Here is a 115,343-nt window from a genome sequence, read left to right as displayed (position 1 = left end):
CTGTACAGGAATGCTCGACGGCGGGGATGACACGCTGACCGTTGCGGTCTACGGCGGTGTGTTCCAAGATGTCATGGACGAGGACCTCTTTGCTCCGTTCGAAGAGGAAACCGACATCAGCGTCGAGTCAGAGGCACAACCAACATCCGAGGAAGCGCTCACGCAGTACGAGAACGCCGTCGGTGCCGGCGACGCGCCAGTCGACGTCGCGATCATGGCACAAACCGGTGTCCTCCAGGGACTGAACTCCGATCTGTGGCACATCTGGGACGACGACGAGTTCGAGAACCTCGAGTACATCAGCGACGACCTCGTCGGTGAGGCCGACGGCGGCATCTCGAGTATCGGCGCGTTGTCGTGGTACATCAACCTCGTCCAGAACACGGATGTCATCGAGGAGCCAGTTGACTCCTGGGAGGTGCTCTGGGATGAGGAGTACGAGGACACGCTGGGTCTGCTCGGTTACGCATCGAACTCGTTCCTGCTCGAGGTCACCGCAGAAGTGCACTTCGGAGGACAGGACATTCTCGACGACCGCGACGGCGTCGAGGAAGTCTTTGAAGAGCTAGAGGGCGTCACTGATCAGGTGAACTTCTGGTACGAGAACGAAGCGGAGTTCCAGCAGCGACTGCGCGACGGAGAAGTGCCAGCAGGGATGCTCTACAGTGACATTACGCGAGTCATGCAGGACGACGGCGCGCCAGTCCAGTCGAACTTCGTCCAGGAAGGATCGATCCTCGACTCCGGGCTCTGGGTCACACTCGAGACGTCCGACCTCAAGGAGGAGGCGCGCGAGTTCATCGACTACGCGAGCCAGCCGGCAGTGCAGGACGAACTCGCACAGGGACTGTACACGAGTCCGACGGTCGAACGCGAGTACTCCGAGATTGACGGCGACTTCTACGAGGAGATCGCTGGACCAGGACCGGACGAAGCAATCACGCCCAAGTACGAACTCTACGTGGAGGAAGAGGACTGGGTTAGTGAGCGCTGGGAACAGTTCATCATCGGCTAAGCCAATCGACGTAAATCTAATTGTTTATGAGTGGAATTTCACTTGCAGGAGTAAAGAAACGATATCCGGGTGGCGTTCTCGCAGTCAAAGGTGTCGACATCGACATCGAGAGCGGCGAGTTCGTGACGCTCGTCGGACCGTCTGGCTGTGGCAAGACGACAACCCTCCGAACGATCGCTGGTTTCGAGACGCCAACTGACGGGAGTGTTCACATCGACGGGAACGAGGTAACCGACGCGCCACCGTACGAGCGGGACACCGGGATGGTCTTCCAGGACTTCGCGCTGTTCCCGCACATGACCATTCACGAGAACATCGCCTACGGGATGGAAGCCGACGGCGACTACACCACCGAGGAGATCGACGCCCGCGTTGCGGAGATGCTCGAACTCGTCGAACTACCCGGGGTAGGCGACCGCACGCCAGACCAGCTCTCCGGCGGCCAACAGCAGCGTATCGCGCTCGCACGTGCACTCGCACCGCGGCCGAAAGCACTATTGCTCGACGAACCGCTTGCGAGCCTCGACAAACAGCTGCGCGAGCAGATGCAGGTCGAACTGCGCCGCATTCAACAGGAGATCGGCATCACGACCGTCTTCGTCACGCACAATCAGGAGGAGGCGCTGACGATGTCAGACCGTCTGGCCGTCATGAACGACGGCCAGTTCGAACAGGTCGGCCCGCCAGAAGAGGTGTACAACGACCCCGACTCCCGCTTCGTTGCGGACTTCCTCGGGACGGCGAACATCTTCGACGGAACCGTCTCAGCGGTCAAGAACGGCTACGCGATGGTCGACTGCGACGATGTCTCCGTGCAGGCGGCGGTACAGAACGGTGTGTCGACTGGCGACAACACCTCGGTCGTCATCCGCCCGGAGCGGTTCCGGTTTGACGACGGAGCCGCCAGCAACGCCGGTGTCGCCAGTGCCGACGGTGGCACAAACACTGGTGCCACGACCGTCTTCGAGGGAGAGATCACCTTCAAACGACACCTCGGCAGTAGCGTCGAATTCCATCTCGAAACCGACAGCGGCCGCAAGATCGTCGTCGTTCGGCGAAGCGGGATGGATAAACGAGGCCCCGGAGACCGAGTGGCGGTCTCCGTCGCGGCCGACGACTGCCGACTCGTGGAGGCATAGATGGGTTCCGATACCGACACCAGCGCTGACACTGACACCACCCCCGCAACCGAGGCTGCCCCCGAACTCGCAGCCGATGGTGGAACAGCGACCGGTAGCGACACCGCAAGCGGGGACGATTCCGGGCGCGCGGGACTGAAGGCCAGAGCGAAGTGGTACGCGCTGTCGTATCCGCTGTTCTGGCTCGTCGCCATCTTCTTCGTCCCGCTGTGTCTGCTGTTCGTCTTCAGCTTCTGGGTGAACATCCCCGGCGGACAGTACGAATTCGGGTTCACGTTCGAGAACTACCTCCGCTTCGTCAGTGTCGACTTTACGTCGTCCTGGCCGTTCATCGAGCCCGGACTCTATCTCAGCCAGATGTGGCTGACGATCGAACTGGCGCTCGTGACAGCCGTCTTCTCGCTGCTGCTTGGCTATCCGATCGCGTACTATCTCGCACGGATGGACCGACCGTGGCTGCGTAGCCTGCTGCTTATCACCATTATCTCGTCGCTGTGGGTGACGTACGTCATCCGCGCGTACGCCTGGCAGGTTATTCTGGCCTCCGGCGGCGTCCTGAGTTCGATCGGCGTCGCGACCGGAATTCTCTCCGAGCCACAGTCGTTCTATCCGGGCTACTGGGGACTGGTCGTCGGCATGGTGTACGTCTTCCTGCCGTTCATGGTCCTCACGCTCTACAGCAGCATCCGGAACATCGACGGCGAGCTACTCGAGGCCTCGAAGAATCTCGGTGCGGGTTCGGCGAAGACGTTCCGTCGCGTGACGCTCCCCCTCTCGAAAAACGGAATCACGAGCGGGATGGCGCTCGTCTTCATCCTCGCGCTCGGGTCGTACGTGCTGCCACGACTGCTCGGGAGTTCCGCCGAACGGACGCTCCCGGTGCTGATCGAACAGCAGATCATGAGCGAGAGTAACTATCCGTTCGCCGCTGCGATGAGTATCGGACTCATCTTCGTCGTGTTGGTGTTCCTCTGGGCGCTCATCCGCGTGACGAACGTCACTGCGGGAAGTCTCGGCGGGAGCGAAGAGATTGCGACCGACGGCGGCTCCCAGCAACCCGGCTCGACGGGAACCAGCCCGCTCGCGAAAGTCCGCGGCGGGTTCGGTAGCGCCGCGTCGGTGATCGGACTCACTGCCGTCGCCAGTCAGATCGGGAACGCGATCGACTCTGTCGTCACCCGCGTCGACGCCAACACGCGCGAATCGGTGATCTGGGTGACGTTCCGTGCGTACGTCGCGGCTGCGATGGCGTTCATCGCCGTACCGCTGCTGATCATCATCGCCGTCTCGTTCACTCCCGAAGAGTTCCTGACGTTCCCACCAGGTGGGTTCTCCATGCAGTGGTACGTCGAGTTCTTCACAAATGAGGACTGGATGCTGGCGTTAATCAACAGCTTCGCCATCGCAGGGGCCGCAGCACTCCTGAGTACGACGATCGGTGGCGGACTCGCGTTCGCTCTCGACCGATTCGACTACAGGTGGAGCTCCATCTACGGCACCTTTGGTGTGCTGCCGATCCTCGTGCCGCCGGTGATCATCGGGGTCGCGTTCCTGGTGTTCTTCCTCGAGCTCGGCATCGCCGGCTCGCGGACGAGTATCATCGTCGCACACGGGATCTTCTACGCGCCGTTCCCGTTCATCCTGATCTCACAGGGGTTAGACGAGATCGACCGGACCTACGAGGAGGCCGCGATGAACCTCGGCGCGTCGTCGCTGCGAACGCTGCGGACCATCACGTACCCGCTCATCCGAGCGAACGTGATCTCGGGTGCACTGTTCGCGTTCATCCTCTCGTTGAACGAGTACATCATCGCGTGGCTGCTATCGTTGTTCCTCGTCGACACCATTCCGATCGAGATCTTCCAGTCGCTTCGGTACGGCTACTCGCCGACCATCGCGGCAGCCAGTGTGGTCTTCATCGCCCTCACTGTCGTCGTGATGACGGCGATTGATCGCTTCTCCGGAGGGATCTGGGAGTAATGACCGATGCGAGTTCGGACACAGGGACAAGAACGGAAGCGGACGCGGGAGCGAACGCAGACACAGCGTTCCAGTCGACCGCTACCGACGCGCAGATCGTCGTTGCACAGACGACACCCGCGTTCGGCGAGATCGAGCGCAACCGCGAGCACACGGTCGCTCTCGTCCGAGAACACGCAGACGCCGATCTAATCGTCCTCCCCGAACTCGCAACCTCGGGCTACGTCTTCGAATCGGAATCCGAACTCGCTGCGATGGCCGAACCGCGTCTTCATGGCCTGTACAGACCGCGCGGGTACCGAACGTGGCATCGCGTTCGACGGCCAGAGCGTTATTCTCGATCCGAACGGACTTCCGCTCACCGGGCCGGCACCGGTCAACGGCGAGCACGCGCTCACCACGGCGTGTGATCTCACTCGAGCGCGCAAGAAGGAGCTGACCCCGTACGACGACGCACTCGCGTCTCGCCGGCCCGAGCACTACGACGGCTATAGTAGACACTGAAAGTCAGTGTGTAAACCAGTTCAGTTGTTACTATAACGCCTGCTCGCGGTGACACTCCCGTCCACTCAGAGGCACCCCGTGTCGCCGTACTGAGCTCTCGTTGATACGCGAGTTACAAGGATCGAGTCTCGGTTCTTCAGTATTTAATAGTCGACCAGCCTGGGGCCACAGCCAGTACTGTGGACCGATTCGAGCAGCCGTAAACTGGCTGGCCGCAAAAGGAGAGGAGTGTACTAATCGTCGAGCGGAGCCGGAACTACCGTTTCAACGGACTCGAACGTGCTCCGTTCAGCCGTGCCGTACAGCGTATCCCACTCGTCCGTCACGTCGTACTCACTGAGCGCCGAGAGCAGGAGTTCGCCAGTGCCGACGTAGGTCAACGAGCCGAACGCCCAGGCAGAACTACCGTTCGGAAGCTTATCCTGTTCTCGCGGGCGGCGAAAGTCGAGCACGCCACCGATCGCATCGCGGCTCGCGACCGCGAGGTCACGCGCCTCCTCGTACCGGTTGATTGGGAACTGCCGACCGTCGCCGACCAGCAAGCCGGATCCCTCACCTTCGAGAACGCTCCGAACGTCGGTACGGCCCGATTCGATCAATAGCGAAATGACGTCGATCGACGAGCCCTCTCCGTTGATGACGTCGACGTAGCGGACGATCTGGCCGCCGCTCTGGATGTCGAGGGCGTGGGTGTCATCGTCGACGTCACTGGCACTGGCTTCGCCCCCACCAGCACCGTCAGCATTGCTACCGCTAGCATCAACACCATCAGCGCTCCCACCCGCATCATCAAGTTCCTGCGACCCCGACGCCGGCACCGGCTCGTACTCGAGTAACCCTGCCGTCGCAAGATCCGCGTTGACCCCGTGGGCGAGCAGGACGCCATCAAGGGTGATACTCGAGGGGATGAGTAGACGCAGGTCGCCGGGCTCGCTCTCGGCACTGTCCTCAAGTGCGATCGGGATTGGACCGAGCGGGAGGGACTCGAGTGAAGCGACGAGGTCGAGTGCGTCGTCGACGGCGTCCTCGTCGAGGTAGGCGGCCGAAGCGACAAGTGCACCGGTGTCCTCGAGTGGGTCATAGCTGACGCGACTGGTGAGGGCGGCGATGCGGGCGCGGATCTGTTCGAGGCGGCTGCTGACGTCGCCTTGCTCGAGTTCGTCGCGGCCGCGCTGTGTCAGACGCCGACCCTGGCCAGGGACTTTTTCCGTGAGCCCGATCTCGTCGAGTTCGGAGAGTGTGAGCCGTATTGTCCGGTCTTTGATGTCGTAGCCGTGGAGCTGCATGAGTTCAACGAGCTGGATGCTGCCGATGGGGCTGTGGCGGTCGACGAGTCGAAGGAGGTCGTACGTTCGTCTATCGAGCTCCGGTGCCATTCAGAGAGATAGTGGATGAGGGAGACCACCAAGCTTTGGGTTTGGGTTGGATTTGTGTTGGTTTCGTGGAACACTGGCATCGAACAGGAATCAGTTAAAGCCAGGACAAACCCATACGTGTTCGGGAACAAGGATTGTGTTTGGGTGACGTCCGCACGCGGTGCGTAACCTTATTAGTGCTGTCGCGAAACGAATGAGGTGGCAACTAGTTGCCGGGATGTATTAGAATGACACACGATCTCTCGCAGACGCGAGCAGTCGGAACAGTGACAGGGGACACGTTGCAATCGAACGGATTGGCTGGCAGCCAGCAAGCTGCGGTGGACAACCAATGAGCGAGCAACATCCCGCAGCGGCGTTCCGGGAGTCAGTCGAGGGTGCGAACGTGGAACTCGCGTACGCTGGCGCGAAGACGTTCTTGAAGGGAGAGATGCGAGATGTCGGTGACATCTCCGACGTTGACGCGGCAGCGTTCGGCGTTCCATACGACGGTGCGGTTTCGAACCGCCCCGGCGCGCGTTATGGCCCACAGGCCATCCGGCGCGCGAGCGGCTGGTGGGCATATCTCTCGGACTACAAGGGCGGGCTGACGAACATGCAGACGGGAAAGCAGGTCAACTTCGACGACCTCACCGTCGCCGACTGCGGCGACGCCCCCGTTTTCCCGATGGACAGCGAGACGACCGCTGAGAGTATCACCGCGCACATGGCAACGGTCGCATCGCAGACGTTCCCCGTCATGCTTGGCGGCGACCACTACTGTACGTTCCCCGCTGTCCGCGGGTTCGCGGAGGGTGGCGAGTACGACAACGTCGGCTTCGTCCAGATCGATGCCCACACGGACACCGTCTCGGAAAGTCCCGTCTTCGGCACGGATTTCCACGGCTCAAGTACGTCGCTGATCGCGAACTCCGAGTACACCGACTACGAGAACGTCAGCCAGGTCGGCATTCGTGGCTACGAGTCACCCAAGTTCTTCGAGTTCGCCGAGGAAACCGGACTCAACCTCTACACGATGCGCGATGTCGAAGATCAGGGCATCACCTCGGTCGTCTCCGACGCGGTCGCCGCCGCGGCCGAAGGAACCGATGCGGTCTACGTCTCCTTCGATATCGACGCCGTCGATCCGAGCGTTGCGCCGGGAACCGGCACTCCTGTGCCAGGTGGGCTGACCCCGCACCAGGCGCTCAAGACGATGGAGGTTCTCGGCGAGACTAACGATGTCGGCGCGGTCGACATGATGGAGGTCGCACCACGGTACGACTCCGACGAGGGCACCCAGCGCCTCGCCTCCTATCTGCTCGTGACGCTACTCGAGCGCAAATTTGCGGAGTGAGACGATGACACGAACACCCGATTTCGATGGCGATGCGATCGGTAGTTCCCGAACCTCGGGCGTCGCCGAGTCCGTCATCCGCGAGATGACTCGCGAAGCAATCGACCGCGGCGCAATCAACCTCTCTCAGGGAATTCCCGACGAGGACGAGACGCCACCCGAGATCAAGGCCGCCGCTCAGGAGGCTATCGAGACCGATAGTCAGTATACGATCACCTGGGGGCTTCCGGAACTGCGTGACGCCGTCGCCGAGCGCTACGCCGAGTGGAAGGGCGTCGAGTACGACCCTGAAACCGAGGTCACGATCACCAGCGGCACCAGCGAGGCCATCATGTCGACGATGCTCTCGCTTGCCGGCCCCGGCGACGAGGTCATCTACTTCGAACCCGTCTACGAGAGCTACATTCCGGCGAGCCAGTTCGCGGGCGCGAGCGCCGTCCCCATCGACATTACCGACGGCCTCGGCATCGACTTCGAGGCACTCGAAGCAGCGGCCGAAAACGCGCGAATCATCGTCCTCAACACCCCGATGAATCCGACGGGGAAGGTGTTCACGCGCGAAGAACTCGAGCGCATCGAGGAGATCGTCTTCGAACACGACCTGATTGTTCTCACCGACGAGATCTACGAGCACATCGTCTACACCGACGACTACATCAGCCCGGTCGAGGTCGGCGACCTTGCCGACCGAACGATCGTTTGTACGGGCATGTCAAAGACGTTCAGCGTCACCGGCTGGCGCGTCGGCTACTGTCTCGCGCCCGAGTACCTCTCGAAAGAACTCCGGAAGATCCACGACTACACGAGCATCTGTGCGCCGACGCCGTTCCAGAAGGCCGGTGTGGAAGCGCTCGAGCTACCCGAATCGTACTACCAAGAGCTCTCGGATTCCTACGAAGAGCGACGAGACATCCTCTACGACGGACTCCAGGAAGCGGGCCTCGACCCGGTCAAACCCGACGGCGCGTACTATATTCTGACCCGGTACCCGACCGACGAGGACGACATCGAGTTCTGCTACCGACTGATCCGCGAGGCCGGCGTCGCCGCCGTCCCGGGCAGTAGCTTCTACACGGACCCTGACGCCGACTCGGACTGGGTCCGGTTCACTTTCTCGCGAAACGAGGAGACGATTCACGAGGCGGTCGACCGACTCGTCGAGAACCGCTGGTGGTAGTTACCGGCGATTGAGTCGCCACACTGTCACCGACCGTCGACCGCTCGAACTCGGCGAACGTCGAAACGACTTTGGACACACGGGCAGTACCCCGCGCCTATGCTTGGCTTCATCCCTGACGACCCCGTCATCATCGCTATCGTCGTAATCCTGCTCTCGCTCATCTTCTTCACCTACCTGCTGCTTCGGCGGACGGTACTCGAGTTCCGCGATGGCATGGGCCGGTAGCCAGCGCGACAGCGTCCATCCCACAACAGCCACGAATTACAACGCAAGAGACACAGAGAGCGGTGCGTTCGTCGTCAGTGACGGCCCAAAATCAGATCGAGCCAGCTCAGAACGCCGCCTCGATCCGTCCGAGTGCCGTCTCGACATCGGCCGCCGACACGTCGCGGTGCGTACAGAACCGAACCGTTGTCGGCCCGAACACCGTCGCCAGCACGTCCTGTTCTTCTAAGGACTCGAGTACGGCTTCAGTGTCGAGTCCAGTGCCAGCAACGTCCACGAGGACGATGTTCGTCTCCGGCGTTTGCACGTCGAAGCCGTCGATCTTATCTAATCCGTTCGCGAGCGCGCGGGCGTTCTCGTGATCCGTTGCGAGTGCCTCAACGTTCTCGAGTGCACAGAGTGCCGGCCCGGCGATGATGCCTGCCTGGCGCATGCCGCCACCGAGGAGCTTGCGGGTGCGGCGGGCTGCCTCGATGAACGCCTCGGGGCCGGCGAGCATCGAGCCGACCGGTGCGCCGAGTCCCTTCGAGAGCGAGACCATGACGGTATCCACCGGGTCGACGATCTCCGTCACGGGAACGTCAAGTGCCGTCGCGGCGTTGAACACACGCGCGCCGTCGAGGTGGACCGGCACGTCGTTCTCGTGGGCCACGTCGGCTGCCGCGGCGATCTTCTCGGGATCGATTGCGAGGCCGCCGCGGGCGTTGTGGGTATTCTCGAGACAGAGCAGGCCGGTTCCGGGTCGGTGGAGTTCCTCCTCGACGAGGCCAGCCCCGACCTGTTCTGGCGTCGGGACGCCCCGGTCGGTGTCGAGCATCCGCACCTGCAATCCAGCGAGGTCCGCGAAGCCGCCGAGTTCGTACTTCACGACGTGGCTCTTGCGGTCTGCGAGCAGTTCCTGCCCACGCTCGGTGTGGACACGGCCAGCGATCTGATTTGCCATCGTTCCTGTCGGGCAGTACATCGCTGCCTCGGTGCCGAGCCGTGCAGCGACGCGGGACTCGAGTTCGGCGACGGTTGGGTCCTCGCGGTAGACATCATCGCCGACCTCGGCGTCCCGTGCAGCCTCGCGCATTCGATCGTCGGGTCTCGTAACGGTATCCGAGCGAAAGTCGATCATGTGATGCAGTTGCCGGCGGCCGGCAAAGAACGCTGGCATGTGCGGGTGGTCAGCGAGACAGTCTCATACGGGCACCCGTACGCCGTATTGGTGATTGCAGTGCTGTGTCTCGCTCTCGGAGGCCACCAAACAACACGTTGAAGTGTCAGTCATCTGTTGTGGTTATATGGCTCCCGATTCGTCCCCGTCCGACTCCCCTCCCTCCGCTTTCTGGTCGAAGACCACAACACCACACACCTTCACAGAACACGTCTCACGGATTATCGACCGATTCAACACCCTGTCGGCGTTCATGCTCGTTCCGCTCGCCCTCTCGCTCGTCGAACTCGGGAAAGTCGCCCGGACGATGGCACCACAGAACGGGTTTACTATCTCTGCGAAATTCCCGTTACCGAACCCGCTGCTCGACCTCTGGGCGTTCATCGACGCTCCCGACGCCGAGACGACCGGGGCGTCGAGTGCGGTGCATCCCGGTGCTGGAACAGGCACAGCTACTGGCCACGGCCCCGCTGGTGCCGACGTAACGATCGAGACGCCGTTCGAAACGGTCGTCGTTCCACCCGAAATCGGCGAGCTCTCACTGCTCGGAATCATTGGCGGGCTCCTCGTCGTCTACGCCCTCATCGCGTCGGTGATCGCCGCGGGCTACATCGGCGGACTGGACCGACGTCTTCGCGGCGAACCAGTCGCGATAGCAGCGCTCGTGAAACAGTACACGCCGCCGTTCTTTGTCTATCATCTGCTCGTCTTCGGTGCGTTTCTGCTCGCGATCCCACTGATGCTGGTCAGTCCTGCGCTCGTCCTTCTCGCGATTCCCGTCATATTCGTGCTGGCGTACCTCTTTTACGCCACGCCGTTCCTGTTGGTCGTCGCCGACACACCAGTTATCGAAGCATTTCGCCAGTCCGCCCGGCACGCTCTTGCCGGCGGTCCCTACTTCAAATTTGCACTCTGGCATGTCGTGGTTGGTCTCATCGTCTCCATCCCGCTCTCGCTGTTCGTGAGCACAGTTCCCGTGATCGGCTTTGGACTTGCCCTCATTGTGGGGGTTCCGCTCTCGTTCGTGCTGACGGCTGCGACCGTCTCGTTCTGCCAGGAACTGGACGAGATGGACGAACAGAACGCTGGAACGAGCGGCGCGGGCGGCGTTCCACCTCGCTCTCAGCCAAACGTTACTAGGACCAGTGACACGAATGGGGTGACCGACCGTGCCAACTGACACCAAAAATACGAACACGAATACGGACGCGAACGCGGACACGGACGAACCCACAGACACGAACAAGAGCAAACGCGGCCGCCAACTCGTCTCCATCCTCCGACTGCTCGCAATCACCCTGCTCACCGTCGGCTTCAGCGGCTGGGTCCTCGAGGACGGTGGCGAGGTTGTACTCGAGTCCCCGTTCGTCATCGCGTTCGCCGCGGGGGTTGGCTGTGCGTTTGCGTCGATCTATCTGGGGATTTTCCTGGCGGATGGTGGCGCGGGGCGGTGAGCTGGTAAATGGTGAACTGCTCCGGGCACGAGGTGGACTGTGCCGGGGCGATCCGGTGCGCTGGGGAAATTCTGACGGGCAGCTGAGTTGTGGTTTCGATTCGAAAACTGTATCCCAATACTGCGAATACTTGTCCAGTATGGATCCGCGAATCCGTAACCACGCCGAAATTATCGCGAATCACTCGGTTGATTTGCAGGAAGGCGACAACGTCGTCATCGACGCCCATCCCGTCGCTGAGGACCTCGTTGTTGCACTCCATGAACTCATTGGGGAGAAGGGGGCGAACCCAGTCATGACGAGTCAGCGCACCGGCAAGCGCGAGCAGCGCGCGTTCCTCCGCGCGAGCGACGGCGAGTTCGAAACGCCGGAACACGAACTCGCACTTATCGAGAACACGGACGTTTACATCGCCATCCGCGCCAGCGACAACGTCACGCAGACTAGTGATGTCGATCCCGAAATCAGCGCCGCCTACGGGAAGGCTCGCCGACCGATCCTGAACGAGCGCCTCTCGACGCGCTGGTGTCTGACGCAGTTCCCCGCGCCCGCGAACGCCCAGCTCGCCGAAATGAGCACCGAGGGCTACGAGAACTTCGTCTGGGACGCCGTCAACAAGGACTGGGACGACCAGCGCGACCACCAGGCGAACATGGTCGAGATTCTCGACCCCGCCGAGGAGGTCCGCATCGTCAGCGGCGACACCACCGACGTAACCATGTCTGTCGCTGGCAACCCGACAATCAACGACCACGGTAAGCACAACCTCCCCGGCGGCGAGGTCTTCACCGCACCACAGCCAGACAGCGTCGAAGGCGAAGTCCTGTTCGACATGCCGCTGTACCACCAGGGCCGTGAGATCACGGACGTCTATCTCGAGTTCGAAGGCGGCGAGGTCGTCTCCCACTCCGCGGCGAAGAACGAGGAGATTCTGACGGAAGTCCTCAACACCGACGATGGCGCGCGCCGACTTGGTGAACTCGGTATCGGAATGAATCGCGATATCGACCAGTTCACGTACAACATGCTCTTCGACGAGAAGATGGGCGACACCGTCCACATGGCGGTCGGGCGCGCCTACGACAACACCGTCGGTGAGGGCAACGAGCAAAACGAGAGTGCGACCCACGTCGACATGATCGTCGACATGAGCGAGGATTCGTACATCGAAGTCGACGGCGAGGTTGTGCAGCGAGACGGTACGTTCCGGTTTGAGGACGGTTTCGAGGAGTAGTCGGGACCGGATCGGTCCGGATCGGTACTGACCCATTTTTACTGAGGCAGAACCAGCAGCCGCGCTTATCCCGCTGCGAAGAGAACAGCGACTATGGCAGTTCTCGTCGCATACGACGGCTCGGAGTCCGCACAACAGGCGGTCGAATACGCGTTCAACACCCACGCTGACGACGAAATCGTCCTCCTTCGCGTCATCGAAGCCGCCGAAGGCTACACCGGTGCGAGCGTCAACTACATACAGGACGCACTCAAGAACAAGCAAGACGAGGTCTCAGACACGCTTCGGGAGGAAATTGCCGAACTCGCGGGCAACGAGGATGTCGAGTTCAGAACGGAAACAGCAATCGGTCGGCCGGACAACGAAGTCGTCGCGTTCGCCGAAGACGAGTCGAACGGCATCGACCACATCGTCGTCGGCAGCCACGGCCGCTCGGGCGTCTCACGGGTGCTCCTCGGCAGCATCGCAGAAAAGATCGTTCGGCGAGCGCCGGTTCCGGTGACGGTCGTCCGGTAGCGTGATGAGCGCGGAGGGAGACCGAATCGAGCATTATTGTGTGTTGGTCATCCCACCATCGACGACCAGCGACTCACCAGTGACGTACGACGACTGCTCACTCGCGAGGTACACCGCCGCGTCCGCAATTTCGTCGGGCTGGCCGGCGCGTCTGGACGGAATCGCCTCAAGGAAGGCGTCCTCGTCGTCCGAACCGATGATCGACACGTCGTCGGTCGTCATCGTCGTCTCGATCAAACCCGGATGGATCGCGTTCACGCGAACGTCCTCGGAGCCGAGTACCGCCGCCATCGAATACGTGAGTAACCGAACCGCCCCCTTCGTCCCGCAGTAGGTGACGAACTCACCCGCGCCCTCGAGTCCGGCGACCGACGAGAGGTTGATAATACTCCCACCGTCGGCCTCGACCATGCGTCGTGCGGCCGCCTGCGCACCGAAGTAGACGCCCTTGACGTTGATATTCATCATCCTGTCGAACGCCTCCTCTTCAGTCTCGAGGAACTCCTCTCCGTGGAAGATGCCGGCGTTGTTCACCATCACCGTCACACCACCGAACTCGTCGGCCGCCGCGACGCCACTCTCAAGGTTGTCGACGGACGACACATCGCACTCAACGTAGGCCGTCTCGGCGTCCGTCTCCTCGTCGATCAGTTCGTGTGTCGGCTCACCACCCTCGCGGGGCGCATCCTGGATGTCTGCGATAACGATATCTGCCCCTTCCGCTGCAAATCGTCGGGCGATCGAACGACCGATTCCGCTCGCGCCGCCGGTGACCACTGCAACCTCGTTCTCGAGTACGTTCGTCATTGCCCGGGTTCCTACACCGCCAAGGAAGGAAGTGCTAGCCAGTTCTCAGAACGTAGACTAGTTATGCTGGAGAGATACTTCGATGGAGAAAGAGACGCCCGTTCAACCGTCGACAACCAGGATATCGCCGAGTTGGATCACCGGCTGGTGCTCGCAAATATAGGTCACCATCTCGGGATGCACCTCGAATCGGAGGGTCTCGGTGTCGCCAAGTGCCGCGACGATCGGAGACGAGAGTCCGTCGACGACTGCCCCTGATTCGTCGTGGATCGCGAGGTTGTGCTTGACGTTATCCTGGTTTTCGCAGGTGAGCTCGTACTCCTGACCTTCGACGAGGACGAGCGTGGGATTCTCGACACGGTCGATATGATCTGGTTCGACGCCGACCCAGCCGCCAACGTAGGCGTCGAGTCGAATCGTCGAAACGTCGACCCAGGTGTCTGGGTCGGTGTCGGTGACGGTCGTTTCGGCCGCCTCGGTGACTGGGTCCGAGTCGTCATCTATGGATTCGTCCCCGCCAGCACCCGTGTCTGAGCCGTTCACGCCTCCCTCAGGATCCGTTCTCAGCCCCAGACAGCCCGCGCTTGTAGTAATCGCTGCCGCGCCACCGATACCGGCGAGTACCCGCCGTCGATTCGCACGCCAGCGATCCGTTTTCATACACAACCGTAGGACCGAGAGCGCCATAAGAAGTGGCTGTAACGAGCCGGAGAGTCACCACACCTGATACGTTTCTCGACTTACTCGCCGACCAGCGTGATGACCATCGAGGCAACCGTCTCGAGTTCATCCTCGTTGACGCCGTGGCCCATCCCCTCGTAGATGCGGGTGTCCACATCGGCGTCGAGTTCCTCGAGAACGCTCGCGGTTTCGTGGACGCGCTCTTCGGGAACGTGGGGGTCGACATCGCTGCAGCCGAGGAAGGCTGGGGTTCCATCGAGGTCAGCGGCCGTCTCTCCACCGAGATAGTCCGTCACCTCGATCTCATCACCGATCAGACCGCCGCTCAGCGCGGCCAGCCCGCCGTAGCGCTGCGGGTCCCGCGCGACGTACTCGCTCGCGAGGCAGGCCCCCTGCGAGAAGCCGAGCACCAGGAGTCGGTCGGTCGGCACGCCAGCCTCGTTTGCCGCCTCAATCGCATCCGAAATCGCCTGCAGCCCCGACGTTCGACCTGGCTCGTTCGACTCCACTGGCGCGAGGAACGAATTCGGATACCACTCGTTGCGCTGGGCCTGCGGTGCGAGAAGCGCGAGACCGTCCTGATGGACCTCGTTCCCCATCTGGATGATACTCCGCGCAGTCGCTCCGCGGCCGTGGACGAGGACCATCGCTGCGTCGGCAGATTCGAGTTCCGTTCCGGCTGTTACGAGCGATTGGCCCTGATGTGGACCGTCGATTCTGTCGTCGCTGTCGTCGCTGCCACTGGTGCCGCCGTCGCTACCACCGCCGCCATCGCCACCGTCGCCGCCGTTCCCGCGCTCTGTCGGTGGCGTCATTACAACCCACCGGTGCCAGCGCTCGCGTCGGGCAACTCGTGCTCGACGACCTCGAGTCCAAGTTCCTCGATTGCACCGCGGAGGTGCTCGTCCTTGGCGTACTCCGCCCCGTCAGCCTCGCGTAACTCCTGTGCTTTCGCCAGGATCTCGCCCCGGCGGTCGTTCGGAATTTCGTACTTGTCGGCTGAGAGTTCGATGACGAGGCCGTTGTTGTCTCGCGTGTAGATCGAGTGGAAGATACCCCGGTCGAAGATGTTGTACTGGTAGCCGGCGTCCTCGAGTGCCTGCATTGTCTCCTCGTACTCGTCCGGATCAACGCTGAAACAGAGGTGGTGGACCGCGCCGACGCCGCCGCGCTGGCCGCGGGCAGAGGGACGGTCGTCGCTCACGAAGAACGTCAAGATGCGCCCGTCGCCTGTATCGAAGAAGAGATGTGTCTGGGACGGATCATCGAGGTTCGGCTGGCGAAGCACCAGCGGCATCCCGAGCAGATCGCGATAGAACTCGATCGTGTCCTCGGCGTTGCTCCCCCAGATAGTGATGTGATCGGTGCCCTGCATGTGGACGGGACTATCCGGCAGTTCCGGCGTCACTGGAATTGACTCGTCGCTCATGTAGTTTCCCTATGTTACCTGCACATATGAAGCCTACAGAGACACTGGACCAACCACGTAACACCCGTGTTACCAGCCACGACGGTGCTACCCAACCTCGAGTGGAAATTGGGACAGTTTCATTCCTATGTCAATAGTTGGCAAATGTTGGGAACAGCTGGATGGTTTATGGTCGTTTATACTGTTGGTTGAACTGGTCTCCAATGCACCCTGCAGACCACTGAGAGACCAACTCCACCAGAATCTGCTCACCCAGATTTCGTCGCGTTGCAGGGACACTGTCCCTGCATTCTCCCTGCAGATCTGTCCGTACTCGACTGCCAGTGGAGCGGCCGGCGTGTATACAGTGCGAACAGAGCCGACAAAGACCGGTAATTCGACAACTGCATCGTTTGCGCTCGTCAGATTCAACGAGACGGGTCACTTCGAACCCCCTCATTTCATGTCGAGTTCTCAAATTATGGAGGGGACTGCTCAATGCCCGATTGAAGTGACAGAGAGGGTGCTACTGATGAGCAGGTACTTAAGACGACTACCCAATTGTTGCACGATAACAATAGTCTTGGTTAGGTGACCCCTTCAGATACAGACGACGATAAACAAAAAGTCCCTGGAATGTGTACAACTGTGGGCAAACATTCACCATCTGGTTGCTTAACGATGGGTCCATCCGACCGGTTTCCCCGGGTAATTCGTGCGCTTGTGGAGAGCAACAACTCCGGACTATTGACGAGGGTGATATCTTTGATAACGGACGGTAGCAACCATTGCGCTACCCTCCGGATGAAGGGGTCAGAAATAATGTTTTTCGGACAGGGAGAATGGACTCGAACCACTGTTGGAGCAAGGCACTTCTCTGGTTCGAATCCCTCGTGGTGCATTGTGCGCTGCTCATTAGCGTTTGCTGGCGTAACGGGCACGATGGGATTCGAACCCACGACCATCGGATGTCTTCCCTCGTCGCAACCGCAACGAGGATAGAAGTCCGACGCTCTGTCCAGACTGAGCTACGTGCCCATGGTCGTCATCTGGAGAGTATTCGTCAGGCCAATTTATACCCTTTGACTGACTGGTCCCGTGACCGAGTCCGTCCGCAGAAAAAATCGATATCTCGCGTGTTCGTCAGACGTGATTACGCACCGTTGTCCGCGTCGGGGTCTGCATCGTCTTCGTCGTCACCGATATCATCGTCACCGGCATCGGCATCCGCATCCTCATCTCCGTCCACGTCATCACCATCTTCATCTTCGTTACCAACTCCGTTCTCATCGTCAGCATCACCGTTTTCTAGCTCGTCGTCTTCGTCACCGTTTGCATCCTCATCATCATCGTCATTGCCCATATCATCGTCACCTGGGTCACTGTCATCACCCGTACCGTCATCATCGGCCCCGATGTCGCCATCGTCGTCGCCGAGCTCATCGTCCTCTTCATCGTCCATACAACCCGCGACGGCCGCGATCATACCGACACCAGCGAGCTTCGTAAAGCGGCGTCGGTTGAGGTTCGGTGCTGTCATATCGGCATCTGGCCCGATGTGAGGGTGCCAGATAATGGACCGCGTTCGTTCGAATTGTCGTGCAGAATTTAGACGAATTGCGAAAGTTTCAGGTTTTAAATACGAACTGTTGCAAACACACCCACAGTTTCAACGCTGCAACAGCTGTAGGCGACTATCAATACACACCGCATACAGGTATCCCCGCCAAAACGGCATAACCGATCCAATCAGACGGTCACTGCAACACCGGCACAACCACCGTCGAAATCGCGTCATAGCTGAAAGAACCGTGCCAATTGCCTACACCCGACCTAACACCGTTTCGACACGTGAAACCGCCGGTACTCGAGTCCGCTCGCGACAAGTATCATCTCTGGCCCGCGAAACGTGGACTGTGAGCCACAAACCGTAAGCACGACCGGCGACCGATGACCCGCGACAGCGAACACAGCCCTTATGCACGTCTCGGCGGTAGGAGTTCTCGATGCACGTCATCGGAACGGTGGGGCTCCCCGGAAGCGGCAAGGGAGAGGCTGCCACCGTCGCACGCGAGGATGGGATTCCAGTCGTGACGATGGGCGACGTCGTCCGTCAGGAAACCGCAGACCGCGGGCTCGACCCGGCGAAAGACCACGGAACGGTCGCACAGGCGCTACGCGAGGAGAACGGGCCGGCGGCCATCGCCGAGCGCTCGCTCCCGATGATCGAGGATCGCCTTGCGGATCACGAGACGGTGCTCGTGGACGGAATTCGTTCGGATGTCGAGGTCAACGCCTTCGAAGAACGATTTGACGAGGCGTTCACGCTGGTCAGTATCGAGGCTCCCTTCGACGTTCGCGCCGAGCGGATTGACGCTCGCGGACGTGATGCGAGCGAAGCGGATGGCGGCGAAGGGCTCGCGGCCCGTGACGAACGCGAGCGCGGCTTCGGGATGGACGACGCGATGGACCGTGCCGACGTCGTCGTCGAGAACACCGAGTCGCTCGAGTCGTTCCACGAGCGGATTCGATCGATTATCCGCGACGGATCGGCTGTCGGGTCCGCAGACACGGACGAGTCCGAACAAGCGACCACCGCGACCGGTAGCGAGGGCAAGAGTGAGACAGAACCCGAAGAGCCACAACCGTAGCCGACTGTGCTCAGTCGCGATACGGACCAGCACCGTTAGACCCTAAATCGTACCCACCGAATCCAGAGACAAGAGCTATGACCGATATCTACCGCGTCGACGTCGAAGCAACGGCACCGGTCTACGACACTGAGGTGACCAGTCGGGTCGCCGACGCCGTCGCCACCATCTTCCCGAACGCTGACCTCGAGGAGTCCGTTGGTGAGATCCACGCCGAGACACACTCGATGGATCACTTCTCCGAGCTCCTGCACAGACAAGAGATTCTCGACACCGCCCGCGGCGAGTTCTTCTCGACGCGCGAGGGGGACTCGTTCTCGTTCGCCCTTAAGAAGCAAGCGGCCTTCGAGGATCGAATCAACTTCTCGGTCGGCGAACCGGACGAGCTCGGCGAAATCAGCGTCCGCGTGCGCGTCGACGAGCCAACGGTTGAGGAGTATATCGACCAGATTGCGCCGCCGACAGAAGACGGAAAGCCAGTCGATAGCTAACCGCTTTCTGCCCCTACCAGGTCCGACTTCTCACTCACCACACTCGCCAGCCGCCGCGAGCGCGTCTTCTGCCCCCTCCTGATGTTTCTGGGCCCCAGCAATATCTCGGTCGTCAGCTGCCGCTGCGCTCGCTGCAAACTCCGCTGCAGCCGTCTGCAAGTGTGTTCCCTGACAGTGGGCCGTCTTGAAGGCATCCGCGAGTTCGTTCGGCGTACCGTCACGTCCGTCCTCGATCGTCTCCGTCCCCGCCTCGAACGACAATTTCGCGTCGAGGAACGCCGTTTCGGCCGCACCGTACTCGTCGTCCGCGGAGTACTCCCGACCCGTCTCGAGTTCGTCGTAGCCTGCAAGCAACTCGTCGTAGCCGGCGACCAGCACTGCCTGAGAATCAAGGACGGACTCGAGTGCCTCGATTCCGTCGACCAGTTGTGCTCGGTCGACGGTCGGTAGGGATTCGTAGCGTGAGTCGTCGAAGTCCTCGACTGTCTGGGTGGCGCTCTCGAGGAGATCCTGTGCATCACCGATGAGACCAGATCGACTCTCGAGGGTGTCGCGAGCGTTGTCTCTGTCATCGGCCGCCTCCTCGTCGTCTGCGTCCGTATCGAACGCGGCGCTCACGTCCTCAATCTCGTTCTCGAGTTCGTCGTCGGTCACGGTTGCAGTGACTGAGACGAGCCCCTCGAGTACGTCAGCATAGTCACGGACGAGATCGACATCTGCCTGGCGATCGGACTCGAGTTCGGTCGCCGCAGTGTCGAGAAACGAGCGCGTGGACTCGAGTCGCTCGTGGTGTGGGTCGGGATCAAATGCGGTGTCTGAACTGGTTGCAGTGGTGTCAGTGGTGCCGGTAGTGGTGGTGTCTGCGTCAGAGTCAGTACCGGTAGCAGTACCAGAATCAGTTCCTGTGTATGCACTGAGTTCGATCGCAATTTCGTTCAGTCGGCCAATCGCGCGATCGAGCGCGCGTTGTCCGGTTCGGTCCGTGACAGCGACATCGGTCTCGTCGCCGGAGATGGTATCGAGACAGCCCGAGAGTGCGATGAGGCCGACACCACCGAGTTGGGCGAGGTGCTGGCGTCGATTCATTACGACGAGAATGTGAGTGTGGCTGTATTAACGTGCTGGTAGATTTGTCAGCTGGGTCGAGTGTATGCGACCCTCCCTCTCGGACACGGACGTCTGGGTGAGTGTCCGAGATTCGACAATCAGAGCAAATTGTGAGAAGAGTCTGTCAAAAGAGTTAAAAGAGTTAAAAGAGTCGAAAGAGAGAGCGAAACGAGAGTGGCAACAGGACAGAGTGCCAGACAACGCAGTGGCAATCAGAACGGACCGAGGCCGCCCATTCCGCCGCCACCGCCGCCGCCCTGTTGCATCTGCTTCATCATGCGCTGCATCTCCTGCTCGGAGCCCATCCCCTGGAACTGCTTGATGGTCTTCTCCATCATCTTGTACTGCTGGAGGAGTTCGCGGACCTTCTCCTCACTCGTCCCGGAGCCGCGGGCGATACGCTCGATCTGGCTTGCACCGATGGCCTTCGGATACTCCTTCTCGGCGTCAGTCATCGAGTCCATGATGACACTGAAGGTGTGCATCCGCTCCTGGGTGACGTCCATCGCGTCGTCGGGAAGCTGGTCCTTGATCCCGCCGCCGAAACCGGGGATCATGTCCATCACCTGGTCGAGCGGCCCCATGTTGTTCATCGCCTCCATCTGCTTTTGCATGTCGTTCAGGGTGAACTGCCCCTGGAGCATGTCCTCGGGGTCCCAGTCGTCGTCCTCGATCTGGGTCTGCTCCATCGCGCGCTCGACGCGCTCTGCGAGCTGTCCGAGATCGCCCATGCCGAGCAGGCGGGAGATGAAGCTGTCCGGCTCAAAGCGCTCGACGTCCTGGACCTCCTCACCCGTCCCGAGGAACGCGATGGAACTGTCGGTCTGATCGACGGCAGTAAGGGCACCACCACCCTTCGCGGTACCGTCGAGCTTCGTGATGACGACGCCGTCGATGCCGATCGACTCGTCGAACTGCTGGGCCTGCTCCTTGGCTCCCTGCCCGATCGCTGCGTCGAGAACGAGCAGCGACGTATCGGGCTGGGCGACACCTTCGATCTCCTCGATCTCATCGATAAGGTCGTCCTCGAGTGCGTGGCGACCCGCCGTGTCCACGATGTGGACGTCGGCCTCGCTCGTCGCCTCGAGACCCTTCCGTGCGATTTCGACTGGGTCATCGTTGTCCGGGTTCCCGTAGAAGTCGACCTCGGCGCGGCCGGCCATCTCCTTGGCCTGATCGTACGCACCGGGTCGGAACGTGTCCGTCTGGATGATCGCCGGCCGAAGCCCCTTCGTCGAGAACCACCAGGCCATCTTGGCCGAGGAGGTCGTCTTCCCCGACCCCTGCAGTCCCGCCAGCAGAATCGTCTGCTCCTCGAGTGGTAGTTCCGTCGAGTCGCCGATGAGGCCGACGAGTTCCTCGTAGACAATACGGAGGACGAAGTCCCGCGCCGGCGTCCCGGCTGGGGGTTCCTCCTCGAGTGCACGCTCTTTGATGTTGTCCGACAGCTCCATCACGAGCGAGACATCGACGTCGGCGGAGAGCAAGGAGCGCTGGATCTCCTTGACGATCTCCTCGACGTCCTCCTCACTAATTCGTGACTTCCCGCGGAGCTTATCGAGACTGCCCCGAAGAGAACTCCCGAGATCGTCGAGTACCATTTGCCGGATGTACGGGGCGTGGTCGTTAAAGCCTTTTTCTCGTGGACTCGGCGGCCAGAAATCGGATGGATAGTCGATTCCGGCTCGTGGGCATCGGTTGTCTAGTATGAGTGTACGTCTCAAATCAGAGACGCTATCGGAGAACCGTACCGGTAGATCCACAGGAGCGCGTCGCAGCGCGTCGGTGAGTATTTCACCCGTGCGGCGACAAGTCGGAGGTATGCCTTCGGATGCAGATTCCGACGCTGATGCCGACGCCGACACCCACACCGAACGTGAACTCACCGTCGACCTCTCGGCGTACGACGAACTCCGCGACGAGACGGTCTCCCTCCGCGTCAACGAGAACGGACTCTACATCGCCGACCACGAGGAGAGCGGCGTCTCGAGTCAGGGCCAGTCCGAAGAGATCGCGATCGAAAACCTCCAGGAAGCGGTCAGTACGTACAGAGACGGCCAGTCGGACGATACTGGCGACGACTGGCTGTGAGTTGCGCCGCCACAGGTACGTGTTCGAACCAGACCAGCCAGCGCATCCCCTCGTTTTACGCCGACAGTCGTTGTCGGTTCTCCGATGACCGGATTCGACGCTGGCGAGCGCACTGACGGTTCCAGCGAACGCACCACTTGTACTACCGCCGCCGCAGACGGCGGCACCGACGAATACGATATTATCGTCCTCGGCGGCGGCTCCGGCAGCCAGGTCGCAACCGCCGCCATCGACGAGGGACACACCGCCGCAGTCGTCGAACCCGGCCCGCTCGGCGGTGCCTGCGTCACCCGCGGCTGCGTCCCCTCGAAGGCGCTCATCCACCGCGCCGACATCGTCGACGAACTGCGCCGCGCAACCGAGTTCGGCGTCCACGCCGACCTCCAGGAGATCGAATTCGACGAGTTCACCGCAGCCATCCACGACACCGTCTACGAGAAGGCCGACAACCAGGAGTCATCACTCGACACCACCGACGGTCTCACCCGCTACCACGGAACGGGACGGTTCGTCGACGACAACACCATCGTCGTCGAGCCGACGGACGAGAACGCGTCACAATCGGACTCGAGTACATCGGCGCGCATCCGCGGCGAAACGATCGTCATCGCAGTCGGCGGCCGTCCCGTCGTGCCGCCGATCGACGGCGTCGAGGACGTCGACTACCTCACGAGCGAGGACGCACTCTTTCTGGACGAACAGCCGGACTCCCTCGTCATCGTCGGCGGCGGCTACATCGGCGCGGAACTTGGCTACTTCTTCGGCGCGCTTGGGACCGAGGTCTCGCTCGTCGGCCGCAGCCAGCAGTTGGTCCCCCGCGAGGACGACGACGTGAGCGAGGTTGTGACGGACGCACTCGAGTCCCACTGTGAGATTTACACGGGATACGAGGCGGCAGCGGTCGAGGAAACGACTGAGGGAGTTGTCGTGGCGGCCGAGCCGAGCGACGGCAGAGGGAACGGTGGCGAATCGGTCGAACTCGAAGCCGAGCAACTCCTGTTCGCCACTGGCCGACAGCCGAACACCGATAGCCTCGATCTCGAGGAAACCGGCGTCGAGACGGACGACTCGGGCCATGTCGAGGTGGACGAGTATCTGGAGACGACCGCAGACGACATCTGGGCGCTGGGCGACGTTCTCGCCAACGAACCCTACAAGCACGCCGCGGACTACGAAGCCCGGATCGTCACCGCGAACGTGCTCGACGAGACCGGTGAGGAGGTTGACTACCACGCGATGCCACACGCGGTTTTCACGTCGCCGCAGGTCGCAAGCGTGGGCCGGACTGAAGGCGCGCTTGAAGCGGAAGGACTCGAGTACCAGTCAGCAAACGTCCCGTTCGGGACCGCGCCGCTGGGGATGATTCTCGACGCCGACGGCTTCGTCAAGGTGCTGGCCGCACCCGAGGGAGAGATACTGGGCTGTCACATCGTCGGCCCACATGCGTCGACGCTGATTCAGGAGGTAGTCACCGCGATGGACAGTGGATCAGGGATGGTCGACGACGTTGCGGAGCCGGTGCACGTGCACCCGGCGCTATCGGAGGTGGTCTACGCGGCGTTCGACGAGCTATCCTCGCGAGAGTATTCGACGGCACCGAACTGGCGGGATGTCAGCGGCGCTTGACGACGAAATCGAATCGATTCAATGAGCATGAGCGTGGTCACTCGAGAAACCCACAGCCGTAGTCGTCCGCGAGTTCGGAACACTCGTGGACGGTGAACTCGATCGGTGGGAGGTAGTCCCGGTCGTGTGCGCGGACGCCCACCGCAGCGCAGTCGCTCGTCGCTCGCTCAGAGACGTCGAGCGTTCGCCACTCGGAGTCCTCTCGTCTGGCTTCGATGACGAACTCGTCCGGGCCGTCACCCCATTCACAGGGGAGTTGCTCGTCAGATGGGACCTGCTCGGAAATCGCGTCCAACCGGTGCGTCGTCGTCGACACCGTTTCGTCGTCCGCGGCGATTCGGACCTCGATCGTCCGCTCGTCGTCAGTGTAGTTCGACGCAACGACCGAGCCTAGTTGTGTGCCGTCGTCCGGGAGAACCGCGGTGCAGCCCGCGAAGGCGACACAGCCGAGACTGCTCAGAAGGTGGCGGCGGGAGACCATTGCGATAGCTGCACGAACGAACTGTCACGCTAAAATAATTCCGAGAGTGACTTTGAAAGCTATCGGCGAGACGCACACACTGCATCCTACCTACGGCGCTCCCGTCTCGATTTCCCCATCCATCGCGAGCCACTCCGTGAGACTGCCCTCGTAGACCGCCACGTCCTCGTAGCCAAGCGCCCGCAGGACGACGTACGTGTGGCTGATCCGCCGCGCCGTGTTACAGTAGAGCACAATCTCGCGATCCCGCGTAATGCCGTGGGACTCAAGCAGCGCCTCGAATTCCGCCTCGGAAAGCAACCGTCGCGTTTCGTCGTCCACAGCCTCGCGCCAGTCGAATCGGACGGCACCGGGAAGATGTGCCTCCGCGAATTCATCGCGCTCGCGCGTGTCGACCAGCAGCGCGTCTCGCTCACGGGCGGTCTCGACCGCCTCGCAGCCGACCAGTGGGCTCTCCTCCCGACCGAGCGGGTGGGGCTCGTAGCTCGTCGCCTCGAACTCGGTAGCGGCCGTCGTCGTCTCGTACGCTCGGCTCCAGGCGCTGTAATCCCCGTTCAGCAGGCGCACGTCGTCGTGGCCGTACTCAAGTGCAGTCACATAAAACCGGGCAGCGAAGACGCCATGGGTGTCGTCGTAGGCAACGAGGGTGTCGTCAGGGTCGATACCAGCTGTAGAGAGCAGGGAACCGAAAGCGTCAGCACCGGGGAGAGTACCGCGGTCGACGTCGGAGTCGTCGCGGTAGCTGTCGAAGGGAATGCTGGCGGCACCGGGGACGTGGCCGATGGCGTCGAACTCCCAGGCGTCTCTGACGTCGACGGGGCGGACGTCGGGGCGGTCGCGGTTCGCTGCCAACCAGTCGGGGGAAACGACGACGGATTCGTCCATCGGGTGAGTGAACTCGCTCTGCGGCCGATAACGAACCGGTACCGGCACGTCTCCCCGCGGTACCGATATGGTGGCAATCGTTTCCGGTTCGTGGCCGAACATGGTGACAGTCGTGAGTCACCCGACCCGCCGAGTGACGGGGGGCAGACACCCTGCAGGGGGAGGAAATGTGAATCAATACCGGGCGTCCGCGATAGCGGTAACACTCTCCTCCAGGACAGACCGCCGACTCCATTATCCGGTTCGAGAGGCCCTATAACCCCAGCGAGCCAGGGAATAGGTATGGCAACAAACGAGTACGCCAACGACGTACTGGTCACGGCTGACTGGGTCGCTGACCACCTCGATGAGTTCCAGAGCGACGACCCCACACACCGACTGGTCGAAGTCGACGTGGACACGGAAGCCTACGACGACGAGCACGCCCCCGGCGCGATTGGATTTAACTGGGAGACGCAACTCCAGGACCAGACCCGCCGCGACGTGCTCGAGCAGGACGATCTCGAGGACCTCCTCGGCTCCCACGGGATCAGCGAGGACTCGACCATCGTCCTCTACGGCGACAACGCGAACTGGTTCGCCGCCTACACCTACTGGCAGCTGAAGTACTACGGCCACGAGGAGGTCTATCTGCTCGACGGCGGCCGCGAGTACTGGCTCGAGAACGAGTATCCGACGACCGACGAGGTGCCCGACTTCTCGGCCACCGAGTACGACGCCGCCGGCCCACGCGAGAACATCCGCGCCTACCGTGGGGACGTCGAGAAGGCGATCGAACGCGGCGTGCCCCTCGTCGACGTTCGCTCGCCCGAAGAGTTCAGCGGCGAGATCCTCGCCCCACCAGGCCTGCAGGAGACGGCCCAGCGCGGCGGCCATATCCCGGGCGCGAAGAACATCTCCTGGGCGGCCGTCACAACCGATGACGGGACGTTCAAGAGCCGCGAGGAACTCGAGTCCCTCTACGCCGAGGAAGGTATCACGGGCGGCGAGACGACGGTCGCCTACTGCCGCATCGGCGAGCGGTCGTCCGTCGCGTGGTTCGCGCTGCACGAACTGCTTGGCTACGAGGATGCGGTCAACTACGACGGCTCCTGGACCGAGTGGGGTAACCTGGTGAACGCGCCCGTCGAGACCGGCGACGGCAGCTAAGCGAGACGAGAGACGAATTAGCAGCCACCCACACACGACACGTATGAGCGACAACGCGCGTGACCCAGCCGACGCCGACAGCCCAGCCGATTTCGAGACGTTCCTTGAGACCGTCCGCGAGGATGCCCAGACACAGCTCTCGCGTCTTGGCTCCTCGAAGTCCCTCTACGCCGAGACGGACGGCGACATCGACACGGAACCCGTCCTCGCGGCCACGGCCGACGCCGAGTACGCTGCCTGGCACACGTTCAGCGCCTGGGCCGACGACGAATCCGACGAGGGGACACGCGAGGCCTTCAAAGCGACCGCTGCCGAGGAGCGCAACCACCTCGAAACGGTGCTCGATACCCTCGGTCGAGAGACCGCCGCCGACGCGTACGAACCCGATGCAGTCCCAGCGCTCCACGACTACCTGCGGACACTCGAGTCCACCGACGAACGCATCGGCGCACTCGTTGGGCGCATCCTCGCGAGCAAGCGCTCGAAAGATCAGGTCGTCGGCTACTTCATCGGTGACGCGGACCCGCAAACGGCGGCCGTCTTCCGCGAGTTCGGTGACGATCTCGACGCCCAACTCGAGCGCGCCGGAGAACGCTTCGCGGACTGCTGTATTGACGACGCCGCTCGCGCGAGAGCGGCTGCGGCCGCGGTCGACGCGATCAGCGCTGCGTACGACGAGTACGTCGAGAATCTGGAAGAACTGGGAGCGAATCCGAAGCCCGTCTGTTGAACGAGCCAATCGGTCGCAGTTCGTCAAATCGCGGCTGTTTCTGCCAGTCTAACTGCGAAACGTGATCGACAGACGCCGCGACAAGTAGGCGACCGTTCCTCTCGGGATGACTATGATCCGCTCCCGATAGCCGACCACCACCCGCAACTGGTACGTTTCCTATACAGTCATCAGAAGCGACCCGTATTCAGAAATAGCGCTATTATAAAGGCATTTGCCTCGATTCGAGGGTTCCATTGGTGATGCCTTCCACCACGGACACCGGGCGAAACGACGAGCCGACGACCGAACGGGCCTCGACCGCGCGGCGAACCTTCATGGCGGGCCTTGGAGCGCTGGCGGGATCGGGCGCGTTGGGCACCACCGCAAGCGCCCGTGACGGCCACGGGGTTGGCGGCGGGCGGACCCGCAACGTCATTCTCCTCGTACCCGACGGTGGCAGCCGGGTGCACGACACCGCGGCCCGATACTACAGCGCGTACCAAGACGACCCGGCAGCGTTTCCCGCAAATATCGATGACGTCGAACTCGGGATCGACCGCGCCGACGCCGTCGGCTCGGTGTCGACCTACCCCGACGATCCCGACGGACAGCTAATCACAGACTCCGGTGCTGCCGGCACGGCGATCGCAACGGGACAGAAGACCTACCCGACCGCGATCAGCGTCGATCACGCCGGAAATCCAATAGAAACCGTGCTCGAACGGGCAGCCGCGGCCGGCTACGCGACCGGACTGGTGACGACGACACAGTTAACTCACGCGACGCCAGCAGCGTTCGCGACGCACGTCAGATCTCGTGGTCAACAGGAGGAGATTGCACGCCAGTACGTCCGGGAGCAGGATGTCGACGTGGACGTTCTGCTCGGCGGTGACCGATCACACTTTCGGGCGGACAGCCGCAAGGACCACGCCGACCTCATCGGTGAAGCCGAGGCCAACGGCTACCAATACGTCGAGACCGCGGACGAGTTGGCAGCCGCCGAGAACGAGAAGATCCTCGGCCTGTTCACCGAGACAGGACACTTCGACTACTCCCTCGACCGAACCGACGACCCCGACACCACGCAGCCGACGCTCCCTGAAATGACCGTGAAGGCGATCGAGGTACTCGAGTCCCGCTCACGAAACGGCTTCTTCCTGATGGTGGAGGGCGGACGGGTTGACCACGCCGGCCATGCGAACGACCCCGCGGTCGTTCCGGAGCAGGTCGAACACGACGCGGCGGTCAACGTTGCGATGGAGTACGCGGATGGACCGGGTTTCGGTCGCGGCCGCGGGCCCGCCGATACACTGGTCGTCACCGTCGCCGACCACGAAACCGGCGGGCTGGTGCTGGCTCGCGACTCCTACCACATGGATTGGGAGCCGATCGTCGACCAGGAGGTTTCCCAGGGCGTGCTCGCCGCCGAACTCGAGCCGCTGTCCTCGGTCGAGGAGGTCAAAACGCACATCGAAGCACGGACCGGAATCGACGATCTCTCGACCGACGAGGCGAACGAGTTACTCGACGATCCCTCGGCGATCACTGGTCGTGACAGCGTCGTGAATCGCCGGGCGGGCCTCGGCTGGAGAACTGACACGCACAGCGCGACGGACGTACCGGTCTACGCGAAAGGGCCGGATGCGATCGTCGGACACTTCGGGAAGCATCAGGATAACACCGATCTCGTCGACGGTTTTGACGCACACTTGAACCTTCGGTAACGGCGAAACCGAGGTGACAATGCACTCGGCAGATAACAGAGATCGACCGGCGCAAAGAAACGACAGTCACAGATGAGAGGGTGAGACGACAACCACCTCAGGCGATCCGGTCGACGCGCCCGTCGAGGTCGAAGTCGGTGACCGCGCCGCCTGCGAGTCCAGCAACTGTGTCGTGGAAGTTCGTTCGGTAGCTCGCTGGCCCCTCGTAATTCAGGTCTGCGGCGCGCTCGCCCGCGATGCCGAACGCGAGTGTTCCGTGAAGCGCCGCGGCGTGGGCGTCCTCGAGTGCACCGTTGAACGCGGCGAGGGTCGCACCGAGCATACAGCCGGTACCGACGACCTCACCCAGCATCTCGTGACCTGCGGTAAGTCGGTAGACGCTGTCGGCGTCCGCGACGATGTCCTCGACACCACTTGCGACGACGATCGAACCGGTCGAGTCGGCGAGCGAGCGGGCAGTCTCCTCGATTTCGTCGTAGTCGCCAACGGATTCAACGCCTTTCACGTCGGCTTCGACGCCCGCGAGGGCGCTGATCTCGCCGTAGTTGCCCTTGATGACAGTGAACGAGACTTCGTCGAGCAGCGTCTGTGCGACCGACTTACGTGTCGGCGTGGAACCGACGCCGACGGGATCGAGCACGACCGGAATATTGAAGTCGGCTGCCGCCTGCGCGGCCTCGTGCATCGCTTCGACTTTCGGTTCCGGAACCTGTCCCGTATTGAACAGCACGGCGTCTGCACCCTGGGCCATCTCGCCGGCATCGCCGGGCGAGTCGGCCATCACTGGAAGCGCGTCCCAGTGGAGGATAAGGTTCGCCACGTCGTTCATCGTCACCTCGTTTGTCAGTGCCTGGACGAGCGGCGGGGCGTCCGCGATGGCCCGTAGCGAGTCCGCCAGTTCGTCGCCGGTAACGTCCGGTGAGTCAGTGTCACTCATTCGGTGGCTCCTCCGTGCTCGACGTGCTTTGCCGTTTCGACGGTTGAGGCGAGCGCGGCGGTCGCAGCCGCTGGGTCGTCGGCGGCGGTGATCGCCGAAATAACCGCGACGCCGACTGCACCCGCCTCGACGACCGGTCCGGCGTTGTCGGTCGTGATTCCGCCGATACCGACCGCCGGAATCGAAATCGCGTCGGTGATGTCGGCGACACGCTCCGGGCCGACGCCGTCTTTGTATTCCTCGACATTCTTCGAAGTCGTGCCGTAGATCGTCCCGATACCGACGTAGTCCGCGCCGTCGGCTTCGGCCTGCTCAGCCTCTGCAACTGTCGCCGTCGAACAGCCGACGATCGCGTCCGGCCCGAGCAGATCCCTGACGACCGAGACGGGAAGGTCCGACTGGCCGACGTGTACGCCGTCGGCGTCGATGGCCTGCGCGATGTCGACCCGGTCGTTGACGATCAGGTCCACGCCCGTCTCGGCCGTCAGCTCGCGCAGTTCCCGACCGAGTTCGTACCGAAACCGGGTGTCGGTGTCCTTCTCGCGGAGCTGGACGGCGTCAACCCCACCCGCAATCGTCGCCTCGACGATCTCGAGCGTCGAGCGCCCCGTCGAGACGGACTCCTGGGTGACGAGATACGTTTGCCAGTTCGAGGGATCCATATGGCTCACTCCGTGTATTGGGGCAAAAGAGGGCGGGGTTCGGTTCGGAGGTGCTGCGGAAACAATGCAAAAGGTAGCTTCAAGCAGCGTTCGCTGACAGAGAATCCGTAACCCACCCAGACAACCTCACCGGCCAAGACATCCAGCAAGACGATGGACGGTGGGAGTCCAAAAGAGATCAACCAGATGAACCACGTTCACTCGTAGAGACGGAATTAGTCTAAGAATCAATTTCCCATATGAATGAATAGAGTGTACTGATAATGACTTCACAAGGAATTAATTCTGACCTATTTGATAAATTAGGGATCTATAGAGGTGTGAATGGAACGGTGTAGACCCTATTAAATCAGAGGTAGTAGAATATATTTATCATAAGGGTCATTGAAGACTATTGGGATGGATGGAACGCATATCAGCCTCGTTGGAATAAACCTCTCGATAGTAGCAGGGTTCTGGATGATGAGAAACACGCTCACCGAGGGGACGCCTATTGTCACAGAACTCCACCACTTGTTACTCTGGGGGGGTCTAGCGATCACACTCGTCGGTCTGATCGTCTCCATTGTGAGAGAGTCTAATGGGTGAGTTCCAGTCATCGCTGTGCTAACCGAATAGTGTACGGGGCATCTCCGAACGAAGCGAAGTGGGACCGACGCGGTAGGTGGTCGAATTACGCTTCGTCCTTGAGCAGCCAATCGGCCATTTCGTCCGCAGCGAAGACCTGATCGTCGAGAGGATTCACGGTCTCGCGGAGACGCTCGAGGAGAGACCTCGAGAGCCTGCGAGCCGACGACAAGGTTACACCTCGAGAAACGGCTCGCCAGCCCGGAGCAGCGACCCGAACTCGTCCTCCCGAACCGTCGAGAACGGCGTGATCGGTTCCGGATTCTCGGGTTTGTCTGCGATTTCCCGTCGCCACCACCGCACGTCGTGCCACTCTCCCTGCGTGTAGCCGACCCGCGGGAAGTCTGCAAAGCGCTCGAAGCCGAGCCGTCCGTGAAACGCCACCGTCGCCGGGTTCGGCAGCGTCGTCACCGCGTAGGCCTCGTAGAAGCCCTGGGCCTCGAGAACTGCGAGCAGCGACGTGTAGAGCGTTCGCCCGACACCCGACTGGCGGGCGTCCTCTGCGACGTAGACGGAGCGTTCGACGACCCACTCGTCGGCCTAGCGCTTTCGCAGCGGACCCGCATAGGCGTAGCCGAGCACCGTTCCGTCCTCGCGCTCGGCGACGAGCCAGGGGTACTGCTCGAGTGTCGACTCGATACGGTCTGCCATCTCGGCTTCGGTCGGCGGCGTCTCCTCGAACGTGACCGCGGAGGACGAACAGAAGGGTGCGTAGATATCGCGAACGGCGGCCGCATCGGCCGTAGTGGCAACTCGAATGTGTGGGACCATACGTCGTCTCACCCACTGCTTTCTGGCGGGTCGGTATAAGTTCGCCGCCCCGGTTACGACCCCTCCGAACAGGCGACCAGCTCCCCGTCCGTTCGCGGGTCAGGGTCGAACGACGGCTCCGTTCCAATCCCGTCGTACTGCGCGCGCAACGCGACCCGGTCGCTGAGAAAGTAGGTCACCCGAACGTCCCACTCGGCGTGTTCCGTGTGCTCCGTCTCCGTCACCAGATCGTACACCAGCGAGACCAACACACCATCTTGGTTGCGATTGTCCTCGGAAACGGAATCGGAATCGGAAACGGAATCGGAGTCGGAGCCGTGATTGTGGTCCCGATCCTCGTCAGCTACCGCCGACAGCCGGTGCTGTCCGACCGTCAACTCGAAGTCACGTGCCTGGTCACCCTGTGTCACGAGAAACTGCTGCTGACGATACGCCTGCTCGAATGCACGCACGTACGCCAGTGCACTCCGTGAACGCTCGGCTGGTTCTGGTGGGTACTCGAGTACGTCGAACGTAACCTCGGGTGCGTCTTCGTCGGCCGACGCGGGTGGAAATGCAGTCGGTCGAGAGACGCCAGTACAGTCGATATCAGTTCTCGTGGGGATGGGTTTATCGTTCGACGAAGCCGTCTCTGGGTTGCGGAACCAGTCCGACGAACAGCCGGCTGTCAGCGCAGCGAGGGAAACGACGGACGCGAGAAGCGACCGACGAGAGCGGGGAGGGCGCATACACGCACGTCAGTCAGGCCGCCAATAGATGTTTCGTATCCGACTGCTCCGAGGTGGAGAGAACAATCGGATGAGAGTAGACGAGTGCGTCGGGCTCAAAGTGGGCGAGTGAGCGACTACTCGTCCTCAAGCAGTCGATCGACCATCTCCTCCGGATCGAAGCGCTCGATGTGGTCGTAACCCTGGCCAACACCGAGGAAGAGAATCGGACGGCCGGTGACGTGTGCAACCGAAATCGCCGCCCCACCGTTCGAGTCGGCATCGGCTTTCGTCAGGATCGCACCGTCGATCTCGGCCGCGTTGTTGAACTCACGGGCGCGGTTGACCGCGTCCTGGCCGGCCACCGCCTCATCGACGAACAGGGTCATGTCCGGATCGACGACGCGGTCGATCTTCTCGAGTTGATCCATCAGTCCCTCGTCGGTGTGGAGCCGACCCGCCGTGTCACCGAGGACGATGTCGACATCGTTTGCCTCGGCGTACTCGACGGCGTCGTACAGCACCGCAGCGGGGTCACCGCCCTGCTCGTGGGTGATGAGTTTCGTGTCGAGTGCATTGGCGTGCTCCTGGATCTGCTCGTTGGCTCCGGCACGGTAGGTGTCGCCGTTGGCCATCACGGTGGAGTAGCCTCGCTCCTCGAAGTAGCGGCTGAGCTTCGCGATCGAGGTGGTCTTCCCGACGCCGTTGACGCCAGTGAAGATAATCGTCACCGGCTTGTCCTCGACTGCGATGCGCTCGTCGAAATCGAACTGACCGACGCTGATCACGTCGTAGATCGCATCCCGGAGCGCCTCCTCGACGACCGCACCCGTCGAGGTCGTGAACGTCCGCGTCTCGCCGATCAGTTCGTCGCGGATGTTATCGAGGATCTCCTCGGCAACGCCCATCTCGACGTCACTCGAGAGCAGCGCCATCTCGAGTTCGTGGAGCGGCCCTTCGAGGTCTTCCTCTTCGATGACAAATTTGCCCTTGACGAAGGATTTTGCCTTGCGACCGAAGCCGGTGCTGCCGTTGTTGTCTGTGTCGACATCGTCAGTCTCGGCGTCGGCATCGTCAGTCTCGGCGTCGGCCTCGATCTGATCCCGATCCTGGTCCTGATTCTGGGCCTCGCCGACCGCATCCGTTTCTGCTTCCGCTGCAGACTCGTCAATCTCGCTGACATCGGCCGCGCCGGAATCGGAATCAGCACCGACACCTGTCTCTACCCCACCCGCCGTCTCGGCATCAGGACTGGGCTCTGCCTCAGCGTCGACCTTGGCGCTCGTCGCAGCCGAGGACTCGAGTGCGGCGTCGCCCGTGGTTGTGGTCGATTCCGACTCGGCGGGAGAAGACGTTTCAGTGGGTTGCTGGTCGGTTGGGTCAGTGTTGGCGTCGGCATCCGTGTCTGTGTCCGTGTCCACATCGACACCGGCGGCTGCCGCACTCTCGGTCGCGTCGACTGCCTCGGACCCAGCGGTGTCGGCCTCGACATCGCTCTCGGCAACGTCCTCGTCTGCGGCGGGGTCGTCGACCTCCTCGACGTTCTCTTCGGCAGCTTCCTCGGCATCCTTCCGGAAGCTTCCGAGTTTCTTCTTCAGATTATCGAACATTGTAACGGTGGCTGTAGGGAGTTGTTAGTGACTGCTGACTGCTACTGGACTGCTGACTGCTGTCCGATACTTGGCACAACAAACGCCCATCTCGTTCAGTTGCGCACTTACTCGTCGTCCTGGCCCGGCTGGCCGCCCATCTGCTGCATCTGCTGTTGCATCGCCTGCTGCTGAAGCTGCTGGGCCTGGGACTCGAGTTCCTCGCTCTCGGATTCGAACTCGTCGATCTCGTCTTCGAGGTCGTCGATTCGGTCGTCGAGCGTCTCCTTCTTGCGTCCGAGCGCCTCGACAGCGTCGTCCTGGTCGAACTCCGCGGCGTAATCGGAGCCGAGTTCGACGATCGCTTCGTCGATGTCTTCGATCGTTGCGCGCAGATATGCGCCGCCACCGAGTGGGACCTGCACTGTCGAGCCGGTTTCAAGCGTCTCGAGGGCATCGATAGCCTCGTCGACCTCGCCCTGTTCGGTTCGAATATCCTCGACTTCGCCTTCGAGCGCGGTGATCTGTTCTTGGATCTCCTGAAGTTCCTGGGAAAGCTGCTGGAGCTGTTGTTGACTCATGGCTTTCACTCCGGCAGGCAGTCGGAAGAATCTTCCCTTCCACAGCTATTTCCGCGGTTTCGCGGGCGTTTCGGCGAAACCGGGCGTAGCGGACCGCTCCGGACTAGATCTGTCCCGGCTCGCGGTTCGAGGGCTGGCCCGTCATACCGCTTCCCCCACGGCGAGGTCGCGTGAGTGCATCGGGGTCGATACCGTCGAACTCCGGCGGCAACGAGCCATCGCGGGCGTACTTGTAGAGTGCAGTCTTCGCAATGCCCGTCGCAGCCTGGTAGATGACCAGCAACAGACCGATCACGAGCAGGGTCGGAACGAGCGTGAACGTGAGCACCGTCCACGGATCAGCGAGCGTCGCCATCGGGACCCCGATGCCGAGAAGACCCGTAAGCGCGATGAGCGGCACCATCACGATGCCAACGCCGAGGCTGATCCCTCCGACCTGCCCCCACGTCTCGCGGAACAGGCTAGCGCTCTCGCGCAGCGAGTTCCGAACGCCACCTTCCTGGAAGACGATGACTGGGACGATGAAGAACGTCATCGCGAACCAGGCGAAACCAGCCAGCGAGCGGGCAAGGCGAGCGCCCCAGCCGTCCTGGCTCTCGAGTGCCTGGAAGATGAGGCCAACGGCGGTACCGACGGCACCCCACGCGAGAATCGTTCGTCGGGCCTCCCAGGCACCGGTGAGGCCGGCCCGGAGACTGGTCGGTTCGTCGGCGAACAGACTGCCGACGGCGTGGACGAGCGCCGCGCTAAAGAACGTCGCAACCGATGTGGCGACGAACATGAATCCGACGGAGGCAGCCACGAGGAGGGCCGTGACTACCGTGTCGGCCGACCCTTCCGAGACGGTCACAAACTGGTCGACCAGCGCCATCCCGTAGCCGACGCCGAACAGCGCAGCGACGATACCACCGAGCAGCCCGATCAGTCCGACAATCCAAGCGAGGCCATACATGACAGGAAACGCGAGCAGCCACTTCTCACGTCGGAGGACGCCGAACGAGGCTTTCGCGATTGCGAGGCCAGTTTTGAACCTGGCGAACAGGGACCCGAACATACGAGAAATATATTGCTACCATATTATAAGTCTTGAGGACCGTTCGGAACAGTGATTCGTACAGTATGAGGCCTCTAGCAGAGGAAAACGCTGTTTGAGGAAGGGGTGATTCACGGTCAGGCGAAGTGAACCAGTAGGCACAGACGCAACTCCAGAGCTGCGGGGATCAGTATCAGTATCAGTATCAGTAGGAACAAACGCAAACTCAGGGCTACGCCAGAGCAGTGCCGACCACAAAAACGGACTGCAAAACCGACCGACTCAGTTCGCAGCAGTTAGTCGAGATAGCCGAGTGCATCCTCGATCCGGCCGAGTTCCGGACCCGTCGTATCCTCGCCGACGACGTAGCCCGACTCGTTGGCCAGCAGCCCCGACCCAACCAGCGGCGCACCGTAGTTAATCGTCCCGACATCTGCACGAACGTCGAGGGACGCTTCGAGTACGTCGAGTTCCTCGTCGGTCGCCTTCGGGTGACAGAGCACGCCGGAGTTCGTCGCGACTGCGGCGGTGCCGACGGTACGGACACCAGCGAGGTCGCCACGTTCGACGGGGACGGAAAGCGTATCCTTGATGATCTGGATTGCCTCACGAGGCAGGTCCGGGTGGACGTAGGCCCCGTAGTCGTTCGCGAGGACGACGTTCCCGGCGGCGTTGATACTACCGGGCAACTCCGCGACAGGCACGTCGACTGCCTCCTCGAGTCGTTCGCGCTCGTACTCGAGTACGCGGGAGCTGACGAGGAGGCCGTTTTCGTTACCCGTCGCTAGCGCGCCGACGGTCGAAGAACCGCCGACAGTTGTCTGAATCGCGGGGACCGCGAGTTCGTCGGTCAGGTCGGCGACAATGTCGTCGTCGACGTCCGGGCGAACGAGTACGCACGAGTCGGTCGCACGGGCGAAGACGCCGACGTAGGCCGACCCGGCGAAGGCGAGTCGCTGCAAGTTTAGTCGGCGACCTCGGCCTCAACGACGGCCTCGCCCTCTTCGTCGAAGCGAGCCGCGCGGACGCGGAGCTTGCGTGGCGGGTTCGCTCGACCCTGGGACCAAACTTCCTCGTTGATCGAGGGGTCAAGTCGGATGGCGTCCTCGTCGACGGCGAAGTGCTTGGCGAGGTGTTCACGGATGAGTCGCATGGCGAGGTCCGCGGCCTCGTGGTTTGCGCCCTTCTTGACGTCCCGAAGCGGGACGGTTACAACGCGTTCTTCGAAATCACTTGCACTCATTGATCTTACTCGTCGGTGTCGTTACGCCGCCAGTTGCGTCGCTTTGGGTTCCGCTGGACTTCCATGTCCGTCTTCATCATAACCCAGGCCGGAACGCGGCTGTTCTGGTTCTCGAGTTTGGCAAGTCGCTTTTTCTTGCCCTTCGACTTCTTACCCATAGTAGCCGGACGTAGCCCGTGCTGGCTTAAAATCTTGTCCATCTCTCGGGACGCTGGTGTGTGGGAGGGTCGCGGCCCTTTGCACCGATATCGGCTGCCTCAGGTTGTAAGACGGATTAGATATCGGGTAGCCGCCTCCAGTGTCGCCTCGCTCAGTTCCGTCGTGTACTCGAAGCGATCGACTGCCGGTTCAGTGTCGTTGACCTCGTAGCCGTCGTGGCGGGCGAACTCATCGTGATCGTAGCAGCCAGTGCCGTGAAATCGCGTTCCGCCGCCGAACTCGTCGGGGCCGGCGTAGGCGGTCGCCATAGGACTCACCTGTAGCGTTCGTCCCTCCAGTCCGGTTCTGGTTGCAGTCCCCAGGTTGTGATCACAGCGTGTGTCCCCGACATCGGCAACGATATCGGGCGAGAGAAACGTATGAAGCACTTCATGGATTGCGATGTTTCGGCTGACCGCACGCGAGTCCCAGACCTCCGTCGCACCGATGTTAGCGACGGTCTGTGCGCCGGCGACTGCGTCTGGGTCATCCGCATCACTCCCTGCAGAGTCGATCAGATCGTTCGGTGAAATCGTCCCGCCGTACCCGACCTGGTAGTTGAACGGCGACCAGCAAAGCAACAGGTGGCAAGTCGGCCCGCCGAGTGCACCGCGATCGTGAAGTTGGTCTCGAAAGGCGTCGAGAACGGCCGAAAGCGACGGGAACGCGAGATCAGTCGGCTGCGAGACGGACAGGAGTGGAAAACGGACGGGTGGACCACGCTCGACGCGTACGGTGAGCTCCGGCTCTGAGACGGAGGTTGAATCCGAGATCAGCGATCGGTCGGCTGCGTAGGCCTGAATCTGGTCCATCGCGTCCTCGACGGCCGCAAACGCGTCCTGAAACGGGGTTGGCCAGTCGTCGCTCATACCCTCAACACCGTACCAGAGCCAGGCAGTCGGCGGGACGGGGCCAGGGTAGACGCGCACGCGAAGGTGATCAGGCTCGCTTTCGCTGGCGTCCGCGCTCGGGCCGAACAGGGATGCGCCACCTGCGCCACCGACGGCGGCAACGAATTCCCTGCGGCTGACCGGTGCGGATCGTCCGAACCGAGACAGAGACCGCGGCGGTGACCCCATCAGCTACGTCAGTATCCCGTCATCCCTCATCATACACAGTGCTGTATGTGCAGGTTGCCCCAGCGTACGACGACGGTACACGAGCAGGGTGTGGGCTGTAGGACACCGATACCGGACTACCGTGGACCCAGGATGGAGTCTCGACGGGCGGCACACCTACGGCCGAAGGTATGCATAGCCGTCCGTCTGCAACTGCGTCACCTCGACGGCACCTTCGGGAACAGTTTCGATTCCGTCGATGAGATCCGACTCGTCGAAGTCGACCGTCTCGAGCGTATTGCTGCACGCCTTGAACGCGACACCCTCGTCGAGTAGCTCCTGGATGTCGTCGTCTGCTCTGCCACCGGCTCTGGCCACCTCGATTCCGGACGCCTGGATGACCACCGCAACGTCGTCGATTCGCCCGCTCTCGTCCGCGACGAGGTTTCTAGCGATCGCGAGTGACGTATCCTGTTCGCCTTCGTCTCCCGACAGGAGGTGTACGACGGTTTGCATGCACGGAAGCGACGCCAGGAACTGGCGAAGCCTTGCTGCTTGCAAGCGATGAGAGTGCGTCGGATGCCGCCGCTCACGCCGCGAGCGGATATCGCGCCACCGTCGAGTACTCCGGTCCCTCGTCCGTAAGCGTGCTTTCGGTCAGTCGAGCCTCCTCGACGCGCGTCTCGCCGACTGTTGGCTCTCGCTCTCGGACGAGGTCCTGAACCAACTCCTTCCCGCCCGCATGTTCCATGCGCGCGAGCGTGACGTGCGGCGTGAACTCGTGTGACTCCGCCTCGAACCCCATCGCCGTCGTCCGTTCCTCGATGGTCTCGTGCAGGGCCGTCAGCTCGTCGCCACCCGTTTCGGTCCCGAGCCAGAGCACGCTGATGTACTCCAGGTCGGGGAAGACACCGAGTCCGCCATAGCGGACGGTGAAGGGCGAAACGGCTGCCTCGTCGACCGCCATCTCGAGTTCGGACTCGAGTGCGGGCAGTCTGCTCTCGTCCACATCGCCGAGGAACTTCAGCGTGATGTGAGCCTGCTCGGGGTCAGTGAAGGTGAGGCCACTGGCGTCGCTGAACTCGTCCTGGAGGTCGGCGACCGCGTTCGCGAGGTCGTCCGGAAGGTCGACGCTGACGAAGAGTCGCATAGTGGGAGGTTCGACGACAAACTACTCAACGGTGACGACGGCTGACGACGGCGATGGTGAGGTGGGCAATATGTAACGAGCCGTCTGTTCCCGGGTCGCAGCCCTTAACAGTCGTCGTCGCCACATTCAACCAATGACTGACCGAGAGGGAGACGGAAACGGAGACGGCTCTCGCGACCATCGGTTCTCCGAAGGAGAGGGGTTCAGTGACCCCTACGACGAGTTCGACCTCGATCCGCCGGAACTGGACGTCGACCCCTCGAAGGTCGACCCGGTCGACTCCCGCGTCGTCGCCGACACGCTCGACAGCCAGCAGATCGCAAGCGACGACGTCGACGCAACGGAACTGCTCGACGTCGGCCTGAGCTACATGCAGATCAACCGCTACGAGCAGGCGACCGACGCCTTCGAGCGAACCGCCCAGTACGCCGAGGACGAGCGACTCGAACAGGAAGCCTGGGTCAACAAGGGTGTCGCTCACGCCGAACTCGAGGAGTGGGACGAAGCGATCGGTGCCCATCGAGAGGCACTGAATATCGACGCCGAGAGCGAACACGCCGCGACGGCCGAAACGAACCTCGCCTACGCCCTCTGGGAGTTCGGCGAGACCGCACAGGCGCTCGAACACGCCGAGCGCGCCGTCGAGATCGACGAGCGCTTCGCCGAGGGCTGGTTCAATCGCGCCTTCTTCCTCTCAGAGCGCGGTCTCTCCGAGGAGGCCCTGCAGTGTATCGACAACGCGATCCGGCTCGGCCTGCGAAACACCAAGATCCTCGAGGAGAAGGCCGAAATTCTCGAAGATCTCGGCGAGTACGACGAGGCCGAGGAGATCGCCGAGGAGGCAAACGAACTGCGCGAGCGCGCCGAACAACAGATGATGGAGGATCGACGGGAGATGGAGGGCCAGCCGACCGGTGCGGGCGGCGGTGCCGGTGACTCCACGAGCGACATCGCCGACCCCGGCCGCGAAGCCGACCGCGACCGCGAGTGGGAACTCGAGTAACAGACGGAGACGAGACGACGCATGATCATCAACGAACGCCAGACACAGGAGGGACTACTCGTCGCGGTCTGTGACAACGATGCCCTCGGTGAGACGTTCGAAGGCGACGACCTCTCGCTGACCGTCACGGAGGAGTTCTACGGCGGCGACGAGGTGGACGAGGATGCTGTTATCGACAGTCTTGCACGAGCGGACGTGGCCAACATCGTCGGCACCCGGTCGGTAGAGCTCGCGATCGAGGCGGGATTCATCGACGAGGGGAACGTGCTCGAGGTCGGCGAGACCCACCACGCGCAGTTGTTGCGGATGTACTGAACGAGCCGACCCGTCGCAGAAAATTGGGCAGCGGCCGATCTATTCACGTCGTCCAAGTGGCGGGAAAATGTTTTTATCGTATCACACAGAGATCGAAATATGAAGATCCAGCAGGTCCCGATCCTCGCACACGTCCACAATCCGGGGTACACCGGTGAGAATCGGTGTCTTCCCTGTACGATCGTCAACCTCGTCATTGCAGGGATACTCGCTGTCGCCGCCGCAGTGGTTTCACCGCTCCTCGCGGTTGCCGTCTTCGCCTTCTCAGTCGCCGCCATCGCCTTGCGTGGTTACCTCGTTCCGGGTACACCGACGCTGACCAAGCGGTACTTCCCCGATTGGCTTCTGGCGAAGTTCGACAAGGAGCCCGAGCCAGGTGCGGGCACCCTCGTTGCAGACGATGGGGCGGCCGGTGCTCGTGCTCGTGCTCCTGGGGCGGAAGCCGGCACCGACACAGGAACAGGCACAGACACAGACACCACCACCGACCAGACCACCGTCGAGCCCATCGATCCCGAACAGTGGTTACTCGAGTACGACCTCGTCGTGCCGTGTTCGCGGGCAGAGGTGGACGACGGGGCAGACGAAGCGGAAGCCGGCGCAGAAATGGAGGAGGACCTCTGTCTGACTGCGGAACTCGAGGAGACCTGGCAAGCTGCCATCGACGAGCGACGGGACGGTGATCGAGTCGAACAGGTTGCGGCGTTTTTCGATGTCGACCAGTCGGAAGTAACGGTAGATCAGGCCGACAACGCGGAGCAGCCGGTTCGAGCGCGCATCGAGGGACGTCTCGCTGCACAGTGGGAGTCCGACGCGGCGCTGTTGGCCGATCTGGGGAGTATGTGCGCACTCGCCGAGCAGGTACCGGAGTGGCCAGAACTCCCGCTCGAACAGCAGAGTCAACTCGCGAACGGGCTGCGAGCCTTCGTCGAGACGTGTCCGAGCTGTACGGGCGAGATTTCGCTGGATGAGGAGACCGTCGAATCCTGCTGTCGGTCCTATCAGGTGTACGCGATCACGTGCAACGACTGTGAATCGCGAGTGCTCGAAGTTCGACAGTAGACGGAGACGGGGCCGTACTAGTTGGGCAGTGCGCTCATTTCGTCAAGCGTGCAAGGTAGAACCACGGCAGGCAACCACATCACCTCATCGACTGCGCCATACAGCAGCTTTGTGCCTGCCGGTACGGACGCGGCTGGGAGCAATGACGTACTGGGGCATGCTCCCCGTCGTTTGTTCTGTGTCTGCTTCAACCGACGAGCGCCTGCGGCGGCCACAGCGCTGGGAGGTCGCATCCATTATACCGATTCGGTCGGTACCCACCCACAGTGACAGACTGGATTCAGTGTGAGGGCGACGAGCAACGCTCGGGCGTCCGGCGAACCGTTACCGATCCCGTGCGTGTCGAAGAGGGGTGGACAACCGACCTTATCGGCACCGCCGGCCCGCCGGTTCTCGACCGCGATACCGTCTTCGTCGGAACAGACCGAGGGAACTGCTACGCGTTCGATCAGGAAACAGGTCGACGGCGCTGGGTTGTCGAGACGATGGCTGCAACCGAGACCGCGCCCGTCGTCACGCGCGAACGCCTGTTTTTCGGAACCGCCGACGGAACGATTCACGCCGTCGATCCAGCAACCGGCAACCAGTACTGGCAACTCGAGTTACCGGCCCCGCTCACGACGGCCCTGCTCTATGTAGACGGCGATCTGTACGCCGGCCACGAGGACGGCCTCACCGCAATTGCGACGGCGGCTGGTGACGAAGTGGACGCGTTCGAGTTGGACGACGACGGCGAGCCGGCCGAAGAGCCCGGAGCCGTCCGCTGGACGGTCGAGACCGACGCCCCGGTGACGGGAGCACCGGTTATCGCGAGACCGCCAGAAAGAGAGCAGGAGACAGCGCCGCTGCAGGAATCAACGGCACCTGAGTTTGAGTCCGAACTCAATCACGAGGCCGACCCGGACCTCGGACAGGAACTCGACGGCAGTATGGAGCTGAACGACAGCATCGATATCGACACCGAAAGCGACGAGTCTTGGGACTCGTCCCGCATCTATGTTGCGACAGCGGACGAGCGCGTACTCTGTCTCGCAAGCGACGACGGCGAGGGTGTCTGGGCTGCGCCCACCAACGGCGTCGCGACGAACGCGCTCACGGTCGCCGACGGCCGCGTCTATGTCGCCGACGCCGGTGGCACACTGCTTGCATTAAACGCCGGCACTGGCCAAACCTGGTTTACGTACTCGATTACCGCCGGTTTCACCACCGGCGCAACCGTACTCACTGCGGAGGGGACCACGATCATCGGCGCGAACGACGGCTACGCCCACGTCACCGACACCACCTTCGGCCGGCGCAAACTGCGAGGCTGGCTCTTCTCGAAGAAGGGCGTCGCTCTCGACGGCGAGGTCCAGGCAGAGCCCGTCGTCGCCGGCGACGTGCTCTGCGTCGGCGACACAACCGGCTCGCTCTACGGCCTCGACCTCACTGACGACTGTGACCATCTCTGGCACCACGGCTTCGAGGAAGCCATCACGGCTACACCGGCAGTCGGTGATGGAGAACTGTTCGTTGGGACCGGTGATCGACTGGTTCAACTCGAGTGGAGCGACGAGTTGTCGCTGCCCTGAGTTTGTAATTGCTGCGCTGATTCTGTTGTCAGTACTGCCGCCACAATTGCTGTGGTGAGTTGCTGCTGTCGTAGCCCAACCTGAACCCGCGACTGTCCACCCCATCATACATAACTGTTCAGTAACCAGAATTGTCACCCCGACGCCTGCTACCACTTTCACTTTCACTTCCCTGTTAACGAGGGTTTATGGGGTGTCCACGATAACGGAGACGTATGGCAGACGCAGACCTCGAGACACTCCCCGGCGTCGGACCGGCAACCGCAGACAAACTTCACGACGCAGGCTTTGACTCCTTTCAGAGCCTGGCCGTCGCTTCTCCCTCCGAGCTCTCGAACACCGCTGACGTCGGCGAATCGACGGCCGCCGATATCGTCAACGCCGCACGTGACGCCGCCGACGTCGGTGGCTTCGAAACCGGCTCGACGGTGCTCGAGCGACGGAACGAGATCGGCAAGCTGAGTTGGCAGATCGACGAAGTCGACGAACTCCTCGGCGGCGGTATCGAGACCCAGTCGATCACCGAAGTCTACGGTGAGTTCGGCTCCGGAAAGTCCCAGGTCACCCACCAGATGGCCGTCAACGTCCAGCTTCCGAAGGAGGTCGGCGGTCTCCACGGCAGCGCGATGTTCATCGACTCCGAGGACACCTTCCGACCGGAGCGAATCGACGACATGGTACGGGGCCTCCCCGAGGAAGCGATCAACGCTGCACTCGAGGACCGCGAAATCGAGGGCTCGGCTGGTGACGAGGGCGCAGTCGACGAACTCGTCGACGACGTGCTCGACAAGATCCACGTCGCGAAGGCGTTCAACTCCAACCACCAGATGCTGCTGGCCGAGAAGGCAAAGGAACTTGCAGGCGAACACGAGGAGGCCGACTACCCGATTCGCCTCCTCTGTGTCGACTCGCTGACCGCACACTTCCGTGCGGAGTACGTCGGTCGTGGTGAACTCGCAGAGCGCCAGCAGAAGCTCAACAAGCACCTGCACGACCTCGACAAGGTCGGGAACCTCTACAACACGTCCGTTATCGTGACGAACCAGGTTGCCTCGAACCCGGACTCGTTCTTCGGCGACCCGACACAGCCAATCGGTGGCAACATTCTGGGCCACAAGTCGACGTTCCGAATGTACCTCCGCAAGTCCAAGGGTGACAAGCGGATCGTTCGTCTGGTCGACGCGCCGAACCTCGCCGACGGCGAGGCAGTCATGCGCGTTCAGGACGAGGGTCTGAAGCCAGAGTAGTCGGCATCGCAGACATACCGACACACTCGTTGTAGCCCGTTTTGTTTTGTCTTTCTCGTTCTGTGGAGCGACAGCACTACTGCTCGGTAGCGTCTTCGTCGTCTGCAAGTTGCCGGTGATATTCACCTCTCGCAACGCTGAGGAGAATCAGCACCGAACCGATGAACAGCGGCCAAAGCATCGGGATGACGAGTACAAATATCGAGACCTGAATGGAGGCGAGCAAGAGGAGTATATCCTGCTGTCTGGTACGGGGAGTAGCCATACAACGAGGTTCACGTCAGGAGAAGAATTAATTCCGAATGCAGCTTCACTCCGTGGCGGCCGGAGTACGGGAAGCGAGTCAAATAGGAATCGAAGGCGGAACCAACGTCGAATTCGCAGGCTCAGACACGGTCACAACCACAGCCACAGTCACAACCATAACCGCAACCACAACCACCGCCCGAGGTCACTCCCAGCTACTTACTCGTCGTCCTCGGTTGTCGTCTTCTCCACGTCGAGTTCGCCCTGGTAAATCTCCGCTCCATCCTGGGCGACCTTCTCCGCAAGCACCGCACACTTGACCCGCATCGGGGAAATGTCGACACCGAGCATGTCGATCACGTCGTCGCGGTCCATCTCCAGGAGTTCGTCGACGGTCTTTCCGCGGAGCTCACTCGAGAGCATGCTGGCGGAGGCCTGGCTGATCGCACAGCCATCGCCGGAGAAGGCGACGCGTTCGATCGTCTCCTCGTCGCCGTCCTCGTCGAGTTTGACATCCATCCGAATCTCGTCGCCACACATCGGGTTCTCGCCGATGTGAGTGAACGTTGGATCCTCGAGTTGCCCGTAGTTGCGCGGGTTCTTGTAGTGGTCGAGGATCTGCTGTCGGTACATATCCGAGCCCAGTCCCATTGGTGGATATGGGTATGCCAGTTATCTGTAAAAGGGTTCCGGGGTGTGAGAGTGGAGCTCTGATTTTCTTGCGTGCTCCTGTTCTCGTAGTTCCATTGGTCTGTGTTTCTGTACGTTCGTGGTTCCGTATACTCGGGAACCATTACGGGAATGAAGCTGCGAAGAACAGCGCTGACTGCGTTAAAAACGGTTGCTGATCGGAAGCGATACCGCTACGTCGGCCCCTGGTCGCCGCCGTCGCGGACCGGCGGGTTGAGATAGCAGGCATCGACGATGGCGAGGCCGCCGACAAGCGCGGCGACAGCCAGCATCGGGGGCGTCGAAACGCTCGTGACGGTCGCCACGATCAGTGCAACCACGAACGCGACCGGGATAACGCCGAGCGTGAAATCGTACCGGTCGGCCGCGGCGAGAATGTCGACCAGGGCATCGAACGGGTCCTGTTGTGGACTGCCGATGAGTTTCTCGTACATGTGTTCTCACCTCGACAGAGGATGTAACATCGCCCAAATCAAAAACGCTGTGCCAGTTGACTGACGTGCTGAACAGTCACCGAGAGAAACGGAACACGACTCGTCAGCGCTCGCCGACAGCCTCGGCCTCGAACCGGCTGGCGAACTCGCGAACGAACTGTGCGCGTTCGGCGGCGAGGGCGCTCGCAACGTCGGTATACATCCGGTCGGGGAGGTCAAGGATTTTCTTGTGGAGATGGTTATACTGACTCACGCCGGCCGGCGTGTCGTCGTCCGCGACCGGTACCGCCGGATCGTACATCGGCGAGTCAATGGTGGTACCGTGGGCGAAAACACGACCGATGCCGACCGCACCGAGCGCATCGAGGTTGTCCGCGTCAGAGACGATTCTGGCCTCGACGGTCTCCGGTTCGATGTCGTTCGAGTACTGATGGGCACAGAGACAGTGAGAGACCGCCGAGATCGTTTCATCAGCCACACCGAGTTCGCGGAGGATCTCGCTGCCCTCTCGTGCGCCCCACATCGCGTGACAGTCGATCTCGCCGCGGTCCTCGCGCTGGCGACCGATATCGTGGAGGGCGACCGCAAGGTGGACAATTTGTTCGTCGATCTCAGCCGAGTTGGGGTGGCGGTCGACGAGCGTCTCCGCGAGCGCGTCGACGCGCTCGACGTGATGCCAGTCGTGGGCCGGTGGCGCGTCCTCGAAGTACGGTCTGGCGCGACTCCGAACTTCCTCGAGCATAGCCCATCCGTTTTCAGAAGCGGGCGATAAGTGCTCCGCTCCGCGGTGGGTTCACGAATACAACCCAATCGGACTCAGAGCCGAACCACGTCCGCCGGTGGCTCCCCGAACTCATCGGGGTGACAGAGCGTCGCCAATCGCTCCGCAGCGTCGACCAGCCGCGGCGTCCACCGCGTCAGATACGCGCCACCGTCGAGGATAAACACCCGATCCTCGCGAACCGCCGTCAGCTCCTCCCAGCCCGGTCGATCCGACAGCTCACCGAACTGCTCGCGCGTACGCTCCGCGTCGAATCCGCAGGGAGCCACCACCAGCACCTCCGGATCGTACTCGAGTACCGTCTCCCATTCGACCGGTGCCGAGCGCTCGCCCGGCTCACTCAGTTCATACTCGCCGCCTGCGAGCTCGACTATATCCGGCACCCAGGTGCTGGCAGGCCGCACGGGATCCATCCACTCGAGTACCGCCGTTCGCGGGCGGGGTGCTGCTGGCACCCGCTCCTCGAGTGCTACGATTCGCTCTCGCAGGTCGGCAACGAGCTCGTCCGCACGGGCCTCGGTTCCGGTGGCCGCGCCGACATCGTGGACGCACTCGAGTACGTCCTTGAGTCGGCTGGCGTCGAGTGCGAGGACCTCGGGGTCGGCGTCGAGGTCGGCGAGTGTTTCGTCGACGAGTACGTCGTCGACCGCGCAGACACCGCAGACGCCCTGGGTGACGATCAGGTCGGGGTCGGCGTCGTCAATGGCCTCGGCATCCATTTGGTAGAGGTGGCCGTTCGCGGTTGCAGCGCGGACCTGGTCGTGGCGGTCGGCGCTGGCCTCGGCGTCGACTTTCGAGACATCGATCGTCGGCAGGTCGGCGGCCTCGGGTGGATGATCGCAGGCGTGGGAGACTGCGACGGGTTCGACGCCGAGGGCGTACAGAATCTCCGTCGAGGACGGCGACGTTGAGATGACGTTCTGACTCATACGAGAAGTCTTCTCACGGGTTCCTATCACCGTGACGGATCACAGCGAGTGAGCCAAGCAGGGCGAGGAGTGCAGCGCTGGCGGAAACAATGCCGAATCCGGGGAGACCGTCCGAGTCGTCGGTGGAGTCGGAGTCGGAGTCGGAATCAGAACCGGAATCAGAGTCAGCTTGGGACTCGTCGTCAGCGTCCGTCTCGGATTCTGTTTCGGCGTCAGCAACCGCTTCAGCGTACGCCTCCGGGTGGAACGCCTCGGCCATCGCCGTCACCGCGTGGACGACGCGCGGCCCAGGCCGGTTCAGGTGGTTGGTTTTGATCGTCACCGTCTGGTTGGTCTCGACGGCGGTCGTAGACTCGTAGGCCGGCGCGTCCGGCACCTCGGGCGAGTTCGTGTTCAGGACCAACCACTCGGGGTCCTGTTCGACGATCATCTCGTCGGTCGGCTGCTGGTACTCCGCGATGCCCGCCTCTGCGGCGACGTTCGTTCCACCTGCCGCTTCGATCAGTTCGTGGATAAACGTCTCCTCGCCAGCCGTGAAGCCGAAGAAGGTGTAGAGCACGTCCGGACGCTCCTCGCCCTCGAGTGCGTCCTCGACGATAGCGAGTTCCTCGTCCATCCAGTCGACGGTCTCGGCAGCGCCATCACACTCGCCGACGAGCGAGCCGATGGTGTGTGTGCGGTCGCGAACGTCATCGATCGACGTCGCGGAATCGAAGTAGTAGACGGTCACACCGGCCCCACGGAGTGTTTCGACGTCCTCCTCGGTGACGTAGTTGGAGCTCGGCGCGAGCACAAGGTCGGGGTCGAGGTCGATGATAATCTCGTGTTCGATCGTCTCGGACTCCGTCGAGATGCTCGTACGGTCCTCCGCACCCTCCAGATTCTCGGCGTGCTGTGTCGTCCCGACGACCTGGTCTTCGGCACCAATCTCCCACATCGTCTGGGCCGCGCTCGGGTTGATCGTGACGACCGACTCGGGTCGCTCCTCAAGTTCGATCTCGGTGCCAGTGTCGTCCGTCACAGTCAGCGGGAACGAGCATGTCAGATTCGATTTGTCAGCTGTCGGTGCTGATCCCACTCCAGCCACACCGGTCGTTCCGGCCGCCGCCAGCGGACTCACAAACCCGATCATAACGAGCACTGCGATGCCCACAACGCCAATTCGTCGAATGTGCATACCAGTACCGTCGCCACCAGTCAAAGATATATGTGGCTATTGCAATCAGCGTTGTATTCCGTGTTGACACGCCTGCGATCGGCGAGGACTGCAGGCGGCGGTCGACAGCTACCACGCTGGGGAGACTCGGTACTCGAGTAGAAGTCCGTGGAAAAAGCCACGTGTGCCGGCCGGAGAATCGGTACGCAAACAGGTAGCAGAGGACGAGACGTAACGCGTTACGCGAACAGCTGCCGTGCGTCATCGAGCGCGGCGACCAACTTGTCGACCTCATCACGCGTGTTGTAGACGTAGAACGAGGCGCGCGTCGAGGCCGGCACACCGAGTTTGTCGTGCAGCGGCTGCGTACAGTGGTCACCGGCGCGGACCGCGATCGTGTGGTCGTTCATGATCGAGGTCAGGTCGTGGGCGTGGACGCCCTCGAGGTTGAAGCTGACCAGACCACCGCGGTCAGGACCGCCTTCGGGGCCGTAGATTTCGACGTCCTCCTCGGCTTCGAGTCGATCGTAGGCGTAGGCCGCGAGTTCCTCCTCGTGAGTTTCGATTCGGTCCATGCCGATTGCTTCGAGCCAGTCGACTGCCGCGTGGAGGCCGACAGCTTCGGCGATCGGTGGCGTACCCGGTTCGAACTTCCAGGGGAGCTCACCCCAGGTGGAGTCCTCGAATGTGACCTTTCGGATCATGCCGCCGCCGTAGAGGTAGGGGTTCAGGTCCTCGAGGAGGTTCTGTTTCCCGTAGAGCACGCCGATACCGGTGGGGCCGGCCATCTTGTGGCCCGAGAAGGCGTAGAAGTCGGCGTCGATCTCCGTCACGTCGACGGGGCGATTTGGGACGGCCTGTGCGCCGTCGATAAAGGAGAGCGCGCCGTGTTCGTGGGCGAGGTCGGTCAGTTCGGAGACGGGGTTGACGGTGCCGAGCGTGTTCGAGACGTGAACCGCCGAGACGATGGCGGTGTCGTCGTCGATGAGTTCGGCAGCGTGGTCCATGTCGAGTCGGCCGGTCTCGTCGACGCGGATGTACTCAACGCTGGCACCGGTCCGTTTGGCGATCTGCTGCCAGGTGACCAGCGAGGCGTGGTGTTCCATCTCCGTGAGGACGACCGTATCCTCGGGGCCGAGTTCGGCCAGCCCCCAGGAGTAGGCGAGCAGGTTCTCGCCCTCGGTGGTGTTCTTGGTGAAGATGATCTCCTCGCGGCCGTCGGCGTTGATGAACTCTGCCACGCGGTCGTGAGCGACCTCGTAGGCTTCCGAGGCTTCCTGGCTCAGGTGGTGGATTCCACGGTGGACGTTGGCGTTCGACTCACGGTAGTAGTCGCTCATGGCATCGACGACCGGGTCCGGCGTCTGGGTCGTCGCTGCGTTGTCGAGGTAGACGACCTGCTGGCCGTCGAACTCGCGCTGGAGAATCGGGAACTCCTCGCGAATTGCCTCGACGTCGATCGCGTCGGCCTGCTGGTGACTCATTGGCGTCTAGGAAGTCCTCGATGCAAAACACTCCTTCGGTCCGGTTCGGGTCCCCATCTCACAGGACACAACAGCAACTATAGTAGCCACTGCAAGTCACTGCACACCTGATCGCACGGCGGCAGCGCGGTTCGGAGCGAGTGAACTGAGCGAGAACCGCGAACNCTGCACACCTGATCGCACGGCGGCAGCGCGGTTCGGAGCGAGTGAACTGAGCGAGAACCGCGAACGTGCGATCAGTGTGTAACTAGTTGTAGTTGGTACTATAGAGCAGTTCAGCTTCGACCGGCCGTGAGCCAGCGTACGCATATTGCTGGGGCTGTTCAATACGTGTGCGTCGAAGGAATGGGGGTCGAAAGGAAGTGGGATGCGGCAGGCGACGAACTGTGTATGGCGCAGTTCGGATGATGTGGTGTAGGGGATGATGTGGCGGCCTGCCGTATCTGTTCCTAGCGGTGGTAACTCCATATCCGTGTTGCCAAATATATTTGGTAGCCACGAGACTGGACTCAGTCTCGGCTCAATCTCAACGTATTCTCGGCTTATTCTCAACCCACTCCTTCACTCCTCCCTCACTCCTCCCTCACTTCGCGCTCACTTCCGGCTCACACCCCGCACACACCCCGCTCACACCACACTCACACCACACTCACACCACGCTCACTCCCAGGGATGCGTCCCTCGCTGACTCGGCCACAGCGGATACCAGTACTCCTTCTCGCGCTCGATCTCTAGCTCGCCGTCGAGGGCAGCCTCAAGTTTGAACTCCGCACTCGAGTCCCGCTCTCGACCAGACCGTGGCGCGAATGGGTAGTAGGCACCGCGGCGGAACGAATAGATCCAGTAGGCCGGCCCGCCCCGGTTTTCGTAGGCGAAGACCGCGGCGAGTAGCCGTGAGCCGTAACCACGTTCGATGAACGTGTCCGCGGCGAAGTGCATGCTCGTGATCAGGTCCTCCGGATCGCTGTCCTCGAGGACAACCCAGTGGTAACCGTGGTCGTCGTCGGTGACGGTGAACTCGGTGCCGGTGTCTTCCTGTCCGGCTTCGAGGATCGACTCGACTTCGGCGACCGCGTCGCGGAAGCTGTGGGAGTCGACGCCGGAGAAACAGAGCGCGCCGATATCGAGTGATTGGTACCCTAACTCCGCCTCCATCGTCAGATAGGCGGTGCTCATCCCGAAGAGGTCCTCGGGGTCGGCGTCGCGTCTGGCGTCAGTCTCGGCGCGCAGGCCGAGCGCGGCACGGAGTCCGTCCAGCAGTCCCATATCGGGGAGAACGGAGCCATCCTCTTAGAACTCACCTATTGTGGACCAGGAGTGAGCATCACGCTGTAATCGAACCGGTTCGTCACCACATCATGATCGGACTGCTTCGAGCGCATCGAGACTGTCACACAACCCGACGGTCAACCCACACCAGTAGTCAAGAATTCCGAGGGACAGGGCCGTTATGCCCCTCCAGCACGTATCTCTGATGAATAGTTACCCGACCAGTTCCGCGACAGTCTCACCCGACGCACCCATGAAAACAATAGCGTCACCGAAAGCACCGCTACCAGTACAGACACCGAACCAGCTCGAGGAGCGATCGCGACGGGCGCGGACTGAACCAATGTCAGTCCTCCCGCTCGGCGACGGCCTCTACGAGGTCGAATCCGCAAGCGACCACACCTACCTCGTCGACCTCGTCGCGGGCCGGTGTACCTGCCCGGACCACATCTTCCGTAACGTCCGCTGCAAGCACAGCCGCCGCGTCGCCATCGAGATCACCGACGGCCGCACCCCGCCACCGGGACAGCTTGCCGTAGAGTGCCGGAACACTGACTGCCACGAGTCGGTTTTCGTCGACGAGGAGGATGATGGCAGTAGCACCGGCGACGAGGAGTCCGGACAGCCCGTCTACTGCGAGGCACACACGCTCTGGCCGGGCGACACAGTGGTCGACCGCGAGACGAGCGACCGGCTCACCGTCGTCGACGTGTCGGACCTGCGGGCGGACGCGGTCCGGATTGATGCGGCGGACTGCACCGTCGCGGAGTACGGCACGAACTCGGCATACGACCCCGACGTACCCGTCGTCGGCGTCGTCTACCCGCACGCAACCGTGCGGCCGAACGGCGTCGTCTACCCGCACGCAACCGTGCGGCCGAACGGCGTCGTCCCCAACTCGCTTCGGGTGTACGTCTTCCCGCGGACGCGACTCGAGAAGCGCGCCTGAGACGCCGTCCGAGCACACGTTCTGGACCGAACGGAAACAGTACCCAACCGAGAAACTGTTTCGTTACTCCCGTTTTATTGAGATACGGTAACAATTACGTACATGGACACGGACGCCGGAATCGACTACGGCACGTTTGAGGACGGCCGGCACGTCAACTACTGGGAACTCGATCAGACGCTCCAGCGCGAGCTTCGGCGCGGCTACACCGACGACGAGTTCGACTGGGCCGAATCGCGACTCTCGGCGTTCGGCGAAACCGTTGGTAACACCATCGCGGACAACGCCGACGACATCGACGGCCACGGTCCCGAACTCGAGCCCTACGACAAGTACGGCGAGGTACAGAACTGGGTTCGATATCCGGAGGCACAGTACGAGAACGAACGCCTCACCTACGAACAGGGCATCGTCGCGGATTCCTTCGAAGCGCCGCCAGGTCGCGACGAACCGATGCCGCTCTCGCACAACCTCGCGATGCAGTACCTGCTCTCCTACTCGGACCCGGGCTTCGACTGCCCAGTTGCGATGACCGCCGGCGCAGCGCTCGTCCTCGAGAAGTTCGGTCGCGAGGACGACGTGCTGTGTGAGTACTACGATGCCCTCACGAACCGCGACTACGAAGACCTGATCGAGGGCGCGATGTTCCTTACCGAAAAGCAAGGCGGCAGCGACGTCGGCTCGAACGAGACCCGCGCCGAGTGGGACGAGAGCGCAGGCTACTGGCGACTCACCGGCGAAAAGTGGTTCTGTTCGAACATCGACGCCGAAGGAACGCTCGCGCTCGCCCGAACCGAGGACGCGCCGGCGGGAACCGCGGGCCTCTCGATGTTCCTTGTCCCGCACGCAGATCCCGACGACACAGACGGAGACGGACCCTACACCAAGGGAGAGCGGCAAGAAGACGGGCCGCTCGCACCTGCGGAAACCAACGACCAGTTCTATCGTCGGCTCAAGGACAAACTCGGGACGATTTCGGTCCCCACCGGCGAGGTCGAGTTCACCGGCGCGAAGGCGTACCTCGTCGGCGAGGAAGAACACGGCTTCCGGCAGATGGCCGAGATGCTCAACCTCGAACGCCTCTCGAACGCGGCCGCCTCCTGTGGCATCATCGGCCGTGTCCTCCTCGAGAGCAAAATCTACGCCGCGAACCGCGAGGCCTTCGGCGAGACTATCGACCAGTACCCACTCATGCGCGCGGATCTCGTCGACATGGCCGTCACCCACGAGGCCGCGACGACGTACACCTTCGAGGCAGCACGCCTGCTCTCGGAGCGTGAACGGGCAGCAAGAGCCGGCGAAACGGCAGATGACGCCTACCGGCTCATGCGGCTACTGATCCCCATCGCCAAGGCCCGCACCGCCCGCATGGCCGTCGACACCGCCTCCTACGGGATGGAGATCCACGGCGGCAACGGCTACGTGAACGATTTTGTCACCAACCGCCTGCTCCGAGACGCGCAGGTCCTCCCGATCTGGGAGGGGACCGAGAACATCCTCTCGTTAGACGTCCTTCGGGCGCTCGAACGCGAGGACGCTCACGAACCGCTGCAGGCCGCAATCAGCGAGCGACTCGAGTACATCTCACATCCAGCGTTGGCAGACGCCGCCGCGACGGTCGAAGCCGAGTTCCACGACCTGATGGGGGCGCTCGCGACGCTCGCCGGTGAGGACACCGAGTACGCGCAACTGTCCGCAAAGCGCCTTGCACACTACGTCTTCGACGTTTTCACTGCTGCGTTGTTGCTCGAGCGCGCACAGCGCAACCTGGAGGAGGATGAGAACGGTCGACTGGTACTCGTCGCAAACCGGTTCGTCTCGCGGGAACTTGCGGACCGAGCTGCGCGTGGGATCACGAGCGGGGGTCGATTCGCACTCGAGGCGTACGATTCGATCGTCCGCTACGGGCCAGTCAGCACCGACGAGGTGCACGGAATTGTGACGGACTCAACATAAGCGGACGGGACAGCACGCAGCAAACGGGAGTCGGGGTGTGAAAATACAGACGCTACTCGAGTGTCCGCGCTGCTTCCTCGACGTCCATCACGCCCTGTTCGACTGCGTTGAGTACCCGGAGAATGCCTTCATCGGGACCGTCGTCGTCTGTATCACCGAGTTCATCCAGCGTGACCTTCTCGGAGGCACCGACGAACTCCGCGAAGTCGGTGCCGTCGGCGAGTGCGGTTTCCTTCTTTACGCGGTAGTTGCCGCCGTCGGTGACGTGCAGGTCTGCGGGGTGAAAGAAGTACCAGTCCTCGCGGTCGAACCGGACACCGATGCGGGGTTTCGCGCCGAAGTTCTGTGCGAAGTAGATGAGCGCCTCGACCTCCTCGCCAGTGAGATAGATCGGGTCGCCAGCGCTTGATTTGGCTTCGATCGCGTAGAACTGCTCGCCGTCGCCGGCGAGTACGTCGGGGAGTTCGCGTTCGGTCGCCGAGCCGCTTGCGGGCGCGCGCATCACCGCGAAGCCGGCCTCGTCGAGTTCGTTGACGAGTTCACGTTCGCGGCGGTCGCCCTTCGCCTGAGACATACGGGTAGTTCGTCGAGGGGTGGTAATAAACCGGGCGAAGCGCCAGCCCGGAGCGCTACAAAAGTGGTCAGGGGCTGGCCGTGACGTTACAGTGGAAGCGCAGCAACGAGTCCGCCACCGAGCGCCATCGCCATTTCGAGTTCCTCCGGTGCGAACCGAAGCACGAGATAGAGGATCGCGAACTGGATCGCGTTGAACGCAGCGTGGGCGGCCGTCGGGACGAGCAGGTTGTCGGTCCGCGCGTAGAGGTAGCCGAAGATCAGCGAGCCACCGAAGACGACAGCGAGCGAGACGCCGATCGCGCCGAGTGGGGCAAACGATCCATCGGCTGCCAGCGCGTAGGCCGGGATGTGAACCAGCGCGAAGATTGCGCTGGTGACAACGACCGCACCGATCCGGGAGAAGCCGGCGTACAGCCGCTTCTGGATTACGTTCCGGAAGAGGAACTCCTCCGCAGGTGCGTTAAATAGGAACACGATGACAATCATGAGCAACACCATGTTCGGATCGTCTCCGATCAGCGTCATCACCTGATTCTCGGAGGACGGCAACTGAAGCGCCGTCGCAACGAGATTGACGACCATCACGAACGCGATGCTGCCAATGATTCCGATACCGACGTAGATCCACCCCTGGCGCGAGGGCCACTCGAGATCGAGCCAGTCCCAGCCTCGACCCGTATAGCGGAGGTACAACCCGCCAACGAGGAAGAAGCCGACGAAGTTCAGGGTGAGGAGGACAAAGATCGCAGCGTTCGAGGCGTCACCCGGCGACTCGAGCAGCGTCGGGTCGAGCAAGAACGCCGGTAACGTCACGAATTCAGCGGCGACTAAGCCGAGGAGTGCGAGGCCGAAACCGACGAGGGTCGACCGGAGCGGCCCGTCCGTCCGTTGCGGTGAGGACGTTTCCATATCGTGGCGATTGGGTCGCTGGCCTCTTGGGCGTTCCTCTCTCGTATTCCGATTGACGTGTTATCAATTGTTGTGCAGACGACGCTGTATCGGTTGAGTTGAAAGAGTGATACGAAAGCACCCCTTAGTTGTTAACATACCCCAAGAATTGTATCCCGTGATTACATTGGTCCCAGTAGAGGACGAAATGGAGGAAGACATTCATCAATACGCCGGCGAGGACATCGTCGTCGAGTACGACGTAAATCGCTGCATTCACGCGAAAGAGTGTGTACACGGACTGCCGGCGGTGTTCGATCCTGACAAGCGACCGTGGATCGAGCCCGGCGAGGCTGCTGTCGAGGAGCTCGCGTCCGTGATCATGGAATGTCCGACCGGTGCGCTGCAGTTCGAGCAACCTGACGCCGAGTACGAGGAACCGGTACCGGAACGAAACACAGTCACGGTCGTTCCGGACGGACCGCTGTACCTCTCAGGCGATGTCGAGATTACCGCTTCCGATGAGACGGTTCTACTTGAGGATACACGAGTTGCACTCTGTCGATGTGGCGCATCCTCGAACAAACCGCTCTGTGACAATAGCCACGAGGAAGCCGAATTTGAAGCATCTGGAACGATCTCGACCGACGAATCGACTGCAGACAATCCTGACGCAGATGGGACCGTACGGGTGACACCGGTACCCGATGGACCACTCCGTGTCGACGGGCGATTCGAAATGCAGGGGCAGGACGGCGGGTCGGAATCGTGCGAGAGTGGCGCGTCACTGTGTCGGTGCGGGAGTTCACAGGGAAAACCAGTATGCGACGGTACGCACGGAAAGATCGGGTTCTCGAGTGACGTGTCTCCCGACTAGTTCGGCAGCGAAAACGCTTACCGGCACCCGTTCAACAGACTGGTATGAAGACCGTATTTCACGTAGCTGATGGAGCGACCGACGTTCAAGACGCAGCGATTCGGTACGCCAACGGTATCTTCGATGACGAGTCCGTGGAGATGGATGCCGTGGCAGTCGTCGTGAACGCCTCCGGGATCGAACTCGTGCAGTCGAACTCCGAGTACGCCGACGAGATCGCCGAGCTATCCGAAGACGCCGTTCAATTCGTCGCGTGTCGAAAATCTATGGAAGCAGCCGGACTGACGGACGATGACATTCTCGAGGCCGTCGAGACCGCACCGACGTCCGTCGGAGAGCTCACACAGCGCCAGGAAGAAGGATACCAGTATATCAAGGTCCCCTGAGCCGCTCCGGGCGTCTTACTCGGAGAGGAAGTCAGCGAATTCGACGGCCATCCCGAAGTCGCCACCGTGGTCGATCGCAATCTGGTGGGCTTGTTCAGCGCCGTCAGCTGCCCAGTCCCGCTGCAGTTCGTAGAGTACTTGAGACCACGTAACTGGGGTCACACCAGCTTCGATCATCCGCTCCATCGCACGTTCGTGATCTGCAGTCGTCTGTCCGCCACTGGCATCTGCGACAACGTAGACGTCGTATCCCACCTCAAGGGCGGAGAGAGCGGCGAAGCAAACGCAAACCTCGGTCCAGAGGCCGGCAATGACCAGCCGGTCACGACCGGTCGCTTCGATAGCGTCGACGAATGCCTCATCTTCCCACGAGTTCATCGTCGTTCGGTCGATCACCTCCTCGTCAGGAAACGTCACCCTGATCTCCTCGAAGAGGGGCCGTTGTACTCCCTACCGATGGTCGTGAGAACAGTCGGGATATCGTACGCGTCGACTGTCTTTGCCAGCCCAGCGACGTTGTTCCGAAGCTTCCCCGTTTCGATGGTATTGACGCCGAGTACCATCTCGGGTTGATGATCGATGAACGTTACTGCGCAGTTCTCGGGCGTGAGTAGCCGATCGCTCGGCGCGGCAGTTACGTTTTCCATGGCAACCGATCTAGGTTCGTTCTCAGCCTGAATAAGTGCTTGCGGGCCAGAACAATATCAGGCAACACCGATATCAGCACCGCAATGGAACCGACTTCCGGCGGCCACAGTGGATTGTCGCCGGTCGCTATCGGTCAAACTCACAGCAGAAACTGTTTTTGCACGGTTGTCTGAGCCTCCGAGTGGGATCAAGCGTGCTCTGGTCGTCGATCGGACGAAAAACGCTGGCTTCTGGCGGCGGTCCTGACTCCGAACTGCTAAGCGGGCGACACGAGTGTTACCAGGTTCACTGCTTGTCACTCTCACTTATTACTGACGTCGGCACAAAGGAAGAGCCACATGTTGTACGAACAGGTCGCCGATCTCGAACTCGAAATCGAGGACTACAAGCTCGAACAGCGCGAACGAGACACATCGAGTGGCTTCACTCGAGCGACGACCATCGTCTCGTTACACGGCGACGGCGAAACCGGCCGTGGCGAGGACGTGACATACGATAACGACGCACACGACACTCTTCGCGCTGCTGCAGCGGACTTTCCCATCACCGGCGAGTACACGCTCGATGAGTTTTCGGACCACGTATCCGAGATCGACTTCTTCCTCGGCAACGAACCGAATCAGTCGATCTTTCGTAACTATCGGCAGTGGGCCTTCGAGAGCGCCGCGCTCGACCTCGCGCTGAGACAGGCCGAGACGAACCTCGCTGACCAGCTTGATCGCACGTACGATTCCGTTCGATTCGTCGTCAGTACGCGCCTGGAAGAGCCACCGACCGGCGACCGAGTACTCGACTGGCTCGACCGTAACCCCGACCTGGAGTTCAAACTCGACCCGACATCCGAGTGGACCGACGATGTCGTCCAGCGGCTGGCGGCAACCGACGCGGTGCAGACCCTCGACCTCAAGGGCCAGTACCACGGCACGACGGTCGATCAACCTGCTGACCCGGCACTTTACGAACGGGTTATCAAGGGCTTTCCTGCGGCACTCATCGAAGATCCAGAATTGAACGACGAGACGCGACCGTTGTTCGAGGGCCATGAAACGCGCGTGACCTGGGATTACCCAATCCGCGGTGTCGAGACGGTCGAAGACCTCCCCTGGGAGCCAGAGTGGCTCAACATCAAGCCGTCCCGGTTCGGCTCGGTGCAGTCACTCTTCGAGACGATCGAGTACTGTCTCAACCACGAGATACAGCTGTTCGGCGGCGGACAGTTCGAACTCGATGTCGGCCGCGAACACCTCCACGCGATCGCATCGCTGTTCTACCCGACCGCCCCGAATGACGTTGCGCCGAAGGCGTACAACGATCCTGACCCCAGCGGCGACCTCCCCTCGAGTCCACTCACACCCCCTGCCGATCCGCAAGGAATTTCCTGGGACTGAGATCGGCAGCCACGAATCTGCTGCAAGAGTGCTCATCGAAGTAGTTTCCATTGTGAATCACCCTACAGAGAAACGTTGGCCCCACACTTCATCTCTCAGGCTGTATCAGGATGGGTGTTCCCAGGCGGCTAGAAACCCCCACATCGGACAGCTGGTTTTCTGTGGGCAGACAACCAGATGAAACCAGATCAGAAACTCGGCCCGAGCGCGTAGACAAAACTGACAACGCCGGCGACACCGAGCACGAGCGCACTCCGGGTTACCCACGGCTCCAAGCGCTCACGTACGGTGTTCACCCGCACCGTCTGGACGTGTTTCACTTGCTTGATTCCAGCTTCGGTGCGATAAGTGAGCACCACCGGCACCGAATACCGTCCCGGCGGCGCATCCGACCGCGTATTGAACTCGAGTATGTAGGCTGGCTCCTCGCGCCGGTTGCCGTCGAGTGGCTTCTGTCGAAGGGTGTGCTCGCTGTCGCCAGCGGCGTCGACATCTGACTGGAACACGGACGAGTCCGGTGACTCTGACGTGGATGAGCGAGCATCAGCATCCGCCTGCGAGCGATCACCGCCGCGACCGGCGGCGTTACGACGAATCGTTCCCGGCTGCTGGAGGTCGAGAACGCCATCGTGGCCGTGAAAGACGCTGAGCGCGTCCGCAGAAACGGTGCCACAACCCGAAACGAACACGCCGAGTTCGATCTGGTCGCCCGGGTTGATCCGTTCACACCTGAGAAAGACATCGAGGTCGGGGTCGTCGAGCGAGCCAGCGCCCTCGATAGCGAGGCTGATCTCGAGTGGCCCGTCCGCGTCGATCTGCGAGCGGGTGAGGAGTGGTCCAATCGAGTACGAGCCAGGGTCCGGTTCCGGCGGGAATGTGTGTGCTGTCGATTCGTCGTCGTTATCGGCAGTTGCAGTGGTTTCACCAGTTTCAGTATCTGCAGCCTTCTCGACAACCTCCTCGGCTACGGACTCCTCGACAGCCTCCGCGGCATCCGACGCGCTCACACCACCGGTTTCGGGCGACGACTCGGGCATTCGATACGTGACGATCACGCCCAACCACTTTCAGCGTGGTGGCCGCTCAAACAGCCGAGCAACCGACTGTTGTACCAGTTCCGTCTCGCCAGGCGTCAACGGTAACCGCCTCTCCGCCGAACGAGCGAAGAGAAAAACAGAGAGAACGATTCGCTGCCAGCAGAACGGGTCTCGCTTATGTCCCGTGGTCCCAGGAGTCCATGTACTCGTGCTGGGTGTCCGTCAGCGAGTCGAACTCGACGCCGTCAGCTGCGAGTTTGATCTCGGCGATCTCCTTGTCAAGTTCGTCGGGCACGTCATGGACGCCAGCGTCGTAGGCGTCGCCGTTGTCGACGAGTTCGCGCACACAGGCCGCCTGCACGCCGAACGACTGGTCCATGACCTCGACTGGGTGGCCGAGCGAGACCGGCGCGGCGAGGTTGACGAGTCGACCCTCGGCGATGACGTTGAGGCGACGACCGTCGTCCATCTCGTAGGCTTCGACGCCGTCACGGGCCTCGTAGCGGTCAGCCGCAAGATCGTCGAGTGCGTCGAGGTCAATCTCAATGTCGAAGTGGCCCGCGTTGGCGAGCAGGACGCCGTCTTGCATCTTCTCGAAGTGCTCCTCAACGATGATATCGCGGTTACCCGTCGTTGTCAGGAAGACATCGCCGACCTCGGCGGCCTCGGCCATTGGCATGACCTCGTAGCCCTCCATGTGGGCCTCGAGTGCACGGCGTGGCTCAACCTCGGTGACGACAACGTTCGCGTTCTGGCCCGCGGCCTTCTTCGCGACGCCCTTGCCACAGTAGCCGTAGCCCGCGACAACGACGGTCTTGCCGGCCCACGAGAGGTTCGTGGTCATCGCAATCGACGCGAGGGAAGACTCACCGGTGCCGTGGACGTTGTCGAACAGACGCTTCATCGGCGTGTCGTTGACTGCGAAGACAGGGTACTCGAGTGCGCCGTCGTCGTCCATCGCGCGCAGACGGTGAACGCCAGTGGTGGTCTCCTCGGCACCGCCGATGATGCCGTCGATGAGTTCGGGGTAGTCCTCGTGGATGGCGGCGACGAGGTCCATGCCGTCGTCGACGGTGATGGTTGGCTCGTGGGCGATGACGGCCTCGATGGCGTCGTAGTACTCCTCGTCGTCGACGCCGCGTTTGGCGTAGCTCGTGATGTTGTCGTGGGCGTCGAGCGCTGCCGAGACGTCGTCGTGGGTTGACAGAGGGTTGCAGCCGGTTACTGCGACCTCAGCACCGCCCTCGGCGAGCGTTTCGACGAGAATCGCCGTTTTCGCTTCGACATGCATCGCCATCGCGATGCGCTCGCCGTCGAACGGTTTGTCGGCGACGAACTCCTCGCGGACGGACTCGAGGATGGGCATGTGTTGGGTTGCCCAGTCCATCTTCCGACGGCCGTCCTCGCGGGCCTCGTCGGCGTCGTCCAGCTGTTCGCTGATCGGCGGATAGTCGCTCATACCTTGACTGAGTGCGACAGGGGCCAAAACCCTACCGAAGCGAGAACGAGGGTTGGACTGGAAGTGGGCTGATCGGAGCCCTCAAGAGCTCGTTCCTGTCAGTGGGTATACGACGGAAAGCAGCGAAAACGAGTTGGAGTCGGGCGCAGTGGTTCGTCGGTGGTGGTAGTGTGGTTGTGCTGCCGTGGATTGCTGTGACGGCAGCGACGATGACCGCTGCGACCGGTCCTGCGCCCGGCGACGGCGAGGGGCGAGTGGTGGATTGGTTGGGGTGCCTCTGAAACACCGTGTAGGTGCCGTCGGCCGGTGGCAGGCTCCGAATGGTGTGGATGGTGGCGTCAGATCGTCAGTCAGTTAGTCAATACTCGGGTGTGGAGCGGGCGTTAGTTGGTACCGTTCCCATTCCCGTTCGCGTGGCCAGGTGGCCCGCCACTCGAGTTAGTGGTGTCGTCGCTGTCGTTGTTGTCGTCATCCTCATCGGCGTCACTGTCGTCGTCAGTGGCTGGGCCAGCGTGTGCTGGTGGGCCCTGGGAACCGCTGTCGGCGTCATCGCCATCGTCGTCGGCCTTGTCAGGGCCAGCGTGTGCCGGTGGGCCCTGACTGCCGTTTTCGTCGTCACCGCCTGGACCCGCGTGGGCTGGCGGACCGGCGTGGTCAGGCGCGTTGCCCGGATTGTTCTCGGTAACAAAACTCGAGACGACGTGTCCAAGCGGTCCGTCAGTCTCGTTCTGGTGTTCTGCAACGAACGCCGAGACGAGCGAGCCGAAGTTGCTGTGTTCGGTCTCCTCCCCGGCCTCGTCGCCGACGAGCGTCTCGGTCGTCGAGACTGACTCGTTGCCAACTGCGGCGGCGAACTCGACCTCGATCGATTCGTTACCTGCGGGGGCATCGAACGTCTGCTCGCCGCTGACGTTCGTGTACGTGCCTGCAGCCGCGTACGACTGGTTCTCATCGACGGGCGTGACGGTCAGGTTCATCTCGTCGACCGCCGTCTCGTTCTCAGTAACGGTGACGGTCACCGACTCGTTTTGCGAGACATCGATCGTGAGGGCCGCATCTGAGTCGTTGGCGGCCGGTTCTGCTGCGATAACCGCGCCTGGGAGGGCGACGACGGACAAGAGCAACAGGGCTGCCATCGTCACTGCGGTAGATTGGTGACTACTCATTGCGAGTCGAGATATTCAGGAAGACACGAATAAACCCCGCCGGCAGTTCTGGGTCGTTCGCAGTATTTTGGACGGCATAAAACCGTCCGAAAATCGTTTATAACGTTTATCGGAACCTCTGAGTGTTCAGGTTTTGTAAGAGTTTGCGACGACTCATGACTCTGCGCGATCGATGAGCGCTGTCGCGTGCTCGTTGGCTCGCTCGCGAACTGCGTCCTCGTCGAGCGTCGTGACCTCGCGGTCGCGCATGAGCACCTGTCCGTCACAGATCGTGTGGCGAACGTCGGCCGCCGCAACTGCGTAGGCGAGATGACTCACCAGATCGTGGGCCGGTGTCAGGTGTGGCTTGTCGAAATCGATCACCGCAAGATCGGCGGGCGCGCCGGCTTCCAGTCGGCCGGTGTCGATACCGATCGCGTCCGCGGTCGCGTGGGTGAGCAGTTCCGAGATCGACTCGGCCGAGACCGCACTCGCGTCCTCGGCTGCGAGTTTGCCAATCATGGCTGCGTCGCGGGCCTCGTCCAGCAGCGACAGGTCGTTGTTCGAGGCCGCACCATCGGTGCCGAGTCCGACCGAAACACCGGCGTCGAGCATCCGTTGAACCGGAGCCATACCGCTTGCCAGCTTCATGTTCGAGGCCGGACAGTGGATGACGCTCGTTCCCGCCTCGGCGAGCAGGCTGATCTCGCTCTCGTCGACGTGGACCCCGTGGGCGACGAAGTCCTCGGATTCAAGCATTCCCTTCTCCGCGGCGTAGGCGAGCGGGCGCATTCCGTGTTCCTCGACGATCGGCGCGACCTCGTCCGCCGTTTCGTTCGCGTGGTAGTGGATCGGCACGCCCGCTTCCCGCGCCTTCGGGACGAACTCGTCTAAGTACTCCTCACCGACCGTGGTCAGCGAGTGAGGCATGAACGCCGTCGAGATGCGGCCGTCCGCCATCCCGTCGAGGTCGCGTGCAACGTCGATGCTCGTCTGAGCATCCTCACGAGCCGCCTCATCGTCCGCTGCGACGGTAACGACACCGTGGCCGAGACGTGCGCGGAGTCCTGCCGTTTCGACTGCATCTGCAATTTCGGGAACGTCAAAATACATGTCCGCAAAGGCGGTGGTTCCCGATTTAATCATCTCGAGAAGGCCCAGTTCCGCGCCGACGTGAACGTCCTCAAGCGTCAGTTCCGCCTCGGCAGGCCAGATATCCTCCTGCAGCCAGGCGTCGAGCGTCTTGTCGTCGGCGTAGCCACGCAGCAGCGTCATCGCAACGTGACAGTGGCCGTTGACGAACCCGGGCGTCACGAGCGCGTTCGCGGCGTCGAGCGTCTCGTCGCCAGCACCCGCGAGGTCGTCGCCGACTTCAAGAATCTCGCCCGCATCCTGGTCGATCAGTACGTCCGCACGCGTCACCGTCGCATCCGGGAGGAGCACCCGCCCGTCTGTGATCGCAAGCGTCGCCATGCCCGACCGTTTCGCGGTCGAGCGTGTTAGGGTGTCGGTTGTCGGTCGCGAGCGGACGGCCAGGTCGCCAGTCTGCGTCACGCTTGCGTCGTGTCCTGCACGGCGAAACTCCACCCGTCATCGGGGTTCACAACGCCAATAGCCCTCGCGCGGCAGAATTCCGTACGAAAGATCCTGCAGAACCCCCTTCGTTTCGCCTGGAACGTTTCCTGACAGGCCGTCTTCATGGTACTCGAGTACGACCGTTGGCTCGTGTCTGGCGAGCGTCTCGCGTGCGCCGCGGATCACGGCGGGGGCCATCCCTTCGACATCGACCTTGATCGCGTCGGGAGCCGGCAACGAGTCGGTGAGTACGAGGTCGTCGAGGCTCATCACCGGAACCGAATCCACCTCATGGACTCGCGCCCCCCAGCGCGTGGCGCTCTCGCGGTCGAACGACGACAGTTCCGGGTTACTCGAACGGTAGAACGGACTGGGGGTTGGCGCTGGTTCGTCTCCGAGGCCGTACTCAAGTACCGTTACCTGCTCGTCCACGTCGTTCAGTTCGACGTTCGCGCGCAGCCGCGCAGCAGTCGTAGGTGAGGGTTCGACCGCAACGATTTCTCGCTGCGGGGCGGCAGTCGCGAGCGCGAGGGTGTAGATACCGACGTTCGCGCCAAGGTCGTAGATGACAGCGGACGGCCCGCAGACGGCGTCGAGTTCGGCGAGCATCGCGTCTGAACCGTGGCGGTTGCAGAGTTCGTAGCACTGGAACTCACCGGCTGGCGTTCGGTTCGTCCGTGCAACCCACCGGTGGTCGTAGTTCAGCCGCGCCAGCCGGTGGTAGGCGCGCCCGGCGACCTCGCGAGCGATGGTTGCGGCTCGCGTCGTGACAGAGGGAGAGGCATGCGAGCCGAGTGCCATTGACGGGGGAAACGGGAGCCAGCGAGTTGTACCTGCGGGACGCGTCTCGATGTATGCGAGGGCGAGTGCTGGTACGAACGCAACCGAGAAAGAGAACGTGTCAGCCACAGAAACACGGGGGAACCGATACCCCTCACCCTGTTGTACACACCTGCGAATGGAGCCGAGCACTGTCGCCGAACAGATTACAGCGGCCGCACTCGAGTCCACCCTCGACCTCGAGTCGCCGCCGACAGTCCGCTCCTGTTGGCGACCAGCCGCGGGGTCGGTGGCAGAGACGTTCGTGGTTGCACTCGAAACGGGTGGTGATAGAAAGCAGCACGCGTCGGCTGTCCCGGAGCGCGTCGTCTGCAAACTCGGCGGCGCGAGCGTCTGGACCGGCGACGTGATCGAGCCGCTGGTACTCGGGCAGGTCAGCGAGTTGTCGTCGCTGCCCGTGCCGGCTGTGATTGCGAGCGGGTCGATCGAGATCGACAGTGGCGACGGACTCGCGAGTGGGGATCGCTGGGCACTCTACGAGTTTCGCGACGGGCAAAACGCAGGCGAGTGCTATCACACCCACGGAGCCACTGCCCGGCGACGACTGGTCGCACAGGCCGGCACGGCCCTCGGCCAACTCCACAGCCTCGGCGAGGATGACTCAGAACTCGAATTCGATCGGGTCGGTGGGCTCGCACGCGACACAGGGACAGAGGAAACGGCGGAAACGCAACGAAGGAAAACGAGAACAGCCAGGAAGAACGCAGGGACACTCGAGTTGACCGAACTCGAGTGCTGGCACGCGCTCGATCCCCCAGCCAGACTCCGTTCGGCGCTGCCGGTTCCGCTGGCCGGGGACGATGGCTGTCGCCCGGTGCTCACGCACGGCGATTTCCAGCCGAGTAATCTGCTCGTGACGCCGGCAGGCGATATCACGGCGATTCTCGACTGGGGAAACGCCCACGTCACGCACGACGAGTACGCGCTCGCCAGAGCCGAAGTGCGGTTCGTCGACCTGCACGCCCGCCGATTTTCGCGGGCCGAGCGCGAGCGGCTTCGGACCGCGTTCCGCCGTGGGTACACCGCTCACGCGCCCCTCTCGGACGAGTTTGACGAGCGGGCACCGAGCTACAAACTGCTGTGGGCGCTTCAGTCCGGCGCGAACTACACCCGAATCGTACGAAGTGCTCGTGGTCGACAGCAACTCTGGCGACAGTGTCAACGGCTCCTCGGACGGGACGCGATGGCGACCCCGTAGTCAGCCCCCCTGTCGGACTTGCAGCGAGAGTCGAGGAGTCGGCGGGTTTATCCGGACTTCTGTCGAATTACCGTTTATGAACGGTGCCGACGAGGGCGGCACGGGCGGCGAGTCATCGGCGGACGAGCAGCCACACGTCCGAGACGAGGATCCGCCACACAGGCGCAAGCTCGAGCAAGAGCGCGAGCGTGAGCATGGTAGCAATGGCGCGGGAGAGGGTGAGGGTGAGGGTGAAAACCAACAGATCACCGTCGATCCGTCACTGACGGGCGCTGATTCTGCGGGGGACTCGAGTCGGCACGCAGACGAGACACATGCCATCGACACCGATCCAACCGGTGGTCCACCAGGGCAAGACCCAGTGAGAGACGGCCCCTCACCGGGGGCGAACGCGCACCGAAACTGGTTCGGTATCTTGGTTGGCCTCTCGGTCGCCGCCTTCCTCACGGCTGCAGTCACGGTCCTCACGCAGGACGCCATCGAGCCGGTCCTTGGCGTCACGGCTCTCGGCGTCGGCTTCGCAGCAGCGGCGGGCATCGCCCGAACCAACACACCGTGGCTCTTCGACGTGCTGAGTGCCGCGTGGGTTGAACACCGCCGCTCGGTCTGGGTCGCCACCGGCATGTTCGCGGTTGGAACCGCAATCGGCATCGCCCTCCTGCTCGCCGGCGTCAACCTGCTCGAAATCGTCGCCGAACTCCTCGAAGAGGAACTGCTGCCCGAACTCGAGGACGAGCAGGCGAACGGGGAACTCGAGTTCACCGCAACGTTCTTCATCCAGAACAACTCGGTGCCGTTCCTGATGGCGATTGGCGGTGCGCTCACGCTTGGCCTGCTCACGGCCTTCATCATGGTGTTCAACGGGATTATCGTGGGCAACGTAAGCGCTGCTGCCGCGGAGATCGCTGGAGTTGACTTCATCCTCGCCGCACTCGTCCCGCACGGTATCTTCGAACTACCGGCGCTGTTTCTGGCTGCCGGCGTCGGCTTTCGGTTGCTCTCGCGGTTTGGCCAGCGAGTGCTCGGCTCACGGGACGTGTTTTTCACCCGGCCGTATCTGGTCCGAACTGCGGTGTTCGTCCTCTTCGCCTGGCTGTTGCTCGTCCTCGCCGCGTTCGTCGAAGCCTACGTGACGCCGGAACTACTCGAGGTGCTCTTTGCGGAGTTACTCGAGGGGCCGGAGGACGGGCCGGTGACGCCCTGAGTTGACCCTGTCTAGACAATGTCGTCAGTTTGGCTCTGTTGGAATGACAGCTGTCTGACGGAGAATACGTGCTGAATACAGAGCGCATATCTTGCACGGAAGTGGATTCTGTCAGGAACGCTGCGGCTGGATTGGACAGAGAGTAAAACGGCTGTTCTGTTAGTGCGATTTGTGGATGTGCTCGCGCAGCGACTCTGTATCGTCGAATTCCTCGCTGCAGACTCCACAGGTGTGGTGGTGAAGCGGAAGGTGTTGGGTGAGTCCTGCTGCCGATTCAAACTCTTCGTCGCACGTTGAGCATTTGACCGCCATCAGGTTATTAACTCGGGTAGAATAGGATAAAAAGGTTTGTTAAGAAGTGGCAGAAAATCCAGGAATAGTGTGTTAATTACGACACGTAGGCTCTTATCATGCGGGCTTAAATTTGGTAGGGTTGACAGCGATCATCGCTTCCCCTTACTACGTGTTACAGTAAGTTGTATACTTTGAATCGAATTCTTCTGGAGGGGGTTGTTGAAATTGTGAATTCGACACTTTCGATTCATAAGGATTCTTAACACAGTCAGTAAATTCTTGAATGTAGATAGATCACCTTTTTCTAGATATTTATCTAGTGCCTCTTCTACTAGGTAGTTGCGGGGGATATAACGAGGATTGGTTTTATTCATGACCTTCTTATCTAGACCAATAGTAGATAATTCACTCCTGATATATTTGAAATCTTCAGACGAATAGACTACGTCATCAAAGGAGCCAGGGTTTTCTAATTCTATGAATGTGTTCGTATAATCTGCTCTAGATTCACGAAGCCAATCTAAAAATCTATTTACTATTTCTTTCTCTCCGTCTGATTTGATCCCTAGTTTCTTCCTCATCATCTTGTGATATTTCGCATCAAATATCTCCTCAAAATTGTCTAACTTGGCTTTTAGTTCATCAAAACCGTGAGACGATTCTTCAAAAAGCGGTTTGAGGGATTCTGCGAAACGTTTGATATTCCATTTCAAAATGCTTCTTTGACTCCCGAAAGAATATCTACCTGTTCTATCTATAGAGCTGAAGACAGTATCCTCGTCATAATAATTCATGAACGCACATGGTCCGTAATCAAATGTTTCTCCAGCTATACTCATGTTGTCTGTATTCATCACCCCATGTATGAATCCTACACGCATCCAGTCAACAACCATATTTATAGAAGACCGCATAACCTCATCAAAGAAGTCTAAGTATTTCCCATCCTTATTACGCAGATGCGGATAGTGCCTGTCGATTACATAATCAGTGAATCGCTCTAGTTCTCCGGTTGCTTGGGTTGCAACATATTGGAATGTACCGTATCTGATGTGGCTTTTCATCACTCTTACAAGGACAGCTCCAGGTTCTGTTTTACGTCTTTTAACTGATTCTCCGGTTTCGATTACTGTTAAGCTCCGGGATGTTTTTACACCAAGGTTTTGCATCGCATATGAATAGATGTACTCCCTGAGCATTGAACTAACAGTTGCATTTCCGTCGCCGCTACCTGAGTAAGGGCTTCTACCAGATCCTTTCAACTGAATATCATATCTGCCACCATCGTGTACATGTTCGCCTAGTAGCATCGCTCTTCCGTCGCCAAGTACAGTATAACTTCCAAATTGATGTCCTGCATATGCTTGAGCGATCGGTTCTTCTAGAAGCTCTTGGCCTGAAAGAATTTGGCTATTTAAATCCGATTTATGTAATCCAAGATCATCGCATAGACTGTTATTTAGAACCAAAACCTCTGGATCGTCGATGGCTTTGGGCTTCGCTTTCGAATAGAGTTTAGAGTCCAGGTCTTTGTAGGTTGTGTCAAACGAAAATGGCATGTGATGTTATACTACTTATCGCTTCCATTTTAATAAACTGTTCCTTGTGAACTACCCCACCCTACTCGCGCTGATGCGCTCGCTGAAATGAGTGGCCCGCGGTTGCGAGTTTCACCCTCTGGATTCAGCACGGTTCCTGATTTGCATCACCGATCAAGGGGTGCAAGCGGGGCGTCAGTTTCGACCCAGAAGCGCATCGAGCGGCTTCAACACTGCGAGCCGGTAATCCTCGTGCGGATCGTAGGTCGCAAACGAGAGACTGTTGGCCATCACACTCACGCTCGAGGTCGCCATCGCGAGCCCGGCTAGTGCGGGGTTCAACATCCCGAGTGCGGCGATCGGAATGAGCGTCGTGTTGTAGATGAACGCCCAGAAGAGGTTCTGGCGAACCTTCGAGATCGTCGCCTCGGAGATGCGAACGGCCTTGAGCACGTCGGCCGGGTCGTCTCGCATCAGCGTCACGTCGGCCGATTCGATGGCCACGTCGGTCCCCGACCCGATGGCAACGCCGACCTGTGCGGTGGTTAGTGCAGGTGCGTCGTTGACGCCGTCGCCAACCATCATTACGCGGTTGCCATCGTCCTGCAGCGCCTCGACATGATCCGCCTTGTCCTCCGGCAAGACCTCCGCGCGGACGTTCTCCGAGGGAATACCGACCTGTTCGGCAACCGCCTGCGCCGTGCGCTCGTTGTCGCCGGTGAGCATCACAACCTCGGTTCCGCGGTCGTGCAGCGCTGCAACTGTCTCTTTCGCGCTCTCGCGGACCTCGTCTGCGACCGCGAGCACACCGCGAAGTTGCCCGTCGACCGCGACCGCCATCGCCGTCTTCCCCTCGCGCTCGAGTTCGGTCAGCGTCTCCTCGGCTGGCTGGGTGTCGATCCCCTCGTCCTCGAGCAGCTTCCGGCGGCCGATCAGAACGCGCCCGCGGTCCGTCTCCGCGCTGACGCCGTGGCCGGGGACGTTCTCGAACTCGCTGACCTCACCGAGCGCGATGTCGCGCTCGTCAGCGCCGTCGACCACCGCTCGGGCGATCGGGTGTTCGGAACCGGATTCGGCGGTCGCCGCCGCACCGAGGAGGAATGCTTCGGGAGAGACGTCAGCGTCGGTCTCCGCCTGCTCTGCGAGCGCGCCCCCGTCGGGTGTAGGTTCGCCGCCGTCAGTCGCCGTCGACTCAGCAGCGTCGATGACCTCGATGTCCGTTAGCGTCATCTCGCCGTGGGTCAGCGTCCCCGTCTTGTCGAAGACGATCGTGTCGATGCCCCGAACCTGCTCCAGCACGTCACCACCCTTGAACAGGACGCCGTTCGTCGCCGAGAGCGTCGAGCCAACCATCGTCGCCGCCGGCGTCGCCAGCCCGAGCGCACAGGGGCAAGCGATCAGCAGCGACGAGGCGAGCACGATCACGGAGAACTCGAGTACCGGCACGCCAGCGCCCCCGGCCGCGGCAACCTCGGGGCCGCCCTGGACGAGACCCCAGAGTGGGATCATGTCGACGAACGCCGCAAGCGGTTCCGGGAACGCAGCCCAGAGCAGCGCCCAGACGACCGCGTTGACGATCACCGCAGGGACGAAGTACGCGCTCACCTTGTCGACCAGCCGCTGAATCTCGGGCTGGCGTGACTGGGCTTCCTTCACTCGGTCGACGAGTTGCTGGATCGCCGTCTCGGAGCCGACCTTCGTCGCCTCCACGAGGAGCACGCCGTTCTCGTTGATTGTCGAGCCGACAACCTCGTCGCCGGCTGCCTTCTCGACCGGAACCGACTCGCCGGTTAGCATGGATTCGTCGACCGCACTCTGGCCGTCGACGACCTCGCCGTCGGTCGGAATCCGCTCGCCCGGCCGGACCTTCATCACGTCGCCGACGGCGACGGTCTCGAGTGGGACCTGTTTCTCGTCACCGTCTTCAACGACCGTCGCTTCGTCAGCCTCCATCTCCAGCAGTTCGCGCAGCGCGTTGCCCGCGCGGGCTTTCGAGCGGACCTCAAGCCAGTTGCCGAGCGTGATGAACCAGAGGATGAACGCGACGGCCTCGAAGTAGAGCCCCGCGCCGGCGATAAGCCCAAAGAGGAACACCGTACTGTAGACGTAGCCTGCGGACGTGCCGAGCGCAACTAGCGTGTCCATGTTCGCCCGCCGGTTGTGGGAAAACGCTCGCCACGCGCCCGCGATGAACTCCTTCCCCAACGTCGCCATCAACGCCGTCGCAAGCACGAACTCGAGTAGTCCCATGATCGGAACCGTCGCAATCGCGAGGTCGACGGTCCCGAGGTGGGGCAGCGCCACGAGGTCGAACATCGCGAGCATGATCGGCACGAACGGCAGCGTCAGGATGCCGCCGCCGATCACTAGCCGGCGTTGGCGGCGGAGCTCTTTCTCGACAGCACGCTCGCGCTGGCTCGCGCCCTGGGTCTCTTCGACCTCGTCACGGACGGGGTCGTAGCCGGCGTCTTCGATCGCGTCACGGATGTCGGCCAATGAGATGTCGTTCGGGTTGTACTCGACGCGTGCCTCGTCTGAGGCGAAGTTCACGTCGGCACGAATCACGCCGGGGAGGTCCGCAACGGCGTCGCTCACCGTTCCTGAACAGGTCGAGCAGGACATGCCCATCACGGTGAGCGTCTCAGTAACCGAGGCGGCCTCGTAGCCAGCGTCCGAGATGGCCTCGTAGATATCAGCCAGCGAGGTCTCGGTCGGGTTGTACTCGACGGTTCCCTCGTCCGTCGCGTAGTTGGCGTTGCCCGCGTCCACGCCGTCGAGTTCGGCGACTGCGTCCTCGACAGTTCCCGAGCACGTCGAACACGACATGCCCGTGATCTCGAGGTGGGTCCGTCTGGTAGTCATGGCTAGTCGTACGGGCTACACCTTCAAGCGGATTGTGCCTTCGAAAGTTCGACTCGTTCAGCCACTCGTTTTCGAAAGTAAATCTGAATCCGAGTCGGGACTCAGATACGAAAGCAACGCGGCCCCAGCAAGTGTGTGAGGCCAACATGTACTCGAGTCCCGACTTCGTTGTCAGTGGAACTCACCTCGTTACACTGGCAGTGGACACTTGCGACTCGAGTATCTACCGCGGGAAGTAAGCAAAACAGCGGCTGACGGAGATGAAAAGACAATTCCCCGCTGGGCACCAACACGCCGTAAATGCGAATCGCCGTTCCCAACAAGGGCCGCCTGCACGAGCCGACGATCGACCTTCTCGAGCGGGCCGGGCTCCATCTCGAGAACGGTGCCGATCGGCAACTCTACGCCGACACCGTCGACCCCGACGTCTCGGTGCTGTTCGCCCGCGCCGCCGACATTCCGGAGTACGTCGCCGACGGCGCGGCCGATATGGGAATCACCGGCTACGACCAGGTTCAGGAAGCGCAGGTTGAGGACGTCGCAGAGTTGCTCGATCTCGAGTTTGGGACCTGTCGACTCGTCCTCGCCGCACCGGAAGACGACGAAATCAAGACTGTCGAGGATCTCGCTGACAAGACCGTTGCGACGGAGTTCCCCAGCATTACCCGCGAGTTCTTCGCCGAGCGCGGCCTCGAGCCGACCGTCGTCGAAGTCTCTGGTGCGACCGAACTGACTCCCCACGTCGAAATTTCTGACGCCATCGTCGACATCACGAGCACTGGCACGACACTGAAGATGAACCGCCTGGCAGTTATTGAGGAGGTGCTCTCGAGTTCCGTCCGCCTGTTCGCCCGGGCAGACGTATGCGAGGAATCGAAAGTCGAGGAGGTCCGGACCGCGCTGGCGTCGGTGAAACAGGCCGAGGGCAAGCGCTACCTGATGATGAACGTACCCGAGAAGCGTCTCGACGACGTGCGCGACGTGATTCCAGGCATGGGCGGCCCGACGGTGATGGACATCGCAAACGGCGGCGGCGAGAAAGTTGCGGTTCACGTAGTGGTCGACGAGGGAGACGTGTTCGAGACGATTACGGACGTCAAACAGGCCGGCGCGAGCGATATTCTGGTGACGGAGATCGAACGGTTGGTCGAGTGAGCGGCCGGCAGACGACGGCCAACAGAGATTTTACGGAGTCATTCGGTGCGAAGCAACCGCTCAACGGGAGCACTGAGCGGATGGTCCAGCAAGTAACGATCAGCGGCGAGCAACTGTCAGTCGGCGTCCGACAGCGACACAACCAACTGGTCGTCGACCCCGACAATCGCGCCCGCAGCGATTCGAAGCTCGCCGTCCGGCGTCCGCGGGATATGTCGAAGCTCACCAGCTGATCGGTCCGTGTCGACGAGAACCGATTCTAACCGGCCAGTTTGTGTATTCATCGTCAGATTCCGGACGGTGCCGAGCTGCCGACCGTCCGCACTGCACACCGGTTTTTCCGTCAGGGCACTCGCAAGGATTGGGGACATACCACCAGTATCGTCGTTCACATAAATAAAAACACGTGTCTGCAGTGTCACGTCACAGGTCGTCATCGAGGCCGAGCAGTGGAACATGAATCCAGACAGTACGAACGCCGTCGTTCACGCATCTCAATACTGTTGCAGGGGCCGATCAAAAACACCCGTATGTCCCCCGTTCGTGCCGGTCTAAAGGCACGGATGGTCGCAGCCGTCGCCGGTCTAGTACTCGTCACGGCGGCGTTTCTCGCCGGCGTCTGGGCCATCTTCTACGGCATCTTCACCGTCTTCGACATCGTGTTCGCGGCACAGTACGCCGCCGGCATCACCATCATCACGCTGCTAGCGATCGGGTCTCTCGAGTACACCCAACTCGAGACGATCGAGCGACTGGCGGACGCCCACTCGGTCGACGAGGAGGCGGCCCCGGAGTTGTATCAGACGACGACCCGGGTTGCGGCCCAGCTAGATGTCCCTGTCCCGACGATCGCCGTCTCGGACCGCGACGCGCCGGAGGCGCTGGTCGTCGGCTTCCGGCCGGAGAACATGCACCTCGTACTCTCACTGGGGACGATCGAGTCGGTCAGCGGTGCGAACAGCGACGAACTCGAGGCCGTGATCGCCCACGAACTCGCCCACGTTGCAAACCGGGACGCAATGGTCATGACCGGCGTCTCCCTCCCCGTCGTGCTCGCGACGGCCTGAGCTCACGGATCGCCAAGATCGAGGATCCTGGCTGGCTCGCGGTTTTTACGGTGCCGCTCGGGTTCCTCTCGGCGGGCGTGCTGGTCGTCGGACGGACGATCACGAGTCACCTCTCGCGTGCCAGAGAGCGAGCGGCGGATCGGGCAGCTGCCGAGGTAACCGGGTCGCCCGCCGCGCTTGCGAACGCCCTCCGGCGACTGGATCAGGAGGTTGCGGAGACGCCGACGACGGATCTCCGGGATGTGTCGGGTGTCTCGTCGCTGTCGATCGTCCCGCTTGAGCCGGCGGAACTCGAGAAGGTCATGCTCGGTCCAGAGGGCGACCGGGAGCCGGCCTACTGGGAACTCACGAAGCGGCTGCACCGGATGGAGCGCCGGTTGTTTGGAACGCACCCGCCAACGGAGTCACGACTCGAAGCGCTGGCGAACCAGGAACGGAAGCAAGAGCGAGAGCAACAATCAGGACGGCAATCAGCCGAGTAGCGTTCTTGAGGTGTCGACGTGCGTTTCAGGAAGAGTGTCGTCGAACGACGATCCATCGATGAATGGAGTAGGTGGTTGCCGCGGCCAGCGAGATAACAAGTCCAAGTAGCCAGCCAAAGGCGGCGTATCCGAGAGCCACCGATTCGTAGGGGTCGATCACGTCCTGTGGCGGCTCCGTGGCCCACGGGCCAAAGTGTGTGATGACGACCGCGAAGAGTATGCCACCAAGCACGATAGTCCAGTACCGTACCCCGACCTGTTCAGTCACTGTTAAGTACACGCCAATCGCGATGACCGGGTAAATCAGGAGCGTGTACGTGAATACGGTGACCTCCGGAATCAGTGGCCAGCCGACGTGATTTCCCCGAATGATGTGATCGAGGTGGTGGCCGATTCCGAAGATCGTTCCAATTCCGATTAGAAAATACAGTCGCGTATCAACACCTGCCGTCGGAGAGTCACGTGGCTCGTTCGATTCGGACATGCCCCTAGAAGTGGTAATACAGTGATAAAATTGGTTATTATAAATGAACGGTGTGGTATCGTCAGCAGGGGAAACGAAGCTCCGCTGTAACCGATAGGAGTGCCGGCTGCGGGCGATTAGTGTGTTACCAGATGCTAAATCAAACGACGCACACCGTAGCGATACCACTATGGCTGTTGGGAGCTAACAATACGCATGTCAGAACACGTACTCGTGCCAATCGATCGGTCGGAACAATCACGGACAGCGCTGGCGTTCGCCGTCGACGAATATCCGGACGCGGCGATCACGTTGCTTCACATCATCGACCTCGGGAACCTCACGAAGTACGGCGACGAGGGCTACTTCTTCAGCGACGACTTCGTCGATCAGTTACGCCAGCGCGGTCGCGAACTGCTCGAGGAGAATCGAAAACGAGCGATGGAACGCGTCGCTGGCGTCGAAATCGAGACCGAGCTCAGAATGGGCTCGCCGGCGCGGACGATTACGGAGTACGTCGACACCCACAATGTCGATCACGTCGTCATGGGAAGCCACGGCCGCCACGGCGTGAGTCGCGTGTTGATCGGCAGCGTCGCCGAAACAGTGACCCGCCGGTCGCCGGTGCCGGTGACCATCGTCAGGTGAGTTGCGGGTACCGGTGGCGATGGGCAGCTCAGTCGCTGATTCCGGCACCGATCAGCAGATGAGCCGCGGACGGCAGTTCGATCACGTCACTTATCGACCGGCGGCCACTCCCACGCGTCGGCCCGTACGACACCGAGGAGCCGCCGCCGGCGCTCGGCGTGGTCCTCGAGTGCCGCCTCGAATTCGTCGTCCGAAACGGTCGGGATGTCGTCCTCGCGCAGGCGGTCGAGTTCCGGCGCAGGCGGGGCTTGCGCTGCCGGCTCGATAAACGCTGTCTCTAACGTCTCGAGGTAGCCGTCGACGCTCGAGCGTGCGTCTGCAACCAGCGTCGGATTCGGCTGTTGATCGTCCGGAATCCCGTGTCGAAAGAGCGTGAGTGACTCGTCCAGAATCGGAACGGCGACCGCGGAGGCCTGGGCCGCCTGCTCGCTGTGGTAGTAGTGCAAGATCGGGTAGGACTTGTGTTGCTCCGCGAGGAGGCTAAGCTGTGTGGCGAGGGACTCGAGTGGAAGGTCCAGCCCGGCGAAGGGGTCGTCAGCGTTGGGGTGGGGGTGGGCGTCCGTATTGGTGCCGCCGTCAGTGACCGTCCCGGTCGGACCACTGGGACCAGTCGAGCCGCCACGGCCGCTGCCGTCGGGCGAGTTGCCGGTCCACCCAGTTCTGACGAGCCGTTCGCTTCGGTCGCCAAGACCCGTCACATCGCTCGCGAACGAGCGCTTTTCCGAGACTGCACCGAGCACCGAGAGCACGTAGGAGACCGCGAGCGTGACGAACGCCATCCCCGTCGCCGTCGTCGCGGCGCTGACGAGTTCCCAGGTCGCACTTGTTGGCGTGTAGTCGCCGTTGCCGCTGGTGAACATGGTGTAGGCGACGTAGTAGAGCCGGCCCGGCCAGGTCGCGGGGTCGCCCGTGTGGGTGTTGACAAGCGCAGTTGAGCCGCCGGCAAAGAGGAACGCCCAGCCAAGCCAGAGCAGCCCGATCCACATGGCCAGCGTGAGCGCGAGAATCAGCGGACCGGCGATACTGAGCGTTCGGGAGCGCTCTCGTGCGACGAAGCGAAGGCCGCGCCAGACACCCGTCGTCAGTCGTCCCGAAAGCGGACCGGAGCCGCCGTCGACCCAGAGGGTCGTCCAGAAGAGGTCGATAATGACCGCGGTCAACACCACAATTCCGACGACGAGAAACAACGGTTGCATGGATTCGGGCAGTGCCTACGACGCCCCGCGGTGTCAACGATGGCCCGGCGACGGACGACCCGGTTTTGTGCCCGTCGCTTGCAACCGGAACGCACCGTGCCGTTTGGGAACGACGGGACGCATCCGGAAAACAGAGAGATGCATCTCTGGGAAACAGGACGGGTGGAGAACCGAGATTAGAGAGTGTCGAACGCAAACGCAGACCGCAGACCGCGAACCGCGAACGCAAACCGCAGATACCGCGAGAAGAGCGGCAGAGCGTCAGTGAGCACGAGCCGGAACGGTTCCAGCCGTTACTCGAGAAGGCCGAGATCTTCGAGTCGAGAGACGATCTTGTCGACAGCGTGTTCGGCGTCTTCGGGCTTTTTGCCGCCGGTGATGACGAGCTTGCCCGAACCGAACAGTAGTGCGACGACTTCGGGGTCGTCGAGGCGGTAGACGAGGCCAGGGAACTGCTCTGGCTCGTACTCGATGTTCTCCAGTCCTAGCCCGATCGCGATGGCGTTCAGGTTGAGGTTGCGCCCCAGGTCGGCCGAGGTGACGATGTTCTGGACGACGATTTCAGGGTCTTCGTTGACCTGAATCTGGAGTTCACGGAGCTTATCGAAGACGATACGGAGGCTCTCGTGGACATCGTCAGTGCTCTTTGCGCCGGTGCAGACGATCTTCCCCGAACGGAAGATTAGTGCTGCGGACTTGGGATTCTGGGTGCGGTAGACGAGACCGGGGAACTGCTCGGGGTCGTAGTCGGCCCCTTCGAGGTCCATCGCAACGCTCTGGAGATCGAGTTCCTGTCCAATGCCGGTCGACGCCACCACGTTTTCGATGTTGATGGTGTCCTTCGGATCCGTCATAAGTCGCTTAAAAAGACGTATTTAAGGTTTATAAAGCTTGGTACCGGCACCTGATATATCCGGTTTATCGCAGTGGTATCGACTGAAGGGACGACGACGAATCCGATGGTTTCGTCGCGTTATCCCCCGATTTTACAGTCACCATCGCCGTTGTCACTGAACTCGTTGATCGCACAGACATCGTCGTTGACGTCGACATCTGACTCAGCCCAGAGCCCCCACGCGTCGCTGTGGCGGAGCGTGCAATCGGCGACCATGAACCGACCGGTTCGAAGGTGAACGGTTCCGTTACTCTCGCGGCCACCGTACTCGACGACGGCGTGCTCGAGTCGATTGTTGTGGCTCTCGGACCCCCAGACGTAGATGCCGTCCCACCAGCCAGGGACTTCCTCGGTGGCAGAGAAGACAATCTTCTCGTCTTCAGTCCCCACCGCGATGAGCCCACTGCCGTCGCGAAGGCGAAATTCGCCCTCTTGTTCGAACAACAAGGTCGAACCAGGTTCGATCGTGAGGTCGATGTCACGAACCTGGGTTCGACCCCGTAGTCGGTACGGGACATCGAGTTTGTTCCACGTGACATCCTCGTGTTCGACGTCCGCTCCATCAACGACAACGGCGTCCTCCTCGTTGCCCGTGTACGTGGAGTTACTATCAAGATAGTGGGCCGTGTGTGCGTCCAGCTTCACCGCGCCGGCAGCGTTTTCCGTGTACGTGTTTGTCCCCGATTCGGGAATCGTCGAGTTAGGGTCGAGAAAGAGCCCGTAACGATCACTGTGACGCAGCGTGGTGTTGGTGATCGGCATCCGCCCATGGCGAATGTGGACGTTGCCGTCGCTCTCACGGCCACCGTACTCAACGACGACGTGATTCAACACGCTGTTTCGTGCCTCGGATCCCCAAACGTAGATGCCGTTCCACCAGCCGGGAATGTTCTGCGTACCGGTGAACACGATCTCGTCGTCTGCGGTTCCATCCGCGATAAGCGTCCCACCGTCTCGAACCCGGAACTCCCCGTCTTCTCTGAACTCGAGGGTGGTTCCCGGCTCGATCGTGATGGTTGCTTCGCGGACTGCCGTCCGATCCCGCAGTTGGTATGGGACATCCAGCGCGTTCCACGTCACGTCTTCGCCCTTGATGTCCTCGCCGTCGACGGCAACCGCGTCAACGCCATTGCCCGCGTACGTAGATTCAGTATCGAGGGCGTGGACGCTGTTCGCACTCAGGCGTACACCACCGGCTTCGTTGCCGCTGTACTGGTTGTTTCCGCTCCCCTCGATTGTCGACTCCTCGTCGACGTACAGTCCGTAGCCGTCACTGTGTGCAAGCGTGCTGTTAGTGATCGGGAAGCGAGAACCACGGAGATGTACGGCTCCGTCACTCTCGCGGCCGCCGTACTCGACGACAACGTGCTCAAGTCGGTTGTTGTGGCTCTCAGATCCCCAGACGTAGATACCGTTCCACCACCCCGGAATGGCCTGCGTACCGGTGAACACGATCGGTTCGTCCGAAGTGCCTGTCGCAACGATTGCTCCGCCTTGGAGCCCACGCACACGAAGGCCGGCACCTTCCTCGAACTCGAGAATGGTCCCCGGCTCGATACTCAGTGTTGCATCGACATTGAGCGGACTCGTCACGCGGTAGAGAACATCAGCAGTAAGTGTTTCGTCCGTTTCGATACCGTCCGAAAGCGCAACCGTTTCGCCGGGACGCTCAAGTTCGTCCTCCCAGTTCGAATCGGTTCCGTCATCCGCCTTGTCGCCATCCTCGTGTTGGTCGTCTGTCGTGGTATCGTCCGTCCCGTTTCCAGACTCATCGCTCCCCGACATACAGCCGGCACCGATCACAAGAGGGATGCCTGCAACGAAGGTCCGTCGATATTGCATGATTCGTAGATGAATCGTACAATTATATAGTTAATTAAATGCAAGTAAGATTGGTTTCTGTGCAGGATGATATCGTGTTATCTCTACTACATCATCCCCGATTATTATTTGATTACACATGAGTAGAGGGCAGAATACTGATTCCACGCCGCCGAAATACGCGTCCGGGGATGGGGCACAATCTGTCACGCAAAGCGGTAGGCTCATACCGGCCCCGCGGTGACGAACGACCATGTACTTCCTCGAGCTCGGCGGCGAGGACGACGCGTTCGCGGCCCGCGAAGCGGCGAGCGCCGCGAGCGACGTACGCCGGATTGCGCCGGGTCTTGCCGTCGCGCGTGGAATCAAACCCAAACGAGTCCGCGGGCTGGCCTACACTCACCGCGCGAGCGAGTTGCTCGGACGGACCGGTACCGACCTCGCCAGTGCGCGGGCGCTCCTTGAAGCGGCGGTACTCGAGCGCGATCCATCCGAAACGACAGTCGCCGTCCGCGCGACCGATGTCCACGGCGCAACCGGGATTGACACCGCGCAGACAGAGCGTGAACTCGGACAGGTGTTAGTCGACCGCGGCTTTGGGGTCGACCTCGACGACCCGGACCGCGTGTTGCGGGCGGTGTTTTCAGCTGGATCAACTGCAACGGACGAGGCAACGACAACCCAGAGCGAAGGCGTTGGTCGTAGCGAGGACAACAACGGCGACACCAACACAGACACCGGCGACGGCGTCTGCGCTCTCGGCTGGCTCGCCGCCGAGAGCATCCGTGACTTCGGCACCCGCGCACCAACGGACAAACCCTTCTTCCAGCCCGGCAGCATGGATCCACTGCTCGCCCGCGCGGTCGCGAACATCGCCGGCGCACGACTCGGCCGCACTCTTCTAGACCCGATGTGTGGCACCGGCGGCGTCCTCGTCGAGGCTGGCCTCGTCGGCGCGGACGTGATCGGGACCGACGCGCAGGCAAAGATGGTCGAGGGCGCTCAGAAAAACCTGAGCCATTTCCTGGATCGAGACGAACCATCGCCAACTGGCGTCGAACGCGGTGTCTGGCACGTCGGCCGCGGCGACGGCACCCGCCTCCCGCTCGCGGACGACGCCGTCGACGGCGTCGTCTTCGACGCACCCTACGGTCGTCAATCCAAGATCGACACCCACCGACTCGAGGACCTAGTGGCCGGCGCGCTCTCGGAAGCCCGCCGCGTCGCCTCGCGAGCCGTCGTCATCGCCGACCGCTCGTGGGAACGCGAGGCGAGTGAGGCAGGCTGGGAACTCGAGTCCACCTTCGAACGGCGGGTGCATCGTTCGCTGACGCGATACGTCCTGATACTTTCGGACGATTCGAAGTAACCCTCGTTTTCCGCCGCCGTTATCTGTTCCGCCGAAACTGTCGAGGACCCCATATCGTCGGTAAGCGGCCCAGGGACACCAATTGCTATTTCCAATCAAGAGATGTGAGTCCGTTACGTTCTGATTTATACCACCCACCCTATGGAACTGTCTTCGTCTTGCTGGTTGCTACCACACTACTATCGTATGCCCAACGGAACGATCTGGTCTCGTGACGATCAAGAGACGGAACGCGTCGAACAGAAACCCGAACCGAAGACGATCGACGACATCAACCTCACGGATATTCGGCGGGGACCAGTATCGAAGTTCGTCCTAGCGTTCCTCGTTGGCTTCGTGTTCTTTCTGGTCCCGGTCCCCTGGGACGGACAGCTGACGGTTCCGTTCGACATCGTCATCAACTGGATCACCGGGTCGTTCCCCACGCTTTCGGGTGTGTACGCATTGCTCCTCATCGTGGCCGGTGGCATCCTCACGACGGTTGCAGAGTTCCGAAAGCGAGGCATGCTCACGATCAACGACGGCCTCGCCGAACGGCTGACGCTGCCCTACTGGGAAACGTCCACGCCGTTCTGGTTCTTCCGGGTCGCCGGTGCCGTCCTCGCACCGTTTCTCTTCCTCGGAATCGGTCCTGACTGGATGACCGGTCCCGGAACCGGCGGACTCGTCTGGGGGACACTCATTCTGAGCGTCGCGGTGATCATTCCGATCGGTGCCATTTTCATCAACCTCTTCGTCGAACTGGGCGGCCTCGAGTTCGTCGGCACGATGGCGCGGCCGATCATGCGACCGCTGTTCAAGATACCCGGGCGCGCGGCACTCGACAGCGTTGCCTCCTGGGTCGGTTCCTACAGTGTCGGCTTCTACGTCACGCGAAACGTCTTCGATCGAGGCGAGTACTCCAAACAGGACGTCTACATCATCTGTACGTGTTTCGCGACGGTGTCGATCGGCTTCGTCGGAGTCGTCGCCGCAACAGTTGACCTACTCGAGTTGTTCCCGATCATCTTCCTCGCGTATCTCGTCTGTATCGCCATTTCGAGCGCGATACTGGTTCGCATTCCGCCACTGAGCAACGTGCCAAAGGAGTACGTGGCCGAACCGAACCCCGAAACACCGTTCCGTGGATCGGTCGGCGATTACTTCCGGTTCGGCCTGTCCGAGGCCGTCAAGAAGGCCGAAACGGGTGACTCGATCATTGGGGCGTCGGTTCGTGGGTTCGTCGACGGACTCAAACTTGCCGTGCTCATCCTCGGGACGATACTCTCGATCGGCCTAGCTGCGGTCGTCGTCGCCGAGCACACACCGGTGTTCGACGTTATTTCCCAGCCACTCATCCCGGTCATCGAGTTGCTCGGCATTCCTGACGCCGAGGTCGTCGCCCCCGCGACGATCATCGGGATCACCGAGATGTTCATCCCCGCGTTGCTGGTCGCCGAAGCCGACGCGATGGCGCGGTTCTTCATTGCGGTCCTCTCGATCTCACAGTTGATCTTCTTCTCGGCGACGGCACCGATGATGATGGATATGTTCAACGATATTCCGATCCGGTTTCGCGACCTCGTGCTCCTGTTCGTCATGCGGACTGTCATCCTCGTTCCGATCATTGCCGCGATGACACACCTCCTCGCGGCAGTTGGTCTGCTCTGAGGATCGACACTCGCTGTCCCCGACTTCGGTATGTTCCGGTTTGGACGGGTGTTACAGTAGAGACAGGAGAAAGCCCACGGCTTTAGCCGTGGGATGAACCCGTAAGTTCCATTCAACTGGTTGACGTAACCTGAACTACCGGAGTTCCCGCGCCGAGAAACACCGTTTCGACGGCATCAGAGCTTCGCTCTGTGACGTGGCTCCCGAAAGGGAATTGGACCACCGAGGAAACGCGCAACCTTGAACTCCCCTTCGGGAATCCCACGACTTTAGTCGTGGGAGGAGGTTAAGTAGTGAACTACGTTATCGCTCGGGCGGTCAGTACAGATACGCTACGAGCGACGTAATCAGCTTCCGTTCCGCTCGCCGAAGGTGATCCTCGGCCGTCCGCCGACTGACATCGAGTTCGGCCGCCAATTCCGCGGTCGTGGTCTCGCGCGGAAGATCGTAATAGCCGCTATCGACGGCGAGCGTCAGTACGTCTCGCTGTCGTGCGGTCAGTTCCGGCAACACATCGTCGAGAGTCAGCAACGGCGAGGACTGGGTGGGTGCGCCGATCTCGCGTTTGGTGCGGACGTCGATCTCGAAGCCGGCCTCGACCAGATCACCGTACAGTGCCGTGAGACTCTTTGAATCGAGCGCGAGAATCCGGCAGTGTTTCTTCCCGTCTTCGTATCGTAACGGCGGTAACAACAGACAGTTGTGATCCGCAAGGTAGCGCTCGATGTACCTCGTCTCCTCCCGTTTGAGACAGGAACTGGTGATGACGACGGCCTCGCCGTCCCGCCGGAGTTGCTCCTCGATGCCGATGTCCGTGCGGATCTGCGAGAGTAGCGGGTCGATCGACGATCCGGCGACGTAGAGCAGATCCGAGTGCTCGTTACACCAGAGTTCGATCCGACAGTCTGCGCCGTCGGTCGGCTCGGTGTACGCACTCGAGTCGCTAATCGTAAACGTTGCTTCGTACACGCTTCTCGAGTCGGACGCCGAAGCTTATAAACCCGTTTCCGAATGGAACAGTTTCTGAACCAGTCTTTCGGGAGAAGGTGAGAATATCACACATGGAAGACATCCGATTACATGGGCTGTGGGCCTGCGACAGAACATAAAGGACAAGCAGTGTTCGCAAGACTGGCAGCCTTTCGCGCACACCAGAACGGCGAACCGTTCTGGGACGTTGACGAGACGTGGAGCATCTCGTTCGCACACCAAAATTACTCCTAGAGACGCTGTATCCTCTCCCTGCTCATGTCAGTGGGTGTCGTCAGAATGGCAGATTTCTGATTGCCGATTAGTCGCTGAGCAGTGCCCGCTCGCGCAGTTGCCGGCCCTCGTCACTGTCGACTGTCAGGTCGGGGACCGGGACCGGCGCGTTGTCCTCATCGATGGCGACGAACGTGAACGAGGATTCGGTCGTCTTCTCGATCTCGCCCGTCCGGGGCTCCTCGCGCCAGGCCTGCAACGCGACGTGGACGCTTGTCCGACCTGCGTCGTAGACGTAGGCCTCGACTACCGCCGTGTCGCCGATCTGGATAGGACGCTCGAAGTCGAGTTCGTTCACCCGAGCAGTGACGCAGGTTTCACCAGCAAATCGCATCGCCGACATCGCACTGACCTCGTCGAGCCACTTCATCAGGTTGCCGCCGTGGAGCGTCGCGTTGTTGTTCGCGTGGTTCGGTTGAACGCGAAACCGATTCTGAATCCGGGTGTCGATAACTGTTGGCACGTGCCAGATATGCGCTAGGGTAACAATAAAACTCGCCTGCGCCAATGCACTTTCGACGCTTTTCGGCGTTGTGAGAGCAATGATAAGCGCTCAGACGTCCCGACCGAGCTCCGCCAGCAGGTGCGAGACGTGAATCCGATCGCTCGAGCCCTCGTGCATCTCGAACTCGATATCTGCGGCGAGTCGGTGCATCCGCGCCAGTTTCTCGCCCTGATACCGCTTTCGCGAAAGCCGCAGAATCGAGTCAAGGACTTCCTCGCCGTCTAGCCCTTCGTCGACGAGCAGGTCGTCTAACGTCTTTCGGGCGTCAGTGAACTCGCCGGCCTCCGCGTCATCGAGCATCGACTCGATCTCGTCGTCCAGCCCGACCTCACCGATCGTCTCGTAGGCCGCGCTCATCGTGAGTTCGCCCGCGTCCTCGACCGTCGTCTGGGCCGCGAGAATCGCCTGCCGAAGGTTACCGTTCGCGTAGCCCGCAACGAACTCGAGTCCGTCCGGTTCGTAGTCGACGTCCTCGGCCTCGGCGATGTGCTCGAGGACGGTGACGGTCTCCGCGCTGCTCGGCGAGCGAAAGGAGACGGGGAAACAGCGCGAGCGGATCGGCGGGATGAGTTTCGTTGGCTGACGGGTCGCGATGATAAACTGTGTCGTCCGGTGGTGTTGCTCCATGATCCGGCGCAGGGCTTGCTGGAAGTCCTCGCGGACGTCTTCGGCGTTGTCGAGCAAGATCGTCTTGTAGTCGCCGGAGACAGAGGCGTAGCTCGCGGATTCTTTGAGGACGTGGTTGATCATGTCCCGCTTCGACAACGAGGAACGACCGACGAGGAACTGCGCGAAGCGCGGGTCGTTCTTGATCTCGGTTTTCGTCCGCCCGAAGAAGTCGGCGACGTTGATCTCGATCAGGTCGTTGTCGGGGTCGGCGTGCGCTTCGCGGGCGAGTGCGCGCGCTGCCGCCGTCTTGCCGCTGCCGGGTGGCCCCTGTAAGAGGAGATTAATCGGTTCGTCGACAGCCCGTTCCAGATACTCACGGGCGTCGTCCTGTGGCAACTCGGCCAACTCGGGGGCGTGCGTGTCGGTCCACAGCGGCGCGTCCATCGGCGAATGCTAGGGACGGGGCGGGTAAGAATCGGTCGGTTACAGTCGGTTGCACCGTGACGTCTGAGAGACGGGCAACGCGCGAGACCAGCGACGGTCACTCCGCGTCAGTCGACTCCTCGCCGACGATGAACGTCGTTTCGACCCAGTCAGGTAACACCTCGTCGTCGACCACAATCTCGTCGCCATCCGGTTCGTACAGTGTGGCTGACTCGCGGTCCTCCGGATCTCCCTCGTAGATGACCGCCGTGAGTTCGTCACCGTCTTCGACCGAGACGTTCTCGTCGTAGGAGACGCGCACCTCCTCGTGTTCACCCGGCTCGAGTTGGTCGCTCGCGCCGATCATCTCGCGGTCGGCAGGGTCGATGTCGCCTTGGTCTTCTCCTTCACCGTCACCGTCGTCCGTTGCATTCTCCTCATCCTCACCTTCGACGATCGCAACGAATCCGTCGACCGGAATCGCCACGTCCGTAATCACGCGACTCTCGCTCGCGTCAGTAACTGTAACGGCTGGCTCCGTGTGGAACTCGAGTTCGATCGTCTCGTGGATGCCGTCACGGTCGGTGTAGACGCCGAGGACGCGCTCACCGGGTGGCGTCCCGCGAGTGTCAACCTCGAAGGTGACGGTCGTCGACTCGCCGCCTTCTAGGTCGAGCGTCTGCCACTCGAGTAGCCGGCCGTCGAGACGAAGTTCGACGGGCTGTTGGGCGTCGAGATCAGTCGGGTTACGAATCTCGGCGGTGACTTCCATGGTTTCGTTCGTCGTGGCACTGCTCGGCGCGTCGAGATCCTCGACGGCGAAGGAGTCCTCGAGTGCGTCGTCGATCTCCTCGGCAGTGACGGTGGCGACGTCGCTGACGGGGTAGCCAGCCGAGAGGTACGGCTGGTCCTCGGCACCGTCGGTCTGGGCGTAGGCGAACTCGTCCTCGTCTGCGGTGTTCTGGTGGACTGTCGCGGTGAGGCGACCGAGCAGGTCCTGTTCTGAATCGTCATCTCGGTCGATGGTGAGCTCCTCGTGGGTGCCCGCGGAGAGTGGCTCCGAAACGGCGAGGGGCTCGGTCGCGTCGGTACCGTCGGTGATGACGACGTAGCCGTCGTCGGAGAGGGTGACCTCGTCGATGACGACCACAGAGCCGTTCTGCTGTTGGTCTTCGAACTCGATCGTGGCCTCAGGGTCGTCGTCGATGCCGAAGAGTGCGGGTGCCTGACCGACGACGATGCCCGCCGCGAGGACGATCGTGATGGCGATCAGGATGGCGACGACACGTTTGATCGTGCCGAAAGTCGGTCTCGAACTCATTGGGGGTTGGACTGGATGACCAGGGGTACGGACTGGAGTGACGTAAAACGCGCCGTCCGTTTGCACGACACTCGTCAGACAAGTTGTGACTGACAGCGACACAGCAAGCTACTGTACCGATGGTCCAACATTCGAAGCGGGTTTAGCCCCGGACCGTCGAACACACTATCACTACCGATGCCACTACGCGTGACGTTCCTGGGGACGGCGGGCGCGGTTCCGACGACCAACCGGAACCCGAGCGGAATCCACGTCGCCCGCGAGGGCGAGGAACTGCTGTTCGACGCCGGCGAGGGAACCCAGCGTCAGATGATGCGTTTCGGGACCGGCTTTTCGATTTCGCACCTGTTCGTCACGCACCTCCACGGCGACCACGTCCTCGGAATTCCGGGGCTGCTCCAGACGATGGACTTCAACGACCGCGAGGAGCCACTTGCCGTCCACACCCCATACGGCACGCGCCGTCAGCTCAAGGGACTCGTCAACGCGCTCGGCAACCGCCCCTCGTTTCCGGTGCGGATCAACGAAGTCGGCGACGGTGACGTTGCCTACCGTGCCGACGAGTTCGAGGTGCGCGCGTTCGGCACGGACCACGATACGCAGTCGGTCGGGTATGCACTCGTCGAAGACGACCGCAAGGGCCGCTTCGACCGCGAACACGCTGAAGAACTCGGCGTCCCCGTCGGCCCGAAATTCTCGAAACTGCACAACGGCGAGCCAGTCGAACTCAAGGACGGCACCGTCGTCGAACCCGAGCAGGTCGTCGGTGAACCCCGGCCCGGCCGCAGCCTCGTCTATACCGGCGACACGCGGCCAACAGTGGCGACGATCGAGGCCGCGGACGAGCCCGACCTACTGATCCACGACGCGACCTTCGCCGAAGACCGCGCAGATCGAGCAGCCAAGACCGCCCACTCGACGGCTCAGCAGGCTGCCGAAATCGCGAACCGCGCCGGTGCAGATCGACTGGCGCTGATGCACATCTCCTCGCGCTACGCGGGCCACACTGGTGACCACCTCGCCGAGGCGCGCGACGTGTTCGACAGCGAAGTAATTGTCCCCGAAGACGGCGATGTGATCGAACTCGAGTACGTGGACGCGGACGAAACGTAACCTAGGCTGGAATCCGCCGGCGATCTGATACCTCCACCACAGACTCACACCCGCGCCGGATTTATACTTACTTCGCCCCTACCACCGTCCGTGAGTACGCGAACGAGTGCGCTTGATGCAGTCGTCTTCGGGGTCGACGTCCAGAGCGGTGACGTGCGCGGTGACGCACCGTCGTACGCGCTGGTCGAGTTCGACGGCGAGACGGTCTCGCGGGACGTCGTCTCACACCGAAAACTCAGACGGCTGATCGACGACGAGGAGCCGGCGATCGTCGCGACGGATAACATGTACGAGCTGGCCGCCGACAAGGACCAACTCATCCACCTGCTTGGCTCGCTCCCGGCGGGAACGAAACTGGTGCAGGTGACGGGTGCCGAACAGCCCGAGCCACTCTCTCGAGTCGCGAAACGCCACGGGATCCCCTACGGCAAGGAGCCGATGCAGGAGGCCGAGGCCGCCGCCCGCCTCGCCGCCCACAACGTCGGCCACGAGGTCTCCGCCTTTACCGATACGACGACCGTCAAGGTCGCTCGGGGCCGCTCCACCGGCAGCGGCGGCTGGAGCGAGGACCGCTACACCCGCCGTATCCATGGCTCGGTAAAAAAGCGCGCCCGCGAAGTCGAGTCCGAACTCGAGGAGGACAACCTCGCGTACGAGACGGACATCCGGGAAGCCTACGGCGGCTACGCGAACGCAGTGTTCACCGTCGAGGCGCGCCCGCAGGATATTCCGGTCTCGCGCAACCGCTCGGGTGACGTGCGCGTCGAAATCGAGCGCGAGCGCCGCGACGGCATCGAGTTCCGGCCGCTCGTGAAGCGCCGTGACCACGTCGTCGTTGGGATCGACCCGGGGACGACGACCGCCGCTGCCATCGTCTCTCTCGAGGGCGACGTGCTCGACGTCTGGAGTTCACGGACCAGCGACACCGCCGACGTGATCGAGTGGATCGTCGAGCGCGGCCGGCCGATCATCGTCGCCGCGGACGTGACGCCGATGCCCGAAACGGTCGAGAAGTTCCGCCGGAGCTTCGACGCAGCGGGCTGGACTCCGGAGACGGACCTGCCGGTCGACGAGAAACAACACCGGACACGCGACCATCCCTACGACGACGATCACCAGCGCGACGCGATGGCGGCCGCGCTGTACGCCGTCGACGCCCACGAAGACCAGTTCGAGCGCATCGCCGCGAAGCTCCCACCGGGAATCGACCGCGGCGAGGTCACCGCCCGCGTCGTCGCCGGCGAGGAGAGTGTCGAGGCCGTCCTCACAGACCTCACGGACGACGACGGCGACGAAGAGGAGACGACCGAGCACGAACCGCGCGAACTCAGCGAGGAGGAACGGCGGATCAAGGATCTGGAACGACAGGTCGAACGCCTCCAGTCGCACGTCAAAACACTTGAGGGACGAATCGAAGATCGCGACGACCGCATCGACGACCTGGAACGGGAACTCGAGTCGGCCCGCCGCCAGGAACGCAAGGAGGTGCGCCAGGATCGAGAGGTGACCCGCCACCGTCGCACGGCGGAGCGACTCGAGTACGAACGCGACGAGGCCCGCGAGCGCGTCGAGGAGTTAGAGGACAAGGTCGCACGAATGAAGGCCCTCTGGAAGCTGGATCACTCGAACTTCAGCGACGTCTCTGCAAAGAAAGAGGGGCTGGTGCCGGTCAAGGTCGTCGAGAAGTTCACGAAGGGGGCGATCCGCGAGGCCGACGACCAGTACGGAATCGCGGAGGGAGACGTAGTCTACGTACGCGACGCGAGCGGTGCGGGGCGCTCGACGGCGGAGTTACTCGCGGGGTTCGAACCGCGGGTGATCCTGAAGGATGGCGGGCTGTCGGAGGTTGCCGACGAACTCCTCTTCGAGCACGAGATTCCGGTCGGACCCGCGGGTGACGTGGCGATGCAGGAGGTGGACGAACTCGCCGTCGCACGGGAAGAGGACGTGGAGGCAGTGATCGACGACTGGCACGACCGCGCCCAGGAGCGGCGACGCGATCAGAAGGCAGCGATGGTCGATCAGCTGATCAGCGAGCATCGGGCTGGCGACAACGAGGTCTGACAGAACTGAGACGGCACGCAGAACGAGATCTAGAACATACCGAACTGCTGGAGGACACTCGAGACGAGTGCCTTGACGACGAGGCCGAGGCCGGCGAGCACGAGTGCGATGCCGACGGCGATGACGTAGTTCGCGTAGGCGACGATGCCAATACCGGCGACGAGAATCAAGATACCGACGATTCCGAGAGGACCGAGCTGTTTCAGCATAGTCGTGCATGCTCAGTCAACCGAAATAAACGCCGTGGTTCGCGGGACGGTTCTCGCCAGCGCGGGGTGTGATCGCCCCACGGAATCGATAAAGGGTTAAACCGTTCGAACTCGAACCGGGGCCCATGAGCGACGACGGCGAGGGTGGTCGGAAGAACCTCCGAATGCCTGAGGAGGATGAGGTCTTCGCGACCGTCACGAATATGCTCGGAGCGAATCGGGTGACAGTACGCTGTGCAGACGGGAAAGAGCGCACTGCGCGCATTCCCGGCAAGATGCAAAAGCGCATCTGGATCCGCGAAGACGACGTGGTCCTCGTCGAGCCGTGGGATTGGCAGGACGAGAAGGCCGACATCACCTGGCGCTACGAGAAGAGCGACGCAGACCAGCTGCGTCGCGAAGGGCACATTCAGTAGCGACTCGAGACGGCATTTTCGTTTGGTTCAGTTCGGTCGGTGGGGCTGGAATTTCACTATCGAGACAGTTGTGTCAACGCGGTAGCCGCCTCTGTGCATCGATGAGTGATAGTGATAGTGATAGTGATAGTGATACCTGCCAACGAAGTGAACAGACACCACAGAAAGCTTATCTGGCAGGTTTACCTTTCAGTCCCCATGACACTCACTCGTCGCCAGCTCCTGCAGGGTGCCGGCGCAGCCGTCTCCGTCAGTCTCGTCACGTCTTCGGGGACGGCAGCGGCGTCGCAGTCGTCTGCAGCGTCACCCTCGTCGGACACCCGACGGGTGTTCATCCACCCGCAAAACGGACTGCTCGGCGAGCTACTCGACGTCGTCGACTCCGTCGGCGGCACGACGCTTCGCGAGTACGACAACTTCGACTTCGTGCTCGCAGAAGTGCCGTCGAACCGACTGGACGAGTTACTCGCCGCGACCGGTGTCGCCTCCGTCGAGGAGGACGACGAAACCGGAATCCCGGACGACTGGTCGCCGTCGCTACTCGAGTCGTTGTTGCCGCCGGACCGATCGGACTGTGATACCCACCCTGACCAGCAGGCCTCGTGGGGACTCGAGCGCATCGGTGCAACTGCGGTCGAGCCGGACGGATCGGGCGTCGATATCGGAATTCTCGACACTGGCATCCAGACCGACCACTGTAGTCTCTCGGTCGCTGGCGGGCGGAACGTCACTGGCTCTGGGCTCCCCGACGACTACGAGGATCAGCACGGCCACGGCACGCACGTCGCCGGCGTCGCCGGCGCGCTGGACAACGACCGCGGCGTGGTGGGGACGGCACCGAACGCGAACCTCTACGCCGTGAAGGTGCTCGACGACGACGGCAACGGACGGTACAGCGATCTGATCGCCGGCATCGACTGGTGCATAGAGAACGACGTAGAAATTATCTCGATGAGTCTCGGTGGGGAAAGCGAGAGTGACGCGGTCGACGAAGCGATCGAGACCGCCCACTCGGCAGGTCACCTCCTCCTTTCGGCAGCCGGCAACGAGGGCAACAACGGAAGCAGCTCCTGTACCGAGGAGACGATGACCTACCCGGCGACACACGACGACGTCATCGCCGTCACCGCGATGAACGAGGACGACACGCTCGCCACCTACAGTAGCGTCGGTGAGGGTGTCGACCTGCTCGCGCCGGGCACTGACATCACCTCGAGCACCGTCGACAATCGCTACGCCGAGGCCAGCGGAACGAGCGTCGCAACGCCGTTCGTCGCCGGCGTCGCGGCGCTGTGCTGGGAGACGCGCAAGGAGTCGGGGCCGGTGCCGGGTACCAACGATGCAGTCCGGTCGATCCTCGCCGAGACGGCAGAACCGGTGCTCGAGACCTGTGCTGAAGGAGACGGCCTCGTCGATGCCCGCGCGGCGGTCGGCGACGACCGAGCGACGGGCGGGTCCGAGCGTAACGAAGGCTGGTCCGAGAGTGGCTCAGTTGGCACGCTCCGCGAGGGAGTCTCGTCAGTGTTCGAGTGGGTCACTGATCTGGTCGGAGCAATCGCCGAACGGCTCGGACGGCTGTTCGGATAGCTTCAACGAGCGAGACAACACGCTCCTTTTGTCGATCGGATGAGTCGAGACTCGGCACTCGAGTACCGACAACGATGTGACTACAAGGTAGTTGTGCTGTACGACACCGAGACGCGAAAAATCGATTACTGGCTGTTGACGCGGATTTCGACGGTACCGAAGCCGGGGACGTCGAGTTCGGTCATGTAGCCGCGGAGGCGGCGACCAAGGACAGGCAGCGCGCGTCGGAGGACGACGACTGCGAGGCCGATCGTGATGGCGACAGTTGCCGCGTAGACGGGGTAGCTCACAGCGACGAGCAGCGAGAGTGTGCCGAGCAAGAACGCGATCCCGCCGATGAGGGAGCTGGTGACCGATGGTGGTTTGGGATCTGTGCTTCGTGGGCGAAGGTGTGGATATTGTGTCATGGTGTGAAGCAACCGTCGCCCCGAACGGGGGACGGGTGGTCTCGATTCGAAATACGGTCCCCCCGTATATAATATTTCACTTTCCTGGTAAGAATAGGTGCATGCTATCATACACCATTATAGAAAACAACCGTTATAGACCGTATAGGCCATTGCAACTACTGACATGGTAATCCTTACCTATATTTCCAAACGATTATACATTCGAAAATGAATGAGGTCGTTATCAGTTTCAGCGATGACGACAGTCACGACTGAGCAGCGCGAAGCGAACGGAAAACAAACAGGACACAGGAAGCTGTAAAAGAGTCCTAACGGTTGTCTCGCTGGGTTCCGTTCCGGTCGCTACAGGTTCGCAACGTCTTCGATGGCGTCCGTGAGTGCGCGGATGCTCTCTACGTCGTGTTCGCCCATGTGCCCGATGCGGAACGTCTTCTCGCCGAGCGCGGAGCCGTAGCCGTTCGAGAAGACGAAGTCATACTCCTCGCTGACGGCGTCGATAGTGTCTGCGACATCGATTCCCTGGCTGTTCTCGATACAGCTCACCGTTTGAGACTCGTAGCCCTCCTCAGGGAACATATCGAAGTGCCCGCGCGCCCACTCGCGCGTGTACTCGGCCATCTCCCGGTGGCGCTGGTCGCGCGCATCGTGGCCTTCCTCAAGCATGTGCTTCATCTGCTTTCGGTAGGCGAGCATGATCGGAATCGCCGGCGTGGAGTGGGTCTGTCCCTTCCGGTCGTAGTAATCGAGCGAGCGCTGGAAGCCGCCGTACCACGAGGCCGAGTCGGACTCGAGTTCGCGCTCGTAGGCGTCGTCGCTGACGACACAGACACCGAGTCCCGGCGGCATGGCGAACGCCTTCTGAACCGACGTGAAGATGACGTCGATGTTGTGCTCGTCGATGTCGACGAAATCACCGCCCAGCGAGGAGACCGCATCGACGATGAAGTAGGTGTCTGGATACTCCGCGACCACGTCGCCGATCTCCTCGACCGGGTTTCGGACACCGGTCGAGGACTCGTTCATCACGCACGTGACCGCGTCGTACTCGCGGTCGCTCTCCTCGAGTGCCTCGCGGACGTCCTCGGGCTTGACCGCCTGGCCCCAGTCGTACTCGAGTGTGTCCACGGTCTTGCCAACTCGCTCGGCGACGTTGGCCTGGCGTTCGCTGAAGCTGCCACAGGTCGTGACGAGGACGTTGTCGTCGACGAGGTTGAGGATCGAGCTCTCCATGAACTCGGTGCCGGAGCCGGTGAGGATGATGACGTCGTTGTCGGTGCCGAGGAAGCGCTTGGTGTCCTCGACGATGGTCGTGTAGAGGTCGGTCATTCGGTCCATGCGGTGGCCGAACATCGGCTCGCACATGGCCTCGATGACGTCCTCGCGTACCTCAGTCGGACCGGGGATGTACAGCGTCTGCTCGGGGTAGTCGTCTCTGTATTCGCGTTTTTCAGTCACGGAAGCCACCTGAATACCGCCTACTGGGTGGCGAGAGGGTATGGTAGTTTTGGATGGCGCAGTGGAAACGAAGGGGGCGTCGTGAGTGAGACGCGGTGTGAACGAGCGGTGAACTGCGAGAGACAGGAAGACTCAGTCGCCGTGTGGAGACACCGACGCGGAGCCTCCAGTCGCGTTCGTACCGTGCGTGTTCGGTGTCGCTTTGGTGGTCGTCGGTGAATCGGTTGTGGCGTTGTTGGCACCGAGGTCGCAGTCACTCAGATAGGAGTTCCCGGAAACGACAACGCTGCCGTCCGTGAACGTCGACCGCTGCGGGCCATAGCCCACGATCGGGCCGCCGACCTGCCAGAGCGTGTCGAGCTTACAGAGTGCGAAACCGGCGATGATCAGCGCGAAGCCGAGGATCGTCAACACGGTGATCGACTCGCCGAGCAGCGCCCAGCCAAAGACAGCAGCGACGACCGGCGTCGCGTAGTTGACCAGACTGAGTTCGGCCGCCCCAACGCGCTCTAACAGGATGAAGTAGATGAGGAAGCCACCAGCCGTCGAGGCCACGCCGAGATAGAGCAGCGCGCTCGCCGAGGGGAGCGTCAGCGACGCCGACGAGATCCGTTCGCCGGGGTGGGCGACGCTCAGTGCGTGCAAGACGACAGCACCGACGACCATCGCCCACGCCTGCAGCGAGATGACCGGCAGCGACTCGTCGATCCCCTCCATGAGTACGGAGCCGAGCGCAAACAACGTCGCTGAGACGAACAGCAATGCGACGCCGAGAATCTGCCCGTCGAGCGAGCCACCGGGAACCGCGATGACGACGATGCCCGCCAATCCGACGAGTAGTCCAAGGACCGCAGGCGCGCGGATCCGCTGGTTCGGCAGGAGTGCAAGTGCAAGTGGCGGCGTCACGATCGGTGTCAGACTCAACACGATCGCAGAGACGGCACTCGAGACGTACGACTGTCCCAGAAAGAGGAACGCGAAGTGGCCACCGACGAGCAGGCCGCCGGCGACGGTGATTGCGTACCAATCCGTCCGGGTCCGTGGTCGCCACTCGAGTTCCCGGAGCGCGACGAGGCCGACGAAGATCAGCGCGGCGATATCGAAGCGAAGCGCCGCAAAGAGGATCGGCGGGATCGTCGCGAGTCCGACCTCGATCGCGCTGAAGGCGGTCCCCCAGACGAACGCGAGGGCGACAAAGAGCAGGATGTCTCTGTGTGAAATCATTTTCAGATACAATGGTCCGGAGGTACTTTTGTATTTTGATTTTGTATCCTCAGAGCCTGAGGGCGTGGAATTCGCCGACACATGCTAACAAACATCAGTGATGAAAGACCGTGGTAGTTTCCGAATTCCGACAAGCAAGCGCACAGTACAAGACGTTGATATCGACGATTGGCTGCGAGCCAATCGCTGATTGTGTGGGACGAAAGACGAGTTGGCGGAGAGTGGTTCTTGAGCCGGGACACTCGAGTCGGAATCACGACTGCTACTGGGTCGAGTGGAGATGGTGTGGGGCGGCCCCGAGGGTCAGGCGGGAGAACGGCGTTGTACGCTGGTTGGTAAACGAGAGACGAGGAAGGATGAGAGGGAAACAGCGCGAAGAGTGAACGGCAAACCGATGTCACTCACGGACGAGCGCACACGAAAGAAGTCAGATCAAAAGAACTGCAGACGGCGTTACTCGTCGTCTTCGTCGCCGTTGCCGTTGTCGTCTTCCTCGCCGTTTGCTTCTTCGTCTTCCTCACCGTTCTCGTCATCGTCGAGCGGTGGTTCGACCTGAATCGGTGCCTGCATCTGGTCGTGTGGGTAACAGCGATAGTAGGCCATGTCCTCGGAGGCGACGACACCCTCGAGGGTCTGCTCGTCGTCGTTGACCTGATCGGTCTGGTAGTCCTCGACGACCTCTTCGTCCTCATCCCAGATCTCGATGTTGTGGGTACCGCTGTCTGCGTTGTACCAGGTGAAGTCGTACTCCTGGTCCTCGAAGAGGACGATCGTTGGGTTCTCCTCGCCGGCGATCATGTCGGGAGCGACGCCTTCCCAGCCGCCGAGCGCGCCGTTGAGTTCGATCGTGTCGACGCCTTCCCACGCTTCGACATCGATGTCCTCGCCGCCATTTTCGCCGCCGTTTTCGCCGCCGTTCTCCTCGTCCGTGTCGTCGTCGCTACATCCTGCGACGAGTGCGGTCGCGGCCGCCGCACCCGTGAGCTTCATTGCCGTACGTCGGGAGATAGGGTTGTTTCGACTCATCAATAGCGCATTAGAAATCAGTGCATAAAAATGGCCCTCCTCTACCGGCGTTCCGTTATGCGATTCCATACCATAGCAGCACTGACCAGTAACAATTGTTTACTACGCAGAAAAACCAAATTACGTCCTGAAGTGTAGGTATAATGGGAGCAGTGACGAGTCGCAACCCTACTGGTCAACCTGTGGTGACGATTGCGTTCCGGACTCGAGTGACAGCCGAAGAAAGATCGGGATCGTGACGAGTGCGATGGCGATTTCGAGTCCACCGACGACGAGGAACGCGAAGTCGTAGCCGTAGGAGCCGGCGACAGAGCCGCCGATGAGAAAGCCGCCGAGGAAGCCGAGGCTGCCGGCGACGTTGAAGCCAGCCATCGCGGTCCCGCGTTCGCGTTCGTCGGCGAGATCCGTGACGAGCGCCATCGTCGCGGGCGAGACAAGTGCGCCGAGGATGCCGACGACGATCATCGCCCCGGCAGCAGCACCGACGGACGGAGCGACACCAACACCGAGAATACCGATGCCGTAACAGGCAGAGCCGACCACGACCGGAATCGTGCGGCCAATCCGATCGGAGAGCGTCCCGAGCGGGTACTGCAGGAGGGCAAAGGGCGCGAAGAAACACGCGAGCAACAGTCCGGTCGCACCGGGCGCGAGGTTGAACGTTTCCTGAAAGTACAGGGTCCCAACCAGGGCAAAGAAGCCGGCAGTCATTCGGTCAACGAAGCCGAACGCGTAGGGCAACGACAGTGTGGGTCGCTGGCGCACCCCTTCGACTAGCGCACGGACGGTCCGACGAGATGCCGGCGTTCGATCCTCCAGCCGAGAGACCAGGAGCCCAACACAGACGAGCAGGATCGCCGCAGCGACCAGCGGCGCAACTGGATCGAGTTCGGTTAGCTGGCCGCCGATCGGTGCACCCATCGCGGCACCGAGTCCGATAGCAATGCCGGCCGCGCCCATGTTGCGCCCGTGGCCGCCCTCGAGATCCATCAGCATCGTCATCGTCAGCGAGAACGCGCCGATCGTCATCGCACCTTGCAGGACGCGCAACAGGAGGACACCCTCGAACGGAATGGTGCCAAGCGAGGGAACTGCCGCCAGCGCGGCGTAGCTTGCGGCCCCACCAATCGCGCTCAGCACGATAAACGGCGTCCGTCGACCCGTAACATCGCTTATCGCACCCCAGACGCCGACGAAGACGACGTAGGCTCCGAACTCGCTCACGAGGAACCACATGCTGGCATCGAGCGTCGTCGACGCGACGGGCGAACTCGCCGCATCAGCCCCCAGCGCGTCGACCAAGGTCGCGATACCCGGGTAGAGCAGCAGTTGCGAGAAGAGAACGGCGAACACGACCGCCGCGAGCACCAGTCGGTCACGATCACTCGAGTGCACGACCGGTGGTTCGAACCAGGAGAATATGAAGGCGTTCGTCTCGGTGCACTTCGGAACTCATGTGTCAGTGACTGCAGCTGAGGGTATACTCACCTGTGAAGAATCAATGGGCGGTTCCGGAAAGCGAGTCGAGTTGGAGTGAACGGTTAGTCGAGAAATATAGGCAACATGTATGAACGGAGAAATGACTGACCGGCGAGAAAAACCGGAATACAGATGCCAATGAGAGTCCTGCAGACATCTCGAAACACATGAACGTCACGCGTAGACACCTCCTTGCGGCCGGGGCAACGGGTACGACTGCGGCGCTGGCTGGCTGTGCCGGCATCCTCGACGAGACGCTCACCTCGCGGCCGGCAACTGTGCCGGAGGCCGTGCGTTCGGAGACTGGGTACGACGAACGCACCGTTGAGGAACTCATCGTCGAGCGCACAGTAGGGCGCTTCGGCATCGACCGATCGATCGAGGTGACGAACTGGTACGCCGAGTACGACCGCGCAGTCCCGCTCGACGGCCTGGGACTCGGATTGGGGCGCGCGCAAGCGGCGGTTGCCTCGGTACTAACGACGCCACAGATTTCCTTTCTCGGACGCACGTTCAACCCGGTCGGCGAGCTCTCGACTGCAGAACTAATCGAACTCATCCAGGATCGCTACGAGGAACTCGAGGACGTTGATCATCGTGACGCGACCACCGTCTCGGTGCTCGGGACGGAGACCACCGTCGACCGCTATCTGGCCCAGGCGCGGCTGATCGACGCGGGCACGACGCTCGAAGTCTACCTCCAGATCACCGAACCGATCGCTCACGGTGACGATTTCGTGATCTGTGTCGCCGTTTACCCACAACTGCTCGGGATGGAACTCGAGTCGGCCTCAGTTCGGACCCTGTTCGAGGGAGTGAACCACGAGAATTAGGAAGACTGAACCGAACTGGGGACTCGAGCCGCCGGCTCGATGGGAGAGTTTGAGAAGCAACAACTTCTATGAGTGTATACCCAGAGGTGTGTCACCACGAGTCACAGACAGCGGTTTTTGCCGTTACTGAGGTGCATATGTGCCTGGAGTTATATGCGTACTGAACATGAGCGACGACGCGATCGACGGGACCAACGCCGAGTTCGAGACGGCGGAATTCGGCACACGGAGCGTTCACGCCGGCCAGCGAGCCGATCCGGCTACTGGTGCGCGCGCCCCGCCGATCTATCAGACGACATCCTACACCTTCCCCGACGCGGACACCGCCGCCGAGCGCTACGCGCTGGCGGACGACGGCTACATCTACTCTCGAATCAGCAATCCCACCGTCGAAATGCTCGAGAATCGACTCACCTCCCTCGAGAACGGCGCAGGAGCGGTCGCGACGGGCAGTGGTATGGCCGCACTCGACTCGGCCACCCTGCTCCTCGCCGAGGCGGGCGACAACGTCGTCTGCTCGACCGACACCTACGGCGGGACGACGGCCTACTTTGCGAAGACCGCAACCCGACGCGATATCGAACCCAGATTCGTGCCGACACTCGAGTACGACGCCTACGAGGACGCCATCGACGAGGACACCGCCTTCGTCCACGTCGAGACGATCGGCAACCCCTCGCTCGTCACGCCGGATTTCGAGCGCGTGGCCGAGGTCGCCCACGAGCACGGCGTTCCGCTGGTCGTGGACAACACGTTCGCGACACCGGCGCTCTGTCGGCCACTCGAGCACGGGGCCGACGTGGTCTGGGAGTCGACGACGAAGTGGCTCCACGGCTCGGGGACGACCGTCGGCGGCGTACTCGTCGACGGCGGCACGTTCCCGTGGGGCGAGCACGGCTACGACGAAATTGCCGGACAGAACCACGCCTACCACGACGTTGACTTCTCGCAAGACTTCCCCGAGGCACCGTTCGCCGCCGCCGCTCGCTTCCGTTCGCTTCGTACCCTCGGCAACCAGCAGTCACCGTTCGACGCCTGGCAGACGCTACAGGGACTCGAGTCCCTCCCGCTGCGGATGGACAAACACTGTGAGAACGCGGCTATCGTCGCGGAGTACCTGGCCGAGCACGAAGATGTGGCCTGGGTCACCCAACCCGGACTCGAGTCACATCCAACCCACGACAACGCCGCGCGTTACCTGGACGACTACAGCGGGATGGTCGCGTTCGGCCTCGAAACCGGCTACGCCGGTGGGAAAACGTTCTGCGAGAGTGTCGAAGTCGCCCAGTTCTTAGCGAACATCGGCGACGCGAAGACGCTGGTGATCCACCCCGCGAGTACGACTCACGGCCAGCTTACTCCTGAAGAGCAGGAAGAGGCCGGCGTCACGCCGGATCTGATCCGCATGTCGGTCGGCATCGAGAATCCCGCGGACATTCTGGCCGATCTGGAGCAGGCGATTGAAACCGCGACACGGACGGCAACGGAGGGCGACGAACGCACATGACGACGACCGACGTGCAGTCGCTCGGCGAGTTCACCTTCGAGTGCGGCGAGTCGATCCCGAATCTCGAGGTAGCCTACGAGACGTACGGCGAGTTCACCGGCGATAACGCCGTGCTGGTCTGTCACGCCCTGACCGGCAGCGCACACGTCGCCCGCCGCCCCGACGCCGGCGACGACACCGCGGGACAGGCCCGCGCCTGGTGGGGCGACGTCGTCGGTCCCGGAAAGGCGGTCGACACCACCGAGTACTACGTCGTCTGCGCGAACGTTCCCGGCTCCTGCTACGGGACGACGGGCCCCTCGAGTACGAATCCCGAAACCGGCGAACCCTACGGCACCGACTTTCCGCCTGTCACGATCGGAGACTGGACGCGCGCACAACGTCGACTGCTCGACGAACTCGGCGTCGGGCGACTGCACACCCTCATCGGCGGCAGCGTCGGCGGGATGAACGTCCTCGACTGGCTCTCGCGCTACCCCGACGATGTCGAGCGCGCGGCGGCCGTCGCCACGGCAGCGAGACTCGATGCACAGTGTCTCGCACTGGATACGGTCGCCCGCCGGGCGATCACGAGCGATCCGAACTGGAACGGCGGCCACTACTATGGCGGGCCGGAGCCCGAGGACGGCCTCGCACACGCTCGCCAGATTGGCCACATCATGTACCTCTCGAAGGCCTCGATGGCCCAGAAGTTCGGCCGGCGCTCGGCAGGTCGTGAGACGATCCGCGAGGAATCACCGGACCCTGCAGCGTCGTTTTTCCCCTACCGCGAAGTCGAATCCTACCTCGACTACCAGGCCGAGAAGTTCACCGACCGCTTCGACGCGAACAGCTACCTGTACCTCACGCGCGCGATGGACGACTTCGATCTCTCGACGGGATACGAGTCCGACGCGGCCGCACTCGCCGCCTTCGAGGGCGAACTCCTCTTGCTGTCGTTCACCGGCGACTGGCACTTCACCGTCGAACAGTCAGAAGCGGTCGCCGAGGCCTGCCGCGAGGCTGGCGTCGACGTCGCCCACCACGTCGTCGAATCCGACCACGGCCACGACGCCTTTCTCGTCGAACCGGAGAAGGTCGGTCCGCCGCTGTCGACCGTACTCGAGGAGGGGCTCTCCGGTCGGACGATCACGGACACAGCGGATGGGGACGAGACGATGGGCGAGTCGGAGTCGTTCGCGCCAGTTCACACGAGTCTATTCTCCGAATGAGAGTTCGCCACCAAGCAGTTAGAAGCCGTGAACCTCGTACTTTTTTATATATTATGTTCGGTCGTGTAGTCGTAGATGACTACTAGGGACACACACACCAGGAGACAGACACACGAATCCGGCACCGCCGAACGACTCGTCTCAAGACAATTTGCACTGGTTGGCGTCGTTGTCGCCCTCATGCTGATGGCGGGCTGTCTCGGCGCGCTAAGCGGTGACGGGACCGATCCAGCCGAATACGTGCCATCGGACACCGACACACTCATTCACATCGACATGGCCATGCTGGCCGATGACGATCATCAGCAACTGGTCGATTCGATGGCCGACGGAGAGAGCGACGACACGAACGACCAGGAGGACATCGTCTCTGAGTTTGAGGCGGAGACTGGACTTGAGCTCGAAGACGCAGACGAACTCTTGCTATTCACCTCGTTCGATGATAATCCGTGGGATGACAGCGGGATTATCGTCCAGAGCGACTGGACCACCGACGAGGTCGTTAGCGCAGCAGAGGATACTGAAGAAACACCGTACGAGGAACGCGAGTTCGACGGCGAGACCGTCCACTACGAGCCGGAATCAGAATCCAGACAGAGCACAGAGATGCACATCGGTGAGCTCGGCGATGGGACGTTCGTCTTCGGCAGCCAGGATACGGTTGAAGCGTCGCTCGCCGTTGAGTACGGCGATGAAGAAGCGCTTTCCGGCGATATCCGTGATGCCTATGACGAGACACGCGACGGTCACGTGACGCTGGCGACGACGCTTCCGAAGTCGACGGTCCCGACCGATGATCCAAGCGCGCCCGACGACATCGACTTCGAGGCGTTCTACAACGTCGAGGTTCTGACGAGCGTCTACGACACGGACGACGGCGAGGCCGGGTTCGAGACGACTCTGCACACGACGGGAGAGGACGAGGCACTTGACGTTGCAGACGTCATCGATGGTGGGATTTCCATCGCGAGCGGATCGATGGCCGACGACGATCTACAGTCCGAACTCCGTAAAATCGACGTTGAACAGGATGGAGACACCGTCGAAGTGACCTACTGGGGCGAGATCGACGATGTCACCCAGTTGATCGAGAACGGACTACCGTAAGCGCTGACAGCGACCACCAGTTCGAATCCGGTTTCTTGCACACAGCAGTGGAGTCGAGCAAACGTACCACCGTACTACTATTGTCAACAAAAGCGACGCGTCAGTCGGCCGTGTTCACATGCCCCTGCCGCGAGGACGGGCCGTCCTGTCCGCCATCGAATCGAACGTACTGGTCAGCAACGCTGCGGCCCGGTCGCCGTCGCGCCAGCCACCGTCGGAGGTCGCTACCGAGCAGGTCGAGGCCGGTCGCACGCATGAACCGCCGGGCAGGCGGAGAGCGGAACATCGTAATCAGGGCCCACATCGTCCCGGCTGTGAACGTACCGAGCGCCGAAAACGTCATTCCGAGCGTCAGAAACGTGAACGTGTAGACGTAGCCGATCGCCATCGAGGGGATACTCGTTCCGAGCGGCACACGAGCGCTCGCGTTAGCCAGCGTCGGGCCGAGAAAGACCACCGAGAGACCGCTGCCAATCATGAACACGAAGTCTTGCCACATCATCGAATCCGATTACTCGATTGTGAGTTAAAACTCGCTCGGTCGAGAAATAGCCTCCTACGCTGGATAGTCGGGAATACGGGAACGTCACACGCTCCGTTCGGTCACCAATAGTCTGTCCGTGTCAGTTACTCGAGTACGGCGTTGGACTCGAGTACCTCGCGTGCCTCGGCCATCGAGGAAACGACGACGTCACAGTGTGGTTCAACAGCTGGTTTCGGCTCGAAACCGATCGCGAGGCCGGCGACCTCGAGCATCGGAAGGTCGTTTGCGCCGTCACCAATGGCGACGGTCTCCTCGAGCTCGGCACCGACGTCGTTGGCGAGCGACTCGAGTGCGTCGTCCTTGGTACCCTCGATTAGTGGGCCATTGACATCGCCGGTGAGTTCGCCGTCCGCCAGTGGGAGACGATTCGACACGATGTGGTCGACGGTGACACCCTCGCGCTCGAGTGCGGCCGCGACGCCGCGTTCGAAGCCGCCCGTCAGAATGGCGGTCGTGACACCAGCGGTGTTGAGCGTCTCGATCAGGTCCGCAGCGTCCGGTCGGAGTTCCACCTGACCGTAGGCAGCGGACGCATCGGATTCCGGCAAGCCCTCGAGGAGAGCCGCTCGTTCCCGGAGGCTCTCGGCGTAGCCGATCTCGTTGTTCATCGCGCGGTCGGTGATTTCGGCCATCTCGTCGGCGACACTGCAACGCTCGCCGAGTAACACCGTCATCTCGGAGTCCGAAAGGGTCCCGTCGAAGTCGAAAGCGACGACTGTCATCGCTCGCCGATTGTGGGCGGCCGGATAAACCAGTTCAGGTTCACGGCAGGTTTCACACGGTACCGAATCGCCCCGTGTGTGACCCAGTCACGTTGGAGCGACCAACGACGGCCACCGGCTGGTGAGTGATGTGAGTCTGTAAGGGCTGTACTCGAATAGGGAGGGGCTGGTCGACTCGACTCGACGATCGTCGGGAGCTATCGATGCGTGAACCAGAACATTCACAAGTGTATTTTCATTATATAAACTCAGGTTGTACGATGGGAACCAACGAAGTCGATATAGATCGGATCAGCGGCGGTTGCGGTTGGGAATTGACGAATACGAGAGTTCTTGTTAGCCATCACCCTTAGTTAACAAGAGTTATTAAAATCTAATTCTAATTAACAACACAATGGACACAGCACCCACACGTCGACAACTACTTACTGCCGGAGTTGGCGCTGGAATCGCCGGGCTTGCCGGCTGTGCGGAGACCAGTCTGGATGATGAAGCGGATGGTACGTTTACGATTGTCCCTACTGCGGACCCGACGGGAACGGGCGACGACTGGGATAGTTGGGGCGGGATGGCACCGTACTGGACGCGGGTCATCGAGCCACTGGTCTGGGGGACCGACGGCATGCAACCACAGCCGTGGCTGGCGACCGACTGGACTGCGACAGACGACACCACCTGGGTGTTCGATCTCCGTGAGGGCGTCACCTTCCACAACGGTGAGGAGATGACCGCGGACGACGTCGTCCACTCCTTCGAGGAGGATATCCTCACTGACCGCGGCGATTTCGTCCACGGCTGGCTCCACCTCGAACCCGGGAGCGTCGATCGGATCGACGACTACACCGTCTCCTTCGAGACGACGGAGCCGTTCCCCGGATTTCCCGGAACGATCGCACACAACATGATCGACATCCAGCCACCCGAGGCCGACCGCCGCGACGCCGAAATCATCGGTACTGGCCCGTTCACGCTGGCCGAGATTGAGCAGGGCCAACAGCTTCGCGTCGAACGCTTTGAGGACTACTGGGGCGGCGCTCCCGAACCCACTGAACTCACGTTCCGTGCCGCCGAGGACGCGACGACACGGACCGACCTGCTCGTTGCCGGCGAGGTCGACCTCATACACGAGCCCGCAACGAGCCGGATCAGTGGACTGCGCGAGCGCGACGACGTACGTATCGAAACCCAGCAGTCCTCCGGCTCGGTATTCGTCTCGATCAACATCCATCGAGAACCGACCGACGATGCCGACCTTCGACGGGCGCTCAACTACGCGATCTCACAGGAGGAAATCGTCAACACTGTTCTCGAAAACATCGGCCAGCCCGCTCGCGGCCCGCTTTCGACAGTCATCGACTGGGCGGCCGACGAGGAACTACCGGCCTATGAGCGCGACCGTGACCGAGCACGTGACCTCGTCTCGCAGTCGTCCTACGACGGCGAGGAAATCAGCTGCCTCGTCGAGAACGACATGGACGACGGCCGCACGCTCGTCCAGATCCTCCAGGAGGAGTTCGGGAAGATCAACGTGAACCTGGACGTAGAAGTACTCGAGGGACCCTCGCTCCGGGACCGGACCGACCGCGGCGAGTTCCACCTCGAGCTCGGCACGTCGCAGTCGAACAGTCCGGCGGCGGACTACATCATGTGGGAAAACTTCCACACGATGGGGATTTCGAACAAGGACCTGTACGAGGCCGATGGGACGGGACTGCACAACCTTGGTGGCGAGGTCGACGAGCTAATCGAGACCGGCTTCCAGTCACACGACCCAGACGAGAAACGCGAGGCGTACGTCGCCGCCCAGCGTGAGATTATGGATGCAGGCGTCGTCATCCCACTGTTCTACCGGGAGTATGTCGTCGCCGCGGACGCCGAACTCGAGGGCTTCGACCTCCACCCGATCGACAAGTTCGCCCAGTGGGGCGAGCTGACGCGAACGACGTAGCATGGATACGGCATCCTACCTCGTCCATCGGTTCGGCACATCGCTCGTGGTGCTCACTGGCGTCTCGATCATCACCTACGGGTTGCTCTTTCTGACGCCCGGCGATCCGGCCGAGGTGATCCTCAGCCAGCAACTCGACCGCCAACCCTCCGAGGCCGAAATCGAGGCGTTCCGCGCGGAACAGGGCATGGACGAGCCGGTGCCACTCCAGTACGGTGACTGGCTCACCGACGTGCTGCGCGGGGATCTGGGAACCTCGTACTACAGCGACGCGTCCGTCACAGGACTCATCCTCGACGCACTCCCGCTAACGCTCGAACTCGCCGCCGCTTCGGTGGTCGTCGCGCTCGCGCTCGCGATTCCGACCGGCGTCCTGAGCGCCGTTCATCGCGGGACAGCAATCGACCGCGCGAGCCAACTCGGTGCACTGATCGGCGTCTCGATGCCGAACTTCTGGCTCGGCTACCTGCTAATCCTCGTCTTCGCGCTGACACTCGGCGTCCTCCCGGTCGCCGGCGCGGGGAGCTACAGCCAGCTCGTCCTCCCTGCAATCACGCTCGGCACCGGCATGGCCGCCGTGCTAACCCGGCTCGTCAGGAGTTCAATGCTCGAAGTCCTCGACGAGGGCTACCTCGACACCGCGCGCTCGAAGGGGCTGCGCGAGCGGATTGTCATCTACAAACACGCGCTGCGAAACGCGCTCGTCCCCGTCGTGACCATCCTCGGCGTCCAGCTCGGCGCGCTGCTCAACGGCGCGGTCGTGATCGAGATCGTCTTCCAGCGCCCCGGACTCGGCATGCTGCTCGTCGACGCCGTCTTCGAGCGCAACTACCCGGTCGTGCAGGGGATCACCCTCTTCACCGCGGTCGCCTTCGTCGTAACGAACCTGCTCGTCGACCTGAGCTACCGCTACCTCGACCCCCGCGTCGAGCTCGGAGGTGACCCCGCGTGAGCGTCGTACTCGAGTCCATCGCAGGCGCGATCGGTCGCCGGTATCGCGCCCTCCGAACGTCGCGAACACTGGCGACGTTCTGTGCGAACCCGCTCAACGTCGCGGGGCTGAGTATCGTGACGGCGATCACGATCGCCGCGATCATCGGGCCCCTCGTTGCGCCATACGATCCGGCGACGCAAGATCTCGCGAATCGCCTGCAGGGGCCCTCGCTGGCCCATCCCTTCGGCACCGACCAGCTCGGCCGCGATATACTCTCACGGATCCTCTACGGTGCGCGGCTTTCACTCGGCATCGCCGTCGCCGTCACTGGGATCCGGCTCGTGCTGGGGACGACGATCGGCCTGCTCGCAGGCTACGCCGGTGGCTGGGTCGATGAGGCGCTGATGCGGCTCGTCGATATCCAGCTCGCCTTCCCCGGACTCGTCCTCGCGCTCGTGATCGCCGGCATCCTCGGCCCGAGTCTGCGGAACGTGATGCTCGCACTCGCCGTCGTCGGCTGGGCTTCCTACGCGCGGCTCGTCCGTGGGACTGTGCTCGCGACGAAAGAGCGTGACTTCGTGCGCGCCGCACGGCTGATGAACGTCTCCCGGTTTCGGATCGCGACGCGACACCTCCTGCCGAACGTCGCCGGCCCGGTAGTCGTCCTCGCAACGCTGAACATGGGGACGGTCATCCTCGGCACCGCCGGCCTCTCGTTCATCGGCCTCGGCGCACAGCCACCGACCCCCGAGTGGGGGACGATGCTCGCCGACGGCCGTCACCACCTCCGTACCGCCTGGTGGATCGCGAACGTTCCCGGCGTCGTCATCATGTGCACCGTGCTCGGGTTTACCCTGCTCGGCGACGGCCTGCGCGACATGCTTGACCCGAATCACGAGACAACGCTTGAGAAACCGACGTGACTACCACACCACCCACAGACCCAGATGACCACGACACCACCCACACTCGAGTACGGTCCTGACGACGCAGCCACCCCCGACGACGAGGTGACGAGCCTCCTCGCCGTCGAGAATCTGCAGGTACAGTTCGGAACGCACGACGGCCCCGTCCGCGCGGTCGACGGTGTCTCGTTCAGCGTCGAACCGGGCGAAACCGTCGGGATCGTCGGCGAGAGCGGCTGTGGTAAGTCCGTCACGGCCCGCTCGATCATCGGGCTGCAGGAACCCGGCGAGGTCGTCGGCGGCACCGTCCATATCGACGGCGTGAACGTCCACGAGGCGGACGATCGAGCCCGCAGACAGCTACGCGGTGACACCGTCTCGATGGTGTTTCAGGACCCCGATCAGACGCTGAACCCCGCGTTCGATGTCGGCGAACAGATCGCTGAATCGCTCAAGGTCCACGACCAGCCGGAGCAACAACGCCTGCTCGACTACCTGCACGCGCCGCTGTTCGCCAGCCGATCGGACTGGCGAGACCACCGCGAGCGCGCCGTCGAACTGATGGACCAGGTCGGTATCGACGATCCCGCCGACCGTGTCGACGACTATCCCCACGAATTCTCCGGCGGAATGCGCCAGCGCGCCGGCCTGGCTATCGCGCTCGCCTCCGACCCCGACCTGCTGATCGCCGACGAACCCACGACCGCGCTCGATACGACGACGCAAGCGCAACTGCTGGATCGCCTCCGACGGCTCACCGACGAGCGCAACATGGCCACCCTGCTCATCACCCACGACCTCGGCGTCGTCGCCGACATCTGCGACCGCGTCGTCGTACTCTACGCCGGCCAGGTGATGGAAACCGGCCCGACCGACCGCGTGCTCGCAGAGCCACACCACCCCTACACGAGAGCGCTACTCGAGTGCCGGACCAGTCAGGCGGCGAGAAAGCGACGAGTGCCGACAATTGAGGGGACGGTGCCGGAGCGCCTCGGCGAGCAGCCGGGCTGTCCGTTCGCGCCGCGGTGTCCGGCGGCGGTCGACACCTGTCAAGAGGGAGAGCCGCCGACGTTCGAACGCGACGACGGAACGGTTCGGTGTCGCGAGGGCGTCGTGTTCGGTGAGTCCGACGACGATGGTGGATCAGGTCTGGTGTACGGGAACGGAGAGACCCAGTGCGGCGGGGGTGACTCGAGTACCGCCTCGGCCACAGCTAGCGCCAGAACAGCGAACCCGCCGCCGAGAACGAACGCCGGCACTGACTCGCTCGTCTCTCTCGAGGGCGTCTCCAAACGGTACCAGCAGGCGGGCGGGCTGCTCAGGCGTCTTCTCGGAACCGACCGGAACCTGCAGGCCGTCGACGACGTGACACTCGAGATTGCGGCTGGCGAAACGCTGGGGCTCGTCGGCGAGAGCGGGAGCGGCAAGTCCACCCTCGCGAATCTGGTGACGGGGCTCGAAACACCCACGAGCGGTGCAGTTCGGTTCGACGGCACCCTCGTCGGCGCAGCCGAAACACGCACGGCAGCCACCCTCCGCGACGTGGGCGTCGTCTTCCAGAACCCCCGTTCGAGTCTCAACCCACGGCTGCCGGTCGCGCAAGTGATCGCCGAACCCTTGCACGCGAACGGCTGGGACGAACAGCGACGGCGCGACCGCGTCAGCGAGTTACTCGAGTCGGTCGGGCTCTCGGAGCGCCACGCCGAGCGGTATCCCCACGAGCTCTCGGGCGGGCAGCTCCAGCGCGTTGCGATTGCACGGGCAATCGCACTCGATCCGCGCCTGGTCGTTCTCGACGAGCCCGTCTCGGCGCTCGACGTCTCGGTGCAGGCGCGGATTCTCAACCTGTTGTTGGAACTGCAGCGGGAACTCGAGTTGACGTACCTGTTGATCTCTCACGATCTGGACGTGGTCGAGCACGTCTCGGATCGGGTCGTCGTCCTTTCGAACGGCGAGGTGGTCGAGGCGGGGCCGACCGAACGGGTACTCGTGGATCCGAGTCATCCCGAGACAGCCGCGCTGGTTGAGGCAGTGCCGCGGCTCGAACACAGTTCACAGTAGTGGAACGAAGAGGATGAGTTGGAAGGCGGGTGCGCGATGGAACCGCAAAATCGCCAGCCAGCGCCGACAAGGTAGTTTTTGCCACCCGTGGCGACAACGGAAGGGTTTACCTGCTGCGCGCGATTGTCTCGCGCATGAACGTGCTCGTCACGGACCCCATCGCGGACGCGGGTCTTGACGTACTCAGAGACGCCGGCCACGACGTCGAAACGGGCTACGAACTTGAGGGCGAGGATCTCCTTGAGGCAGTGTCTACCGCCAACGGGCTTATCGTCCGCTCCGGGACGGAGGTCACCGACGACGTACTCGAAGCCGCCGAAGACCTGGTCATCGTCGGCCGTGCTGGGATCGGCGTCGACAACATCGACATCGAGGCTGCAACCGACAACGGCGTGATCGTCGCCAACGCACCGGAAGGAAACGTTCGCGCGGCCGCAGAGCACACCGTCGCAATGACGTTCGCCGCCGCGCGCTCGATTCCACAGGCCCACATCCGTCTGAAGGACGGCGAGTGGGCCAAAAGCGAGTATCTCGGTGCCGAACTCGACAGCAAGACGCTGGGCGTCGTCGGCCTCGGCCGTGTCGGCCAGGAGGTCGCCAAAAAGCTCGATTCGCTCGGCATGGACATCGTCGCCTTCGACCCCTACATCTCCGAGGAGCGTGCCGACCGCCTCGGTGCCGAACTCGTCGACTTCGAGGACTGTCTCGCCCGTGCCGACTTCCTCACTATCCACACGCCGCTGACCCCCGAAACGGAGGGGATGATTGGTCCCGACGAACTCGACCTGCTGGAAGGCGGCTACGTGGTCAACGTCGGCCGCGGCGGCATCATTCAGGAGGACGCACTCGCCGCCAAAGTCGAGGACGGCACCGTCTCCGGTGCGGCACTCGACGTTTTCGCCGAGGAACCGCTCGCCGCCGACTCGCCGCTGCTCGAACACGACGACATCATCGTCACGCCCCACCTCGGTGCCTCGACGGAAGCAGCCCAGGAGAACGTCGCGACCTCGACGGCCGAGCAGGTCAACGCCGCACTCGCCGAAGAGCCGGTCGCGAACGCGCTCAACGCGCCCTCGATCGACGAGAGTGCCTTCCCGCGTCTCGAGCCGTACATCGAAATCGCCGAGACCGGCGGCAAGGTCGCCGCCCAACTCCTCAATGGCCGCATCGAGAACATCGAAGTCACCTACGAGGGCGACATCGCAGACGAAGACATCGAGTTCGTCACTGCCTCGGCACTGAAGGGGGTCTTCGAGCCACTCGAGTGGCAGGTCAACGCGGTCAACGCGCCACAGATCGCCGAAGACCGCGGCGTCGACGTAACGGAGTCGAAGACCCGCCAGGCTGCGGACTTCCAGAGCCTGATCTCGGTGACTGTCAGCAACGACGACGATTCGATCACCGTCGACGGAACGCTCTTCGCGGGCGACGACCCACGTATCGTCCGCGTCGACGGCTACCGTGTCGATGCGATCCCACACGGGAAGATGGTCGTCACGCGCAACACGGACGAGCCGGGCGTTATCGGCCTCATCGGGACCGTAATGGGCAAACACGGTGTCAACATCGCTGGGATGTTCAACGCTCGCGAAACGATCGGCGGCGAAGCGCTGACGGTGTACAACGTTGACAGCCAGGTCCCCGACGCAGCGAAAGACGAACTCAACGATGATGAGCGGATCATCGGCGTCGATTACATCACGCTGAACGGCCAGCACTGAAGCCCGAAACCAGAAAGCCGTCTTTTCTCCACACTCACGCGACTCCGCTGAACGTGTCCCCGTCAGTCTGAGCGCCTACTCGTCGGACCCGGGCGAGACGTTCGGTGCACCGCCGGTAATCGTCACCGTCCGCCCCTCAACCTCGGTGTCGTGGACGTCATCCGAGATGCCCTCGAGTTCGGCCACGATTTCATCGGTCGGCTCGGTACCTTCCTCCAGGATGAACACCCAGGTCATGGTGTCCGCCATCGGCGACTCACTCGAGACGCCCCAGATGTAGATCTCGTCGAGCGAGACGTCGCTCCCTTCGGGTGCGTTGTACTCCCCGGTGAGCGTCGTCCTGTGGGGGAACTGCCGGAAGAGGTGGGTGAACTCCTGGTCGATGTCCTCCAGGCGGTCGTGGCTGCCACGGTGGGCATCGATCCGCTCCTCGTAATCCGGGCCGATGACGATAGCCGACTCGCCGACGGCGATGTCGCGCCGGCCAGCGGTGTTCGGGATCGGTGCGTCGATGACCGCGAACCCCTCGTACTCCTCGACGAACTCGTACTCGTCGTCGTCCTCGACGCCCGCGAGGATGGCGTCCTGATCGAACGAACCGAAAAAGACCTGCGTGAGCGACTGGATCAGGTGCGCATCGACGGTCTCCGACGAGACCTCGAAGTAGTCGGGGAAGATGCCCTCGAAGTCGGTTCCCTCGGGGAACGCCTCGGTGTAGTCGAAGCGGCGGTTGCCACCGTTGAACGGGTCCGCGTCGGTGAGCCAGGTCCGGAAGGCGGCGGCCTCGTCCCAGTCAGCCTCGATGTCACGGTCAGGAATTTCGCGCTCGAAGCCTTCCTCGCCGTTAGCCTCACCGTTGCCGTCGTGACCGTTCGAATCGCCGTCGTCAGACCCGTTGCCCGACGGCTCGTCCGTGTCCCCGCTGCTCATACAGCCGGCCAGTCCCGCCAGGCCGACCGCAAGCGTACCGATAGCGCCACGGCGCGTGATCGTCCTCGTCGTCGAACTCGAGTTGCTCATGTGGTAGGCGTCGACCACGGATGGACCCATAACTGCTCGTGACTGTCTATCGTTGTGAGAACGTCCGTAAGTTGGTTGGGCAGCGTGGTGTGTGATTTAGTGTGTTGCTATTGTAACACGATATAGATGGTATTGTTGGACAGGGTATTTCTGTTATATTGCCCCCGACAAACAGTATCGTTGGAATCGCCACCTCGGGCTTGATACCAGACCAAGGACTATCCTAGATCCCCCCATCGAGAATGGTCAAATAATCGATATATAGGTAGCACCATTGCTCACCAACCACAATACGACTGGAAGGTATGTTCTACTTGGAGGTGGATGATATAACGACTAGCGGAACAGTATCAACAATCTCCTACAGGAGAGCGAACGAAAAAGATTCTTACTTCATTGCAGCACTAATGAGGACTCCTGCGATTGCTCCGACAGTACCAATGAAGAGCGGCACGATTAGCGTGACCGCAATACTTCCCAGCGGTGGGATCCCCTCCCACGGTTGAAAAAAATAGAGTGGAAATGCAACCAATCCAAAGGGGACAATTAGCAGAAGCGGAGTCGTAGTTCCGTATCGCTTTGCAGTGATCCATCCAGCGGCAGCCGATCCACAGAGACCACCTATCAATAGGGCTACCCACAACATAAGAAATCCAGCAGCGACACCTTCTGCAAATAGGTCGAAAATCTGGATACCAAGCATACTCAGTATGTATGAAAAGCCCACAACACCAACAATTAACCCATTAGGAATGGTGATTGAATATAAAATTGTCTTTAAAACGGGGATCAAGTGAAATCGGGCGACCGATTGACCGAGGGGTTGAGACTTCTCATTATCCATTTTCTAGAAATTATTAATTTCCTTGATTATAAATACTTTCTCATTATAAATACCACCAATATTTCTATCAGAATGGTTTGTGATTAATGCCCATGATTTTTAAATTACTCAAACGATTATGTTTTCCATCTCAGAAGCCATATTAGCATCTTTTTATTCCTTGCTTGTGAAACAACACTCTTGTGAAAGGTACTGATACTGAGTGGGAGAACAACCCAAACATAACCTTTCAGAGATTCTTAGCCAGGCTTGCGTAGGATTCTACGGTGAAAGTGGAAAGTCAAAGACTAGCTGTAAGTTTATTTCTCAAACTCCTCGATACGACTCTCGTATGTATTCACGTGTACGGTTCCGTCGACGCATTTGCCTTCCACGTAACTAACTGCTTCTTTCAGATGGTCTGTATTTTCTCTTAGTAGATCGTAAGTACGAAATCTTCGGGGTAGACCGTCAGCGACTTCACCCCGTAGCTGTCGACGAAGAGCCGCACGGTTGATTTGCCAGCAGGTTTTGAGGGAACAATGTGTCACCGATCGCTGCCTCGCTCGACGTGGATGAACAGCGGTGGTTTGTCTTCGTCATAATCCTTCGTCGACGTTTCGAAAGAACATATGAACCCAACGATTAGTTATACTCGCAATCTGCCTTACCAACGCAGAGGAACTCATTGACCACAACCAGGTTAACATGATTAGTTCGAGATGCGCCAAGTGTTCTGGCAAACCGCTCAACGCTCCGCTGCAGCGTTTGTACGAAGCATCGATTCCAGCTTCTAACTGGCAGATACTCGTGCCAAATCAGAGTAACAAGTAGAACACGAATAACAGCTTACTGGGCTCATCTCCGCGTGCGCGAGCATTAATATTATGCTTGTCGTTGAACCATCACCCACAATCCTTGTGGTGATACCGCAAACACTCTCGACAGCCACCATACTTGATTACGATTCAGTCCGGAGTTCAGACATTAAAGGTCCTCGTACTAGCGACCCGGCTATTTGATTTGAATATCTGTCTCCAATATTAAAATCGTTTGGGGAGAATATAGCCGAGAGGTGTTGATGAATCACTCCTGTCGCTACGTCTTCACAGCGGCAGTTCTGAACAACAAATAATCTACTTCTGAGGATACCATAACAATACCGAAAGTATTATTACCTGATTAATAGTAGCTACATTTGTATGATGAGAGCCAAAATAGATAGGCGAGATATACTGCAATCAACTGTATTAGTCGGCGTATCTAATATCGCTGGTGTAGGACTGAGTGCAGCCGAAAAAGACATTGAAACAGAAGAGTTGGGTACAATACATTATAGCGAGATGGGGATTACATTTGATTGCGACCTAATTCCAAACACAGTTGCATGTTATGGCCCCAGTTATGAATTTACAGAGAATTATGAAGAAATGATTGTACCGATGGCCTCTAAAGAGGATGTGAGAGTCGTCAAAAAATCAGATGAAGTGGTGAATTTTAGGAATTTGTTAGAATTGCCAACAAGTGACACAAGACGGAAAACACGGTCTGTACCGCTGGCATTAAATAAACAAAAACGCTCTTGTGTAGCACTTTGTTGATTTCACAGTGTGGCTTTGATAGCGTGTTTGAGCGCTTCTCTCCCTGGTTTCCGCAGTAGCTT

Annotated in this window: 110 protein-coding genes, 1 tRNA gene and 2 pseudogenes (1 of these 113 running past the window's edge); 50 read left to right on the top strand and 63 right to left on the bottom strand. The window is 61.5% G+C overall.

Annotated features, from left to right (window positions below; all coding sequences use genetic code 11):
• The 4 genes in view from C482_RS04800 to C482_RS04785 are tightly spaced (at most 26 nt apart) and all read left to right on the top strand, a layout consistent with a single transcriptional unit that may run on beyond the window.
• On the top strand, nt 1-1,015 hold the 3' portion of the coding sequence (locus C482_RS04800; protein ID WP_006166347.1) for an ABC transporter substrate-binding protein. It extends 89 nt beyond the left edge of the window; 1,015 of the gene's 1,104 nt are visible here — the last part of the coding sequence; its start codon lies beyond the left edge, outside the window; the stop codon is at nt 1,013-1,015.
• A gap of 26 nt (nt 1,016-1,041) precedes the next feature.
• Nucleotides 1,042-2,154, top strand: a complete 1,113-nt coding sequence (locus tag C482_RS04795; RefSeq protein ID WP_006166346.1) for an ABC transporter ATP-binding protein — start codon at nt 1,042-1,044, stop codon at nt 2,152-2,154.
• The gene (locus C482_RS04790) at nt 2,155-4,134 is read left to right on the top strand and encodes an ABC transporter permease subunit (RefSeq protein ID WP_006166345.1); all 1,980 of its coding nucleotides are present in this window, start codon (nt 2,155-2,157) and stop codon (nt 4,132-4,134) included. It abuts the gene before it with no gap.
• Nucleotides 4,134-4,544, top strand: coding sequence for a carbon-nitrogen hydrolase family protein (locus tag C482_RS04785; protein ID WP_006166344.1), 411 nt, complete (start codon nt 4,134-4,136; stop codon nt 4,542-4,544). The genes C482_RS04790 and C482_RS04785 overlap by 1 nt, the downstream gene beginning before the upstream one ends.
• A 327-nt stretch (nt 4,545-4,871) precedes the next feature.
• Here the strand turns inward: C482_RS04785 and C482_RS04780 are convergent, their stop codons facing one another.
• Nucleotides 4,872-6,014: a DUF128 domain-containing protein gene (locus tag C482_RS04780; protein ID WP_006166342.1), complete on the bottom strand. Its 1,143-nt coding sequence runs from the start codon at nt 6,012-6,014 to the stop codon at nt 4,872-4,874.
• Between the two features lie 331 nt (nt 6,015-6,345).
• Here C482_RS04780 and speB point away from each other — a divergent pair, with 331 nt between their 5' ends.
• From speB to C482_RS22605, 3 genes are all read left to right on the top strand, one after another.
• Nucleotides 6,346-7,350 carry an agmatinase gene (gene speB / locus C482_RS04775; RefSeq protein WP_006166341.1) on the top strand — a complete coding sequence of 335 codons (1,005 nt, stop codon included), beginning with the start codon at nt 6,346-6,348 and terminating at the stop codon, nt 7,348-7,350.
• A gap of 4 nt (nt 7,351-7,354) precedes the next feature.
• Nucleotides 7,355-8,527 carry a pyridoxal phosphate-dependent aminotransferase gene (locus C482_RS04770; protein WP_006166340.1) on the top strand — a complete coding sequence of 391 codons (1,173 nt, stop codon included), beginning with the start codon at nt 7,355-7,357 and terminating at the stop codon, nt 8,525-8,527.
• 99 nt (nt 8,528-8,626) lie between these two features.
• Complete coding sequence (locus tag C482_RS22605; protein ID WP_004267656.1) at nt 8,627-8,755, top strand: DUF7859 family protein; 129 nt, start codon at nt 8,627-8,629, stop codon at nt 8,753-8,755.
• 106 nt (nt 8,756-8,861) lie between these two features.
• On the opposite strand, the gene C482_RS04765 is transcribed toward C482_RS22605, so the two are convergent.
• Nucleotides 8,862-9,875 (bottom strand): threonine aldolase family protein, encoded by a 1,014-nt coding sequence (locus C482_RS04765; RefSeq protein ID WP_049896491.1) that lies wholly within the window; start codon nt 9,873-9,875, stop codon nt 8,862-8,864.
• Between the two features lie 166 nt (nt 9,876-10,041).
• Between C482_RS04765 and C482_RS04760 the strand changes: the two genes are divergently transcribed.
• The 4 genes from C482_RS04760 to C482_RS04745 all read left to right on the top strand — a co-directional run bounded on the left by C482_RS04760 (nt 10,042) and on the right by C482_RS04745 (nt 13,118).
• Complete coding sequence (locus C482_RS04760) at nt 10,042-11,094, top strand: hypothetical protein (protein ID WP_241431884.1); 1,053 nt, start codon at nt 10,042-10,044, stop codon at nt 11,092-11,094.
• The gene (locus tag C482_RS22820) at nt 11,084-11,368 is read left to right on the top strand and encodes a hypothetical protein (RefSeq protein WP_006166337.1); all 285 of its coding nucleotides are present in this window, start codon (nt 11,084-11,086) and stop codon (nt 11,366-11,368) included. Before C482_RS04760 ends, C482_RS22820 begins: the two co-directional genes overlap by 11 nt.
• Before the next feature lie 139 nt (nt 11,369-11,507).
• On the top strand, nt 11,508-12,602 hold the full coding sequence (locus C482_RS04750) for an aminopeptidase (protein ID WP_006166336.1): 1,095 nt from the start codon (nt 11,508-11,510) through the stop codon (nt 12,600-12,602).
• 93 nt (nt 12,603-12,695) lie between these two features.
• Nucleotides 12,696-13,118 (top strand): universal stress protein, encoded by a 423-nt coding sequence (locus tag C482_RS04745; RefSeq protein ID WP_006166335.1) that lies wholly within the window; start codon nt 12,696-12,698, stop codon nt 13,116-13,118.
• A gap of 33 nt (nt 13,119-13,151) precedes the next feature.
• On the opposite strand, the gene C482_RS04740 is transcribed toward C482_RS04745, so the two are convergent.
• The 6 genes from C482_RS04740 to C482_RS04715 all read right to left on the bottom strand — a co-directional run bounded on the left by C482_RS04740 (nt 13,152) and on the right by C482_RS04715 (nt 17,554).
• Nucleotides 13,152-13,925 (bottom strand): SDR family oxidoreductase, encoded by a 774-nt coding sequence (locus C482_RS04740; RefSeq protein WP_006166334.1) that lies wholly within the window; start codon nt 13,923-13,925, stop codon nt 13,152-13,154.
• Between the two features lie 102 nt (nt 13,926-14,027).
• On the bottom strand, nt 14,028-14,585 hold the full coding sequence (locus C482_RS04735; RefSeq protein ID WP_006166333.1) for a hypothetical protein: 558 nt from the start codon (nt 14,583-14,585) through the stop codon (nt 14,028-14,030).
• An 80-nt stretch (nt 14,586-14,665) separates the two neighbouring features.
• Nucleotides 14,666-15,421, bottom strand: coding sequence for an alpha/beta hydrolase (locus C482_RS04730; RefSeq protein WP_006166332.1), 756 nt, complete (start codon nt 15,419-15,421; stop codon nt 14,666-14,668).
• Entirely contained in the window at nt 15,421-16,035 is a 615-nt protein-coding gene (locus C482_RS04725) for a VOC family protein (RefSeq protein WP_006166331.1), read from the bottom strand. Before C482_RS04725 ends, C482_RS04730 begins: the two co-directional genes overlap by 1 nt.
• Nucleotides 16,036-16,948: 913 nt before the next feature.
• Nucleotides 16,949-17,052: transfer RNA gene (locus C482_RS04720), tRNA-Arg, on the bottom strand.
• A 115-nt stretch (nt 17,053-17,167) separates the two neighbouring features.
• Entirely contained in the window at nt 17,168-17,554 is a 387-nt protein-coding gene (locus tag C482_RS04715; RefSeq protein ID WP_006166330.1) for a hypothetical protein, read from the bottom strand.
• A gap of 466 nt (nt 17,555-18,020) precedes the next feature.
• On the opposite strand from C482_RS04715, the gene C482_RS04710 reads away from it, so the two are divergent.
• Together C482_RS04710 and C482_RS04705 are read left to right on the top strand one after the other, a co-directional pair.
• Nucleotides 18,021-18,665, top strand: a complete 645-nt coding sequence (locus C482_RS04710) for an AAA family ATPase (RefSeq protein WP_006166329.1) — start codon at nt 18,021-18,023, stop codon at nt 18,663-18,665.
• Nucleotides 18,666-18,742: 77 nt separating this feature from the next.
• Complete coding sequence (locus C482_RS04705) at nt 18,743-19,156, top strand: RNA-binding domain-containing protein (protein ID WP_006166328.1); 414 nt, start codon at nt 18,743-18,745, stop codon at nt 19,154-19,156.
• Between the two features lie 30 nt (nt 19,157-19,186).
• On the opposite strand, the gene C482_RS04700 is transcribed toward C482_RS04705, so the two are convergent.
• Both C482_RS04700 and C482_RS04695 read right to left on the bottom strand, forming a co-directional pair.
• A complete protein-coding gene (locus tag C482_RS04700; RefSeq protein WP_006166327.1) occupies nt 19,187-20,242 on the bottom strand; it encodes a hypothetical protein in 1,056 nt (351 codons plus the stop codon).
• Nucleotides 20,243-20,475: 233 nt separating this feature from the next.
• Nucleotides 20,476-21,864, bottom strand: coding sequence for a signal recognition particle protein Srp54 (locus C482_RS04695; RefSeq protein ID WP_006166326.1), 1,389 nt, complete (start codon nt 21,862-21,864; stop codon nt 20,476-20,478).
• Nucleotides 21,865-22,084: 220 nt separating this feature from the next.
• On the opposite strand from C482_RS04695, the gene C482_RS04690 reads away from it, so the two are divergent.
• Both C482_RS04690 and C482_RS04685 read left to right on the top strand, forming a co-directional pair.
• Nucleotides 22,085-22,354: a type II toxin-antitoxin system HicB family antitoxin gene (locus C482_RS04690; protein ID WP_006166325.1), complete on the top strand. Its 270-nt coding sequence runs from the start codon at nt 22,085-22,087 to the stop codon at nt 22,352-22,354.
• 84 nt (nt 22,355-22,438) lie between these two features.
• Entirely contained in the window at nt 22,439-23,980 is a 1,542-nt protein-coding gene (locus tag C482_RS04685; RefSeq protein ID WP_006166324.1) for a dihydrolipoyl dehydrogenase, read from the top strand.
• Between the two features lie 37 nt (nt 23,981-24,017).
• Here the strand turns inward: C482_RS04685 and C482_RS04680 are convergent, their stop codons facing one another.
• Together C482_RS04680 and C482_RS04675 are read right to left on the bottom strand one after the other, a co-directional pair.
• Nucleotides 24,018-24,461 carry a hypothetical protein gene (locus tag C482_RS04680; protein WP_006166323.1) on the bottom strand — a complete coding sequence of 148 codons (444 nt, stop codon included), beginning with the start codon at nt 24,459-24,461 and terminating at the stop codon, nt 24,018-24,020.
• Between the two features lie 90 nt (nt 24,462-24,551).
• Nucleotides 24,552-25,346 carry a sulfurtransferase gene (locus C482_RS04675; protein ID WP_049896489.1) on the bottom strand — a complete coding sequence of 265 codons (795 nt, stop codon included), beginning with the start codon at nt 25,344-25,346 and terminating at the stop codon, nt 24,552-24,554.
• Nucleotides 25,347-25,628: 282 nt separating this feature from the next.
• Between C482_RS04675 and C482_RS04670 the strand changes: the two genes are divergently transcribed.
• The 3 genes from C482_RS04670 (at nt 25,629) to C482_RS04660 (ending at nt 28,931) form a co-directional block, all read left to right on the top strand.
• Nucleotides 25,629-26,495, top strand: a complete 867-nt coding sequence (locus tag C482_RS04670) for a sulfurtransferase (RefSeq protein WP_006166321.1) — start codon at nt 25,629-25,631, stop codon at nt 26,493-26,495.
• A gap of 43 nt (nt 26,496-26,538) precedes the next feature.
• A complete protein-coding gene (locus tag C482_RS04665) occupies nt 26,539-27,225 on the top strand; it encodes a hypothetical protein (protein ID WP_006166320.1) in 687 nt (228 codons plus the stop codon).
• A 242-nt stretch (nt 27,226-27,467) separates the two neighbouring features.
• A complete protein-coding gene (locus C482_RS04660; RefSeq protein ID WP_006166319.1) occupies nt 27,468-28,931 on the top strand; it encodes an alkaline phosphatase in 1,464 nt (487 codons plus the stop codon).
• 97 nt (nt 28,932-29,028) lie between these two features.
• On the opposite strand, the gene thiM is transcribed toward C482_RS04660, so the two are convergent.
• Both thiM and thiE read right to left on the bottom strand, forming a co-directional pair.
• Nucleotides 29,029-29,868, bottom strand: a complete 840-nt coding sequence (gene thiM, locus C482_RS04655) for a hydroxyethylthiazole kinase (protein WP_006166318.1) — start codon at nt 29,866-29,868, stop codon at nt 29,029-29,031.
• On the bottom strand, nt 29,865-30,530 hold the full coding sequence (thiE, locus tag C482_RS04650) for a thiamine phosphate synthase (RefSeq protein ID WP_006166317.1): 666 nt from the start codon (nt 30,528-30,530) through the stop codon (nt 29,865-29,867). Before thiE ends, thiM begins: the two co-directional genes overlap by 4 nt.
• A 399-nt stretch (nt 30,531-30,929) precedes the next feature.
• Here thiE and C482_RS04645 point away from each other — a divergent pair, with 399 nt between their 5' ends.
• A complete protein-coding gene (locus C482_RS04645) occupies nt 30,930-31,118 on the top strand; it encodes a hypothetical protein (RefSeq protein WP_006166316.1) in 189 nt (62 codons plus the stop codon).
• Nucleotides 31,119-31,331: 213 nt separating this feature from the next.
• Here the strand turns inward: C482_RS04645 and C482_RS04640 are convergent.
• The 11 genes and pseudogenes from C482_RS04640 to thpR form a co-directional block, all read right to left on the bottom strand.
• Nucleotides 31,332-31,928: pseudogene (locus C482_RS04640) on the bottom strand (N-acetyltransferase family protein).
• A 53-nt stretch (nt 31,929-31,981) separates the two neighbouring features.
• Nucleotides 31,982-32,656, bottom strand: a complete 675-nt coding sequence (locus tag C482_RS04635; RefSeq protein ID WP_006166315.1) for a hypothetical protein — start codon at nt 32,654-32,656, stop codon at nt 31,982-31,984.
• A 116-nt stretch (nt 32,657-32,772) separates the two neighbouring features.
• Entirely contained in the window at nt 32,773-34,245 is a 1,473-nt protein-coding gene (gene ftsY / locus C482_RS04630; RefSeq protein ID WP_006166314.1) for a signal recognition particle-docking protein FtsY, read from the bottom strand.
• Nucleotides 34,246-34,352: 107 nt separating this feature from the next.
• Entirely contained in the window at nt 34,353-34,805 is a 453-nt protein-coding gene (pfdA, locus tag C482_RS04625; RefSeq protein ID WP_006166313.1) for a prefoldin subunit alpha, read from the bottom strand.
• A 103-nt stretch (nt 34,806-34,908) separates the two neighbouring features.
• Nucleotides 34,909-35,859, bottom strand: coding sequence for a DUF6159 family protein (locus C482_RS04620; RefSeq protein WP_006166312.1), 951 nt, complete (start codon nt 35,857-35,859; stop codon nt 34,909-34,911).
• Between the two features lie 275 nt (nt 35,860-36,134).
• Complete coding sequence (locus C482_RS04615) at nt 36,135-36,800, bottom strand: translation initiation factor IF-6 (RefSeq protein WP_006166311.1); 666 nt, start codon at nt 36,798-36,800, stop codon at nt 36,135-36,137.
• A gap of 2 nt (nt 36,801-36,802) precedes the next feature.
• The gene (locus tag C482_RS04610) at nt 36,803-37,081 is read right to left on the bottom strand and encodes a 50S ribosomal protein L31e (RefSeq protein WP_006166310.1); all 279 of its coding nucleotides are present in this window, start codon (nt 37,079-37,081) and stop codon (nt 36,803-36,805) included.
• 5 nt (nt 37,082-37,086) lie between these two features.
• Nucleotides 37,087-37,239, bottom strand: a complete 153-nt coding sequence (locus C482_RS04605) for a 50S ribosomal protein L39e (protein WP_004267621.1) — start codon at nt 37,237-37,239, stop codon at nt 37,087-37,089.
• 99 nt (nt 37,240-37,338) lie between these two features.
• Nucleotides 37,339-38,358: a hypothetical protein gene (locus C482_RS04600; protein WP_006166309.1), complete on the bottom strand. Its 1,020-nt coding sequence runs from the start codon at nt 38,356-38,358 to the stop codon at nt 37,339-37,341.
• A gap of 156 nt (nt 38,359-38,514) precedes the next feature.
• Entirely contained in the window at nt 38,515-38,853 is a 339-nt protein-coding gene (locus tag C482_RS04595; protein ID WP_006166308.1) for a DsrE family protein, read from the bottom strand.
• Nucleotides 38,854-38,926: 73 nt separating this feature from the next.
• Complete coding sequence (thpR, locus tag C482_RS04590; RefSeq protein WP_006166307.1) at nt 38,927-39,487, bottom strand: RNA 2',3'-cyclic phosphodiesterase; 561 nt, start codon at nt 39,485-39,487, stop codon at nt 38,927-38,929.
• A gap of 133 nt (nt 39,488-39,620) precedes the next feature.
• On the opposite strand from thpR, the gene C482_RS04585 reads away from it, so the two are divergent.
• The 5 genes from C482_RS04585 (at nt 39,621) to radA (ending at nt 44,685) form a co-directional block, all read left to right on the top strand.
• Entirely contained in the window at nt 39,621-40,490 is an 870-nt protein-coding gene (locus tag C482_RS04585; RefSeq protein ID WP_006166306.1) for a tetratricopeptide repeat protein, read from the top strand.
• 21 nt (nt 40,491-40,511) lie between these two features.
• The gene (locus C482_RS04580) at nt 40,512-40,805 is read left to right on the top strand and encodes a DUF424 domain-containing protein (protein WP_006166305.1); all 294 of its coding nucleotides are present in this window, start codon (nt 40,512-40,514) and stop codon (nt 40,803-40,805) included.
• 99 nt (nt 40,806-40,904) lie between these two features.
• Nucleotides 40,905-41,867, top strand: coding sequence for a hypothetical protein (locus C482_RS04575; RefSeq protein WP_006166304.1), 963 nt, complete (start codon nt 40,905-40,907; stop codon nt 41,865-41,867).
• A gap of 266 nt (nt 41,868-42,133) precedes the next feature.
• Entirely contained in the window at nt 42,134-43,438 is a 1,305-nt protein-coding gene (locus tag C482_RS04570) for an outer membrane protein assembly factor BamB family protein (RefSeq protein ID WP_006166303.1), read from the top strand.
• A 215-nt stretch (nt 43,439-43,653) separates the two neighbouring features.
• Nucleotides 43,654-44,685 (top strand): DNA repair and recombination protein RadA, encoded by a 1,032-nt coding sequence (radA, locus tag C482_RS04565; protein ID WP_006166302.1) that lies wholly within the window; start codon nt 43,654-43,656, stop codon nt 44,683-44,685.
• 76 nt (nt 44,686-44,761) lie between these two features.
• Here the strand turns inward: radA and C482_RS04560 are convergent, their stop codons facing one another.
• The 8 genes from C482_RS04560 to pspAB form a co-directional block, all read right to left on the bottom strand.
• Nucleotides 44,762-44,950: a hypothetical protein gene (locus C482_RS04560; RefSeq protein WP_006166301.1), complete on the bottom strand. Its 189-nt coding sequence runs from the start codon at nt 44,948-44,950 to the stop codon at nt 44,762-44,764.
• A gap of 200 nt (nt 44,951-45,150) precedes the next feature.
• Nucleotides 45,151-45,582 carry a Fe-S cluster assembly sulfur transfer protein SufU gene (gene sufU, locus C482_RS04555; protein ID WP_006166300.1) on the bottom strand — a complete coding sequence of 144 codons (432 nt, stop codon included), beginning with the start codon at nt 45,580-45,582 and terminating at the stop codon, nt 45,151-45,153.
• Nucleotides 45,583-45,794: 212 nt separating this feature from the next.
• The gene (locus C482_RS04550) at nt 45,795-46,055 is read right to left on the bottom strand and encodes a hypothetical protein (RefSeq protein ID WP_006166299.1); all 261 of its coding nucleotides are present in this window, start codon (nt 46,053-46,055) and stop codon (nt 45,795-45,797) included.
• A gap of 103 nt (nt 46,056-46,158) precedes the next feature.
• Nucleotides 46,159-46,797, bottom strand: coding sequence for an HD domain-containing protein (locus tag C482_RS04545; protein WP_006166298.1), 639 nt, complete (start codon nt 46,795-46,797; stop codon nt 46,159-46,161).
• Nucleotides 46,798-46,871: 74 nt separating this feature from the next.
• Nucleotides 46,872-47,765 carry an ABC transporter substrate-binding protein gene (locus tag C482_RS04540; RefSeq protein WP_006166297.1) on the bottom strand — a complete coding sequence of 298 codons (894 nt, stop codon included), beginning with the start codon at nt 47,763-47,765 and terminating at the stop codon, nt 46,872-46,874.
• Nucleotides 47,766-47,778: 13 nt separating this feature from the next.
• Nucleotides 47,779-48,942: a PGF-CTERM-anchored ABC transporter substrate-binding protein gene (locus tag C482_RS04535; RefSeq protein ID WP_006166296.1), complete on the bottom strand. Its 1,164-nt coding sequence runs from the start codon at nt 48,940-48,942 to the stop codon at nt 47,779-47,781.
• A 218-nt stretch (nt 48,943-49,160) separates the two neighbouring features.
• Nucleotides 49,161-50,405, bottom strand: a complete 1,245-nt coding sequence (locus tag C482_RS04530) for an aminotransferase class V-fold PLP-dependent enzyme (protein ID WP_006166295.1) — start codon at nt 50,403-50,405, stop codon at nt 49,161-49,163.
• Between the two features lie 660 nt (nt 50,406-51,065).
• Entirely contained in the window at nt 51,066-51,671 is a 606-nt protein-coding gene (pspAB, locus tag C482_RS04525; protein ID WP_006166294.1) for a PspA-associated protein PspAB, read from the bottom strand.
• Nucleotides 51,672-51,927: 256 nt separating this feature from the next.
• Here pspAB and C482_RS04520 point away from each other — a divergent pair, with 256 nt between their 5' ends.
• Both C482_RS04520 and C482_RS04515 read left to right on the top strand, forming a co-directional pair.
• Nucleotides 51,928-52,623, top strand: a complete 696-nt coding sequence (locus C482_RS04520; protein WP_049896488.1) for a hypothetical protein — start codon at nt 51,928-51,930, stop codon at nt 52,621-52,623.
• A 102-nt stretch (nt 52,624-52,725) separates the two neighbouring features.
• Nucleotides 52,726-54,579: an acyl-CoA dehydrogenase family protein gene (locus tag C482_RS04515; protein WP_006166292.1), complete on the top strand. Its 1,854-nt coding sequence runs from the start codon at nt 52,726-52,728 to the stop codon at nt 54,577-54,579.
• 52 nt (nt 54,580-54,631) lie between these two features.
• Here C482_RS04515 and hjc read toward each other — a convergent pair whose 3' ends face one another.
• Together hjc and C482_RS04505 are read right to left on the bottom strand one after the other, a co-directional pair.
• Complete coding sequence (gene hjc / locus C482_RS04510; protein WP_006166291.1) at nt 54,632-55,153, bottom strand: Holliday junction resolvase Hjc; 522 nt, start codon at nt 55,151-55,153, stop codon at nt 54,632-54,634.
• Between the two features lie 86 nt (nt 55,154-55,239).
• Nucleotides 55,240-56,064 (bottom strand): CPBP family intramembrane glutamic endopeptidase, encoded by an 825-nt coding sequence (locus C482_RS04505; protein ID WP_006166290.1) that lies wholly within the window; start codon nt 56,062-56,064, stop codon nt 55,240-55,242.
• Nucleotides 56,065-56,251: 187 nt separating this feature from the next.
• Here C482_RS04505 and C482_RS04500 point away from each other — a divergent pair, with 187 nt between their 5' ends.
• Together C482_RS04500 and C482_RS04495 are read left to right on the top strand one after the other, a co-directional pair.
• A complete protein-coding gene (locus C482_RS04500) occupies nt 56,252-56,920 on the top strand; it encodes a CDGSH iron-sulfur domain-containing protein (protein WP_006166289.1) in 669 nt (222 codons plus the stop codon).
• A 44-nt stretch (nt 56,921-56,964) separates the two neighbouring features.
• Nucleotides 56,965-57,306, top strand: coding sequence for a DsrE family protein (locus C482_RS04495; protein ID WP_006166288.1), 342 nt, complete (start codon nt 56,965-56,967; stop codon nt 57,304-57,306).
• 15 nt (nt 57,307-57,321) lie between these two features.
• Here the strand turns inward: C482_RS04495 and C482_RS22090 are convergent, their stop codons facing one another.
• Nucleotides 57,322-57,723, bottom strand: a complete 402-nt coding sequence (locus C482_RS22090) for an isochorismatase family protein (protein WP_206537132.1) — start codon at nt 57,721-57,723, stop codon at nt 57,322-57,324.
• Complete coding sequence (locus C482_RS22085; protein WP_206537131.1) at nt 57,720-57,953, bottom strand: cysteine hydrolase family protein; 234 nt, start codon at nt 57,951-57,953, stop codon at nt 57,720-57,722. Before C482_RS22085 ends, C482_RS22090 begins: the two co-directional genes overlap by 4 nt.
• A gap of 339 nt (nt 57,954-58,292) precedes the next feature.
• Here C482_RS22085 and C482_RS04485 point away from each other — a divergent pair, with 339 nt between their 5' ends.
• The gene (locus C482_RS04485) at nt 58,293-59,342 is read left to right on the top strand and encodes an enolase-like domain-containing protein (protein WP_006166287.1); all 1,050 of its coding nucleotides are present in this window, start codon (nt 58,293-58,295) and stop codon (nt 59,340-59,342) included.
• Between the two features lie 188 nt (nt 59,343-59,530).
• On the opposite strand, the gene C482_RS04480 is transcribed toward C482_RS04485, so the two are convergent.
• The 5 genes from C482_RS04480 to C482_RS04460 all read right to left on the bottom strand — a co-directional run bounded on the left by C482_RS04480 (nt 59,531) and on the right by C482_RS04460 (nt 65,467).
• Entirely contained in the window at nt 59,531-60,379 is an 849-nt protein-coding gene (locus tag C482_RS04480) for a hypothetical protein (protein ID WP_049896487.1), read from the bottom strand.
• Nucleotides 60,380-60,554: 175 nt separating this feature from the next.
• Entirely contained in the window at nt 60,555-61,838 is a 1,284-nt protein-coding gene (locus C482_RS04475; protein WP_006166285.1) for an adenosylhomocysteinase, read from the bottom strand.
• A gap of 383 nt (nt 61,839-62,221) precedes the next feature.
• Entirely contained in the window at nt 62,222-63,004 is a 783-nt protein-coding gene (locus tag C482_RS04470; RefSeq protein ID WP_241431883.1) for a hypothetical protein, read from the bottom strand.
• A 153-nt stretch (nt 63,005-63,157) separates the two neighbouring features.
• Nucleotides 63,158-64,456, bottom strand: a complete 1,299-nt coding sequence (locus C482_RS04465) for an amidohydrolase (RefSeq protein ID WP_006166283.1) — start codon at nt 64,454-64,456, stop codon at nt 63,158-63,160.
• Nucleotides 64,457-64,573: 117 nt separating this feature from the next.
• Nucleotides 64,574-65,467, bottom strand: a complete 894-nt coding sequence (locus tag C482_RS04460; RefSeq protein ID WP_006166282.1) for an FkbM family methyltransferase — start codon at nt 65,465-65,467, stop codon at nt 64,574-64,576.
• Nucleotides 65,468-65,516: 49 nt separating this feature from the next.
• Here C482_RS04460 and C482_RS04455 point away from each other — a divergent pair, with 49 nt between their 5' ends.
• Together C482_RS04455 and C482_RS04450 are read left to right on the top strand one after the other, a co-directional pair.
• Complete coding sequence (locus tag C482_RS04455; protein ID WP_006166281.1) at nt 65,517-66,596, top strand: phosphotransferase family protein; 1,080 nt, start codon at nt 65,517-65,519, stop codon at nt 66,594-66,596.
• Nucleotides 66,597-66,672: 76 nt separating this feature from the next.
• Nucleotides 66,673-67,800 (top strand): stage II sporulation protein M, encoded by a 1,128-nt coding sequence (locus C482_RS04450; protein ID WP_006166280.1) that lies wholly within the window; start codon nt 66,673-66,675, stop codon nt 67,798-67,800.
• Nucleotides 67,801-68,243: 443 nt separating this feature from the next.
• Here the strand turns inward: C482_RS04450 and C482_RS04445 are convergent, their stop codons facing one another.
• On the bottom strand, nt 68,244-69,653 hold the full coding sequence (locus C482_RS04445; RefSeq protein ID WP_206537130.1) for a protein adenylyltransferase SelO: 1,410 nt from the start codon (nt 69,651-69,653) through the stop codon (nt 68,244-68,246).
• Between the two features lie 174 nt (nt 69,654-69,827).
• Nucleotides 69,828-72,494 carry a heavy metal translocating P-type ATPase gene (locus C482_RS04440; protein WP_006166277.1) on the bottom strand — a complete coding sequence of 889 codons (2,667 nt, stop codon included), beginning with the start codon at nt 72,492-72,494 and terminating at the stop codon, nt 69,828-69,830.
• A gap of 300 nt (nt 72,495-72,794) precedes the next feature.
• On the opposite strand from C482_RS04440, the gene hisG reads away from it, so the two are divergent.
• On the top strand, nt 72,795-73,649 hold the full coding sequence (hisG, locus tag C482_RS04435) for an ATP phosphoribosyltransferase (protein WP_006166276.1): 855 nt from the start codon (nt 72,795-72,797) through the stop codon (nt 73,647-73,649).
• Between the two features lie 116 nt (nt 73,650-73,765).
• Here hisG and C482_RS04430 read toward each other — a convergent pair whose 3' ends face one another.
• Nucleotides 73,766-74,020, bottom strand: coding sequence for a PRC-barrel domain-containing protein (locus tag C482_RS04430; RefSeq protein ID WP_241431882.1), 255 nt, complete (start codon nt 74,018-74,020; stop codon nt 73,766-73,768).
• 192 nt (nt 74,021-74,212) lie between these two features.
• Between C482_RS04430 and C482_RS04425 the strand changes: the two are divergent.
• Nucleotides 74,213-75,198 (top strand): annotated as a pseudogene (locus C482_RS04425) (M48 family metalloprotease).
• Nucleotides 75,199-75,223: 25 nt separating this feature from the next.
• On the opposite strand, the gene C482_RS04420 reads toward C482_RS04425, so the two are convergent.
• The gene (locus C482_RS04420; protein ID WP_006166274.1) at nt 75,224-75,682 is read right to left on the bottom strand and encodes a hypothetical protein; all 459 of its coding nucleotides are present in this window, start codon (nt 75,680-75,682) and stop codon (nt 75,224-75,226) included.
• A 195-nt stretch (nt 75,683-75,877) separates the two neighbouring features.
• Here C482_RS04420 and C482_RS04415 point away from each other — a divergent pair, with 195 nt between their 5' ends.
• The gene (locus tag C482_RS04415) at nt 75,878-76,309 is read left to right on the top strand and encodes a universal stress protein (protein ID WP_006166273.1); all 432 of its coding nucleotides are present in this window, start codon (nt 75,878-75,880) and stop codon (nt 76,307-76,309) included.
• 86 nt (nt 76,310-76,395) lie between these two features.
• Here C482_RS04415 and C482_RS04410 read toward each other — a convergent pair whose 3' ends face one another.
• The 3 genes from C482_RS04410 to C482_RS04400 all read right to left on the bottom strand — a co-directional run bounded on the left by C482_RS04410 (nt 76,396) and on the right by C482_RS04400 (nt 80,242).
• The gene (locus C482_RS04410; protein ID WP_006166272.1) at nt 76,396-77,505 is read right to left on the bottom strand and encodes a potassium channel family protein; all 1,110 of its coding nucleotides are present in this window, start codon (nt 77,503-77,505) and stop codon (nt 76,396-76,398) included.
• 293 nt (nt 77,506-77,798) lie between these two features.
• On the bottom strand, nt 77,799-78,359 hold the full coding sequence (locus tag C482_RS04405; protein WP_004267580.1) for a TATA-box-binding protein: 561 nt from the start codon (nt 78,357-78,359) through the stop codon (nt 77,799-77,801).
• Between the two features lie 119 nt (nt 78,360-78,478).
• The gene (locus C482_RS04400) at nt 78,479-80,242 is read right to left on the bottom strand and encodes a hypothetical protein (RefSeq protein WP_006166271.1); all 1,764 of its coding nucleotides are present in this window, start codon (nt 80,240-80,242) and stop codon (nt 78,479-78,481) included.
• 232 nt (nt 80,243-80,474) lie between these two features.
• Between C482_RS04400 and C482_RS04395 the strand changes: the two genes are divergently transcribed.
• Together C482_RS04395 and C482_RS04390 are read left to right on the top strand one after the other, a co-directional pair.
• Complete coding sequence (locus C482_RS04395; protein ID WP_006166270.1) at nt 80,475-81,590, top strand: RNA methylase; 1,116 nt, start codon at nt 80,475-80,477, stop codon at nt 81,588-81,590.
• Between the two features lie 186 nt (nt 81,591-81,776).
• A complete protein-coding gene (locus tag C482_RS04390; RefSeq protein WP_006166269.1) occupies nt 81,777-83,240 on the top strand; it encodes a YjiH family protein in 1,464 nt (487 codons plus the stop codon).
• 318 nt (nt 83,241-83,558) lie between these two features.
• Here C482_RS04390 and C482_RS04385 read toward each other — a convergent pair whose 3' ends face one another.
• The 4 genes from C482_RS04385 to C482_RS04370 form a co-directional block, all read right to left on the bottom strand.
• Nucleotides 83,559-84,209, bottom strand: coding sequence for a helix-turn-helix domain-containing protein (locus C482_RS04385; RefSeq protein WP_006166268.1), 651 nt, complete (start codon nt 84,207-84,209; stop codon nt 83,559-83,561).
• A gap of 322 nt (nt 84,210-84,531) precedes the next feature.
• The gene (locus C482_RS04380; RefSeq protein ID WP_006166267.1) at nt 84,532-84,966 is read right to left on the bottom strand and encodes an acyl-CoA thioesterase; all 435 of its coding nucleotides are present in this window, start codon (nt 84,964-84,966) and stop codon (nt 84,532-84,534) included.
• A gap of 90 nt (nt 84,967-85,056) precedes the next feature.
• Nucleotides 85,057-86,061, bottom strand: coding sequence for an AAA family ATPase (locus C482_RS04375; RefSeq protein ID WP_006166266.1), 1,005 nt, complete (start codon nt 86,059-86,061; stop codon nt 85,057-85,059).
• Between the two features lie 97 nt (nt 86,062-86,158).
• A complete protein-coding gene (locus C482_RS04370; protein WP_006166265.1) occupies nt 86,159-87,361 on the bottom strand; it encodes a DUF7282 domain-containing protein in 1,203 nt (400 codons plus the stop codon).
• A gap of 177 nt (nt 87,362-87,538) precedes the next feature.
• Here C482_RS04370 and rnz point away from each other — a divergent pair, with 177 nt between their 5' ends.
• Nucleotides 87,539-88,474: a ribonuclease Z gene (gene rnz, locus C482_RS04365; RefSeq protein WP_006166264.1), complete on the top strand. Its 936-nt coding sequence runs from the start codon at nt 87,539-87,541 to the stop codon at nt 88,472-88,474.
• A 90-nt stretch (nt 88,475-88,564) separates the two neighbouring features.
• Nucleotides 88,565-90,538 (top strand): DUF460 domain-containing protein, encoded by a 1,974-nt coding sequence (locus C482_RS04360; RefSeq protein ID WP_006166263.1) that lies wholly within the window; start codon nt 88,565-88,567, stop codon nt 90,536-90,538.
• Between the two features lie 29 nt (nt 90,539-90,567).
• Here C482_RS04360 and C482_RS04355 read toward each other — a convergent pair whose 3' ends face one another.
• The gene (locus C482_RS04355) at nt 90,568-90,747 is read right to left on the bottom strand and encodes a DUF7470 family protein (RefSeq protein ID WP_006166262.1); all 180 of its coding nucleotides are present in this window, start codon (nt 90,745-90,747) and stop codon (nt 90,568-90,570) included.
• A 125-nt stretch (nt 90,748-90,872) separates the two neighbouring features.
• Between C482_RS04355 and eif1A the strand changes: the two genes are divergently transcribed.
• Entirely contained in the window at nt 90,873-91,163 is a 291-nt protein-coding gene (gene eif1A, locus C482_RS04350; protein ID WP_004267570.1) for a translation initiation factor eIF-1A, read from the top strand.
• Between the two features lie 198 nt (nt 91,164-91,361).
• A complete protein-coding gene (locus C482_RS04345; protein ID WP_006166261.1) occupies nt 91,362-92,750 on the top strand; it encodes a S8 family peptidase in 1,389 nt (462 codons plus the stop codon).
• A 125-nt stretch (nt 92,751-92,875) separates the two neighbouring features.
• On the opposite strand, the gene C482_RS04340 is transcribed toward C482_RS04345, so the two are convergent.
• The 5 genes from C482_RS04340 to C482_RS04320 all read right to left on the bottom strand — a co-directional run bounded on the left by C482_RS04340 (nt 92,876) and on the right by C482_RS04320 (nt 98,260).
• Entirely contained in the window at nt 92,876-93,157 is a 282-nt protein-coding gene (locus C482_RS04340; protein ID WP_006166260.1) for a hypothetical protein, read from the bottom strand.
• Between the two features lie 345 nt (nt 93,158-93,502).
• Nucleotides 93,503-94,615: a pyridoxal-phosphate-dependent aminotransferase family protein gene (locus tag C482_RS04335; RefSeq protein ID WP_006166259.1), complete on the bottom strand. Its 1,113-nt coding sequence runs from the start codon at nt 94,613-94,615 to the stop codon at nt 93,503-93,505.
• A gap of 132 nt (nt 94,616-94,747) precedes the next feature.
• Nucleotides 94,748-95,839, bottom strand: a complete 1,092-nt coding sequence (locus tag C482_RS04330; RefSeq protein WP_006166258.1) for a DMT family transporter — start codon at nt 95,837-95,839, stop codon at nt 94,748-94,750.
• A 453-nt stretch (nt 95,840-96,292) separates the two neighbouring features.
• Entirely contained in the window at nt 96,293-96,865 is a 573-nt protein-coding gene (locus tag C482_RS04325) for a cupredoxin domain-containing protein (protein ID WP_049896480.1), read from the bottom strand.
• Nucleotides 96,866-97,033: 168 nt separating this feature from the next.
• Nucleotides 97,034-98,260: an MFS transporter gene (locus C482_RS04320; RefSeq protein ID WP_006166256.1), complete on the bottom strand. Its 1,227-nt coding sequence runs from the start codon at nt 98,258-98,260 to the stop codon at nt 97,034-97,036.
• Between the two features lie 251 nt (nt 98,261-98,511).
• Between C482_RS04320 and C482_RS04315 the strand changes: the two genes are divergently transcribed.
• From C482_RS04315 to C482_RS04300, 4 genes are all read left to right on the top strand, one after another.
• Nucleotides 98,512-99,177, top strand: coding sequence for a DUF6517 family protein (locus C482_RS04315; RefSeq protein ID WP_006166255.1), 666 nt, complete (start codon nt 98,512-98,514; stop codon nt 99,175-99,177).
• 166 nt (nt 99,178-99,343) lie between these two features.
• Nucleotides 99,344-100,684: an O-acetylhomoserine aminocarboxypropyltransferase/cysteine synthase family protein gene (locus tag C482_RS04310; protein WP_006166254.1), complete on the top strand. Its 1,341-nt coding sequence runs from the start codon at nt 99,344-99,346 to the stop codon at nt 100,682-100,684.
• Nucleotides 100,681-101,895 (top strand): homoserine O-acetyltransferase MetX, encoded by a 1,215-nt coding sequence (gene metX / locus C482_RS04305; protein ID WP_006166253.1) that lies wholly within the window; start codon nt 100,681-100,683, stop codon nt 101,893-101,895. Before C482_RS04310 ends, metX begins: the two co-directional genes overlap by 4 nt.
• Nucleotides 101,896-101,970: 75 nt before the next feature.
• Nucleotides 101,971-103,002 carry a hypothetical protein gene (locus C482_RS04300; protein ID WP_049896479.1) on the top strand — a complete coding sequence of 344 codons (1,032 nt, stop codon included), beginning with the start codon at nt 101,971-101,973 and terminating at the stop codon, nt 103,000-103,002.
• A 100-nt stretch (nt 103,003-103,102) separates the two neighbouring features.
• Here the strand turns inward: C482_RS04300 and C482_RS04295 are convergent, their stop codons facing one another.
• Nucleotides 103,103-103,504 (bottom strand): hypothetical protein, encoded by a 402-nt coding sequence (locus C482_RS04295; RefSeq protein ID WP_006166251.1) that lies wholly within the window; start codon nt 103,502-103,504, stop codon nt 103,103-103,105.
• A gap of 125 nt (nt 103,505-103,629) precedes the next feature.
• Nucleotides 103,630-104,268: a phosphoserine phosphatase SerB gene (gene serB, locus C482_RS04290; protein ID WP_006166250.1), complete on the bottom strand. Its 639-nt coding sequence runs from the start codon at nt 104,266-104,268 to the stop codon at nt 103,630-103,632.
• Between the two features lie 394 nt (nt 104,269-104,662).
• Between serB and C482_RS04285 the strand changes: the two genes are divergently transcribed.
• The 5 genes from C482_RS04285 to serA all read left to right on the top strand — a co-directional run bounded on the left by C482_RS04285 (nt 104,663) and on the right by serA (nt 111,837).
• On the top strand, nt 104,663-106,216 hold the full coding sequence (locus C482_RS04285) for an ABC transporter substrate-binding protein (protein ID WP_006166249.1): 1,554 nt from the start codon (nt 104,663-104,665) through the stop codon (nt 106,214-106,216).
• Between the two features lies 1 nt (nt 106,217).
• A complete protein-coding gene (nikB, locus tag C482_RS04280) occupies nt 106,218-107,168 on the top strand; it encodes a nickel ABC transporter permease (RefSeq protein ID WP_006166248.1) in 951 nt (316 codons plus the stop codon).
• Nucleotides 107,165-108,073, top strand: coding sequence for a nickel transporter permease (gene nikC, locus C482_RS04275; RefSeq protein ID WP_006166247.1), 909 nt, complete (start codon nt 107,165-107,167; stop codon nt 108,071-108,073). The genes nikB and nikC overlap by 4 nt, the downstream gene beginning before the upstream one ends.
• A gap of 24 nt (nt 108,074-108,097) precedes the next feature.
• A complete protein-coding gene (locus C482_RS04270) occupies nt 108,098-110,116 on the top strand; it encodes an ABC transporter ATP-binding protein (RefSeq protein WP_006166246.1) in 2,019 nt (672 codons plus the stop codon).
• 134 nt (nt 110,117-110,250) lie between these two features.
• A complete protein-coding gene (gene serA, locus C482_RS04265) occupies nt 110,251-111,837 on the top strand; it encodes a phosphoglycerate dehydrogenase (protein ID WP_006166245.1) in 1,587 nt (528 codons plus the stop codon).
• A gap of 75 nt (nt 111,838-111,912) precedes the next feature.
• On the opposite strand, the gene C482_RS04260 is transcribed toward serA, so the two are convergent.
• Together C482_RS04260 and C482_RS04255 are read right to left on the bottom strand one after the other, a co-directional pair.
• Complete coding sequence (locus C482_RS04260; RefSeq protein ID WP_006166244.1) at nt 111,913-112,887, bottom strand: hypothetical protein; 975 nt, start codon at nt 112,885-112,887, stop codon at nt 111,913-111,915.
• Between the two features lie 358 nt (nt 112,888-113,245).
• Entirely contained in the window at nt 113,246-113,701 is a 456-nt protein-coding gene (locus C482_RS04255; protein ID WP_006166243.1) for a hypothetical protein, read from the bottom strand.
• A 1,181-nt stretch (nt 113,702-114,882) separates the two neighbouring features.
• On the opposite strand from C482_RS04255, the gene C482_RS20280 reads away from it, so the two are divergent.
• Nucleotides 114,883-115,281, top strand: a complete 399-nt coding sequence (locus tag C482_RS20280; protein WP_241431881.1) for a hypothetical protein — start codon at nt 114,883-114,885, stop codon at nt 115,279-115,281.
• Nucleotides 115,282-115,343: the final 62 nt, after the last annotated feature.

This window comes from Natrialba chahannaoensis JCM 10990 (assembly GCF_000337135.1).
Taxonomy (GTDB): domain Archaea; phylum Halobacteriota; class Halobacteria; order Halobacteriales; family Natrialbaceae; genus Natrialba; species Natrialba chahannaoensis.
This window is presented reverse-complemented; position numbering and strand designations above follow the sequence as displayed.

Coding starts and splice junctions, on each gene's coding strand:
- C482_RS04795 (WP_006166346.1), top strand. CDS start 1,042: ATGAGTGGAATTTCACTTGCAGGAGTAAAGAAACGATATCCGGGTGGC.
- C482_RS04790 (WP_006166345.1), top strand. CDS start 2,155: ATGGGTTCCGATACCGACACCAGCGCTGACACTGACACCACCCCCGCA.
- C482_RS04785 (WP_006166344.1), top strand. CDS start 4,134: ATGACCGATGCGAGTTCGGACACAGGGACAAGAACGGAAGCGGACGCG.
- C482_RS04780 (WP_006166342.1), bottom strand. CDS start 6,014: ATGGCACCGGAGCTCGATAGACGAACGTACGACCTCCTTCGACTCGTC.
- speB (WP_006166341.1), top strand. CDS start 6,346: ATGAGCGAGCAACATCCCGCAGCGGCGTTCCGGGAGTCAGTCGAGGGT.
- C482_RS04770 (WP_006166340.1), top strand. CDS start 7,355: ATGACACGAACACCCGATTTCGATGGCGATGCGATCGGTAGTTCCCGA.
- C482_RS22605 (WP_004267656.1), top strand. CDS start 8,627: ATGCTTGGCTTCATCCCTGACGACCCCGTCATCATCGCTATCGTCGTA.
- C482_RS04765 (WP_049896491.1), bottom strand. CDS start 9,875: ATGATCGACTTTCGCTCGGATACCGTTACGAGACCCGACGATCGAATG.
- C482_RS04760 (WP_241431884.1), top strand. CDS start 10,042: ATGGCTCCCGATTCGTCCCCGTCCGACTCCCCTCCCTCCGCTTTCTGG.
- C482_RS04750 (WP_006166336.1), top strand. CDS start 11,508: ATGGATCCGCGAATCCGTAACCACGCCGAAATTATCGCGAATCACTCG.
- C482_RS04745 (WP_006166335.1), top strand. CDS start 12,696: ATGGCAGTTCTCGTCGCATACGACGGCTCGGAGTCCGCACAACAGGCG.
- C482_RS04740 (WP_006166334.1), bottom strand. CDS start 13,925: ATGACGAACGTACTCGAGAACGAGGTTGCAGTGGTCACCGGCGGCGCG.
- C482_RS04735 (WP_006166333.1), bottom strand. CDS start 14,585: ATGAAAACGGATCGCTGGCGTGCGAATCGACGGCGGGTACTCGCCGGT.
- C482_RS04730 (WP_006166332.1), bottom strand. CDS start 15,421: ATGACGCCACCGACAGAGCGCGGGAACGGCGGCGACGGTGGCGATGGC.
- C482_RS04725 (WP_006166331.1), bottom strand. CDS start 16,035: ATGAGCGACGAGTCAATTCCAGTGACGCCGGAACTGCCGGATAGTCCC.
- C482_RS04715 (WP_006166330.1), bottom strand. CDS start 17,554: ATGACAGCACCGAACCTCAACCGACGCCGCTTTACGAAGCTCGCTGGT.
- C482_RS04710 (WP_006166329.1), top strand. CDS start 18,021: ATGCACGTCATCGGAACGGTGGGGCTCCCCGGAAGCGGCAAGGGAGAG.
- C482_RS04705 (WP_006166328.1), top strand. CDS start 18,743: ATGACCGATATCTACCGCGTCGACGTCGAAGCAACGGCACCGGTCTAC.
- C482_RS04700 (WP_006166327.1), bottom strand. CDS start 20,242: ATGAATCGACGCCAGCACCTCGCCCAACTCGGTGGTGTCGGCCTCATC.
- C482_RS04695 (WP_006166326.1), bottom strand. CDS start 21,864: ATGGTACTCGACGATCTCGGGAGTTCTCTTCGGGGCAGTCTCGATAAG.
- C482_RS04690 (WP_006166325.1), top strand. CDS start 22,085: ATGCCTTCGGATGCAGATTCCGACGCTGATGCCGACGCCGACACCCAC.
- C482_RS04685 (WP_006166324.1), top strand. CDS start 22,439: ATGACCGGATTCGACGCTGGCGAGCGCACTGACGGTTCCAGCGAACGC.
- C482_RS04680 (WP_006166323.1), bottom strand. CDS start 24,461: ATGGTCTCCCGCCGCCACCTTCTGAGCAGTCTCGGCTGTGTCGCCTTC.
- C482_RS04675 (WP_049896489.1), bottom strand. CDS start 25,346: ATGGACGAATCCGTCGTCGTTTCCCCCGACTGGTTGGCAGCGAACCGC.
- C482_RS04670 (WP_006166321.1), top strand. CDS start 25,629: ATGGCAACAAACGAGTACGCCAACGACGTACTGGTCACGGCTGACTGG.
- C482_RS04665 (WP_006166320.1), top strand. CDS start 26,539: ATGAGCGACAACGCGCGTGACCCAGCCGACGCCGACAGCCCAGCCGAT.
- C482_RS04660 (WP_006166319.1), top strand. CDS start 27,468: ATGCCTTCCACCACGGACACCGGGCGAAACGACGAGCCGACGACCGAA.
- thiM (WP_006166318.1), bottom strand. CDS start 29,868: ATGAGTGACACTGACTCACCGGACGTTACCGGCGACGAACTGGCGGAC.
- thiE (WP_006166317.1), bottom strand. CDS start 30,530: ATGGATCCCTCGAACTGGCAAACGTATCTCGTCACCCAGGAGTCCGTC.
- C482_RS04645 (WP_006166316.1), top strand. CDS start 30,930: ATGGATGGAACGCATATCAGCCTCGTTGGAATAAACCTCTCGATAGTA.
- C482_RS04635 (WP_006166315.1), bottom strand. CDS start 32,656: ATGCGCCCTCCCCGCTCTCGTCGGTCGCTTCTCGCGTCCGTCGTTTCC.
- ftsY (WP_006166314.1), bottom strand. CDS start 34,245: ATGTTCGATAATCTGAAGAAGAAACTCGGAAGCTTCCGGAAGGATGCC.
- pfdA (WP_006166313.1), bottom strand. CDS start 34,805: ATGAGTCAACAACAGCTCCAGCAGCTTTCCCAGGAACTTCAGGAGATC.
- C482_RS04620 (WP_006166312.1), bottom strand. CDS start 35,859: ATGTTCGGGTCCCTGTTCGCCAGGTTCAAAACTGGCCTCGCAATCGCG.
- C482_RS04610 (WP_006166310.1), bottom strand. CDS start 37,081: ATGAGTGCAAGTGATTTCGAAGAACGCGTTGTAACCGTCCCGCTTCGG.
- C482_RS04605 (WP_004267621.1), bottom strand. CDS start 37,239: ATGGGTAAGAAGTCGAAGGGCAAGAAAAAGCGACTTGCCAAACTCGAG.
- C482_RS04600 (WP_006166309.1), bottom strand. CDS start 38,358: ATGGGGTCACCGCCGCGGTCTCTGTCTCGGTTCGGACGATCCGCACCG.
- C482_RS04595 (WP_006166308.1), bottom strand. CDS start 38,853: ATGCAAACCGTCGTACACCTCCTGTCGGGAGACGAAGGCGAACAGGAT.
- thpR (WP_006166307.1), bottom strand. CDS start 39,487: ATGCGACTCTTCGTCAGCGTCGACCTTCCGGACGACCTCGCGAACGCG.
- C482_RS04585 (WP_006166306.1), top strand. CDS start 39,621: ATGACTGACCGAGAGGGAGACGGAAACGGAGACGGCTCTCGCGACCAT.
- C482_RS04580 (WP_006166305.1), top strand. CDS start 40,512: ATGATCATCAACGAACGCCAGACACAGGAGGGACTACTCGTCGCGGTC.
- C482_RS04575 (WP_006166304.1), top strand. CDS start 40,905: ATGAAGATCCAGCAGGTCCCGATCCTCGCACACGTCCACAATCCGGGG.
- radA (WP_006166302.1), top strand. CDS start 43,654: ATGGCAGACGCAGACCTCGAGACACTCCCCGGCGTCGGACCGGCAACC.
- C482_RS04560 (WP_006166301.1), bottom strand. CDS start 44,950: ATGGCTACTCCCCGTACCAGACAGCAGGATATACTCCTCTTGCTCGCC.
- sufU (WP_006166300.1), bottom strand. CDS start 45,582: ATGGGACTGGGCTCGGATATGTACCGACAGCAGATCCTCGACCACTAC.
- C482_RS04550 (WP_006166299.1), bottom strand. CDS start 46,055: ATGTACGAGAAACTCATCGGCAGTCCACAACAGGACCCGTTCGATGCC.
- C482_RS04545 (WP_006166298.1), bottom strand. CDS start 46,797: ATGCTCGAGGAAGTTCGGAGTCGCGCCAGACCGTACTTCGAGGACGCG.
- C482_RS04540 (WP_006166297.1), bottom strand. CDS start 47,765: ATGAGTCAGAACGTCATCTCAACGTCGCCGTCCTCGACGGAGATTCTG.
- C482_RS04535 (WP_006166296.1), bottom strand. CDS start 48,942: ATGCACATTCGACGAATTGGCGTTGTGGGCATCGCAGTGCTCGTTATG.
- C482_RS04530 (WP_006166295.1), bottom strand. CDS start 50,405: ATGAGTCACCAGCAGGCCGACGCGATCGACGTCGAGGCAATTCGCGAG.
- pspAB (WP_006166294.1), bottom strand. CDS start 51,671: ATGGGACTGCTGGACGGACTCCGTGCCGCGCTCGGCCTGCGCGCCGAG.
- C482_RS04520 (WP_049896488.1), top strand. CDS start 51,928: ATGAAAACAATAGCGTCACCGAAAGCACCGCTACCAGTACAGACACCG.
- C482_RS04515 (WP_006166292.1), top strand. CDS start 52,726: ATGGACACGGACGCCGGAATCGACTACGGCACGTTTGAGGACGGCCGG.
- hjc (WP_006166291.1), bottom strand. CDS start 55,153: ATGTCTCAGGCGAAGGGCGACCGCCGCGAACGTGAACTCGTCAACGAA.
- C482_RS04505 (WP_006166290.1), bottom strand. CDS start 56,064: ATGGAAACGTCCTCACCGCAACGGACGGACGGGCCGCTCCGGTCGACC.
- C482_RS04500 (WP_006166289.1), top strand. CDS start 56,252: ATGGAGGAAGACATTCATCAATACGCCGGCGAGGACATCGTCGTCGAG.
- C482_RS04495 (WP_006166288.1), top strand. CDS start 56,965: ATGAAGACCGTATTTCACGTAGCTGATGGAGCGACCGACGTTCAAGAC.
- C482_RS22085 (WP_206537131.1), bottom strand. CDS start 57,953: ATGGAAAACGTAACTGCCGCGCCGAGCGATCGGCTACTCACGCCCGAG.
- C482_RS04485 (WP_006166287.1), top strand. CDS start 58,293: ATGTTGTACGAACAGGTCGCCGATCTCGAACTCGAAATCGAGGACTAC.
- C482_RS04480 (WP_049896487.1), bottom strand. CDS start 60,379: ATGCCCGAGTCGTCGCCCGAAACCGGTGGTGTGAGCGCGTCGGATGCC.
- C482_RS04475 (WP_006166285.1), bottom strand. CDS start 61,838: ATGAGCGACTATCCGCCGATCAGCGAACAGCTGGACGACGCCGACGAG.
- C482_RS04470 (WP_241431883.1), bottom strand. CDS start 63,004: ATGAGTAGTCACCAATCTACCGCAGTGACGATGGCAGCCCTGTTGCTC.
- C482_RS04465 (WP_006166283.1), bottom strand. CDS start 64,456: ATGGCGACGCTTGCGATCACAGACGGGCGGGTGCTCCTCCCGGATGCG.
- C482_RS04455 (WP_006166281.1), top strand. CDS start 65,517: ATGGAGCCGAGCACTGTCGCCGAACAGATTACAGCGGCCGCACTCGAG.
- C482_RS04450 (WP_006166280.1), top strand. CDS start 66,673: ATGAACGGTGCCGACGAGGGCGGCACGGGCGGCGAGTCATCGGCGGAC.
- C482_RS04445 (WP_206537130.1), bottom strand. CDS start 69,653: ATGCCATTTTCGTTTGACACAACCTACAAAGACCTGGACTCTAAACTC.
- C482_RS04440 (WP_006166277.1), bottom strand. CDS start 72,494: ATGACTACCAGACGGACCCACCTCGAGATCACGGGCATGTCGTGTTCG.
- hisG (WP_006166276.1), top strand. CDS start 72,795: ATGCGAATCGCCGTTCCCAACAAGGGCCGCCTGCACGAGCCGACGATC.
- C482_RS04430 (WP_241431882.1), bottom strand. CDS start 74,020: ATGTCCCCAATCCTTGCGAGTGCCCTGACGGAAAAACCGGTGTGCAGT.
- C482_RS04420 (WP_006166274.1), bottom strand. CDS start 75,682: ATGTCCGAATCGAACGAGCCACGTGACTCTCCGACGGCAGGTGTTGAT.
- C482_RS04415 (WP_006166273.1), top strand. CDS start 75,878: ATGTCAGAACACGTACTCGTGCCAATCGATCGGTCGGAACAATCACGG.
- C482_RS04410 (WP_006166272.1), bottom strand. CDS start 77,505: ATGCAACCGTTGTTTCTCGTCGTCGGAATTGTGGTGTTGACCGCGGTC.
- C482_RS04405 (WP_004267580.1), bottom strand. CDS start 78,359: ATGACGGATCCGAAGGACACCATCAACATCGAAAACGTGGTGGCGTCG.
- C482_RS04400 (WP_006166271.1), bottom strand. CDS start 80,242: ATGCAATATCGACGGACCTTCGTTGCAGGCATCCCTCTTGTGATCGGT.
- C482_RS04395 (WP_006166270.1), top strand. CDS start 80,475: ATGTACTTCCTCGAGCTCGGCGGCGAGGACGACGCGTTCGCGGCCCGC.
- C482_RS04390 (WP_006166269.1), top strand. CDS start 81,777: ATGCCCAACGGAACGATCTGGTCTCGTGACGATCAAGAGACGGAACGC.
- C482_RS04375 (WP_006166266.1), bottom strand. CDS start 86,061: ATGGACGCGCCGCTGTGGACCGACACGCACGCCCCCGAGTTGGCCGAG.
- C482_RS04370 (WP_006166265.1), bottom strand. CDS start 87,361: ATGAGTTCGAGACCGACTTTCGGCACGATCAAACGTGTCGTCGCCATC.
- rnz (WP_006166264.1), top strand. CDS start 87,539: ATGCCACTACGCGTGACGTTCCTGGGGACGGCGGGCGCGGTTCCGACG.
- C482_RS04355 (WP_006166262.1), bottom strand. CDS start 90,747: ATGCTGAAACAGCTCGGTCCTCTCGGAATCGTCGGTATCTTGATTCTC.
- eif1A (WP_004267570.1), top strand. CDS start 90,873: ATGAGCGACGACGGCGAGGGTGGTCGGAAGAACCTCCGAATGCCTGAG.
- C482_RS04345 (WP_006166261.1), top strand. CDS start 91,362: ATGACACTCACTCGTCGCCAGCTCCTGCAGGGTGCCGGCGCAGCCGTC.
- C482_RS04340 (WP_006166260.1), bottom strand. CDS start 93,157: ATGACACAATATCCACACCTTCGCCCACGAAGCACAGATCCCAAACCA.
- C482_RS04330 (WP_006166258.1), bottom strand. CDS start 95,839: ATGATTTCACACAGAGACATCCTGCTCTTTGTCGCCCTCGCGTTCGTC.
- C482_RS04325 (WP_049896480.1), bottom strand. CDS start 96,865: ATGAGTCGAAACAACCCTATCTCCCGACGTACGGCAATGAAGCTCACG.
- C482_RS04315 (WP_006166255.1), top strand. CDS start 98,512: ATGAACGTCACGCGTAGACACCTCCTTGCGGCCGGGGCAACGGGTACG.
- C482_RS04310 (WP_006166254.1), top strand. CDS start 99,344: ATGAGCGACGACGCGATCGACGGGACCAACGCCGAGTTCGAGACGGCG.
- metX (WP_006166253.1), top strand. CDS start 100,681: ATGACGACGACCGACGTGCAGTCGCTCGGCGAGTTCACCTTCGAGTGC.
- C482_RS04300 (WP_049896479.1), top strand. CDS start 101,971: ATGACTACTAGGGACACACACACCAGGAGACAGACACACGAATCCGGC.
- C482_RS04295 (WP_006166251.1), bottom strand. CDS start 103,504: ATGATGTGGCAAGACTTCGTGTTCATGATTGGCAGCGGTCTCTCGGTG.
- serB (WP_006166250.1), bottom strand. CDS start 104,268: ATGACAGTCGTCGCTTTCGACTTCGACGGGACCCTTTCGGACTCCGAG.
- C482_RS04285 (WP_006166249.1), top strand. CDS start 104,663: ATGGACACAGCACCCACACGTCGACAACTACTTACTGCCGGAGTTGGC.
- nikB (WP_006166248.1), top strand. CDS start 106,218: ATGGATACGGCATCCTACCTCGTCCATCGGTTCGGCACATCGCTCGTG.
- C482_RS04270 (WP_006166246.1), top strand. CDS start 108,098: ATGACCACGACACCACCCACACTCGAGTACGGTCCTGACGACGCAGCC.
- serA (WP_006166245.1), top strand. CDS start 110,251: ATGAACGTGCTCGTCACGGACCCCATCGCGGACGCGGGTCTTGACGTA.
- C482_RS04260 (WP_006166244.1), bottom strand. CDS start 112,887: ATGGGTCCATCCGTGGTCGACGCCTACCACATGAGCAACTCGAGTTCG.
- C482_RS04255 (WP_006166243.1), bottom strand. CDS start 113,701: ATGGATAATGAGAAGTCTCAACCCCTCGGTCAATCGGTCGCCCGATTT.
- C482_RS20280 (WP_241431881.1), top strand. CDS start 114,883: ATGATGAGAGCCAAAATAGATAGGCGAGATATACTGCAATCAACTGTA.